This window comes from Noviherbaspirillum saxi, from assembly GCF_003591035.1.
In the GTDB taxonomy this organism is placed as follows: Bacteria; Pseudomonadota; Gammaproteobacteria; order Burkholderiales; family Burkholderiaceae_D; genus Noviherbaspirillum; species Noviherbaspirillum saxi.
Genome location: NZ_QYUO01000002.1, coordinates 402,633 through 517,975, shown reverse-complemented (window position 1 = coordinate 517,975; position 115,343 = coordinate 402,633). Strand labels below are relative to the sequence as shown.

96 protein-coding genes, 2 pseudogenes and 2 riboswitches (2 of these 100 cut by a window edge) are annotated in these 115,343 nt (G+C 58.4%); of the genes and pseudogenes, 55 read left to right on the top strand and 43 right to left on the bottom strand.

What is annotated here, in order from left to right; all coding sequences use genetic code 11:
• On the top strand, positions 1 to 6 hold the final stretch of the coding sequence (glf, locus tag D3871_RS18240) for a UDP-galactopyranose mutase (protein WP_119770516.1). The gene continues 1,146 nt to the left of window position 1, outside the view; only the last 6 of its 1,152 coding nucleotides appear in the window; its start codon lies off the left edge, out of view; its stop codon occupies positions 4 to 6.
• An 87-nt stretch (positions 7 to 93) separates the two neighbouring features.
• Here glf and D3871_RS18235 read toward each other — a convergent pair whose 3' ends face one another.
• Positions 94 to 372, bottom strand: coding sequence for a hypothetical protein (locus D3871_RS18235; protein ID WP_119770515.1), 279 nt, complete (start codon positions 370 to 372; stop codon positions 94 to 96).
• Positions 373 to 461: 89 nt separating this feature from the next.
• Between D3871_RS18235 and D3871_RS18230 the strand changes: the two genes are divergently transcribed.
• A complete protein-coding gene (locus D3871_RS18230; protein WP_119770514.1) occupies positions 462 to 824 on the top strand; it encodes a hypothetical protein in 363 nt (120 codons plus the stop codon).
• A gap of 56 nt (positions 825 to 880) precedes the next feature.
• Here the strand turns inward: D3871_RS18230 and D3871_RS30920 are convergent.
• Positions 881 to 1,081: pseudogene (locus D3871_RS30920) on the bottom strand (LysR family transcriptional regulator); the annotation flags it as partial.
• Positions 1,082 to 1,198: 117 nt separating this feature from the next.
• Here D3871_RS30920 and D3871_RS18220 point away from each other — a divergent pair.
• Positions 1,199 to 2,248, top strand: coding sequence for a tyrosine-type recombinase/integrase (locus tag D3871_RS18220; RefSeq protein ID WP_158597976.1), 1,050 nt, complete (start codon positions 1,199 to 1,201; stop codon positions 2,246 to 2,248).
• A gap of 79 nt (positions 2,249 to 2,327) precedes the next feature.
• Here the strand turns inward: D3871_RS18220 and D3871_RS30305 are convergent, their stop codons facing one another.
• Positions 2,328 to 2,477: a hypothetical protein gene (locus tag D3871_RS30305; RefSeq protein WP_158597975.1), complete on the bottom strand. Its 150-nt coding sequence runs from the start codon at positions 2,475 to 2,477 to the stop codon at positions 2,328 to 2,330.
• 338 nt (positions 2,478 to 2,815) lie between these two features.
• Between D3871_RS30305 and D3871_RS18215 the strand changes: the two genes are divergently transcribed.
• From D3871_RS18215 to D3871_RS18190, 5 genes are all read left to right on the top strand, one after another.
• Entirely contained in the window at positions 2,816 to 3,265 is a 450-nt protein-coding gene (locus tag D3871_RS18215) for a nuclear transport factor 2 family protein (RefSeq protein ID WP_119770512.1), read from the top strand.
• 419 nt (positions 3,266 to 3,684) lie between these two features.
• Positions 3,685 to 4,218 (top strand): response regulator, encoded by a 534-nt coding sequence (locus D3871_RS18210; RefSeq protein WP_119770511.1) that lies wholly within the window; start codon positions 3,685 to 3,687, stop codon positions 4,216 to 4,218.
• Positions 4,219 to 4,360: 142 nt separating this feature from the next.
• Positions 4,361 to 7,636: a DUF748 domain-containing protein gene (locus D3871_RS18205; RefSeq protein WP_147376845.1), complete on the top strand. Its 3,276-nt coding sequence runs from the start codon at positions 4,361 to 4,363 to the stop codon at positions 7,634 to 7,636.
• Between the two features lie 96 nt (positions 7,637 to 7,732).
• A complete protein-coding gene (locus D3871_RS18200) occupies positions 7,733 to 8,212 on the top strand; it encodes a hypothetical protein (protein ID WP_119770509.1) in 480 nt (159 codons plus the stop codon).
• A gap of 365 nt (positions 8,213 to 8,577) precedes the next feature.
• Complete coding sequence (locus tag D3871_RS18190) at positions 8,578 to 9,762, top strand: YihY/virulence factor BrkB family protein (RefSeq protein WP_233575708.1); 1,185 nt, start codon at positions 8,578 to 8,580, stop codon at positions 9,760 to 9,762.
• Here the strand turns inward: D3871_RS18190 and D3871_RS18185 are convergent.
• Positions 9,746 to 10,516: a lytic transglycosylase domain-containing protein gene (locus D3871_RS18185; RefSeq protein WP_119770507.1), complete on the bottom strand. Its 771-nt coding sequence runs from the start codon at positions 10,514 to 10,516 to the stop codon at positions 9,746 to 9,748. The two genes, D3871_RS18190 and D3871_RS18185, sit on opposite strands and share 17 nt — an antisense overlap.
• Positions 10,517 to 10,695: 179 nt before the next feature.
• A riboswitch (cyclic di-GMP riboswitch) is annotated at positions 10,696 to 10,781 on the bottom strand.
• 226 nt (positions 10,782 to 11,007) lie between these two features.
• On the opposite strand from D3871_RS18185, the gene D3871_RS18180 reads away from it, so the two are divergent.
• From D3871_RS18180 to D3871_RS18165, 4 genes are all read left to right on the top strand, one after another.
• The gene (locus D3871_RS18180) at positions 11,008 to 11,178 is read left to right on the top strand and encodes a cytosine permease (RefSeq protein WP_119770506.1); all 171 of its coding nucleotides are present in this window, start codon (positions 11,008 to 11,010) and stop codon (positions 11,176 to 11,178) included.
• A 70-nt stretch (positions 11,179 to 11,248) separates the two neighbouring features.
• Positions 11,249 to 11,506 carry a cytosine permease gene (locus D3871_RS18175; protein ID WP_119770505.1) on the top strand — a complete coding sequence of 86 codons (258 nt, stop codon included), beginning with the start codon at positions 11,249 to 11,251 and terminating at the stop codon, positions 11,504 to 11,506.
• A 37-nt stretch (positions 11,507 to 11,543) separates the two neighbouring features.
• Positions 11,544 to 12,194 (top strand): uracil phosphoribosyltransferase, encoded by a 651-nt coding sequence (gene upp / locus D3871_RS18170; RefSeq protein WP_119770504.1) that lies wholly within the window; start codon positions 11,544 to 11,546, stop codon positions 12,192 to 12,194.
• A gap of 146 nt (positions 12,195 to 12,340) precedes the next feature.
• Complete coding sequence (locus D3871_RS18165) at positions 12,341 to 14,005, top strand: MBL fold metallo-hydrolase (RefSeq protein ID WP_119770503.1); 1,665 nt, start codon at positions 12,341 to 12,343, stop codon at positions 14,003 to 14,005.
• A 5-nt stretch (positions 14,006 to 14,010) separates the two neighbouring features.
• Here D3871_RS18165 and D3871_RS18160 read toward each other — a convergent pair whose 3' ends face one another.
• Positions 14,011 to 14,289: a hypothetical protein gene (locus D3871_RS18160; RefSeq protein ID WP_119770502.1), complete on the bottom strand. Its 279-nt coding sequence runs from the start codon at positions 14,287 to 14,289 to the stop codon at positions 14,011 to 14,013.
• Positions 14,290 to 14,441: 152 nt separating this feature from the next.
• On the opposite strand from D3871_RS18160, the gene D3871_RS18155 reads away from it, so the two are divergent.
• Positions 14,442 to 14,723 (top strand): hypothetical protein, encoded by a 282-nt coding sequence (locus D3871_RS18155; RefSeq protein ID WP_119770501.1) that lies wholly within the window; start codon positions 14,442 to 14,444, stop codon positions 14,721 to 14,723.
• 138 nt (positions 14,724 to 14,861) lie between these two features.
• On the opposite strand, the gene D3871_RS18150 is transcribed toward D3871_RS18155, so the two are convergent.
• Positions 14,862 to 15,536, bottom strand: a complete 675-nt coding sequence (locus D3871_RS18150) for a tRNA-uridine aminocarboxypropyltransferase (protein WP_338016864.1) — start codon at positions 15,534 to 15,536, stop codon at positions 14,862 to 14,864.
• A gap of 381 nt (positions 15,537 to 15,917) precedes the next feature.
• Between D3871_RS18150 and D3871_RS18145 the strand changes: the two genes are divergently transcribed.
• On the top strand, positions 15,918 to 16,250 hold the full coding sequence (locus tag D3871_RS18145) for a hypothetical protein (RefSeq protein ID WP_233575707.1): 333 nt from the start codon (positions 15,918 to 15,920) through the stop codon (positions 16,248 to 16,250).
• A gap of 147 nt (positions 16,251 to 16,397) precedes the next feature.
• Here D3871_RS18145 and D3871_RS18140 read toward each other — a convergent pair whose 3' ends face one another.
• The 3 genes from D3871_RS18140 to D3871_RS18135 all read right to left on the bottom strand — a co-directional run bounded on the left by D3871_RS18140 (position 16,398) and on the right by D3871_RS18135 (position 18,055).
• The gene (locus D3871_RS18140; protein ID WP_119770499.1) at positions 16,398 to 16,730 is read right to left on the bottom strand and encodes a hypothetical protein; all 333 of its coding nucleotides are present in this window, start codon (positions 16,728 to 16,730) and stop codon (positions 16,398 to 16,400) included.
• Between the two features lie 60 nt (positions 16,731 to 16,790).
• Positions 16,791 to 16,943, bottom strand: coding sequence for a hypothetical protein (locus D3871_RS30300; protein WP_158597974.1), 153 nt, complete (start codon positions 16,941 to 16,943; stop codon positions 16,791 to 16,793).
• 215 nt (positions 16,944 to 17,158) lie between these two features.
• The gene (locus tag D3871_RS18135) at positions 17,159 to 18,055 is read right to left on the bottom strand and encodes a LysR family transcriptional regulator (protein WP_119770498.1); all 897 of its coding nucleotides are present in this window, start codon (positions 18,053 to 18,055) and stop codon (positions 17,159 to 17,161) included.
• Positions 18,056 to 18,590: 535 nt separating this feature from the next.
• Here D3871_RS18135 and D3871_RS18125 point away from each other — a divergent pair.
• The 9 genes from D3871_RS18125 to D3871_RS18085 all read left to right on the top strand — a co-directional run bounded on the left by D3871_RS18125 (position 18,591) and on the right by D3871_RS18085 (position 28,461).
• A complete protein-coding gene (locus D3871_RS18125; protein WP_233575706.1) occupies positions 18,591 to 20,249 on the top strand; it encodes a VRR-NUC domain-containing protein in 1,659 nt (552 codons plus the stop codon).
• A gap of 2 nt (positions 20,250 to 20,251) precedes the next feature.
• Positions 20,252 to 22,543, top strand: coding sequence for an ATP-dependent DNA helicase (locus D3871_RS18120; protein WP_119770496.1), 2,292 nt, complete (start codon positions 20,252 to 20,254; stop codon positions 22,541 to 22,543).
• 281 nt (positions 22,544 to 22,824) lie between these two features.
• Complete coding sequence (gene dapA, locus D3871_RS18115; protein WP_119770495.1) at positions 22,825 to 23,697, top strand: 4-hydroxy-tetrahydrodipicolinate synthase; 873 nt, start codon at positions 22,825 to 22,827, stop codon at positions 23,695 to 23,697.
• Positions 23,698 to 23,906: 209 nt separating this feature from the next.
• Positions 23,907 to 24,359, top strand: a complete 453-nt coding sequence (locus tag D3871_RS18110) for a TIGR02594 family protein (RefSeq protein ID WP_119770494.1) — start codon at positions 23,907 to 23,909, stop codon at positions 24,357 to 24,359.
• 268 nt (positions 24,360 to 24,627) lie between these two features.
• Positions 24,628 to 26,064 (top strand): FAD-binding oxidoreductase, encoded by a 1,437-nt coding sequence (locus D3871_RS18105; protein WP_119770493.1) that lies wholly within the window; start codon positions 24,628 to 24,630, stop codon positions 26,062 to 26,064.
• Positions 26,065 to 26,204: 140 nt separating this feature from the next.
• On the top strand, positions 26,205 to 26,825 hold the full coding sequence (locus D3871_RS18100) for a hypothetical protein (protein WP_119770492.1): 621 nt from the start codon (positions 26,205 to 26,207) through the stop codon (positions 26,823 to 26,825).
• 203 nt (positions 26,826 to 27,028) lie between these two features.
• Entirely contained in the window at positions 27,029 to 27,376 is a 348-nt protein-coding gene (locus D3871_RS18095) for a VOC family protein (RefSeq protein WP_119770491.1), read from the top strand.
• Between the two features lie 8 nt (positions 27,377 to 27,384).
• Complete coding sequence (locus tag D3871_RS18090; protein WP_119770490.1) at positions 27,385 to 27,765, top strand: VOC family protein; 381 nt, start codon at positions 27,385 to 27,387, stop codon at positions 27,763 to 27,765.
• Between the two features lie 75 nt (positions 27,766 to 27,840).
• Entirely contained in the window at positions 27,841 to 28,461 is a 621-nt protein-coding gene (locus tag D3871_RS18085; RefSeq protein ID WP_119770489.1) for a pyridoxamine 5'-phosphate oxidase family protein, read from the top strand.
• 53 nt (positions 28,462 to 28,514) lie between these two features.
• Here D3871_RS18085 and D3871_RS18080 read toward each other — a convergent pair whose 3' ends face one another.
• Genes D3871_RS18080 through D3871_RS18045 form a run of 8 tightly spaced genes read right to left on the bottom strand, consistent with a single transcriptional unit; the run spans position 28,515 to position 47,167 of the window.
• Positions 28,515 to 29,369 (bottom strand): N-formylglutamate amidohydrolase, encoded by an 855-nt coding sequence (locus D3871_RS18080; RefSeq protein WP_119770488.1) that lies wholly within the window; start codon positions 29,367 to 29,369, stop codon positions 28,515 to 28,517.
• A 31-nt stretch (positions 29,370 to 29,400) separates the two neighbouring features.
• Positions 29,401 to 32,202 (bottom strand): malto-oligosyltrehalose synthase, encoded by a 2,802-nt coding sequence (gene treY, locus D3871_RS18075; protein ID WP_119770487.1) that lies wholly within the window; start codon positions 32,200 to 32,202, stop codon positions 29,401 to 29,403.
• The gene (gene malQ, locus D3871_RS18070; RefSeq protein ID WP_119770486.1) at positions 32,202 to 34,313 is read right to left on the bottom strand and encodes a 4-alpha-glucanotransferase; all 2,112 of its coding nucleotides are present in this window, start codon (positions 34,311 to 34,313) and stop codon (positions 32,202 to 32,204) included. Before malQ ends, treY begins: the two co-directional genes overlap by 1 nt.
• Positions 34,310 to 36,100 (bottom strand): malto-oligosyltrehalose trehalohydrolase, encoded by a 1,791-nt coding sequence (gene treZ / locus D3871_RS18065; protein ID WP_119770485.1) that lies wholly within the window; start codon positions 36,098 to 36,100, stop codon positions 34,310 to 34,312. The genes malQ and treZ overlap by 4 nt, the downstream gene beginning before the upstream one ends.
• Complete coding sequence (glgX, locus tag D3871_RS18060; RefSeq protein WP_119770484.1) at positions 36,087 to 38,210, bottom strand: glycogen debranching protein GlgX; 2,124 nt, start codon at positions 38,208 to 38,210, stop codon at positions 36,087 to 36,089. The genes treZ and glgX (D3871_RS18060) overlap by 14 nt, the downstream gene beginning before the upstream one ends.
• 2 nt (positions 38,211 to 38,212) lie before the next feature.
• Entirely contained in the window at positions 38,213 to 40,465 is a 2,253-nt protein-coding gene (gene glgB, locus D3871_RS18055; protein WP_119770483.1) for a 1,4-alpha-glucan branching protein GlgB, read from the bottom strand.
• Positions 40,458 to 43,862, bottom strand: coding sequence for a maltose alpha-D-glucosyltransferase (gene treS / locus D3871_RS18050; RefSeq protein WP_119770482.1), 3,405 nt, complete (start codon positions 43,860 to 43,862; stop codon positions 40,458 to 40,460). The genes glgB and treS overlap by 8 nt, the downstream gene beginning before the upstream one ends.
• 2 nt (positions 43,863 to 43,864) lie before the next feature.
• Positions 43,865 to 47,167, bottom strand: a complete 3,303-nt coding sequence (locus tag D3871_RS18045; protein WP_119770481.1) for a maltotransferase domain-containing protein — start codon at positions 47,165 to 47,167, stop codon at positions 43,865 to 43,867.
• 365 nt (positions 47,168 to 47,532) lie between these two features.
• On the opposite strand from D3871_RS18045, the gene D3871_RS18040 reads away from it, so the two are divergent.
• Positions 47,533 to 49,083, top strand: coding sequence for an alpha-glucosidase (locus D3871_RS18040; RefSeq protein WP_119770480.1), 1,551 nt, complete (start codon positions 47,533 to 47,535; stop codon positions 49,081 to 49,083).
• A gap of 318 nt (positions 49,084 to 49,401) precedes the next feature.
• On the opposite strand, the gene D3871_RS31710 is transcribed toward D3871_RS18040, so the two are convergent.
• Positions 49,402 to 49,818, bottom strand: a complete 417-nt coding sequence (locus D3871_RS31710) for a GFA family protein (protein WP_420799669.1) — start codon at positions 49,816 to 49,818, stop codon at positions 49,402 to 49,404.
• 149 nt (positions 49,819 to 49,967) lie between these two features.
• A pseudogene (locus tag D3871_RS30915) lies at positions 49,968 to 50,135 on the bottom strand (tyrosine-type recombinase/integrase); the annotation flags it as partial.
• Positions 50,136 to 50,225: 90 nt separating this feature from the next.
• Between D3871_RS30915 and D3871_RS18025 the strand changes: the two are divergent.
• Both D3871_RS18025 and D3871_RS18020 read left to right on the top strand, forming a co-directional pair.
• The gene (locus D3871_RS18025; RefSeq protein ID WP_119770478.1) at positions 50,226 to 50,606 is read left to right on the top strand and encodes a VOC family protein; all 381 of its coding nucleotides are present in this window, start codon (positions 50,226 to 50,228) and stop codon (positions 50,604 to 50,606) included.
• A 143-nt stretch (positions 50,607 to 50,749) separates the two neighbouring features.
• Positions 50,750 to 52,171 (top strand): IS4 family transposase, encoded by a 1,422-nt coding sequence (locus tag D3871_RS18020; RefSeq protein WP_119770477.1) that lies wholly within the window; start codon positions 50,750 to 50,752, stop codon positions 52,169 to 52,171.
• Between the two features lie 80 nt (positions 52,172 to 52,251).
• Here D3871_RS18020 and D3871_RS18015 read toward each other — a convergent pair whose 3' ends face one another.
• The 3 genes from D3871_RS18015 to glgA form a co-directional block, all read right to left on the bottom strand.
• Positions 52,252 to 53,472 carry a nucleotidyltransferase family protein gene (locus D3871_RS18015; protein WP_119770476.1) on the bottom strand — a complete coding sequence of 407 codons (1,221 nt, stop codon included), beginning with the start codon at positions 53,470 to 53,472 and terminating at the stop codon, positions 52,252 to 52,254.
• 242 nt (positions 53,473 to 53,714) lie between these two features.
• Positions 53,715 to 55,823: a glycogen debranching protein GlgX gene (glgX, locus tag D3871_RS18010; RefSeq protein ID WP_119770475.1), complete on the bottom strand. Its 2,109-nt coding sequence runs from the start codon at positions 55,821 to 55,823 to the stop codon at positions 53,715 to 53,717.
• A 298-nt stretch (positions 55,824 to 56,121) separates the two neighbouring features.
• Positions 56,122 to 57,648, bottom strand: a complete 1,527-nt coding sequence (gene glgA / locus D3871_RS18005) for a glycogen synthase GlgA (RefSeq protein ID WP_119770474.1) — start codon at positions 57,646 to 57,648, stop codon at positions 56,122 to 56,124.
• 381 nt (positions 57,649 to 58,029) lie between these two features.
• On the opposite strand from glgA, the gene D3871_RS18000 reads away from it, so the two are divergent.
• A complete protein-coding gene (locus D3871_RS18000; RefSeq protein WP_119771424.1) occupies positions 58,030 to 58,320 on the top strand; it encodes a GNAT family N-acetyltransferase in 291 nt (96 codons plus the stop codon).
• Positions 58,321 to 58,359: 39 nt separating this feature from the next.
• Here the strand turns inward: D3871_RS18000 and D3871_RS17995 are convergent, their stop codons facing one another.
• The 4 genes from D3871_RS17995 to D3871_RS17980 form a co-directional block, all read right to left on the bottom strand.
• Positions 58,360 to 58,560, bottom strand: coding sequence for a hypothetical protein (locus D3871_RS17995; RefSeq protein ID WP_119770473.1), 201 nt, complete (start codon positions 58,558 to 58,560; stop codon positions 58,360 to 58,362).
• A gap of 85 nt (positions 58,561 to 58,645) precedes the next feature.
• A complete protein-coding gene (locus D3871_RS17990) occupies positions 58,646 to 59,938 on the bottom strand; it encodes a multidrug effflux MFS transporter (RefSeq protein ID WP_119770472.1) in 1,293 nt (430 codons plus the stop codon).
• A gap of 123 nt (positions 59,939 to 60,061) precedes the next feature.
• Positions 60,062 to 60,511, bottom strand: coding sequence for a thioesterase family protein (locus tag D3871_RS17985; RefSeq protein WP_119770471.1), 450 nt, complete (start codon positions 60,509 to 60,511; stop codon positions 60,062 to 60,064).
• A gap of 123 nt (positions 60,512 to 60,634) precedes the next feature.
• Positions 60,635 to 62,662 carry an AsmA family protein gene (locus tag D3871_RS17980; RefSeq protein ID WP_233575705.1) on the bottom strand — a complete coding sequence of 676 codons (2,028 nt, stop codon included), beginning with the start codon at positions 62,660 to 62,662 and terminating at the stop codon, positions 60,635 to 60,637.
• Positions 62,663 to 62,733: 71 nt separating this feature from the next.
• Here D3871_RS17980 and D3871_RS17975 point away from each other — a divergent pair, with 71 nt between their 5' ends.
• A complete protein-coding gene (locus D3871_RS17975; protein WP_119770469.1) occupies positions 62,734 to 62,961 on the top strand; it encodes a hypothetical protein in 228 nt (75 codons plus the stop codon).
• Positions 62,962 to 63,024: 63 nt separating this feature from the next.
• On the opposite strand, the gene D3871_RS17970 is transcribed toward D3871_RS17975, so the two are convergent.
• Positions 63,025 to 63,726: a GntR family transcriptional regulator gene (locus D3871_RS17970; RefSeq protein WP_119770468.1), complete on the bottom strand. Its 702-nt coding sequence runs from the start codon at positions 63,724 to 63,726 to the stop codon at positions 63,025 to 63,027.
• 282 nt (positions 63,727 to 64,008) lie between these two features.
• Here D3871_RS17970 and D3871_RS17965 point away from each other — a divergent pair, with 282 nt between their 5' ends.
• From D3871_RS17965 to D3871_RS17945, 5 genes are all read left to right on the top strand, one after another.
• Complete coding sequence (locus D3871_RS17965; protein WP_119770467.1) at positions 64,009 to 65,250, top strand: allantoate amidohydrolase; 1,242 nt, start codon at positions 64,009 to 64,011, stop codon at positions 65,248 to 65,250.
• A 65-nt stretch (positions 65,251 to 65,315) separates the two neighbouring features.
• Positions 65,316 to 66,944, top strand: a complete 1,629-nt coding sequence (locus D3871_RS17960; RefSeq protein ID WP_119770466.1) for an HAL/PAL/TAL family ammonia-lyase — start codon at positions 65,316 to 65,318, stop codon at positions 66,942 to 66,944.
• Between the two features lie 98 nt (positions 66,945 to 67,042).
• Positions 67,043 to 68,530: a sensor histidine kinase gene (locus tag D3871_RS17955; protein WP_147376844.1), complete on the top strand. Its 1,488-nt coding sequence runs from the start codon at positions 67,043 to 67,045 to the stop codon at positions 68,528 to 68,530.
• Positions 68,527 to 69,156: a response regulator transcription factor gene (locus D3871_RS17950; protein WP_119770464.1), complete on the top strand. Its 630-nt coding sequence runs from the start codon at positions 68,527 to 68,529 to the stop codon at positions 69,154 to 69,156. Before D3871_RS17955 ends, D3871_RS17950 begins: the two co-directional genes overlap by 4 nt.
• 127 nt (positions 69,157 to 69,283) lie before the next feature.
• The gene (locus D3871_RS17945; RefSeq protein WP_199724834.1) at positions 69,284 to 69,775 is read left to right on the top strand and encodes a GlcG/HbpS family heme-binding protein; all 492 of its coding nucleotides are present in this window, start codon (positions 69,284 to 69,286) and stop codon (positions 69,773 to 69,775) included.
• 48 nt (positions 69,776 to 69,823) lie between these two features.
• Here the strand turns inward: D3871_RS17945 and D3871_RS17940 are convergent, their stop codons facing one another.
• The 5 genes from D3871_RS17940 to D3871_RS17920 form a co-directional block, all read right to left on the bottom strand.
• Complete coding sequence (locus tag D3871_RS17940) at positions 69,824 to 70,912, bottom strand: porin (RefSeq protein WP_119770462.1); 1,089 nt, start codon at positions 70,910 to 70,912, stop codon at positions 69,824 to 69,826.
• A 278-nt stretch (positions 70,913 to 71,190) separates the two neighbouring features.
• A complete protein-coding gene (gene uraD / locus D3871_RS17935; RefSeq protein ID WP_119770461.1) occupies positions 71,191 to 71,709 on the bottom strand; it encodes a 2-oxo-4-hydroxy-4-carboxy-5-ureidoimidazoline decarboxylase in 519 nt (172 codons plus the stop codon).
• A complete protein-coding gene (gene puuE / locus D3871_RS17930; protein WP_119770460.1) occupies positions 71,706 to 72,650 on the bottom strand; it encodes an allantoinase PuuE in 945 nt (314 codons plus the stop codon). Before puuE ends, uraD begins: the two co-directional genes overlap by 4 nt.
• Positions 72,651 to 72,670: 20 nt before the next feature.
• On the bottom strand, positions 72,671 to 74,179 hold the full coding sequence (locus D3871_RS17925; RefSeq protein WP_119770459.1) for a nucleobase:cation symporter-2 family protein: 1,509 nt from the start codon (positions 74,177 to 74,179) through the stop codon (positions 72,671 to 72,673).
• 69 nt (positions 74,180 to 74,248) lie between these two features.
• Complete coding sequence (locus D3871_RS17920) at positions 74,249 to 74,971, bottom strand: GntR family transcriptional regulator (protein ID WP_119770458.1); 723 nt, start codon at positions 74,969 to 74,971, stop codon at positions 74,249 to 74,251.
• A gap of 239 nt (positions 74,972 to 75,210) precedes the next feature.
• Between D3871_RS17920 and uraH the strand changes: the two genes are divergently transcribed.
• From uraH to D3871_RS17890, 6 genes are all read left to right on the top strand, one after another.
• Positions 75,211 to 75,564 carry a hydroxyisourate hydrolase gene (uraH, locus tag D3871_RS17915; RefSeq protein ID WP_119770457.1) on the top strand — a complete coding sequence of 118 codons (354 nt, stop codon included), beginning with the start codon at positions 75,211 to 75,213 and terminating at the stop codon, positions 75,562 to 75,564.
• 45 nt (positions 75,565 to 75,609) lie between these two features.
• A complete protein-coding gene (locus D3871_RS17910; RefSeq protein ID WP_119770456.1) occupies positions 75,610 to 76,803 on the top strand; it encodes a urate hydroxylase PuuD in 1,194 nt (397 codons plus the stop codon).
• A 213-nt stretch (positions 76,804 to 77,016) separates the two neighbouring features.
• On the top strand, positions 77,017 to 78,120 hold the full coding sequence (locus tag D3871_RS17905; protein ID WP_147376843.1) for a helix-turn-helix transcriptional regulator: 1,104 nt from the start codon (positions 77,017 to 77,019) through the stop codon (positions 78,118 to 78,120).
• Positions 78,121 to 78,439: 319 nt separating this feature from the next.
• A complete protein-coding gene (locus D3871_RS17900; protein ID WP_119770454.1) occupies positions 78,440 to 79,252 on the top strand; it encodes a M48 family metallopeptidase in 813 nt (270 codons plus the stop codon).
• A 108-nt stretch (positions 79,253 to 79,360) separates the two neighbouring features.
• Positions 79,361 to 80,419 (top strand): AI-2E family transporter, encoded by a 1,059-nt coding sequence (locus tag D3871_RS17895; RefSeq protein WP_119770453.1) that lies wholly within the window; start codon positions 79,361 to 79,363, stop codon positions 80,417 to 80,419.
• Positions 80,420 to 80,573: 154 nt separating this feature from the next.
• Positions 80,574 to 81,026, top strand: a complete 453-nt coding sequence (locus D3871_RS17890; RefSeq protein ID WP_119771423.1) for an Hsp20 family protein — start codon at positions 80,574 to 80,576, stop codon at positions 81,024 to 81,026.
• A 65-nt stretch (positions 81,027 to 81,091) separates the two neighbouring features.
• Here D3871_RS17890 and D3871_RS17885 read toward each other — a convergent pair whose 3' ends face one another.
• The 5 genes from D3871_RS17885 to D3871_RS17865 form a co-directional block, all read right to left on the bottom strand.
• Complete coding sequence (locus D3871_RS17885; RefSeq protein WP_119770452.1) at positions 81,092 to 81,517, bottom strand: OsmC family protein; 426 nt, start codon at positions 81,515 to 81,517, stop codon at positions 81,092 to 81,094.
• A 70-nt stretch (positions 81,518 to 81,587) separates the two neighbouring features.
• Positions 81,588 to 81,851: a hypothetical protein gene (locus D3871_RS17880; RefSeq protein WP_338016848.1), complete on the bottom strand. Its 264-nt coding sequence runs from the start codon at positions 81,849 to 81,851 to the stop codon at positions 81,588 to 81,590.
• A gap of 75 nt (positions 81,852 to 81,926) precedes the next feature.
• On the bottom strand, positions 81,927 to 82,736 hold the full coding sequence (locus D3871_RS17875; protein WP_119770451.1) for an alpha/beta hydrolase family protein: 810 nt from the start codon (positions 82,734 to 82,736) through the stop codon (positions 81,927 to 81,929).
• Positions 82,723 to 83,895, bottom strand: coding sequence for a DUF3182 family protein (locus tag D3871_RS17870; protein WP_158597972.1), 1,173 nt, complete (start codon positions 83,893 to 83,895; stop codon positions 82,723 to 82,725). The genes D3871_RS17875 and D3871_RS17870 overlap by 14 nt, the downstream gene beginning before the upstream one ends.
• A 574-nt stretch (positions 83,896 to 84,469) precedes the next feature.
• Positions 84,470 to 84,901: a response regulator gene (locus tag D3871_RS17865; RefSeq protein ID WP_119770449.1), complete on the bottom strand. Its 432-nt coding sequence runs from the start codon at positions 84,899 to 84,901 to the stop codon at positions 84,470 to 84,472.
• Positions 84,902 to 85,251: 350 nt separating this feature from the next.
• Here D3871_RS17865 and pnuC point away from each other — a divergent pair, with 350 nt between their 5' ends.
• Both pnuC and D3871_RS17855 read left to right on the top strand, forming a co-directional pair.
• Positions 85,252 to 85,857, top strand: a complete 606-nt coding sequence (pnuC, locus tag D3871_RS17860) for a nicotinamide riboside transporter PnuC (protein WP_119770448.1) — start codon at positions 85,252 to 85,254, stop codon at positions 85,855 to 85,857.
• On the top strand, positions 85,854 to 86,390 hold the full coding sequence (locus D3871_RS17855) for an AAA family ATPase (RefSeq protein WP_119770447.1): 537 nt from the start codon (positions 85,854 to 85,856) through the stop codon (positions 86,388 to 86,390). The genes pnuC and D3871_RS17855 overlap by 4 nt, the downstream gene beginning before the upstream one ends.
• Here the strand turns inward: D3871_RS17855 and D3871_RS17850 are convergent.
• Both D3871_RS17850 and D3871_RS17845 read right to left on the bottom strand, forming a co-directional pair.
• Positions 86,387 to 88,540 carry a TonB-dependent siderophore receptor gene (locus tag D3871_RS17850; RefSeq protein WP_119771421.1) on the bottom strand — a complete coding sequence of 718 codons (2,154 nt, stop codon included), beginning with the start codon at positions 88,538 to 88,540 and terminating at the stop codon, positions 86,387 to 86,389. The genes D3871_RS17855 and D3871_RS17850 overlap by 4 nt on opposite strands.
• Positions 88,541 to 88,588: 48 nt before the next feature.
• Positions 88,589 to 88,688, bottom strand: a riboswitch (TPP riboswitch).
• An 82-nt stretch (positions 88,689 to 88,770) separates the two neighbouring features.
• Complete coding sequence (locus D3871_RS17845; protein WP_119770446.1) at positions 88,771 to 90,177, bottom strand: replication initiation protein; 1,407 nt, start codon at positions 90,175 to 90,177, stop codon at positions 88,771 to 88,773.
• Positions 90,178 to 90,714: 537 nt separating this feature from the next.
• Between D3871_RS17845 and D3871_RS17840 the strand changes: the two genes are divergently transcribed.
• From D3871_RS17840 to D3871_RS17810, 6 genes are all read left to right on the top strand, one after another.
• The gene (locus tag D3871_RS17840; protein WP_119770445.1) at positions 90,715 to 91,896 is read left to right on the top strand and encodes an AAA family ATPase; all 1,182 of its coding nucleotides are present in this window, start codon (positions 90,715 to 90,717) and stop codon (positions 91,894 to 91,896) included.
• Between the two features lie 10 nt (positions 91,897 to 91,906).
• Positions 91,907 to 92,878, top strand: coding sequence for a ParB/RepB/Spo0J family partition protein (locus D3871_RS17835; protein WP_119770444.1), 972 nt, complete (start codon positions 91,907 to 91,909; stop codon positions 92,876 to 92,878).
• 1,930 nt (positions 92,879 to 94,808) lie between these two features.
• Positions 94,809 to 96,593, top strand: coding sequence for a phage integrase family protein (locus tag D3871_RS17825; RefSeq protein WP_158597971.1), 1,785 nt, complete (start codon positions 94,809 to 94,811; stop codon positions 96,591 to 96,593).
• A 231-nt stretch (positions 96,594 to 96,824) separates the two neighbouring features.
• A complete protein-coding gene (locus D3871_RS17820; RefSeq protein WP_119770441.1) occupies positions 96,825 to 99,674 on the top strand; it encodes an insulinase family protein in 2,850 nt (949 codons plus the stop codon).
• 256 nt (positions 99,675 to 99,930) lie between these two features.
• Positions 99,931 to 101,940, top strand: a complete 2,010-nt coding sequence (locus D3871_RS17815; protein WP_119770440.1) for a helicase-related protein — start codon at positions 99,931 to 99,933, stop codon at positions 101,938 to 101,940.
• Positions 101,941 to 102,215: 275 nt separating this feature from the next.
• Positions 102,216 to 103,193 (top strand): transglutaminase-like domain-containing protein, encoded by a 978-nt coding sequence (locus D3871_RS17810; RefSeq protein ID WP_119770439.1) that lies wholly within the window; start codon positions 102,216 to 102,218, stop codon positions 103,191 to 103,193.
• Here D3871_RS17810 and D3871_RS17805 read toward each other — a convergent pair whose 3' ends face one another.
• Positions 103,194 to 104,255, bottom strand: coding sequence for a zinc-binding metallopeptidase family protein (locus tag D3871_RS17805; RefSeq protein ID WP_119770438.1), 1,062 nt, complete (start codon positions 104,253 to 104,255; stop codon positions 103,194 to 103,196).
• A gap of 421 nt (positions 104,256 to 104,676) precedes the next feature.
• Between D3871_RS17805 and D3871_RS17800 the strand changes: the two genes are divergently transcribed.
• From D3871_RS17800 to D3871_RS17770, 7 genes are all read left to right on the top strand, one after another.
• The gene (locus D3871_RS17800) at positions 104,677 to 106,458 is read left to right on the top strand and encodes an N-acetylglutaminylglutamine amidotransferase (protein ID WP_119770437.1); all 1,782 of its coding nucleotides are present in this window, start codon (positions 104,677 to 104,679) and stop codon (positions 106,456 to 106,458) included.
• A 66-nt stretch (positions 106,459 to 106,524) separates the two neighbouring features.
• Positions 106,525 to 108,273 carry an N-acetylglutaminylglutamine synthetase gene (gene ngg / locus D3871_RS17795; RefSeq protein WP_119770436.1) on the top strand — a complete coding sequence of 583 codons (1,749 nt, stop codon included), beginning with the start codon at positions 106,525 to 106,527 and terminating at the stop codon, positions 108,271 to 108,273.
• A gap of 6 nt (positions 108,274 to 108,279) precedes the next feature.
• Entirely contained in the window at positions 108,280 to 109,488 is a 1,209-nt protein-coding gene (locus D3871_RS17790; protein ID WP_119770435.1) for an osmoprotectant NAGGN system M42 family peptidase, read from the top strand.
• Between the two features lie 132 nt (positions 109,489 to 109,620).
• Complete coding sequence (locus D3871_RS17785) at positions 109,621 to 110,142, top strand: hypothetical protein (RefSeq protein WP_119770434.1); 522 nt, start codon at positions 109,621 to 109,623, stop codon at positions 110,140 to 110,142.
• Between the two features lie 285 nt (positions 110,143 to 110,427).
• A complete protein-coding gene (locus D3871_RS17780; RefSeq protein ID WP_119770433.1) occupies positions 110,428 to 111,585 on the top strand; it encodes a Do family serine endopeptidase in 1,158 nt (385 codons plus the stop codon).
• Positions 111,586 to 111,659: 74 nt separating this feature from the next.
• Positions 111,660 to 112,745, top strand: a complete 1,086-nt coding sequence (locus tag D3871_RS17775; RefSeq protein ID WP_119771405.1) for an IS630 family transposase — start codon at positions 111,660 to 111,662, stop codon at positions 112,743 to 112,745.
• Between the two features lie 184 nt (positions 112,746 to 112,929).
• Positions 112,930 to 113,547, top strand: a complete 618-nt coding sequence (locus tag D3871_RS17770; protein WP_119770432.1) for an IMPACT family protein — start codon at positions 112,930 to 112,932, stop codon at positions 113,545 to 113,547.
• 130 nt (positions 113,548 to 113,677) lie between these two features.
• Here D3871_RS17770 and D3871_RS30295 read toward each other — a convergent pair whose 3' ends face one another.
• Together D3871_RS30295 and D3871_RS17760 are read right to left on the bottom strand one after the other, a co-directional pair.
• Positions 113,678 to 113,995: a hypothetical protein gene (locus D3871_RS30295; RefSeq protein WP_158597970.1), complete on the bottom strand. Its 318-nt coding sequence runs from the start codon at positions 113,993 to 113,995 to the stop codon at positions 113,678 to 113,680.
• A gap of 181 nt (positions 113,996 to 114,176) precedes the next feature.
• A complete protein-coding gene (locus D3871_RS17760) occupies positions 114,177 to 114,443 on the bottom strand; it encodes a DMT family transporter (protein ID WP_233575704.1) in 267 nt (88 codons plus the stop codon).
• Between D3871_RS17760 and D3871_RS30530 the strand changes: the two genes are divergently transcribed.
• The gene (locus tag D3871_RS30530) at positions 114,421 to 114,729 is read left to right on the top strand and encodes a hypothetical protein (protein WP_199724898.1); all 309 of its coding nucleotides are present in this window, start codon (positions 114,421 to 114,423) and stop codon (positions 114,727 to 114,729) included. The two genes, D3871_RS17760 and D3871_RS30530, sit on opposite strands and share 23 nt — an antisense overlap.
• A gap of 17 nt (positions 114,730 to 114,746) precedes the next feature.
• On the opposite strand, the gene D3871_RS17750 is transcribed toward D3871_RS30530, so the two are convergent.
• Positions 114,747 to 115,343: the 3' portion of a GlxA family transcriptional regulator gene (locus tag D3871_RS17750; protein WP_119770429.1), read on the bottom strand. 435 nt of this gene lie beyond the right edge of the window; 597 of the gene's 1,032 nt are visible here — the last part of the coding sequence; its start codon lies off the right edge, out of view; its stop codon occupies positions 114,747 to 114,749.

The following is a 115,343-nucleotide window of genomic DNA, read 5'->3' as shown; positions in this document are numbered from 1 at the left end:
GGTTAATACCCTTTTGACCGGGCGCGCATGCAATGCGCCTGCACTGTACCCGAACGTCCATACACCGGCGACAGTGCGGATTGAAGGCGTCTGTTACTGCTCTTCGTTCGGCGCTGCTGCAATGTGCACTTCAGGCATTTCCGGTTTTTTAAATGCATATATGCGCCCGTGCGTTTGTGACTGCACCAGATCCGCGATGCCGTCCGCCAGGATGGCGGAGAGCGATGACGATTGTGCAACGTCGCTTTTCTGACGCATGCGTGCATTCAGTGAAATTACCGGGCACTTCTCCATGACGTTCTCCCTCGATACAGAAATTGCAGTATAGAACTCACCCATTGCTTGCACTGTGACATTTTGTATCGCGCTCATTGCGAGTCGCCTGTAAAAGAAACAATCGGTATCTCATGCGGTCTCATTGAAGTGACGACCGTCATGCTGAATGCAGAAGGAGCATATCGATGCAAGTAGCAAAACTGGAAGAGATCTCCGCGAAACTTGAACAATTGCGGGACGAACTGTATCGCACGTCGAGTGCGCAAGATCAGCCGCTTGACGAGCATGGCCGGTTGGTGCAATTGGCGAAAGAATGCGACTTCATGCTCCCGCCCCGGCTTACCGTTGCCAATTTGACCGGTACGGTCGAACGAAAATTGGCAAACATTGCTGTGCTGCTTGAGCGTGCACGCAAACATGAATCGCTTCCTGACGACGCTCAAGCGGCAGCGGAGCAGGAGTACACGTTGACCGACGAGGATTATGCGGCGCACACACACCAACAGTCAGCAGGAGATGAAAAGCATGATGCCGACCGCCGGCACTGATGCATGTCATGGCGTCAGTGTTCAAGGAACGCGAGCTATAGACCCGCCTGGGTAAATAAGGCCTCATCGACTAGGCCATGCGCCCTTCCGGAAAAACTCATCAGTACATGCTCGGCTTCGCAGTATGCGTCCAGCGTGAGCTCGGTTGCCGCCAACGGATGCTCTCTGCGCATGACACCGACGTAGGAACCACTGTATAGCCGCTGGTGGAAAATAGGAAAAACCGTCCCTTGGCCAGCGGATATTTGCGCCGTAATTCTTAATCGCCCCACACGTCCTATCACCGCTAACAGCACGCAGTTAGTTCGGATACCTTGTGCAAGCCGATATTCCGCGCCACAATGGCTATTCGGAATGTACGCGGGCCTCCAGCCATGACGCTCCCTCTTTTTCCACCCGACGACAATGCTCTGCTCGAAGAGCGCTTGCGCGCACTATTTCGCTCCTGGATAGACTATCGCTCCCTGTCAACGTCACGGCTTCGGACTGAACGGCCGCTGAAGGAAGAGTCGGCCATCGTGTACCAGGAAATGTGGCACGCGTTCGCCGCATATTGCGCCCAGCGCAAGCTCGACGTCACGACCATCGAAGCTGCCGACATACAGACCTTTCTGATGTTGCGTGAGAGTGGAAGGGCCAGCGCGAAGCCACGCGTGTGCATCAAGGGCTCTGACCTTTCCCCGCGCTATGCTTGGCGGCTGCTCACGTTGATCGACCGCATCACACGTTTTCATGCTGAGCGCGAAGGTGTCGCGCCCAATCGTGCTGCAACCGAACTGCTTCAGCGCAGCGAGTATCGGTATGCCAACGCCAGCCATCGCGACCCACTGCCCGAGTTCTGCACCGACGCACAGGCCAAGCGCCTGATCGCTTACCTGACCGAGATCAGGCACGCGGAATCTCCTCAGGGACCGATGTCCTGGAAGGAAGTGCGCGATCGCACCGCGGTGGGGTTGATGCTTGGGGCGGGACTTACGCCCGGCGACGTCAGGGCGATGACGCTTGAAGGCATTGCCATCGAGGGCGGACGCAGGGCAGGCTTGCCCTGGAAACTCGCCTTGCCCGGCAACGGCAATGCGCCTGCTCGGGAAACACCTGTCGCCGAATGGGCCGGCCGCCGGCTTGCAGTATGGCTATCTGTACGCGAAAACCATCACATCAAGGGAGAGTTGGTTTTCCCATCGACCTTGGGAGGCAAGACCTGGTCCCACACAGGGTGCTATGAATCCTGCAAAACAGTGCTGGAAGGCGCCGGGCTGGGAAATGATTCCGGTGGCGTCTTTAAATTACGTCACACGTTTGCCCTGCGCCAGCTTGCCAAAGGGAGAACCGAAGCCGAAGTGGCACGCTGGCTCGGCTTGCTCGATCTGTCCAGCATGGCACGCTATCGCCGTGTCATGCCGCGTCCGATAGACGTTGCATGACACCGCGCGTCACCACACCCCGCATGTCCATGCAGTCTTGTCCGAAGAACGAAAGACGGCGGTCTCAACAGTTGTGCAGTCAACGCTTGTTGACATCGCCTACGTCGGGTTGAATGCGCGCCTGTTCCTCCTCGAATTCCGCTTCTTCCTGCAGCGATAACGCATGGGCAAGAAAGATGGAATTGCCGTCACCCTGGATCACAAAGCCACAATGGGGACAAGTCAGCACCCCGCCCTGCATCGTATCAAGACGTTTGCTGAATCGGTTTATTTGAAACGGCCGCCCGCAGATCAGACTAGGACAGCGCTTGATAAAAGGCCGCATGACTCACAGTGAATAAAGTTATTCGCTGAAATACTACTATGTGATGCTCTATGGAAAAAATTGCTTTTAATAACGATTGATTTGGATCAAATCGGGGCCAGGTATTCATGTTTTTGTGCCGGTCTCTCATGTCCATGGGATAAAACAGACTTGCCAAAAAAGCTATACTGGGCAGACACGGGCAAGCGCCATCGCAGAACTGGTCGCTTAAAAATAAAATCGCCCGCCCCAGGGAGCTCAACATGGAATACCTAACGCTATGCCGGCGCTACCTCGCCGCCATTAACGCCCGCAGTTTGCCTGCAGTGCTATCCTTGTTTGCAACGCCGGACACCGTCGTCCGATCGCCGCTGTATGGACAGATGACTGTCGATGCGTACTACCGCATCCTGTTCGCCGATACACGCCGGTCCATCATACGCATTAGGCATGTATTCAAGGCTCTTACCGACACGCCGTCGATCGCCCTGCATTTCAATTACACCTGGATCATGAAAAACGGCCGGACGGTCGAATTCGATGGTGTCGACGTTTTTGAATTGACCGACGATCATTCGAAGTTCACCAGACTGACCATCATTTATGATTCTGCACAGGCAGGTCTTAAGCCGGGGTACACCGGACAGCAAAATCAGCTCGATGTTGAACATGACCAAAGCCGCGGTTTCAATTTTGAGCTGGATTTCCATTAGCAGGCTGTTTTCAGAATGGCCTAGTGCAGACGAACTACAGCGAGCAACGCCGCCCTCATATCGAACATGGCTGGCGTATGGCTATCTCTCGGTGTAAGTCCGGCTTCAGCGGATAATGTCCAACTCCGTGAGGTGCTGCCAGATACTGCGACACCCATTGCTGGTTAACTCCTGAAACAAAACACTGCTCTGTCGCTACGCTACGCATGTGTTACGCTTTATGCGACGCCGTCGGCAACGAATGCATACAGGAAAAACTTTTCGTCTTGCAGACTCTAAGCGCATCGGATACTGTCCTGTTCCTTCGAGCTGATTTTCTATAGTGTCTGACTGCGGAGCCATGTGCACTACAAGCTTGCGCAATCCCAATTCACGAGCGAATCAATCAGGTAAAACAGACGAGAAGCCATTTATTCGCCATGCTCAAAGCCAAATCCAACCTGTTCGTGCTGGCAAACCCGGCCGCCGACCATGACAAAAGCGGCGGACCCGGCTTGCATCTCAAGGACTCGGAATCTATGGGGAAACCCGACACAAATTCACCAACCCGGGACGCCGTTGGCGCCCGTTTGCTGCAAGCCGCATCACGTCGCGTCCTTGTGGTAGACGATAATGAGGATGCGGCGCAATCAACCGCAGAATTGCTGCGCCTGTTCGGGCATGAAGTCTTTATCGCTCATGAAGGTTCGAAAGCATTGGCCGAACGCGCGCGCCTGAAGCCTGATGTAGTATTGCTGGACATCAGCCTTCCCGACATTGACGGTTATGAAGTGGCGCGCCGTATGCGTGGCGACGCCGACCAGCAAGCCATGGTGCTCGTCGCCATGACCGGCTGGGGCAATGAAGAAGACAAACAAAAGGCCAACGACGCGGGATTCGATCAGCATTGGGTCAAACCGGTCAGCATCGACAAGCTCAAAGATATTGGCGCGCTTACGCATCGGCATCCATGAGTCTGCCTGTCCGGACTCCGGCTTCCCGGCTCGATGCTTGAGTGGTTTTCATGCAGTACGGTCCGGCTGGCCGGTTAAATCGGTTGTATTCGGCGATGCAGCGTCGCGCTGGTAAAATCCATTGCACATCCTTGTGCACATCATGCTGAAAATTCCTGTTCCCCGGTTCCGACCATTCTCCTGGCTGGCCACGCATCGCCGCGTGCGCCTGGGCCTTGCCGCTGCCATTATCGTTTTTTCGCTGTATAGCGTATTCGGTTTTCTTGTGCTTCCGTACATCATTCGATCCCAAATCGAGAACGCGGCAAGCGACAAACTGCAACGCACTGCTACGGTTGATGCCGTCAAGGTGAATCCGTTTGCGTGGACCATCGCCATGCAGGGCATGAAATTGATGGCGCAGGATGGCAAGAGCGTATTTGCAAGCATAGAAGACATCCATCTGAACCTGTCTTCCGAGTCCCTGGTGCACCTGGCGCCGGTCATCGAAACACTGCGGGTATCGACTCCCACCGTGCATCTGGCGCGCACCGACGCACACCGTTATAACTTCGACGACATTCTTGAAGCGCTTGCCAGGCAGCCGGCTTCGGAAGAACCTGCCCGGTTTGCGATCAACAACATCCGTATCGAACGCGGCCGCATCGAGTTTGAGGACCGGCCGGCAAAGGCCAAGCATGTCGTCGCCGACTTGCAGCTGGGCGTGCCATTTATTTCATCCTTGCCTTCGCATGTACAGATCCATGTGGAACCGTTGATCAGTGCCACGATCAACAATACCCCCGTGCGCATCGAGGGCAAGGCCCGACCCTTCGCCATTCCGCGCGATGCTGTTATCGACTTGCGCCTGGATGACCTGGACCTGACACGCTTCATCGAATATCTACCGGTCAAACCGAATATCAAGGTACCGAGCGCCAGGTTGCAAGTCAATCTATCCGCCAGTTTCGTGCAACCCGAAGGCAAACCGGCCGCGCTTGTACTAAACGGCAGCACTGTACTCAAGTCGCTACAGATCACGGAACCGGACGGCAAGCCGGTCCTGAAACTGCAGGAGTTGAAAGTGGACCTGCTCGATGCCAGCGTCCTCGGCAATCGGTTCGACATTGCACGCGTCGCGCTGCGGGGCGCGCAAGCGGAAGCGCGACGCGGTCCGGACGGCAAGGCAAGCTGGCAACGCCTGATGCCGGCTGCCGCAGCGTCACCGGCAACCTCGACACGCAAGGCAACGTCCCGGCAGGCGGGAACACAGGTATCGATTGATGAAGTCGATATCCAGGATGTCAGCCTGCGCTACAGCGACGCACAGCCTTCCCGTCCGATGCAGGCCGAAGTCGACAAATTCAACGTGAGTGTACGCAAAGTGAGCATCGACACCGAAAAGAAGCTGGTGTCGGTGGCTGAAGTCAGATCGGACAGTGCAAATGTTCTGATGCGGCTGGACAAAGCGACCAAGGCGGCCGCGACAACACAGACGGCTCAGGCGAATCCGGCGCGAACGCCCGAAGACAAGGCATTGACCATAACGACACCCCGGCCGGAGAAAAATTATGCGGTGACGATAGGCAGGGTCAGGATCGACAATTGGTCGACGCGCCTCGAAGACCGCAATCATGCCGAACCTGCGGTGACCTCCGTTTCACCGCTCGCGCTTTCGCTGCAAGGAATCTCGACCGCAACCGATGCGGCGCCGGCGCAAATCGACGTCAAGGCTGGAGTGAACAAGGGCGGACAGCTCAGCGCCAGCGGGAAGATCGGCTTCATGCCTTTTGTCAGTACGCTTGCGATCGATCTCAAAGCCGTGGATCTGCTGCCGGTTCAGCGCTATGTTACGGATCGGATCAACCTACGTCTGACGCGAGCGAATCTGACGACGAGCGGAAAATTGCAGCTTTCAACCAGGAAGGATGGCGCACTTGCCGGAGGCTATCAGGGCGATGCCACGATCGCCAATCTGGCGACCGTCGACAAGTTGAGCGGAAACGAATTCCTGCGCTGGAAATCGCTGGCCGTCGGCGGCATGGATGTGCAACTCGCTCCATTTTCGTTCAAGGCCAACCAGGTCGCCCTCAACGACTTCTTTGCGCGTGTCATTATCGATCCCAGCGGCCGGATCAATCTGCAGGACATTGTACGCGGCGACGCGGAGGCGCAGCCCAGCCTGACGGTGTCCCGTACCACCAAGCCAGCCGTGTCCGGCACGACGGCCGCCCAAACGGCAGACCAAAAGCCGAAGACAGCTCCGCCGCCGATTGCGATTGGCAAGCTGACGCTGCAGGGGGGCCGGGTACGCTTTACCGACAACTTCATCAGGCCCAATTACACCGCCACACTGTCAAGCCTGGGCGGCACCGTCACGGACCTGTCGTCGAACAATGCCGCGGGCGCCAGGGTTGATCTGCGTGGAGAAGTCAGCAACGCGCCGTTGTCCGTCACCGGCCGCATCAATCCTTTGCGCGGCGACCTGCTGCTGGATATCCAGGCCAATGTGCGCGGCATGGAGTTGGCGCCGCTGTCCGCCTATTCCGGCCGCCACATCGGCTATGGCATAGAGAAAGGCAAACTGTCTTTTGAAGTTGCCTACAAGGTGGAAGCGCGCCAGCTTACCGCGCATAACCGGCTGATCCTGGAACAGCTGACCTTTGGCGACAAGGTCGACAGCCCGTCGGCGACCAAGCTTCCGGTGCAGTTTGCGGTGGCCTTGCTGCGTGATCGCAACGGGGTGATCGACGTCAATCTCCCGATCGGCGGTTCGCTGGACGATCCGCAATTTTCGATCGGTGCAATTCTCGTCAAGGTAATCGGAAACGTGATCCTGAAGGCAGTCACCCAGCCGTTTGCACTGCTGGGCGCGGCATTCGGTGGCGGCGAGCAGCTTTCGGCTATGGATTTCGAGCCCGGCCGTGCCCTTATTTCGGGTAGTGCCGAAGAAAAGCTGAAGTCGCTTGCCAAAGCCTTGAACGAGCGTCCCGGCCTCAAGCTCGATATCGCAGGCCGCGTCGATCCGGACAGCGACACGCCTGCATTGAAAAAGGTTTCCGTCGAGCGCAAGGTACGTTCACTGAAAGCACGCGATCTGGCTACCCGCGGCGAGACCGCGAATCCGGGCTCGGTGGTAGTGCAGCCCGGCGAATACCGCGATTTATTGACACGGGCTTACCGCGACGAAAACTTTGCGAAACCGCGTAATGTGCTCGGCTTGCCGAAAAGCCTGTCCACCGAAGAGATGGAACAGTTGATGATTGCGAATGCCGAAATCGACAATGATGACTTGCTTGCACTTGGAAACCAGCGTGCGCAAGCGGCGAAGAACTGGCTGCAGAAAACCGGGCAGGTTCCGGCCGAACGCATTTTCATCGTTGCGCCCAAAATCGGCGGCGAACGCAAGGGCAGCCGAGCTGATTTTTCCCTCAGGTGAGCCGCCTGAAACATTTTGTAACTTTCCTTACCCGTTTTCTATGGCCATCTGTATGCGGTTGATATGTAATGAAGCCATCAATCCAGGAGAGGCACCATGAACAAATACTTTGGCGTTGCCGGCATGCTTGCAGGCTCCGTCCTGATGTTGTTGTCGACCGCGGCCATCGCGCGCGTCGACGTCGGCATCAACATCGATATACCGGGACCATATGTACAGCCGGTGCCGGTATATGTCGAACCGCGTCCTGTCTATGTACAGCCAAGGCCTGTTTACGTTCAGCCGGCGCCGGTCTATGTACAACCAAGGCCCGTTTACGTTCAGCCGGCGCCGGTCTATGTACAGCCAAGGCCGATCTATGTTCATCCGCAGCCAGTGTTTGTGCAGCCGCGACCGATCATTGTTGAGCAGGGCCACGGATGGCGCCACCGGCATGGTCATGGTCATGGTCATCACCATGGCCGACATCACGACCGGGATCGCGACGGCGTGCCGAATTATGCCGACCGGGATAGGGATGGAGACGGCGTACCCAATCGCTTCGATCATCGCCCCGACAATCGCTATCGTTACTAATCCGCATCAATCGGGTCCTCGTTCCTAATCACCTCCCGCATCGATATCCGGTGCGGGGGTGAGCCTTTCCTTACTCTCACCGCTAGTCTAGTTTTGGTCATTTCGCGGGCGGCTGACATGCCGTCCGAGACTCCTACTTTTTCTCCTGATATGGCCATGCCGCCCGCATCGGCCATATCCATCCTCCATCCTTTTTCCGTACGCAACTCCTGAAGCGAAACCTTACGCACGCAGGAATGATGCCGTGCCCCCGGTCAATTCGGGTCGGTACTGCGCCGGAACAAAGTTACATGCGGTCTACTCATATCGCTGTAGAAGCATGGTAAAACGTCAATATCTGGCAGCCACTGACAGAGGAAGCTTTCATGCGTACTCCGGATCATTTCGATAAAGAGCGGTTCATCAATGGCGTGCTGCAGATCGCGGTCGCCGCTCTGTCCATCTGGCAGGTCCGCCGACAGGTGCAGCGACGCCAAGTGACACAGCAATCTTACGCCGCAACGGCACTGGATAGCCGCCGGATGCGACCGCTGCCCGATCAAGGCGTGCGTCGCGAGCTTGCGCCGCAAGAACTCAAAGCCAAACAACAACAGGAACAAGGCGAACGGCTGCGACACGAGTCCAAGCCAAAAGCCTTGTTCCATATCGCAATCTCGGCCGCCAAGGAGTGGTCGGCCCATCGCGCCGCAAGCAAGGGCGCGGCGCTTGCACTATATACGCTGTTTTCGCTGGCACCCATGCTCCTGCTGGTAGTGACGATCGCCGGGTTCTTCTTTGGAGAAGACACGGTACGTGCGAACCTTGTCGAGCAGTTGTCCGGCTTGATGGGACAGCAAGGCGCCGATGCAGTGAAAACCATATTGGGCGGAGCGCGTCAGGAGTCTGGGGGACTGGTGGCCGGAATGGTATCGATCGTGCTGGTCCTCATCAGCGCGACCAGCGCGTTTTCGGAATTAAAGGATAGCCTTGACGAACTGTGGGAGGTGCCGCCATCCAAGGAATCCGGCATCTGGAGCTTTATCCGCGAACGCATACTTTCCTTCGGCCTGATTCTGGTGCTGGTGCTGATGCTGCTGACGACACTGGCAGTCAGCACGGCGCTGGCGGCGATGGAAGGTATCTGGGGCGGCGGCGACACCGGTGCGGTGCTGAAGGGAATCGCGATGGTCGTCACTCATATCGTATCGTTTGCCGTGGTAACCGCCTTGTTTGCGACGATTTTCAAATACCTGCCAGCCACCAAGATTGCATGGAAGGACGTCTTCGTCGGCGCGGTCATTACCGCGATTTTGTTCATCGTCGGCAAGTTTCTGATCGGGCTTTACGTTGCCAACGCCGACATCAGTTCTTCCTACGGCGCAGCAGGGTCGGTCGTCGTGCTGATCACCTGGATTTATTACTCGGCGCAGATCTTCTTTTACGGGTCGCTGTTCACCCACGAGTATGCAATGAAGATCGGCAGCCGCTCGCAAACTCCTGATGCGACTGCGGCCGCACCGGGAGCCCAGGCGGGAGTGCGGCCGCAACCTGGACTTACTCCTTCGCGGTGACGAAGTAAAAACGTTTCACGTCCTTGACATAGCGCTGGGTTTCGAGGAACGGCGGCACGCCCTTGTATTTGCGGACATTGCCCGGCCCTGAATTGTAGGCAGCCAATACCTGGTCGAAGGTCGCATGGTTCTGCATCAAATACTTGAGGTAAGCGGTGCCGGCGTTGATATTGATTTGCGGATCATACAGATTGTCGTGCTTGCCGACGCCGACGAATCTCGCGGTACCGGGTGTCACCTGCATCAATCCGCGCGCCTGTTTATGTGACATGGCCGATGGGTTGTAATTGGATTCCTTCTGGATCACCGCATGTATCAGGCTGGCCGGCACCCCGTGCCGGTCGGATGCGGACAATACCAGACGGTGATAGGGCTTCTCGTCGCATGAACGGCACACCGCATTGGCCATGATTTCCTGAATCGTCGCGCTATAGTCGGGAATTGCATCCAGCATCGGCGCGTGCCGCGCGCTTCGCTTTTGTCCCGGCCCGTAACGCCTCTGATCGATTCCGAACGTACCCCATTCCGCAAGAATATGCCGCGCGCCGATCGAATGCGGCGTCGGATATGCCGACGCTTCCGGCGCCGCAGGCGCCGATCCGTCAAATGGCAGCATGCCCGCGCATCCGGTAAGCAATCCGCTGAAAGCGACCGCCGCCAGCAAAGGATGGAGGTTTGAATGAAACGCGCGCGCCGGCGCGAAAATCGATTTGGCTCCTGTTCCACCCTGATAGCGTAATTGTTCAGCAGACATGCGTCCTCCCAGTCAAAGCTATGAATGCCGCGGCATGCGACATGGATCTCGACATTGGCTGCGGAAAGCAGGTCGTAAATGACAGGGACGCGAATGACGGGCGAAGGAACGTGATGCTGTTGAATGATCGCGCAGAGAAAAACTGTCCTGGCTGGACAGCATGTCGCTTGCCATTCATTGCATGCAGCCCTGCTGTCATGGGCGAGGCGCCTTTAGACCAGTAGCTTTGCGTCCCCGCTTTTCAGCGGGTTTGCCAATATCGGATGGAACTGTCGCACTCAGGATAGCTTTTTTTGCTTTCCAGGTGGAAATTAAAAATCGCTATTGGACATTGGCAACGGATGCTGTCGCCTTCTAGTCTTGAGGACTGCAGGCGACGCGCAGCGCTGATGCAGCAGGCCCTGAGGCGAAAGCGTGCGCGTCGACATTGCCATATCGGCATGACAAAAAACCATTAAGATGGCTGCCATTGTCCATTTGCAGGAGCAGGAATGTCATACCATAACAACGATAATCCACTCTGGAACGAGGATCTGGCGCGAAGCACCGATGCGCAACGTACCTGGACGGCGACACATTATGCCGCGCTGTGGGTATCGATGACGGTGTCAGTACCGGCTTACATGCTGGCCTCGGGTCTGATGAGTGAAGGGATGAACTAGTGGCAGGCGGTCCTTACCGTCTTTACAGCAAGGCCGGCGGCTTCGGCCCTATGCTGTCAGCGCCTTCGCAATTCGTGGAAGGCGCCTGAACCATGCAGCACTGTATTCTGAAACGGGCGAGTACGCCTACAGCAATGGCTGGAACCTGCGTGCGGTGATTGCGCTCGTACTTGGCGTATTGCCCAATCTTCCCGGCTTTCTCAAGGCTGCCGGATTTATCCCGGCCACACTGCCGGTATTCGAAGTACTCTATACCTATGCATGGTTCGTCGGTCTGGCCATTTCCGCCGTCCTGTATGCGCTACTGATGCCGCGCGCACGCGATTGAAGCCGACCGATATCTCTGCCCACCAAACGGAACCGACATGATCAAAGACCCGCGCTTTCCCAACCTGTACATCCTCAATCATCCACTGATCCAGCACAAGCTCACGCATATGCGCGATCGCGAGACATCGACACGCACATTCCGCGAACTTCTGCGCGAAATCACGCTGCTGATGGGCTATGAAATCACGCGCAACCTGCCGCTGACGACCATCCGCGTCGAGACACCCTTGCAGACAATCGATGCGCCCATCATCGCCGGCAAGAAGCTGGTGGTGGTGCCGGTACTGCGCGCCGGCATCGGCATGAGCGACGGCTTGCTGGAACTGATCCCGAGCGCACGCGTCGGCCACATCGGGGTCTACCGCGACCCGGATACGCACCGGCCGGTCGAATATCTGGTGCGCCTGCCGGATCTTGCGGAACGCACTTTCATCCTGTGCGACCCCATGCTTGCCACCGGCAATTCCGCCGTGCATGCGGTGGACGTGCTGAAGAAACGCCAGGTTACCGGTGAACAGATTGTTTTCATGGCGCTGGTGGCGGCGCCGGAAGGCATCGATGTATTCCAGAAAGCACATCCGGACGTGCAAGTCTATGTCGCTTCGCTGGATTCGCACCTGAACGATCACGCCTACATCGTTCCCGGCCTGGGCGATGCGGGAGACCGGCTGTTCGGCACCAAATAGGCCTCTCGTTTTCAAAACGGAAAGTAGTTTTTTGCAGGCGGCCACTTGCAATTCGTTCATCCTCATTTGCATGCGCATACCGTGCAGCAAGATCAGTCCAGCTCTACAATCGATCCTGTTGACAATTACCCTGCAAAGGCGAATCGATGGCCGAACTGCCGCTCATACCACGTCCTGCCGCAACGCTCATTCTGGCGCGCGATACCCGTAACGGACTGGAAGTATTTTTGATGCAACGCACGCATCAGGCCGCGTTTGTGCCCGGCGGGTATGTGTTTCCCGGTGGCGCGCTCGATGCCGCCGACGCCGCATCCTTTTTTGCACTGCGCGCGGGTGAATTCAACGATCCGCAGGCAAGCCGCATCCTTGGACTCGACGATGGCGGACTGGCCTTCTGGGTCGCTGCGATACGCGAGTGTTTCGAAGAAGCCGGCTTGCTGCTCGCGTATGATGCCGATGGCAATATCGCCGATACCAGCCGGTATGGAGCCCCGGCAGAACTGGATGTCTTACGCACCCGGGTGGCGTCCGGCGAATTTGCGTTCGCGGACATGTGCGAGCACCTGCAACTGCGGCCGGCATTCGACCAGTTGCGTTACTTTGCCCATTGGGTAACACCGGTCGGCGCGCCGCGCCGATTCGACACCCGCTTCTTTGTCGCCATCGCGCCGAATGGACAGACGGGCTCGCATGACAATGCCGAAACCATAGGCCATGCATGGATGCGCCCCGGCGATGCACTTGAACGCCAGCGCGCCGGCGAACTCGACATGATGTTTGCGACCATCCGCACGCTGGAAGAACTGGCGCGCTTCGACGACACCGCGTCATTGATGGCGCATGCCTCAACGCCTCGCACGATCGCTGTCCACCTGCCACGCGTATCGACCGGACCTGCGGGCCGGCGGGTGTTGCTGCCGGCCGATCATGCGTATGCCGAAGTGGGCAAGCTCGATCCGAACGGGCATGGACGTACGTTGAGTCATATCGTTCCCGGCACTGTCACTGTTCTTTCCGAACATCTGCGGCGCGTGACCGCTCCCAATCCGGGCTTCATGACCGGACCCGGCACCAACAGCTATCTGGTCGGCACGCGCGAAGGACTCGCAGTTGTCGATCCGGGACCGGCCGATGCTGCGCACATCGAACAACTGCTCGCGCATGCAGACGCGCCGATACGATGGATTCTCACCACCCATACCCATATCGATCATTCGCCTGGCGCCGCGTTACTCAAGGCCAGAACCGGCGCGCAGGTGCTCGGATTGCCCGCGCCCGCAGCGGGCAATCAGGAGCAGGGTTTCAAGCCCGACATCACGCTGGAACACAACCAACGCGTCGCCATCGGCGGATGCACATTGCGCGTCATTCATACGCCCGGCCATGCATCGAACCACTTGTGCTATTTGCTGGAAGAAGAACGCATTCTGCTGACCGGCGATCACATCATGCAGGGTTCAACTGTTGTGATCAATCCGCCGGACGGCGACATGCGTGCCTATCTGGCATCGCTGCAACAGTTGAAGCAACTGGATGTCGAATACTTCGCGCCCGGCCATGGATTTTTGATGGACAAGCCGCATGCGGTGATTGACCGCATCGTTGCGCACCGTCTGGCGCGTGAACAAAAGATAGTCGATGCGTTGCGACGAGGCAAAGCGGCAAGCATCGAAGAATTGCTGCCCTTCGCTTATGACGACGTGCCACAGCAGCGACATGCGATGGCGGCGCGTTCGCTGCTAGCACATCTGCACAAGCTGGAAGCCGAAGGACGCGCGATGCAATCCGAAAGCCGGTGGAGCCTGCTTTAGAGCCCTCAATAGGAGTCGTAGGCTGACTGGCGCCGCTCAAACAGCGGCCGGTTAGGCGACCGGTCGATCGCCCTGCGGCGCGGATAGGTACCGGCCAGGAAAAAATGCCAGGGATTGCGTCGTTCCTCACTCCGGTCCGCATAACGCCGGTCCCTATGTTCGCTACGCCCTAACGCCAGCCATGTGATTGCGGCAATGCCGCCTGCTATTCCCACCAACAGGCCCTTATTTTTCAATAGACGGGATGTGCGGCCCGTCGTCGGTACCCTTGTGTAGAGATCCATTGCAGCTCCTCCTTGGCATGTCATACTTCAATCGTTGCAGTGCTTATATCCTTATGACCCGGTATCTTTCTTTTTGTTCTTGCTTGCCGGGCGTACATAGCCAATGCCTTGAGCTTGATCCATTTTTAGCCCTTCAGAGAGAGAAGCATGCTATGGAAAAATTCCTGATTCAAAATGAATTCGGTCAAGCCCAGGAATTGCTGGGAGAGGCAATCGTTGTACCAGACTTCGAAGAATTGCAGTTCATCCTGCATGCGTGGCTATACGATAATCGCGGCGGCTGGGCCGTGACCGAACGTTCATCCGGCAAGCGGATCACCAGCGGTCCGCAGGGTACGGAGCATAGGGCGCGCGAGCAACTGGAACGGCAATTGCGCCTGCACGGCAAGGATGCATTGATGCATGTACTGGGCAAAGGACGCTTGTCCAGTTAGGCGCCGCGCAGGAATAAGTTGTGCAATTTGGCGGACGTCGCGGGATGCGCTGCAAGGCGAGAGGAGGAGTCATAGCGAGCTATGGCGACGACGAGCAACGCCGCAGCGCGCCCGCTACGGCCAGCAGAATTGTCCAAGTTATTCCTGCGCGGTGCCTGAGCAAGTTGATGAAGACGGACGATAGCGCAGTTGGTCGGACACAAAGCCGTCGAACGCTTGCAGCAATGGAAGATATTTCCTGCTATCGCTTTCAAGCTGCGCGAGCGCATGACAGCTTGCTTCCAGCGTCGATAACTGATCTGGCGCATGAGCTTTGCGGATGCGATATTGTGTAGGCGGCGCATCGATGAGCGACAGACGCGGTAAGGCCTGCAGCAAGGGATGCATATGCAGAAGCTTGCGGCTCTTGCGCCAAGTCCCATCGAGTACGACAAGTCGCACGTGCCGCGGATCAGCTGGCGCGACCACACTTTTTGCCACTGGCTGCCTCGTAGTGCTTTCCGGATACAGCAGCAAAGGCTGTCTTGCGCACGTTGTCTGTGTAGCGCTGTTTTTCTGGTGCGCGACCAATGGCTGATAAAGCAACGCGTGCAATTCCTGCTCCGAAAACGATTCACCGACGACCAACTTGCTTCCATGCAGGCTGAGATGCAATAGACGCGCGCTGCCCTTGGCCTCGCGGTTTTCCATCGGATGCTGCAGGATCAAGACTTCGACAACCGAACAGGTTGGAACAATCCATCGGCAGATACAAGCTGTCTGCGGACGGAGACAGCTTGAGCAAGATAGTCGGCGGAGGGTGTCCTGCTGCATCATGAGTGACAGAGTTCAATAAAAAATCGCATCAGAGCGGGATGCGCATTGTATGCGATAAGGATCGAAAGATGCGGATGCATTGCCGGCGTGAAAAGGATGCGCACCATCCTGACTTATACATTAAGTGCCTTGCGTCTTTTTTGTGCAAGCATTGCATTGAGGAATTTTATTCTACCCATGGTAGCGCAGAACCTATGCTCTATAAAAGGCATGTAATTTGCAGAAGAATTTCGCGAACCAAATTTTTCTTATCTTCACTAAAGCCTTTGTCCAGACAGATTTTTTAGGAGGTTCATCTTGAATAGTCGATGAAATGCCTCGATATTTCTTGATCCATTCCCTGTGCTTACATGAGTAAGCTTTGCATATTAATCACACATGGTTGTCAAACGTAACTTGACGACCTTTACTCTTTATTGGCTTATGAATTCAAATACGTTTTCCCGCATCTATGATCCGAACCGCTTGCTGGATACGGTGAAAGAGCGCCTTGGCATTGACAACGACAAGGCCTTGTCGCGCAAATTGCTCATCGCAAAACCGGTTATTTCAAACATACGTGCGGGACATGTTCCGCTTGGTGCATCAATGCTGTTAGGAATATCCGAGAGTACCGGCACGAGCGTGGACGAGTTGCGCCGCATCTTAGGAGATCGGCGCGCAACGCTCAGGCTGTCCTTTGTTCGCGCTACTCCAGGCGCTTATCGGTAGGCTTGCAAAGATACCCTCAGGGAAGCGACACGTTTTGATACAAAATCGATCATGAACTTCCAACCTGCTGCGCTTCTAACCACATCCTGCACACGCATGGACAGCATGGGAAATCAATACCATTTATTTCCCTCGCACTAAGTCACTTTAATCAGGATGGAGGAAGTTCATGAACAAGCTTTTGATCGCAATTCTTGTATCGGCATTGGGCACTGGTGTAGCTGTGGCGCAAACCTCATCGACCGGCGGCACTTCCGGTTCGGCCGGCAGCACCGGAACGAGCAGCGCCGCCAGCCCGTCCGGCGCATCGGATGCAAGCGGTACGTCAGGCTCATCCAGCGGAAAAAGCTCGAGCAAGAAAAAAGATAAGGACAAAGATAAAGATGCCGGAACCAGCGGCAGCAGTTCCGATAGCAGCGGATCTTCCCGCAGCGGTACATCGGGTTCTTCAGGCATGAGCAGCGGCGGTTCGTCCGGCACGTCAGGCTCTTCCGGTTCCTCGGGTAAGAGTAGCGGTGGTTCGTCCGGTACTTCGGGTTCCTACGGCACATCGGGCAGTTCGCCCAGCAGTAGCGCACCGTCGGGCATGTCCGGGTCTGACTCTTCACGCGGCTCCGGCTCTTCTGGCGCGGGAACTTCCGGCAGCGGCAGCAAGTAAGAAGTAGTTCGCACCATCTGTTGTGCCGGATCCATGCGTCCGGCACTACAACCTGTCAACGCGCTACCGCAACCCGCGCAGCAGCAAGGTCCCACGCAGCCTGCCCTACTGTCTTGAATATTTATGGAGCGCTTGCGTGTTAACACAGTCTCGCTATGATAGCCGGCATCTCTCGCTGGCGTTCTGTCCACTCCGCATTTGCCGGTGATTACCGACTGCAAGACGATTTAACGCATTGCTCGTGAACCGATCACAGTTGCCGAAACAATGAAATAGTTTTCAAGACATTCTGGATCGCCCCCGCGGTTGCAAACGGCGTACGGTGTGCCACGCTGGTATGCCGCAGCAAGGTCGGCGCGAGCGGAACGATCTTCACGCCGGACACCCTGCTGAGTTCGACCTTTGCGGTATGTTCTAGCGGCAGGATCGCGGTCCCATAGCCTGCGGCAACCAGACTCTTCATCGCTTCCGTAAAATTCAGTTCTATGCGCGCACGCGGGTTGATGCCGGCAGCAGCAAACCACTCCATCGTGATCCGGTACATCTGCGTGGTCGAGTCGTTGAAGATCAGCGGCTTGTCGGCCAGCCATTGCGGCGATATTTTTTTTGGCGCTGTCCAATCCGCAGGCAAATAAGCAACCATGGGATCACTTCGCCAGTGCGTAACAACCAGTTCGCGCGGCGCGGGCAGCGGCGTTGCGACCAGACCAATATCGAGCGTGCCTTGCGCAAGACGTGTCATGGTTTCGGAGGATCCCAGGATGTTGACTTCGACATCGATCTCCGGGAAAGCCCGCTCCATTTCCTTCAACACACGCGGAAGAAGATTCACCACGACGCCTGTTGAAGTACCGAGCCGTACCCTTCCGATGCGCCCTTCGACATGCCGCTTGATCGCGTCAAGCGTATCGTCGGCATCGCGCAACAGACGTCGCGCCCGCTCGACCAGCACAGCTCCGGTTGCCGTAGGCAACACTCTGCGGCCGCCGCGAATCACGATCGAAACGCCGAGCCTGGCTTCCAGTTCGCTGATATGAAGACTGACCGTCGGCTGCGCCAGATGCAGAGCATTGGCCGCAGCTGAAAAGGTGCCGAGGTCGACAATCGTTACGAGGGTACGCAACTGGTCCAGGTTAAGTTCGCGCATCAGAAAAACTGATAAAAGTGATCAGGAATTTCAACTTTACCAATATAGCATCTCTTGCCATGATGAGGCCAGGACAATTGCGAGGTGTGACGATGATGGTCAGATTGCTTAATTTAATGGCTTTGTTGAAGAGGCAGTTATCCGGCCCGTCGACGCGGCATGAGCAGGAATTGCGCGGCATGAGTTCGCAGGAGCTGAATGACCTCGGCATAGGCGCAAGCGAGATTCCTTATTTGCTGCAGACGGCCGATCAGACGCCTGACCATTGTGCGTCGAAACCGAGGGCAGCCGTCAAAGGCCGCACGAGCAGTGGCAAACATTCATGCCCGGGTCAGCATCACACTTTGGGCCTACCCTCTGGGACATAGCAATCCGGCAATCGATCCGTGCACCCGGTTGCGGCAATTTACTCGCAGCCATTGCCGCATCCGCCTTTGGGCCATATACTGAGTTTTCATACAGTATTGGATTTTCCGCTACGGAAAATGAACCATAGGGCTCCGGCGGCATATGCCAAAGCATTGCGTCCGGATCGATGATCAAGATGCCGCCAACCCTGGAAAACCCTTTCTACTATCTCAAGAACTTCGACACGGTTCTCGACTGGGTGTGCACGCGTTACCGCCATCTGATCAACGATGCCGAAGAACAGCTCATCGCATGCGTGAACGCGTTACCGCGCCCGTCCCGTGCGCTGCTGGTACGCATGATCATGCGCAAGGGACCTTTCTTCCGAATCAGCAAGCTGGCCTATGATGAAATCGGCTGCGCGCGGGAGGCCTTGCATGCACTGGTTCAGCATGGACTGGTCGACGCGCGGCCGCAGCTGTCGCTGGATCAGCTGGCCGGTTTGTTGACAAAGGCGGAACTCATTGCCGCGTTCGGTCCTGCACCGGGCGGGGCTGCAGCGAAAAAGGCGGAACTGCTCGATGCCTTGCGTACGCGCTTCGATGGCACCCGCAGCTTTGACGAATGGCATCCGACATCGGAGGACGGCGTTTGCGAAGTCTTGATCCAGCCCTTGTGCGAACGGGTCAAGCTTCTGTTCTTTGGCAACTGCCGGCAGGATTGGTCCGAATTCGTGTTATCGGATCTCGGCATTTTCAAATACGAGACGGTGGAGCTGTCGGCCGCCTCGCACGGATTGCGCACCCGCGAAGACGTCGACCGGTACTTGCAACTCTACAGGCTCGGCGAGCGTTTTGAAAACGGAGAAGCGACTGGCGAAATCCTGAAAGAACTTCCAACCATCATTTCCGATAACGACTGGCTCGAAGTCCGGCGCGCCAGACTCGTTTTCAAGCTGGCGCAGCAACTTGAGCGCACCGGATTGCTGCGCGACGCGCTGGCGCTGTATTCCGGCTGCGGCTATCCCGGCGCAAGGGTGCGCGCGATCCGCATGCTGGAACGTTGCGGCAACACTTCCGCGGCCCATGCATTGGCCATGGCTGCAGATCTGAACCCGGAGAGCGAAGCGGAACAGCAGCAGATCGAACGCATGCTGCCGCGTTTGCAGCGCAGGCTTGGCATGCCGCTGTCTGCCAGACGCTTTACTCCTGCGGTCACGCGCGTGGATCTCGATCTGCCGGAGCCGATCGAATGGTATTGCGTCGAACAGCTGGTGGCCGCGCATCTCGCCACGCAAGACGCGCCGCTGTTTTATGTGGAAAACACCTTGATCAATTCGCTGTTCGGCTTGCTGTGCTGGAGCGCCATCTTCGCGCCGGTGCCGGGTGCATTCTTTCACCCGTTTCAAAGCGGTCCGGCCGACCTGCGCAGCGCCGACTTCCACCGCCGGCGCGAGCAGGAATTCCACGACTGTCTGGCGCAGCTGGATTCATCGGAGTACATCGCGACGATCCGGCGCAATTTTGCGGACAAGACCCATACCGTGTCGCCCTTCGTGGCATGGCAGTATCTGAGCGAGGAATTGCTTGAGCTCGCGCTGCACTGCATTCCGGCAACTCACCTGAAAAAGCTTTTTATGCGGATGCTGGCCGATGTGCGCTCCAATTGCACCGGTTTCCCGGACCTGATCCAGTTCTGGCCGCACGAAAAGCGCTACCGGATGATCGAGGTAAAGGCGCCGAACGATCGCCTGCAAGACAATCAGATCCGCTGGCTGGATTACTGCGCAGCCCACGATATCCCCGTCGGTGTGTGCTATGTGCAGTGGTTGCAGGAAGCGGCCTGAGCATGGAATACCGGATTGCAGTGCGCGCACTGGCCGAGTTCACCGCAAAGTGCGGCGATCTCGATCTGCGATTCACGCCGGCGCCGACGGCACAGGAAGGTATCGCCGGCCACATCGCGGTAACTGCGCGCCGTGCCGCCGATTATCAAAAGGAAGTACTGCTCGCATCGCACTACCGGCACCTGCTGGTGCGCGGCCGCGCCGACGGCTACGATCCGGCATTGAACCGCATTGAGGAAATCAAGACTTACCGTGGCGACCTCGCCCGCATGCCGGCCAATCATCGTTCGCTGCACTGGGCCCAGGCGAAAATCTATGGCTGGTTATTGTGTGAAAAACTACAGCTGCCAGAAGTGACGGTGGCGCTGGTGTATTTTGAAATAGGAAGCAAACACGAAACGATACTGGAGGAACGCTATCCGGCTGAGACGCTGCAAGCGTTTTTCATTCAGCAATGCGAATGCTTTCTGTCATGGTCCGAACAGGAGATGGCGCATCGCCTCGCCCGTGATGAAGCGTTGAGCGCAATGCAATTTCCGCATGCCGAATTCCGGCAGGGACAACGGCAACTGGCAGAGGCGGTATACCGCGCCGCAAATACCGACCGCTGTCTTGCGGCGGAAGCGCCGACGGGAATCGGCAAGACGGTCGGCACGCTGTTCCCCTTGCTCAAGGCAACGCCGCGCAAGGAACTGGACAAGATCTTCTTCCTCGCGGCAAAAACGTCCGGACGCAGTCTTGCGCTGGGTGCCTTGGCACAGATTAAGAACAGCCAAGCCGCACTGCCCTTGCGCGTGCTGGAACTGGTGGCACGCGACAAAGCATGTGAACACCCGGACAAGGCTTGCCATGGCGAATCGTGTCCGCTGGCGCAGGGATTCTATGACCGGTTGCCGCAGGCGCGCGCAGCGGCGCTCGCTGCCGGGGCGTTGGAAAAAAACAGCTTGCGTACCGTCGCGCTGGAACACCAGGTCTGTCCGTATTATCTGAGTCAGGATCTTGTCCGCTGGAGCGACGTGGTGGTGGGCGATTACAACTACTACTTCGACAGCAGCGCTTTACTGTATGGGCTGACCACGGCAAACCAATGGCGCGTGAGCGTGCTGACCGACGAGGCGCACAACCTCATCGATCGCGCCCGCAAGATGTACACCGCCGAACTAGACCAAACGACGCTGCAGATCGTGCGCCGCGCAGTGCCAGATGTGCTCAGAAAGAGTCTGGACAAACTTTTCCGTCAGTGGAGCGCGCTGAACAAGGCCCAGGAAAGCACCTATCGGGTATACGCAGAGGCTCCCGCAAAATTCACCGGCGCCCTGCAGCAGGTGAGCAGCGAAGTATCGGCTTTTTTTGCAGAGAATCCGGCGTATGTCGACAGCGCGCTGCAAGATTTCTACTTCGAGGTGTTGCATTTCACCCGCTTGCTGGAAGTGTTCGATACCCACTCCCTGTTCGACGTCACCATTGAAGAAAAGAACGGCAGCCTGCGTTCGCGGGTATGCATACGCAACGTCGTTCCCGCAAGGTTTCTTGCGCCACGCTTTTCCGAAGCGCAGTCGGCGGTGCTGTTCTCGGCGACGCTCAGTCCCTGGCATTTTTATGCCGACATGCTCGGACTGCCCGACGATACCGCCTATGTCGATGTCGAGTCGCCGTTCCGCGCCGAGCAGTTGTCCGTTCATGTAGCCAGCCATATCTCGACGCGATACCGGCACCGCGACCAGTCACTCGGGCCCATCGTCGCCCTGATGAGCAGGCAGTATGAAGCGCAGCGCGGCAATTATCTGGCCTTCTTCAGCAGCTTCGATTACCTGGAGAAAGTGGTCGCCTTGTTCCGTGCGCACCATCCAGAAATTCCGGTGTGGGAACAATCGCGCCGCATGGATGAAAGCGCGCGCGACGATTTTCTGGCGCGCTTTGCACCGGGCGGCTGTGGCATCGGCTTTGCCGTGCTCGGCGGTCCGTTCGCTGAAGGCATCGATCTGCCCGGCGACCGCCTGATCGGCGCATTCATTGCGACGCTCGGTCTGCCGCAGTTCAATGCAATCAATGAAGAACATCGGGAACGGATGGAAGCCGCCTTCGGCGCCGGCTACGATTACGCCTACCTCTACCCGGGATTGCAAAAAGTCGTGCAGGCTGCCGGCCGCGTCATCCGTACTCAGTCGGATCGGGGATGCGTTTATCTGATCGATGACCGGTTCGGACGTCCGGAAGTGCGACGGCTATTGCCCGCCTGGTGGAAGCTGGGAAGTCCGGCCCGGCTGGACGCACAGGTCCGGAACGCAAGTTGACCCAAGCGCCAGGACTCTGCATAATCGATCCATCCGATTTGCATTAATTCCCTATGCCTGCCATTTCCGCCCCGACATTGCTTACCCCCGGCCTTGCTGCCGTGGCGTGCGCATGCATGGCTGCAAATGGCAAATCGAAGAAACAGTCGCTCATCTGACCGGGGCGTACTGTCCTGTCAGGTGAGCTGACAGGACAGTAAATGCCCAGCCTGAATTCCTTCCCTGCATAAACCTGCCTTCAGCTTCCGACAGTGACCCGACGGTCATTATCAGGAGTCATCATGAATGGATTTAGCGGTATCTGGGTCGCGCTGGCGACGCCGTTTCAACAAGGCGAAATCGACTTTGCCGCATTAGGCTCGCTCGCGGCAAGGCTGTACAAGGACGGGGCAGCCGGTTTGGTTGTATGCGGCTCGACCGGTGAAGCGTCCGCGCTAAGCAACAGTGAACAGCTTGCCGTCCTCGATGCCGTGCTCGTGGCGGTACCCCAATGCCCGGTAGTGATGGGCATTGGCGGAAGTAATCAGCAGGCGCTGGTCGAAAGACTGAGAGAAATCCAGGCCCGTCCGGTGGCTGGCGTGCTGGTGCCGCCGCCGTATTACATTAGGCCGTCACAGGAAGGCATCGTTGCATTTTTCATGGCGCTCGCACAGGCTGCCACGGTGCCGCTGATTCTCTACAACATCCCCTACCGCACCGGGGTTGCGATGTCGCTGGCCACGATACGCGCCATCGCTGAACACCCGCGTATTGCAGCGATCAAGGATTGCGGCGGCGACCCTGCACTCACGCTGCAACTGATTACCGACCGGCGCCTTGCCGTGCTGGCCGGTGAAGACGGTCAGATTTTCAGTACGCTTTGTCTGGGCGGCGCGGGCGCGATTGCGGCGGCAGCGCATATTCGGACCGATCTGTTTGTGCGCATGGCGCGGGCCATTGCGGAATCCAGGCTCGATGAGGCTCGACGTCTGATGTTTGCCTTGTCGCCACTGTTTGCAACCCTGTTTGCCGAACCGAATCCCGGCCCGCTCAAGGCGGCACTGGAGATGATGAATCTATGCAGCGGCGACGTGCGTGCGCCTATGCAGCCGGCGTCGGCAGCGCTAAAACGGGAAATCGCCCAGGTACTGGATCGCTTGAACGCGTTTTCCTAAAATAGTTTTTCGGCAGCTCGTCTAATTACCGGATAAATTCCGGTTCGGCCCTGTCATGTTTGCTGCTTCTGTTAATGCGGCACAGGTGCATGATATGCCGAGCCCAAACCAAGGGGTCGAGCCGGTTGCGGACGAGCGCCGGCGCAATGTTAATCGACAGCGCGTCATGTTAATCTGCGGTTTTGCGATTTATAACAAGTTGAACCTTCATGGAAGCACCGTGGTTGCCCGTAGCGTTTGCTGAAGTCGGAGTTGCTCAGTTCCCTGAGGGGAATAGCAATCCGCGAATCATGGAATACCACGAGTACACAAACATTCGTGGGTACGACGACAAGGCATCTTGGTGCTCGTCGTTCGTCAATTGGTGCCTTGTGCAAATGAACATAGCGGGTACAGGGTCAGCGCTTGCCCGTTCTTGGTTGGAATGGGGACACCCGCTGGAGCAGCCCGTTACGGGATGCATAGCTGTTCTGTACCGAGAAGACCCGAGCAGTTGGAAGGGTCACGTAGGTTTCTTCTTGCGCTGCGATGACCAGTATGTCTATCTACTAGGTGGCAATCAGCTGAGTCAGGTAAGAGAGCACTTTTACCCAAAGGAGCAAGTGCTGTCTTATCGCTGGCCGGTAACGCCGGGTTCTAATCAGGTAGCCGGAAGTATTTAACCTTCTGTTCGTCGGCTCGCACGTTTGCACTCGGACTTCCTTCGCACAATCCCTCGCGGTCTTGCACTTGCCGTCGCCCAGGGGTTATCCTTGCTTCTTATGAAACAAGTTCGGTACTCCCGCAGGAGACTTGCACCCCATCAGATCATGTCCATGTCGGGCGCACACCCCTCCATCGAGCGGACGTCTTTGAACTGGCTGCCACCCTAAAGCCACCGCTCATGTCGAATGTTAAACCAAAGGAAGCAGCCAATTGATATCCGCAGTCATGGATGATCGGAATCCCTTATCGCGTCGAAAGTTTTTGGCCCTTTCTTTGGCCGGCGCAGGTCTACTTTCCGTAGGCATGCCCATCCCAGTTAGTGCAGCCGACCTTTTGGTTCCAAATGTCACAGGGCTTTACATTGTCAAAGTCGCGAGAATCATCAGCCCTGTCAGTACGGCAGAGATATCGGAGTTAGTCAGTACTTGGCCCGGCAGAATTGCCGTCGGTGGCGGCCGATACAGCATGGGTGGTCAAATTGCGATCCGCGATGGGTTGCATCTTGATATGCGCAGTATGTCCCGGGTGGTGTGGTTCAGGCCGGAAGCGCGAGCTGTCCGGGTCCAGGCAGGCATGCGCTGGCGCGATCTTCAAGAAATCATTGATTCACATAACCTTGCAGTAAAGACGATGCAAAGTTATTCCAATTTCACTGTGGGTGGTTCGGTTTCGGTCAACGCTCATGGCCGTTATGTCGGGAATGGCCCGATCTGCTACTCGGTCAGATCACTCCAGATTGTCCTGGCAGATGGATCGATAATTGAGGCGAATAGAGATCAGAACAGCGAAATTTTCAGCGCAGCTTTTGGCGGATATGGGGGAGTCGGTGTAATCACTGAAGTCGAATTGGAGTTAGTCGAGAATCTCCGGATGGAGAGGGGCGTAGAGATAATTCCCCTTGACCAATATCCTGATTTCTTCAAAAAGAAGATTGAACAAGATAGCGCCACTATTCTGCACAATGCTGATCTTATGCCACCGTTGTTTGATGTCCCGGTCTCGGTGACTTGGAGGGCAACATCGAAGCCACTCACTGAGTTCAACAGGCTTATCCCAAGAGGTTTATCGTACGGAACTGAGCAAAGCATGATTTGGGCATTAACAGAGTTGCCAGGCGGAGCAAAACTTCAAAGAGATATCATTCGGCCACTCCTCCTAGACAAGCCCGTCGTAAAGTGGCGAAATCATGAGGCAAGCCTTGACGTTGCGGAACTGGAGCCGCGTACCAGAGCGGTATCGACCTACGTCCTTCAAGAATACTTCATCCCTATTCGTAACTTTGTGCCATTTGCAAGGGGTATGGCATCGATACTGCGGAAACACGATGTTGAAGCACTGAACATCTCGATCAGACATTCTCCGGCCGACAAGGTATCAATCCTCCCTTGGGCCAAAGAGGAAGTGTTCTCCTTTGTCTTGTACTATAAACAGCGCACCCATCGCCGAGCGCAAGAGGACGTGGGGCGATGGACGCGCGCATTGATTGATTTGGCCTTGGCAAACAGCGGTCGATATTATCTTCCGTACCAACCACATGCGACAGTAAAGCAATTCAATGAGGCCTATCCCGAGGCCGGCCAGTTTCGAAAGATAAAAAAATCGGTAGATGCCCAAAACAAGTTCACTAATGAGTTGTGGAATAAGTACCTATGGCAGACCTAACATGCCAGTCAGAACGGACGCCCAAGTGCTTCCGGCTGCTACGCGGTCACCTGGTCTGGGTCGCCAGTTACTTGGATGTTAAGCCTTACTAGGCGAGTCTCAAAATCCACTATCAAGCACAACATAAAAGGGCGGAACAAATGTTCGGAAAACTCAATGGACTAGTCACACTGATTATTCTTCTTTCAGGGTGCGCCAGTACACAGCCAATTGCTACTTCTGATAGATCGAATGTGAAGGCGGTTACGTTGAGCAAGGACGTTCCTGTACCTTCCAAGATGTCCTATCTTGGGCCAGGTGGAGCGACTGGACTAGCTTTTGGTGCCATTGAGGCGGCGATTGCGGCCCCAGGCATTGAGAAAAGCCGTGAATCGTTTCAGGAGCAAACCACTGAGACCGGAGTATCGATCAATAGAATTGTCTACGAAGAAGCGCTTGCCCAGATTCGTCAATCGGGGAAGTTTCCTCTAAAGGACGAGACGGAACCTGGAGGCGCCACCATATACGTTTCAGTACTGAACTACGGCTTCAGCATTCCACACGGCTTTAGTTCAAGACTTGTTCCGATCTTAGGCGTACGCTATGAAATGCGAGACCCGTCTGGCCGTATTCTGTGGAGTGCTACCGAGCGTGTGATGCCCCTAGGAAATCCGGTCGAACCTATTGATGTTGACGAAATCAAGAGGAATGCGGCAACGAGAGAGGCGGCGTGGCGAGCTGCAGCCAAGGCTTTAGCTGCCAAGCTAGTAGCAAACTACTAAGCAAGTTATCAAAATTTTTTTGACACGGAGCACGGCCCCTTCTCCCGCAGGCGGGAGAGGGGAGCCGAACCGAGCTCGATAAACCGGATCGGCGAAATGTCAAAAGACTTTTGACTACCCGCTTAGGACCATGTCGAAGTCACCACGGCTTAACACGTCGCCTAGCACGGGAAGCTTGGCGTTATACCTACATGGAAGTCCCTATGTCACTCACTCTCCTACTACGCTGCAACGACATCGAAGAAACCCGCGAGTTCTACGAGACCGTCCTCGGATTCAATGTCTCGGAAACGGCCGGCACATTGACCGCCGAGAGGTCCCGAGCAAAGCTCGTCTTTACCCAGCAAGATCTCTGGAGGAGTCTTCCTGTTTGTTCCGGCACCATTTACTTCACCGTCTCTGACGCGGACAGTTATTTCGCCTCTCTCCAAGACCGGGTGTCGGTGGCTTGGCCCGCCCAGGACAGGCCGCACGGCTCCAGGGAGTTCGGCATCAATGATTGCAACGGGTACTACCTTGCGTTCCAGCAGCACGTCTCATTCAAACCTTAAGAGGATTTATGATCGATCACACCGGTGTAGTCGTCAGCGATTTTGATAGGAGCAAGCAGTTTTATTCGGCCGCGCTTGCGCCGATGGGGTTCAGTCTGCTCGCCGAATTTCCCGCCTCGGTGACGGGACATACTGACGTTGCCGGATTTGGTGAGCCGCCGGAGCCGGAATTCTGGATCAGCCGAGGCACTCCGAACAATCCCCCTGTACATGTGGCGTTTCGTGTCTCAAGCAGAAGTCTTGTCGACGCCTTTTACAAGGCGGCGATTGAAGCGGGAGGAACCGACAATGGCCCACCGGGAATTCGCGCGCATTATCACCCGAACTATTACGGTGCCTTCGTTCTTGACCCTGATGGGCACAATATCGAAGCAGTCTGTCATGTGTAACGCCCAAAGGATTCTCTTAACAAGATGCCTTCTTCGTCGGCTCAATGCTAAATATTCTGAACGAACGGATGCCCTATGAAAGATAACTTCCAGATCTCTGATATTGAAACGCTGGAGCGATTGTATGGAAAGCCGGCGGAAGCATCGATAAAAAAGGAAATCGCTTATGTCCATCCTCACTATCAACGCTTTATCGAGGCTTCGCCGTTTGCGGTGATAGCGACAAGCGGACCAGAGGGATTGGATGTCTCTCCGAGGGGCGATCAGATCGGATTTGTTCAGGTCGAGAATGAAAAGACCTTGCTGCTTCCCGACCGCAGGGGAAACAACAGGATTGATAGCCTGCGAAACATCATTTCAGACCCGCGTGTTGCCGTTATTTTTTTCGTTCCGGGTATTGGTGAAACGCTCAGGGTGAATGGCAAGGCAGAAATTCTTATCGATCCGGCTCTGTTACACCGTTTCTCGGTAGATGGGAAAGTGCCTCGTTCAGTGCTCCGGATTCATGTTGAATCCGTGTTTTTTCAATGTTCACGCGCCGTTATGAGGTCCCGGCTTTGGGAAGCGGACCAGCATATCGACCGAAGCGCTTTGCCGAGCCTTGGCACGATTCTGAGTGACCTGACCATGGGTGAGCTCGATGGGAAACAGTACGATAAGGAATTGCCAGACCGCTTGAAAACAACGATGTACTGAATCGCGCCCCCAGCCCCACGGTCGCCGGCGGGGCTCCGCAAGTGGTTTTGTGCTCACGGAGCGCTCGGGTTGATGGCGTTGCTAGTGTAGTGCGGTGACAAGGGGTCTTCAAGGTACGTTCTATAGAAGACGGCGACTCCGTCGCTCAGGGCCGCGATGAATCGTGAATCCGTTCGCAAGTCGCGACCAACTTCGATCTGTATTGTATCCAGGCCATCCGGATTTCGGCTGCCGTACGTGAACACCGTATACCCACCGTTCCCACCGTTATATCGCCGATCCTCCAGTGGGTTGCCAATTGGCGTATTGGGTGGAAAGACTTTGTAGCCCTTGCTCTGGACTACGCCGAGAATGCTGTTCGGTCCGCTCAGCGCTTCTGGCCCATGCTTTCGGATCAAAGCGGCAACTGTTGCTCCGTTTTTCGTTCCGCGATGAACAACGCCTGGATCCTCCGATTGGCCATGAATGTCGACTAGCAAAGCGCCCTGAGGAAATCGTTGCTTCATCTGCGCGACGAAATGTCGAATTTGGTCGTGATACGCGTCGTATGTCGACTTTGCGTGCGGTGATTCAAACGCGTCGGCTTCCGCGCGATTCGCGTCGATGTACTTTCGGCTAAATCGCGCCGCGACAACGTACGGTTGCCCTCCAAGGCTATTCATCAAATGCCTCGCCAAGGCCTCCGCCAATTCGATGGTGTAAGCATCCATCGAGGTCGTCCCGCGACTGCGCAGGGGAACGTTGGGGATGCCCTCCAACCCACCATGCGGCGCCGTGAGCAGTATTGGCAGATTGCCGGCTCTTGCAAGGACCAGGCGCTCTGGCTCTGCTGCAACGGCTTTCCCGGCAGACGCTTGAATCAAGAGCAGGAACAGGAAGCGTACAAATCCAGCCGGTAGAGTCATCATGGCACCTCAACATTTAGCTGTGCGTCCTGAATCACGCCGCCAGCAGCACGGCCGCCGGCAGTATCGCCAGCACATCGGCAAGCTGGATGCGACCGTTCACCACCCTGACCGTCTTGCCAGTGTAGAGATCCATCCATGTCGCGTTCGCCATTTGCGGCAGTAGAGCGATCGTATCCTGCCATGCGACTGCAGGAACGGCAGGGCCGCTCGCGTCGCCCATCAGGGATGCAGGCAAGTGAGCAGCGATGACGATGGCCGTGCGGTCCTGCCAGCGCCGTAGAAAACCGATGGCATGCCGGCTGCGCGGTCCTTCAAGCGCAAGCGGAACATAATCGCCGCGCGCGAACAGATCCTGTTCACGCGCACGCAGATGCAGGCTGCGGCGCACGATCTGTTGCTTGAGGTGGCCGGACTGCCAGTCTTCGATATTCGCAATATCGTCATCCGCCGTCGACAGGGATTGCTGGCGCGCGGCGTAATCGACCGGACGGCGATTGTCCGGATCGACCAGGCTGAGATCCCAGTAATCGGTTCCCTGGTACAGATCGGGAATGCCGGGCGAAGTCATGCGCAGCACGGTCTGCACCAGGCTCTTTGCCGCGCCGGCCGGAGCCACTCGCTGTACCCAGGCGGCAAGCTGTGGGAGGAAGGTGTTGTTCGGACCGGGTCCCAGTACGGCATAGAGAAACTGTTTGCACGCCGCTTCATATTCTTCATTCGGCATGACCCAATCGCTGACCTGCTTGGCTTCACGTAAAGCCTTGGTCTGCCAGCGCTCGATACGTTCCGCGAATTGTTCGATGCCTTCCTTGTCGGCGATGTCGAGCCCGATGGGCCAGGCGCCGGCCAGCATCTGGTACAGCATGAGTTCATCGGCGGCATGCGGAGCCGAGGTATCCGACCCGACGTCGGATGCAACCTCGATGCGCAGCGGCGCATTGATGCGCATCCAGCCACGCACGGCTTGCGCCCATTCATTGGGCAATTCGCTCAGGACCGCGATACGGGTGCGTACGTCTTCGCCACGCTTGTGATCGTGCGTCGCGGTCGCCAGCATGGATTGCGGAAAGCGTGCCGCGCGCACTGCATTGGCCTCGTGGAATTCCTGTACATCGATTGCAAACTGCGCAGGGTCGGAGCCGACTTCGTTGCGAGACAGCAGCCGGCCATAGCGGTAGAACGCGGTATCTTCAACCGACTTGGCCGCCAGCGGCGGCGTCAGTTGCTGGAAGCGCGTGATCGCGCGCTGGTGCAGGTTGCGCACGCGCGGATTAGCGGAATCGCGCGGCGCATCGCCGCCCAGCCAGCGGGCAATCACATCCAGCAGCGGGTCTTCGGTACGATCTACACTCTGGCGCGCCTGTTCCAACGCGCGATCGATCACTTCCTGATCGAGATCGTCGCGGCCATTGCTGTCGGCATAGGTGCGGTATACGGGAAAATGCACCAGCAGCTCGACAAACACGCGGCGGATTGCACCGAGCGAAAAGTCACGCGTGCGCAGGTCGGTGCGCGCCACGGCATGGAGAGCACGTGCCGCCGCTTCAAATTCGCCGGCAAGGTTGTTGGCCAGCAGCTGTCGCCTCGCTTCGCGCACCTCTGCATGAAAATCCTTCTCATGTCCAGTCAGGTCGGCCCATAACGCGGACAGGGCCGCTTCGCCTGCGGGATCATGCAGCAGCGCCCCAACACGGTCCATGAAGTCATAGCCGCTGGTGCCGTCGATTTCCCAGTTCTGGCGCAGTTGTTCATCGTTGGCGAGTATCTTTTCCACGATGATATAGGCCGGCGCCGGCGGCAGTTCCGGCGGACGCTGCGCGGTCAAGGCTTGCAACCTTCGCCGCAGCTTGCGGCAATAGGCTCCGGGGTCCGCCAGTCCATCCACATGATCGATGCGCACGCCGTCGATCAAGCCTTCGGTGTAAAGGCGAAAAATCAATGCATGCGTCGCTTCGAACACATCGTCCTGTTCGACCCTGACGCCGGCCAGATCGGTCACTTCAAAAAAGCGTCTCCAGTTGATGCCGTCTGCGGCGCAGCGCCACCATGCCAATCGGTAGTGCTGGCGTTCGAGCAGCGCATGCAGCGCATTCAAGCCTTGCGGCGTGGCGGCCGAATACGCGGCGATCGCAGCTTCGATCGCCGCAGCTCCTTCCGGCGTGTGCCCCGCGCCGCGCAGCTGGCCCAGGCCCATGTCGGCATTTTGCTGCGTGATTGACCCGTTTTCATCACGGCCTTCTTCGAAGGATGCAATGACGGGGTTCAGCAACTCGGCCTGCGCGGCACGCAAAATCTCGGCATAGCTGGATGGAGAAACCGGAAAGCGATGCGTGTAATACACCGCGTAGAACTTGCCGCGCGTGTCGTCGTATTGCAAGGTGATTTCACCCGCCGCCAGCACATCGCCGTAAGGCTGCCCGAGAAAGGGTGCCATCACCTTGCCATGCAGGGTTTCGTCAGCCGGCTGCCAGTCGATATCGAACCAGCGCGCATAGGGACTGCCCTGCCCCCATTCCAGCACGTGCTGCCACCACGGGTTTTCCGGGCCCACGCCCATATGGTTGGGCACGATGTCCAGGATCAGTCCCATGCCGGCGGCGCGGATGCATGCGACGAAGCGGCGCAAGCCTTCCTCGCCACCCAGTTCAGCGTTGATGCGCGTGGGATCGACAATGTCATAGCCATGCGTGGAACCGCTGCGCGCGGTCAGGATGGGCGACGCATAGATATGGCTGATGCCGAGCGATGCGTAGTAGGGCACGACTTCGAGGGCCTGGTCGAAGTTGAAGTCTTTATGCAGTTGCAACCGTGCGGTGGCGCGCGGGATGGACATCAGCTTTTCTCCGTGGCGGAACGCGAGCGGTTCATGATCGCAAGACGGCCGGCGGCGGCCGGATCGTCCAGCAGCACATCGACCGTCTGCGGCAATCGACGGCGCCAGTTCGGGTGGGTCTCGATCGTGCCAGGCAGATTGGGTTGCTCGGACAGGCCGAGCGCATCCTCGACCGGCAGCATCGCCAACGGCGACGGCGTCGCGGACATGAAGCCAATCGCCGCATCGAGAGAGGCCGTACCGGCATGTGTGGGCGGCGCGTCGCCATGCGCAAATCCGGTCTCGCTCATGGCCCGCCACAAGGCTGAGCGTTCGCGCGCACGCATATGGCGCGCCTCGCCTTCGGTCTGCCCCGGTTCCAGCAGGTCCAGCTTGACGCGCCAGTCGATATCGCGCCCCTGCCACCAGCCGGCTATCGTCGGCAGGTCATGGGTCGTCGTTGTGGCAATCGCATGCCGGGGCCATTCGTCGGGGCGCAGAAAACGCTCGCCGTCGCGCTGGAACATCAGCACCCGGATGCCGAGCAAACCGGCCTGCGCGAGCTGCATGTCGAAGCCGGCCGGCACCGTGCCAAGGTCTTCGCCGATCACGATGGCGCGGTGAAGCCACGACTCCAGCGCGATCAGCCGCAGCAGGTCCTGCATTGGATACTGCAGGTAAGCGCCATGCTCGGACGATGCGTGCTGCGGCACCAGCCACAGGCGGCCCAGGCCAAGCACGTGGTCGATGCGCGCGCCGCCGGCATAGGCAAAGGTCGCACGCAGCATTTCGATGTAAGCGCCAAAGCCTTTTGCCTTCATCGCATGCGGCGAGAACGCGCCCAATCCCCAGCTCTGGCCGCGCGTGTTCAGCAGGTCGGGCGGCGCGCCGACCGACAGCCCGTTGATGATTTCGGTTTGCCGGCTCCATGCCTGGCTGCCGCCATTGTCGGCTCCCACCGCCAGGTCGGCGATCAGGCCGATCGGCATGCCGGCGGCGCGCGCGGCTTTTTGCGCGCCCTGCAGGCCGCGCGCGGCTTGCCATTGCAGAAACTCGTGGAATCCGATGTCATCTGCATGCTGACGCGCGAACTTTTCGACATCTGCCGCCCTGGGATTGCGCAAGCCTTCCGGCCAGTTCTGCCAGTAGGCATCTTCGCCCTGCGCCAGTCGCCATGCATGCAGGGCTTCGAAGCGCGCATGGTCGTGCAGCGCGCCGCCGCCTTCACGGCGGAATGAATCGAAGTCGGACTGATCGCCGCCGATCCGGAATTGCGCATAGAGCTTGCGCAGCAGCGCCAGCCGCAATGTCGCCGCCTCCGGCCAGGCGATCAACTCTTCCTGTTCCAGCCGCGCCATGCGGCTCACTGCATCGCCGCCCAATGCAGCCAGCGCCGCCTGCATGGCATCGGGGCCGAGCACGCTGGCCGGATCGATATGCAAGGCGTTCAGGAACAGGCGGCTCGACGGCCCGTAAGGACTGAAACGATGCACGTCGGCGCTGAACATCGCATGCACAGGGCTGATGGCAAGCGCAGCCGCGCCATGCCGCGCCGCCGACCGCGCTAGTTCCGACAGTCCGGTGAAGTCGCCTATTCCGCCATCGCCGCTGCGGCGCAGGGAATACAGTTGCACGCCAAGACCCCATAGCCTGGGATCATCGGTGGCAGCCGCACTTGCGGCAATCGCATCGGTCACGCCAAAACAGTGTGGCGGCGCAATCGCCAGCGTGATATCGACATCGCCGGCCAGCAGCCGGTGATAACCGAAGTGCTCGATCACCGGCAACTCGGTGCCGGCAGACATGTCTGCCGGAAAACGGCCATCGATGCGAGCACCGTCGTCGAGCTCGATGCGGAATTCGCGTCCGGCCAATGCAGTCAGCGGACCCAGCCGCAATGCGCGGCCGACGGTGCCGGTCAACAGCAACGGAATAGTGTGCGGGCTGTTCAGTTCGGCAAGCCGCGCGGTGCTGTCGCGGCATTGCGTTTCGCCGGTACAGGGAAACCCAAGCGCCTCAAGGATGGCGCGCAAGTCATCCGTGGCGACCTGCTTGGGCTGCCCGCTGGCATTGGTCCAGTCTCGCGCCAGCCCGGCGGCTTTTGCCAGTTCAAGTATGTGTGCGTCGCTCATGATGCAGGCTCCAGTATTGCAATGAAGGCATGCGCCGGCATGGTGTCGGCCGGCACCGCGTCTTCGACGCCGTCGGTGGTAAACAGGATGGTGCCGCCTTGTCCGTCTGTCAATTGGTCATAGGCGATGCGCGCGTCGGCGTCGCCGAGGTTGCAGGCAATCATCAACACGCGGCCATCCCCCATCGTCCAGCGCGCCTTGATGGCGGACGGTCCGATGATCTGCGCATCGAGCGCCTTGGCGCCTTGCAGTCGGGGAATGATCTGTTCGCGGCGTATGGTCAGCAATGCCTTGACCCAGTCGCGCCATGCACCCGCAGCTTCGCCCTCGGCGCGCGGAACCGAGTCGAGGAAAGTCTGTTCCGCATTCGGATCGGGAATCCGCTCGCGCAGCGAGGGGTCGGAAAACGCCTTGAAGCGCGCGAACTCTTCGCGGCGTCCGTTACGCACCGCACCAGCCAGTTCGGGCGTAAGATGACTGGTGAAATAAAGGAAAGGCTGGCTCGCGCCATATTCCTCGCCCATGAACAGCATCGGTACATGCGGCGACAGCAGTAACAGCGCACTGGCCGCGCGCAGCGCCAGCGGATGTGCGAGTGTGGTCAGGCGCTCGCCGAACGCGCGATTGCCGATCTGGTCATGGTTTTGCAGGAATAGCACGAACGCGGTCGGCGGCAGATGGGCGCTCGGTTCACCGCGCAGCGGCCCGCCGGGAAACAGCGACGCCTCGCCTTGATAGATGAAGCCTTCGGTCAGTCCGCGCGCCAGCTTTTCTTCAGCCTGATTGATGTAGCCAGCGTAATAGCCTTCGCGTTCGCCGGTCAGCAAACCATGCAGCGCATGGTGCATGTCGTCGTTCCACTGCGCATCGAAGCCGCCTTTCGGCGTACGCTCCAGCAGGCTGGACGTGTTGTCGTCGTTTTCCAGCACCAGATGCACATGGCGGCCCGGCGGGGTGGCCGCACGCACCCGTTCGGCCATTTCGGCCAGCCAATCCTTTTCGCTGATCGCATGCACCGCATCGAAGCGCAAGCCGTCGAAGCGGAATTCCTGCAGCCAGTAAATGGCGTTTTCGGTAAAGAAGTCGCGCACCTGGCGCTTGCGGAAATCGATCGCCTGGCCCCATGGCGTGTTGATGTCGTCGCGAAAGAACGACGATGCATAGGCGCCGAGATAATTCCCATCCGGTCCGAAATGGTTGTACACGACATCGAGAAACACCATCATCCCGAGCCCGTGCGCGGTATCAATCAGCGCCTTGAGCTGATCGGGCGTGCCGTAGGCGCTATCCGGTGCATACAACAGCACGCCGTCATAACCCCAGTTGCGCGGACCGGGAAAATCGGCAACCGGCATCAGCTCGATCGCGGTGATGCCGAGCTCGGCCAGGGCCGGCAATTGCCGCGCAACGCCATCGAAACCGCCGAGCGCTCCGGCATGCAATTCATACAGCACGGTCTCGTGCCAGGGACGGCCTTGCCACTCCGCGCATTTCCATTGATAGGCGTGCGGATCGCAGACGATGCTGGCATCGTGCACGTCGCCGGCCTGGGCACGCGATGCCGGATCGGGCACGGCAAGGTCCGTGCTGACGCGATAGCGATAGCGAGCGCCGGCTCCGCAACGTGTTTCGGCTTCAAACCAGCCATTGTCCTGCCTGCGCATGGCGACCGGCGGCATACCGTCGATTTCCACGCTGACCTCCTGCCTGCTCGGTGCCCACAGGCGAAAGCGCGTGCAGTCAGGTGCAAGCACTTGCGCGCCGAAGGAATAATTAAATAGTGACATGGTCGGCTACCAGTAAGGCCGCGCTATGCGCGGCGACGTTGATCAGATTGTTGCGAAGCTTTCCGCCGTGCCGGCCGGTACCTTCAGCTGAAGCCGCGTCGATCAACAGCTTCCATGGCATCGCAGGCGGCGGAAGGGAAAATTCGCGATCTTCCTTGAACGCGTTCAGCAACAGCAACGAAACAGATACGGTGCCGGTCTGCAGGTCGGCGGCGACCCGACGCAATGCAAGCAGCCGGCCGCCGGAAAAATGCCAGCGTTCGGGCGTCATTTCGCTGCCGGTTTCATCGAACCAGCTAATGTCGGGAATGCCATGCAGGATCTTCGATGCCGCAGTCAGGAAGCGTGTGTTCTGCAAGGTGGGCGCGGCACGGCGCGCGGCGATGCAGCGGCGGGTGAATTCCAGCAAGGCCTTGCCTTCGGATGTTTCGGCCAATTCCCAGTCGAACCACGACAATTCGTTATCCTGGCAATAGGGATTGTTATTACCCAGTTGCGTACGGCCGAATTCATCGCCGCCCAGCAGCATCGGCGTGCCATTGGAAAACAGCAGCGTCATCAGCATTGCCCGCTTGAGCTTGTTGCGGGTGGCGGTCACCGCAGGGGAGTTGGTCGGCCCTTCCGCGCCCCAGTTGGCGCTGCGATTTTCATTGCTGCCGTCCCGGTTGTCTTCGCCGTTGGCGTGGTTGTGCTTGCGGCCGTAGCTGACCAGGTCTTGCAGCGTAAAGCCATCGTGCGCGGTGACGAAGTTGACCGATGACCAGGACCGGCGGCGATGATGGTTGAACAGGTCGGCCGAACCGAGCAGCCGACCCGCGACCGCGCCGCGCAGGCCGGGATCGCCACGCCAGAAGCCGCGCACATCGTCACGGAAACGGTCATTCCATTCCGCCACGCCGGCCGGATGATTGCCGACCTGGTAACCACCAGGACCGATGTCCCACGGCTCGGAGATCAGCTTGATGCGCGCCAGCGCCGGGTCCTGCATCAAGGCGTCGAAGAAGCCGGCGCCCGGATCGTAGCCATGGTGTTCGCGTCCCAGCGTCACTCCCAGGTCGAAGCGAAAACCGTCGACATGGAATTCCTGCACCCAGTAGCGCAGCGAATCCATCACCAGCTGAATCACGCGCGGATGCGACAGGTTGAGCGTGTTGCCGCAGCCGGTATCGTTGACATGATGACGCGGGTTGCCAGCTTGCAGGCGGTAATAGCTTGCATTGTCCAGTCCGCGAAATGACAGCGTCGGCCCGAGCTCGCTTTCTTCGCAGGTATGGTTGTAGACCACGTCGAGTATGACTTCGATGCCGGCCGCATGCAGCCGGCGGATCGCATGGCGCATTTCATCGAGCGTGCCATCGGCAAGATAACGCGGCTCCGGCGCGAAGAACGACAGCGTGTTGTAGCCCCAGTAATTGCTCAGGCCGGCCGTCACCAGCCGGCGGTCCTGCAGGATCGCATGCACCGGCAGCAATTCCAGCGCGGTGATGCCCAGCTTGACCAGGTGGTCGATGACAAAAGGATTGCCGAGCGCCGCAAAGCTGCCGCGTTCGTTGGCGGGAATGCGGTCGGCCCGCACGGTCAGGCCGCGCACATGCACTTCGTAGATCACGGTTTTTTCCCAGGGCACCGCCGGCGGCTTGTCGTCATGCCAGTTGAACAGTGCATCGGTCACTACGCCCTTGGGCATGGCAGGCGCGCTGTCGCGATGATCGAACGACAGGTCGGCGCGCGGCGAATGAAAGCGATAGCCATACAGCACATCGCTCCAGCGCACTTGTCCATGCAGCTGGCGCGCATACGGGTCCAGCAGCAGCTTGTTGGGGTTGAAGCGATGGCCTTGCTCCGGCCGGCAAGGACCGTAGGCGCGGTAGCCATATAGCGCGCCCGGCATCACGCCAGGCAAATAGCCGTGCCAGATTTCATTGCTGCATTCCGGAAGCGCGCAGCGCGCCACTTCATGCCGGCCGGATGCATCGAAAAAACACAATTCCATCTTGACCGCATGCGCGGAAAACACGGCGAAGTTGGTGCCTCCGCCGTCGAACGTGGCACCCAGCGGATAGGGTACGCCCGGCCACGCGACTGGCAAGGGAAGCGGAATATGCGCCATGCTTACTGTGCTGGTTTCAGCACAAGCGTGGACAGGGGCGGCAGCCGCAGCGCGATGGACTGCTCCATGCCATGCGCCGCTTGTCTTTGCACTTCATGCACCTCGGCGATCTCGGTGCCGGGTCCGCCATAGACGGCGGCATCGGTGTTGAGGATTACTCGCCAGGCGCCGGCCTGACCCGGCACGCCGATGCGATAGCCATCGCGCGGCACCGGCGTCATGTTGAGCACCACCAGTAAGGGCGCATCGCCGTCGTCGCCTTTGCGCAGGAAGGCAAACACGCTGTTGGCATTGTCGTCGCCGATCACCCAGGCAAAGCCGTCGGACTGGCAATCCTTTTTATGCAATGCAGGCTCGCCGGCATACACCCGGTTCAGATCGCGCACCAGCCGCTGCACGCCGCGATGGGCCGGATTGTCGAGCAGGTTCCATTCCGGCGAGGCATCGTGGTTCCATTCCTTTTCCTGCGCAAACTCGCATCCCATGAACAGCAGCTTCTTGCCCGGATGGGTCCACATGAAGCCGAAATACGCGCGCAGGTTCGCCAGCCGCTGCGCATGATCCACGCCCGGCATCTTGTTGAGCAGCGAGCCTTTTCCATGCACCACCTCGTCATGCGAGATCGGCAGCATGAATTTTTCCGAGAATGCATAGATCAGCCCGAAGGTCATGTCGTGGTGATGATGCTGCCGGTACACCGGATCGTAAGCCATGTAGCGCAGCGTGTCGTGCATCCAGCCCATGTTCCACTTGTGGGTGAAACCGAGGCCGCCGTCTTCGACCGGCGCCGAGACGCCGGGCCAGGCTGTCGATTCCTCGGCGATCATCAGCGCACCCGGGCAGCGTTGCCGGACGATCTCGTTGAGCTTGCGCAGGAAGGCCACTGCTTCGAGGTTCTCGCGTCCGCCATGCACATTGGGTACCCATTCACCGGCCTTGCGGCTGTAATCGCGGTACAGCATCGACGCCACCGCATCGACCCGCAAGCCGTCGACATGGTAGTGCTCCAGCCACTCCAGCGCGCTGGCGATCAGGAAGCCGCAGACCTCGTTGCGGCCGAGGTTGTAGATCAGCGTGTTCCAGTCCTGATGAAAGCCTTCACGCGGGTCCTGGTGCTCGTACAGCGCGGTGCCGTCGAAACGCATGAGGCCATGTTCGTCGGAAGGAAAATGCGCGGGCACCCAATCAAGAATGACGCCGATGCCGGCCGCATGACAGCGGTCGACAAAGGACGCGAAGCCCGCGGGCGAGCCGAAGCGCGCGCTCGGCGCGAACAGCCCGAGCGGCTGATAGCCCCAAGAGCCGCCGAAAGGATGCTCCATGATCGGCAGGAATTCCACATGGGTAAAGCCCATGCCGGCCACATAGGGAATCAGCCGGTCACCGAGCTCATGCCAGTTCAGGCTGCGGCCGTCTTCCTCCAGTATGCGCAGCCAGGAGCCTGCATGCACTTCATACACCGACAGCGGCGCGCGCAGGTCGTGCCGGCGCGCGCGCTCGGCCATCCAGCCATCGTCGCTCCAGCGGAACGGCGCGTCGGCAGCCACAACCGAGACGGTCGACGGCGGCTGCTCGGTCGCGCGCGCGACCGGATCGGCCTTGAGCGGCAAGACATTGCCATCGGCCGCGACGATTTCATACTGATAGCGGGTGCCGCTGCGCAAGCGAGGGATAAACAACTCCCATACGCCGGTCTCGTAACGGCAACGCATGGGATGACGGCGGCCATCCCACAGGTTGAAGTCGCCCACCACCGATACGCGGCGCGCATTGGGCGCCCATACCGCAAAGCGGGTACCGGCCGCGCCATCGATATCCATGGGATTGGCGCCCAGGCAGCGGCCAAGTTCGCGATGGCTGCCCTCGGCCAGCAAGTGCATATCCAGTTCGCCCAGCAACAGGCCGAAACTGTACGGGTCCTCGGTGTACTGCACATGTTCGCCGCCGGACGAAGTCGGCCAGGTAATGCGCAGCAGATAATCGCGTTTGCCTGCGGGCAGCGGCACGGCGCTGACAAACAATCCGCTCTGATGCACGTTGTACAACGACTCGATCAACTCGCCGCGCGCATCGTTGCCAGCCACCCGCGCGACGATGTCGACCGCGCGCGCGCCGGGCTGGAAGGTGCGGACCACGGTCCGCTCGCCTTCGCGATGCGGCCCGAATAGGGCAAACGGATTCGGCAACTGGCCCCCGAGTACCGCGTCCAGGGTTTTCTGGTCGACGTCGGCCAACTCTTCGATGCGATCAGCCATTCGACTGTTCTCCTTCTGATTCTGAGTCACTAAGTAGTTCATCGGCGATCTTTGCCAGGCCATTGACCGGGACCGGTATCCAGGTCGGGCGGTTCGCCGCTTCGTAGCAGATTTCGTAGCCGGCTTTTTCCAGCACGAACAGCTGCAGCAAGCCGCGCTCGGTGTCGTCGCCCGCCTTCAGCGCGCCGGCAGCGGTATCGCGATACGCCTGCAGGAATGCGGCCTGACAGGTCGGGGCAAAGTTGCGGATGATGTGCTGCTTGCGCAGTTCGGCCGCTTCGCCGAGATCGGTCGGTCCGGCGCTGCTGGCAAATGCCGCTGCGTAATCGAAAGAGCGCGACAGGCTCGCGACATCGCGCAAGGGACTGGTCTTGCCGCGCCGCTGCTCCAGCGACCTGGCCGGTTCGCCCTCGAAATCGACGATGTACACATCGCCTTGCGCAACCAAGACCTGACCGAGATGGAAATCGCCATGAATGCGTATGCGCAGGCTGCCGACGCCGGCCGCCGCCAGCACATCGACGCGTTCCAGGATTTTCTCGCGCCGTGCGATCAACCGTTCGACCCGTTTTGCCTCCGCGTCGTTGCTCCATTCGGTCTTGGCGCGCATGACGTCGAAAGCGGCTTCCAGCTGGCGCCGCGCACCTACCGCCCATTCTTCCGCATCGTCGATGCTGGCCGCCTCGGGCGCGAAGTCGGAATTGTCGGTCGGCGTGGCGAGCGCGTTGTGCATTTCGGCCAGCCGGCGGCCGAGCATGGTCGCCAGCTCGATCAGGTCGTCGCCGGGATCGGACATCTCGGACATTTCATCAGTCGCTTCGGTGCCGGTTATCGGTTCGGGTACCGCGCTTTGCTGTATCCAGCGCGCAAGCGTATCGAATATCCATTGCCAGGCGTCGCCCTGGTTGTGCACGTAACGCTGCAACATGATCAGGGTATGGTGGATGCCGTCCGCGGCGATGCGGGTTACCTCGCCGATCATGGGCGGCGCGTTCGCATAGCCAAGCGCGGTCAGATACCGCCCCATCTCTGCTTCCGGATGCATGCCCGGCAAGACGCGGCGGATCACTTTCAGCACGATCTTGTCTTCCAGGATCAGCGAGCTGTTCGATTGCTCGGCCGACAAGCGACGTACCATGGGTTCATCGCCGATCGTTATCTTGTCGAGTTCGTCGGTCGGAATGAAGTGGATATCGCCTTCTTGCGAAACAATCGATGCACGCGCGCGCATCAGTTCGATCACCACGTAAGAGAACGAGTCGAGCACGAAGGCATCGGTCAGCAAGCCGACATTGCGGCCGCGCCGCACACGGGCGAGTGCCAGTTGCTGGGGCAGCGCCGTGACGATGTCTTCCTCGCGGATATAGCCGAGCGGCAGCAGATAGCGTTCGCTACCCTGCGCGGTCTTTGCTTCGACCTCGGCCAGCATGGTAGGCATCACATGCGGACGTGCCTGCGAGCCCGGCAAAGCGGTCGCCAGCACGATCTGCACGGAGCGCAGTTTTTCCTGCTTGGCCGCATACCAGCGGCGCTTGGGCAGGTAGGCGGGCAACGCTTCGATTTCGAGGATGCCGCGGCGCGGCGCTTCCAGGATTTCCATGATGCCCTGGCGCAGCACCAGCGTCTGCAACTCGGGCAGCGGCTCGGGCGCCGGTGTATGCCATGCGGGCATGCGGGTTTCGGACGCCACCAGGAACCAGTAGAAACCGTAGGGCGGCAGCGTCAGCAGATAAGGCAGCTTGCCGATCGGCGGAAAGGCCGAGCCGCCTATCATTTCCAGCGGCACGCGGGTGGCGTAATTCGACAGATCCAGTTCCACGGCCTGGGCGGAACGCGACACATTGGCCACGCACAGTATCGTTTCTATCGCGTCGGTTTCGCCTTCCGGCTTGAACTCGCGCAGGTAAGCCAGAATGCGGCGATTGGTCGGATACAGCAGGGTCAGCGAACCGCGTCCGAATGCGCAGTGCTGCTTGCGCACCGCCAGCATGCGGCGCATCCATTGCAGCTGCGAATAGGGATCGCCCATCTGGGCTTCGACATTCACCGCTTCGTAACCGTAGAGCGGATCCATGATGGGCGGCAGCACCAGCCTGGCCGGGTCGGCGCGCGAAAAGCCGCCATTGCGGTCCGGGGTCCATTGCATCGGGGTGCGCACGCCGTCGCGGTCGCCGAGATGGATATTGTCGCCCATGCCGATTTCATCGCCGTAATAGAGGACCGGCGTGCCCGGCATCGAGAGCAGAAAACTGTTGAGCAGTTCGGCGCGCCGCCGGTCGCGCTCGAGCAGCGGCGCCAGCCTGCGCCGGATGCCAAGATTGATGCGCGCCCGCTTTTCCGACGCATAGTGATTCCACAGATAATCGCGCTCGCGGTCGGTGACCATTTCCAGCGTCAGTTCGTCGTGATTGCGCAGGAAAATCGCCCACTGACAATTCGGCGGAATCTCAGGCGTCTGGCGCAGGATATCGCCGATCGGAAAACGGTCTTCCTGCGCCAGCGCCATGTACATGCGCGGCATCAGCGGGAAGTGAAACGCCATATGGCATTCGTCGTTGTTGCCGAAGTACTGTTGCACGTCTTCCGGCCACATATTGGCTTCGGCCAGCAGCATGCGATCGGGATAGGCGCGGTCCAGTTCGGCGCGGATGCGCTTGAGAATGTCATGGGTTTCCTGCAGGTTTTCGTTGCTGGTGCCTTCGCGCTCGATCAGGTAAGGCACCGCATCCAGCCGCAAGCCATCGACGCCCAGATCCAGCCAGAACGACATCACGCTCAGCACCGCCTTGAGCACCTGGGGGTTGTCGAAATTAAGGTCGGGCTGATGCGAATAGAAACGGTGCCAGAAGAAGGCATTGGCAACCGGGTCCCAGGTCCAGTTCGATTTTTCGGTATCGCAAAAAATGATGCGCGTGCCGCTGTAAGCCTGGTCATTGTCGGACCACACATAAAAATCACGCGCGGCCGACCCGGGCTTGGCCTTGCGCGCGCGCTGGAACCAGGGATGCTGGTCCGAAGTATGGTTGATCACCAGCTCGGTGATCACGCGCAGGCCGCGCCGGTGCGCTTCGGCGATGAAGCGCTTGGCGTCGGCCATGGTGCCGTAATCCGGATGCACGCCACGGTATTCGGCGATGTCGTAGCCGTCGTCGCGACGCGGCGAAGGATAGAAGGGCAGCAGCCAGATGGTGTTGACGCCGAGATCGGCGATGTAATCAAGCTTGGCGATCAGTCCGGCGAAGTCCCCTATGCCGTCATTGTTCGCATCGAAGAATGACTTGACGTGCACCTGGTAGATGACGGCATCCTTGTACCAGAGGGGGTCGTCGCTGAAACGCCTGCCTTGCGGCGCGGCTGTTGCGCCGGTAGTCTGCCGGGTTGTCTTGCGGCGATCCATGCTTATGCTCCCTTGTGTCTAACGCGCCAGATGGCATACGGACAAACGAACGGATCCAGCCGCAAATGCTGCCGCGTGCCGTGCCAGGAGAGGTGTGCGCGATTGACAAGGTCGTCGACTTCAAGCGTGCCGTCGTCGGGTACGCCGAACTCCCATAATGGCAACTCCAGCGTCGCTTCGTGCGCTGCGAATGGATCCAGGTTGATGGCTACCATTATCACGTTGTCGCCGAAGCGCTGACAGCTGTCCGCAGGGGGGGTGGACTTGATGAAAAACAAGATATTGTCATTCGACGCCATCAGGAAGCGTATACCGAGGTGGGTCTGCAGCGCCGGGTTCTCGGAACGGATGTGATTGAATTGCGTGATTTCCTGAATGATGTTGCCGGGCCGCTGCCAATCCCAGGCGCGTATCTCGTATTTTTCCGAATCGAAGTACTCTTCCTTGCCCGGCACCGGCGTCGCCTCGCACAGTTCGAAGCCGCTATACATGCCCCACAAACCGGACAGCGTGGTGGCCAGCGCCATGCGGATCAAAAAGCCGGGACGGCCGGATTTTTGCAGGAATACCGGATTGATATCCGGCGTATTGACAAAGAAATGCGGACGGAAATATTCGCGCACCGCCGTCGTCGACAGCTCGGTCAGGTAATCGGTGAATTCCTGCTTGGTATGCCGCCAGGTGAAGTAAGTGTAGGACTGCGAATAACCGATCTTGGCGAGCCGGTACATCATCTTGGGACGGGTAAAGGCTTCGGATAAAAAGATCGTATCCGGATAGCGGCTGCGGATATCGGCGATCATCCATTCCCAGAACGGCAGCGGCTTGGTATGCGGATTGTCGACGCGGAACACGCGCACACCTTCCTTGACCCAGAACAGCACCACATCGCGCAACGCGATCCACAGGCCAGGCACCGCGCCGTCAGCATAGAAGTCGACATTGACGATGTCCTGGTATTTCTTTGGCGGATTTTCCGCATAGCGGATCGTGCCGTCGGGCCGCCACGCGAACCATTCGGGATATTCCTTCAGCCAGGGGTGGTCCGGCGAACACTGGATCGCAAAGTCGAGCGCCAGTTCCAGCCCATGCCTTGCCGCTTCGTCGCGCAAATGGCGGAAGTCGTCCAGCGTGCCCAGTTGCGGATGGATTGCATCATGCCCGCCCTCGGGGGAGCCGATGGCGTAGGGGCTGCCGGGATCATCAGGGCCGGGCGTCAGGCTGTTGTTGCGGCCTTTCCTGTGCTTGCTGCCGATCGGATGGATGGGCGTGAAATACAAGGTGTCGAAACCCATTGCCTGGATCGCCGGCAGGCGCTTTTCGACATCCGCGAACGTGCCATGCCGCGCCGCGTCGCCGCTTTGCGAACGCGGGAACAGCTCATACCAGCTGGAAAAGCGTGCGGCCCGGCGTTCGACGTCGATACGCATTTCGGGATCACTGCGCACCAGAAACGGCCGCGCATCGGCCAGCCGCATCGCTTCGGCCATCGGTTCGGACAGCAGCGCGGCGATGCGTTCCGCATCCTTGGCGGCGGCTTTAGCCTGGTCGCGCGTCTGCGTAGTGTTCAGCGATGTCGACAATGCCTGCAGCGTCGGCAGCGCCGCTTCGATGCCGGCCCGCTTCGCATGCGCAAGCGCCGCTTCGACCAGCAGCCGGCCTTCTTCCAGTTCAAGCGACACATTCAAGCCGGCGGTGGTTTTCTTTTCGAGTTCGTCGCGATAGGTAGCGAAGACGTCGCGCCAGGCTTCGATCACGAACAGGTAGCGACCGAGGCGCGTCAATGGCAGGGTGGCGGCCCAGCGATCGTTTTCGGTCAGATGCATGCGGATCTCTTGCCATGCGGTTTCGTCGGCGGTGCGCCACAGCACGGCAACGACGAGCTTGTCATGTCCATCGACGAACACGTCCGCTTCGATGTTGACCGATTCGCCTATCGTGCGCTTGACCGGAAACTGTCCGCCGTCGACCGCTGGCGCAACCGCTTCGATGGCGACGCGCGGCGCGCGCGCCGCGGCCGTAATCGTTTGCTCGCCGCGCGGCGGCGGAATCAGGATGGGCGCAATGCGGTGCGCCGCGAACAACTGAAAATCGCCCGCATTCAGCGACAAGGGCTGCATCGCGTCCGCATCGCGCTCCTGCTCCGGCCAGATACGCTGGTAACGGATGAAGCCATTGGCACGTTCCTGCAGCTGGCTTTCATTGACGCTGCGCGCATGCACAAGGTCGGCATTGGCCGCCATCATCAGCGCACGATCCGGCGCGCCGGAAGCGGAACGTCCCTCGCGCAACAGGACCGCGACGTCCGCATCCACACTGCTGAGCATGCGTATCGGCTGCGCATGACAGACCGGACCATTCGCGGCAATGAAAGCATTGGCTTCGGCGATATCGGCGCTCAGGTCGAATGGGGCATCGTCCTTCGCATCCTTCAGGTTGATACGAAGTCCGGCGGACAACGCGGCCACCCCCGATGCGCCATACTCGAATCCCATTGGAATCAGGATGCCGTTGCCGATGGCGGCAGCCAGCCGCAATGCGCGCAGATAGATCTGGCGCCTGACCGCCACGTCCTCATTGCCGGCAATGCGACCGATCACCGGTTCGTTCGGGCTGTCGGGAAAAGCGATCGGCGGGCCGATCCGGGCCAGGCGATCCTGCTCTTCGGCCAGCCAGCGCGAGCGGTAGTCCCACCACGCACCTGAAGAAAAGCTGGCGTCGAATCCGCATCCGGCCAGCGCGTCGATCTGCGCCGGTGTGCAACCTGGCGTCCATGCGAGAAAGCACACCTGCTCGCGCGCGTTGCCATTCGCGGAAAATTGCCCGATCAGATTCTTCCAGAACGAAATCGGGGGCGCGGCAAGGTTGAGGCAACGAAAGCCGGCCACGCCATTATTGGCCATTGCTCGCAGGTGTCGCTGCCAATATGCAGCGACGTCACGCATGACTGCCTCGTCGCCGTATCGCAGGCGCGGCATCGCACGCAGCGGCTGCACCCGCCGCGGGTCCGGCAAGTCGTCGTCATGGCCGCCCATATCGAACCAGTCGGGATGGTTGGCCACAAGTACCTCGTCGGCGCCGATATCGGCTGCGTCGAAGTCCACTAGCAACTGCAGCTGTCTGCGCACACAGGCTTGTATCAGTCCGGCAAGTGCATCGCCCGCAGAGGGCGGCGAAACGAGCACATGGTCGAAGCCCATCGCGACGCATCGCTCCAGAACATTTTCCATCTCGGACAGAGGCCCGGCAAGCTTCAGGTCGAGGTAATAGATTCTAGGCAGAAAGGTCGGCGTCGTGATTGGCATCGTTGGGGCGTCTTATGAACAAGGTTCCTGTTATGAAAACAGCGGGTCGGGCATATGGAGCCGGTCCCGCCGCAAATCTTTTCAAATAGAGCATCCAAATCGACAATTTGTTCGCAAGAAGACATTCAGAATTCGCAAGTCGCTTGAAAGCCTTGCAACAAGTAGCTGCTTAAGCCGCCTATCGCGATCAGGACACGGTTGCGTGCAGGCACAAAAATCCCGATTCTTGCCTCTCCGACATTGCGCTATTCCTTGAAGCAACAGATAGTGTTGCTCATGGTTAGCACGATCTGCGCAGCGCAAGATCGATCGGGCATCCGGCATCGCTGCAACCGGCCGGGCCGCCCTTGTTAAGTGAGACAGTCATGATTATTTATCAGGTATATCCGCGCAGTTTCTGCGATTCAAACAACGACGGCATCGGTGATTTGGCCGGCATAGAACAAAAGCTTCCGTATATCAAAAGCCTTGGCGTCGATGCCATCTGGATTAGTCCGTTCTTCAAGTCGCCGATGAAGGATTTCGGCTATGACGTGTCCGACTATCGCGCAGTCGATCCCATCTTCGGCACGATGGATGATTTCAAGAGCCTGATGAAGCGCGCCAAGGCATTGGGTCTGGGCGTGATCGTCGACATGGTGATCTCGCATACCTCGGACGAACATACCTGGTTCAAGCAAAGCCGCGCGAAACAAAACGGCAAGGATGACTGGTATCTGTGGTCCGATCCGAAACCGGACGGCAGTCCTCCCAATAACTGGGTCTCGGTATTCGGCGGCACCGCGTGGCGCTGGGATGCGGAACGCAGGCAATATTATTTTCATTCCTTCTTTTCCAGCCAGCCCGACCTGAACATGCATCATCCGGATGTGCAAAAGGCTGTGCTGGCGGAAATGGATTTCTGGCTCGACATGGGTGTTGCGGGATTCCGCTTCGATGCCTGCAATCACATCTTCCAGGACCAGCTGCTGCGCAATAATCCACCGCGCGAAGACACCAGCGCTGCGCTGCATCCCTATGGCTATCAATTGCATGTGTACGATCAGGCACGGCCGGAAATGCTGCCCTTCCTGGAAAAGATCCGTGCACTGCTCGACGCGTATGGCGCCTTCAGCCTGGCCGAAGTCGGCGGGCATGATGCGCTCAAACTGATGGGGCAGTACACCAATCCGGGGCGCCTGCATTCAGCCTACAGTTTTTCGATGATGGGCCCGGACAGCAGCGATACGCATGTGCGCAACGTGATCACGACGCTGGAAGACAGCATCCGCGCACCGAGCTCGGCTTGCTATGCATTGAGCAACCATGACAAACCGCGCGTGGCGACACGCTGGCAAAACGGGCGCGACCGCGACCAGACCTCGAAGGAAATGCTGGCGCTGCTGTTTGCGATGCGCGGCGACGTCTGCCTCTATCAGGGCGAAGAGCTGGGCTTGCCGCAGGCGGATGTACCGTTCGAGCGTCTGCAGGATCCGTTCGGCATTACCTTCTGGCCCAAGTTCAAGGGCCGCGACGGTTGCCGCACGCCGATGCCGTGGACCGAAGCGATTCATGGCGGCTTCACCGAAGCCGAACCCTGGCTGCCGGTGGATCCGGTACATATCGGGATGAATGTCGCGAAGCAGGAGGCGCAGACGGATTCGGTGCTGCGTTTCACGCGTGAAGTGCTGGCGCTGCGCAAGGCGCATCCGGAACTGGACAAGGGCAGCATCACGCTGCTCGATGCGCCGGAAGGCGTGCTTGCATTCGCGCGCAGGCATGAGGGGCGCGAAATGATTTGCCTGTTCAATATGGATGTGGTTGCGAAGAAGGTGCCGTCGGTGGAATTTGCCGACATGGTGTTCGGGCAGAATGTAGACATCGATAACCGCGCGGTGATGCTGGGAGTGAGCGGGTTTTGCTTTTTGCGCGGGTGAGATTGATCTGACACGCTGCTTCGGCCCCGGTCGGCAGCGATGTGCGCAACGCCAACACGGCGATCCGATCCTTCCTCGAGGGCGCTTTGCCTGGAGAAGATCGATGTGCTGGCTGATTGAGGGTATTGCGTATTTGACTGGTGGTCGCGATCACCGGCGGCTAAGCGCGCCTGAGCAGCCACTGCCGAAATCCTATTGAACTTCAGAAGCCGACCCACAACAGCCCTACAGTTTCCTTGGAAGCGGACCTTCGGCGTTATGCATGAGCGGCGAAGCGTTGGACAAAACGGCTTTTAGATCGGCCGCTGGATGGAGGAGTCAGGCGCCTCGCGTCGGAGCCTGCGGAAAGCTCTTGCTCGACTCATGAATGTTCACCCAGGGCAGCTTGCCCTCGCAATAGATACTGAGCTCTGGAACAAAATTTTCATGATCTACGACAGTCCCAAGATAGAGCATAGCGAGCCCCTTGTATGTATGCGGGTTCGAGTTGAATATTGGGGTGCCACAAGTAGCGCAAAAGTACCGCTTGGTACGGTCCGTCACTGCATAACTAGCAAGAACCTCGTGCCCAGAGGTGACGGCGAAGTGCTCTTCCTTTACCACGACATATGAGGAGAGTGGCGCGCCAGTCATGCTTCGACACATCCCGCAATGACAGGCAACTACTTGCAGTGCCCTGCTAGACACCTTGTACTGGACTTGGCCGCACTTACAACTTCCGAAGGGTTCGATCATGTTTGCCCGTACGTTTAAAAGCATATAAAGAGGAGGACTGTCGCTCGCAATGTTACCTATTGTATATCGAATGAATTTGGAGCATCAACGTTCGCAAATGGCCGGTCAGCGTCTATGCGCCACCAGATTCCACCGGCCGCTTTGCGTCGTACTTCAGTCCGTTCTGCGATCTCTAACGCGTCATCGATTTCGACCTCGATATAACGTACCGTACTTTCCAACGTGGTGCGGCCGAGCAAAGGTTGTACTACCCTAAGGTTCTTCGTTCTTCGATAGATCAGTGTTGCCTTCGTTCGACGCATCGTATGCGTCCTGTAGGATGCATACGAAAGATGGAGAGAATCTGAATTCCGACTTAGGTTTTGACGGTGAGGGACGCGGATTTTCAACTCTTCAGGAGACACGAAATGACCAGCAAGAACACGATCTGTCTGTGGTACGAAGGCGGCGCTGTTGACGCCGCAAACTTCTATGCCGAAACATTCCCCGACAGCGCTGTCGGCGCCGTCCACCGCGCACCAGGCGACTATCCCGACGGCAAGCAGGGCGATGTCCTCACGGTCGAGTTCACCGTCGTCGGCAATGGCGGCCAAGAAAGCGCATGCGGCTGGTGCAAGGACCGGTGGGGATTGTCATGGCAGATCACCCCGCGCGCCCTCATCGCGGCGATATCCGACCCCGATCGCGCGGCGGCCAAGCGCGCATTCGACGCGATGATGACCATGAAAAAGATCGACATCGCCGCGATAGAGGCGGCCCGGCTGGGCCGAAACCTATCCTCAAGTTAGTGGAGCGTGGTCAGATCTCAGTATTCATAGTGCAGCGCCACCATGGGTACCCGCTTTCGCGCTAACCTGTGCCCATATCTTTGCAACTTTTCCAAGGGCTATTCTGTAGTTGGTGGTGAATCGACCAAGAGCAGGAGGCAACCATGGAGGAAACACTGGTGCTGGGCGATGAGTATTGCATCGGGGAATTCGGCGACAAGCGTCTTTGCAAAACCGGCAAGCTGCTTTACGGTCGAATGCTGGAACGGGGCACGGTCTGCATTCGCCATTTGGCCGACGACCGTGCCACGCAGAAGCGATTCGACCGCTTGCTGGAGCATCCCGACGTGACACCTCAGGAAATCATCCGCCATGGCAGCAGCAGGACTGCTGCTGCCGCAGCCGGCCGGCATGTGCTGGCCATTCAGGACACCAGCGAACTCGATTACACAGGCCACGGGCGGCGTACCGAAGGCTTGGGTAAGATCAGCAACAGTAAGGGCGCGGGGCTGTTCATCCATCCGGTGCTGGCAATCGATGCCGACCGTCGGGACTGTCTGGGCATCGCGCACCAACAGGCATGGGTACGCACCAAGACAGCGGCACGCAATTATGATCTTCTGCCCATCGAAGAGAAGGAATCGTACCGCTGGCTGCAGGCGGCACAAGCTGCCAAGCAATGTCTGGAGCAGGCCGCCGAGGTGACCGTGATTGCCGACCGTGAGAGCGACCTCTATGAGCAATGGGACCGCATCCCGGATGGCCACACCCACCTGCTCACCCGGTCGCACTTTGACCGCAAGCTGGCCGAGGGTGGGAGCTTGTGCAGATGGCTCGCTGCCCAGTCGGCAGTGGCCTGTTTCGCATTAGAGGTGCCCGCGCGCGCAGCCGGCCGTCCATACAAAAGCACCGATGGCGCGCGTTCTGCTGCACGCACGGCCCATTGTGCCCACATGGAAGTGCGCTTTGGGCAGGTACGCATTACCCGGCCCCAGCACTGTCGGGCCCGGCAGCCAAGCATCGAGCTGTCGGTAGTGGACGTGCTGGAATTGACGCATACGGTGGTGCCAGGCGAGCAGCCGGTGCACTGGCGGTTGCTGAGTACGCATGCGGTCGCCGACGTACAAGACGCACTGCGGTTGGTGGACTGGTACCGGCAGCGCTGGCAGATCGAACAGCTGTTTCGCACGTTGAAGCGGCAGGGGCTTGGCCTGGAGGCCAGCCAGCTGGAAGATGCCGGCGCCCTGCTCAAGCTGGCCAGCATGGCCGTGCTGGTAGCCGCTCGCACACTGCAGTTGGTCAACGCACGGGACGGCCAGTCACAGCAACGCGCCAGCGATGCGTTTGACGGCGACGAGATCACGGTGCTGGAGCAGTTGCAAGGCAAGCTTGAGGGTAAGACTGACAAGCAGAAGAACCCGTATCCACGTCATGTTATGGCTTGGGCGGCCTGGACAATTGCACGCCTGGGTGGCTGGATGGGATATGCCAGCGAAGCCAAACCCGGCCCTGTCACTATGTTGCACGGATTACAGCGCTTCGACAGCGTCGTGCAGGGCTGGAAACTTGCAAAGATGTGGGCATAGGTTAGCGCTTGCGCGGGCACGACGGGAAGAAGGTGGTGGCATGATATGGCTGCGAGACCCGCGCGCATTCAGGCGTTCATCTACTGCGCATACGACAACTTCGCCTGCTCGTCCTCGGCCATCACGCCGAGTTGCGGCGTAACCTCATCGATCTCTTCGCCATTCTCTTCGCTGCCGTCCTTGCTGCGCCGCGCATGCCGGCGATCGCGCGCATTGTTGAGTCCGATATCTTCCGCTTCCGACAGCCGCGACATATTGCCTTCACGGTCGACCGCGTAGTCGTTGCAGACGATCAGTTCATCGAGCGTGGCACCTGCCAGTACGCGCGTGTATTCGAACAGGATGCTGCGCGTGACTTCGGCGCCGGCGCAGATATGGCTGCCGTGTCCTATCCATGTCGGGCCGATGATTTTGCTGCCGGCTTCGATATGGCAACCGGCGCCGATATAGACCGGTCCTTCTATCGTCGTGCCTTCCCATTCGATACGCGTATTGAGGCCGACCGAGACACCATCGCGCAGCTGTTCTCCAGGTACCAGCAGCTGTGGATGGTCGCCGGCCAGCAGGGTTTGCAGCACGCCCCAGTAATCGGTGACGCTACCGATATCGAGCCACTCGAAATCCTGGTTCTGTGCATAAAAGGCCATGCCTTTTTCCGCCATCAGCGGGAACAATTGCGAGCCGATATCGAACACTTCACCCGCCGGAATCAAGTCGATCGCTTCCGGTTCAAAAATATAGATACCGGTGCTGGCCAGATTCGACAATGCATCTTCGCGCCTGGGCTTTTCCTGGAATTTTTGAATGCGCCCATCGGCATCGCTGACCACCACGCCGTAATCGGAAACCTTGTCCCACGGTACTTCGCATGTGATCACGCTGGCCAGCGCACCCTTGCGCTTGTGTTCTTCGATGGCGGCCTTGATATCGAGATCAATAATGGCATCGCCGCATAACACGATCGTGGTCTGATCGAAAAACCTACCAAATTCTTGAATCTTTTTCATTCCGCCGGCGGAACCTAGCGCCTCTGGAATGACTTCGCCGCTTTCATTCATATAGCCTTCGAACGAGTAGCCGATGCGTACACCGAATTGACTGCCTTCGCCGAAATAGCTTTCGATTTTTTCGTGCAGGTAACTGACATTGACCATGATGTCTTGTACCCCGCATTTGGCAAGGTGCTCGACGATATAAGCCATGACCGGCTTTCCGAGAAGAGGAATCATCGGCTTGGGCAAATCGTAAGTCAGGGGACGCACGCGGGTGCCTTTACCGGCAGCAAGAATCATTGCTTTCATATTTTTTAGCCTTGAATAAATGTTCGATTACACAGGTAATGTGCATGATGCTAAGGAGAACACGTGTTTCCTTAAAAGAGCTTGAACAATCTCAAACGCGAGTCGGTGCGGCAACACATACGTGATCAATAAATGCGCTAGCTTAAAAGCGCCTGCGGCGTTGTCCGCATCGAGCACCATTAATTAAAATTAACGCAAGAACAATGCCCGGGATTCCTCATCGTGCCTGCTTGCATGATTCGTCAGCGCAAGGCTTTAGGAATGCGGTTGGCAAATACCATGACGCTATGTCCCTGCACTTCAACGCTGCCATCACGCATTTCCTGCGCCAGTGTTTCATCGACCGCGCTATCAAGCAGCAAATACCAGGTAGACAAAAGGTCGGGAAAGATGAAGCTCAATGGATCATGGCCTGCGTTGATGCACATCAGCACGATATCGATCGCATCGCCGCCGTTGGTGTTCGCGCGCTGCACTGTCAATGCGCGCGCTTCGGGGTTTTGCCATGCATCGGATGACAGTTCTTTTCCGCGTTCGTCATACCAGGCGACATCGCGTATGCCCGGTTCCAGTTCATCGCCATGCAGAAAGCGCTGCGCCTGCATGGCCTCGAAGTTATGGCGCAAGGTGATCAATCGGCCAACATAGGCCGTCAGCGATTTCGCTTCCGGCGTCTGCGCGGCATGCCAGTCTACCCACGAAATCTCATTGTCCTGGCAATACGCATTATTGTTGCCGCGCTGCGTGCGTCCGAACTCGTCGCCGGCCAGCAGCATGGGCGTGCCTTGCGCGAACATGACGGTGGCCAGCATGGCCCGGCGCACGCGATTGCGCAACTCGAGAATGCCCCGACCATCGGTGGGCCCTTCCACGCCCCAGTTCGCGCTGTAGTTTTCGGAGTGTCCGTCATTGCCGTTTTCGCCGTTGGCTTCGTTATGCTTTTCGGTATAGCTGACCACATCCTGCAGCGTGAAGCCGTCATGCGAAGCGACGTAGTTGATCGACGCCCAAGGCTTGCGGTGACGCCGGTTGAACAGGTCGGCCGAGCCGCTCAGACGCGCGGCGAAATCGGCACGCTGTCCGGAATCGCCGCGCCAGAAACGCCGCACGCCGTCGCGGAACTTGTCATTCCATTCCGCAAAGCCGGGCGGATGATTGCCGAGCTGATAGCCGCCGGGACCGATGTCCCATGGTTCGGAAATCAGTTTGAGCCGCGACAGTACAGGATCTTGCAGGATCGCGTCGAAGAAGCCGGAACCGGGATCGAAGCCCGCGCCTTCTCGCCCGAGCGTGGCGCCGAGGTCGAAGCGGAAACCGTCGATATGGTAGGACTCGGCCCAGTAGCGTAGCGAGTCCATCACCATTTGCAGCACGCGCGGGTGTGAAACGTTGAGCGTATTGCCGCAACCGGTCTCGTTGATGTAATAGCGTTCATTGCCCGGGACCAGGCGGAAGTAACTGGCGTTATCCAGACCACGGAAGCAGATGGTCGGCCCCTTTTCATTGCCGCTGCTGGTGTGGTTGTAGACGACATCGAGAATGACTTCTATACCCGCCGCGTGCAGTCGCCGCACCGCCATCCGCATGTCATGCAGGCCACCCTTGGACAGATAAGTCGGTTCCGGCGCGAAAAAGGATAGTGGGCTGTAGCCCCAGTAATTGCGCAGTCCGCGTCCGAGCAGGAAGTGATCCTGCATGAAGGCGTTAACTGGCATCAATTCAACCGTCGTCACACCCAGCTTGAGCAAATGATCGATGAAGCGCGGATTCGCCAGGGCCGCGAACGTACCGCGCAGGTCGGCGCGCAAGTCGTCGCGCATGATCGAGATGCCGCGTACATGCGCTTCGTAGATTACGGTTTTTGACCATGGCACGCAGGGCCGGCGATCGTCGCCCCAGTTGAAGGCTTCTTCGACGACGACAGCCTTGGGCAAGGCCGGCGCGCTGTCGCGCCGGTCAAAACTGAGATCGACACGCGGCGATCCGAGGCGATAGCCGAACAGCGCATCTGCCCAGCGCAAGGGACCGGATAACAGCTTTGCATAGGGATCGATCAGCAGCTTGTTCGGATTGAAGCGATGTCCGCGGTGCGGATCGTAAGGTCCGTGTGCGCGCAAGCCATACAGCAATCCCGGTCCAGCTTCGGGAAGATAACCATGCCAGATTTCGTTGGTACAGTCCGGCAACGGCAAGCGCGCGACTTCCTTGCGTCCGGCCGCGTCGAAGATGCAGAGATCTATTTTTCCCGCATTGGCGGAAAACACCGCAAAGTTGACGCCCTGCCCGTCATAAGTCGCGCCCATCGGAAATGGATGGCCGGGCATAAGGCGATCAGGAATTTCAAAAAACATGCATCGGCTCTCTTTGCGAAACACGACGGTGGAGCATGGCTGTAGCATCAATGCCAGCCAAACAGTCCGTCCCGAGGCGGTGTGCAGAGTGCGACCGTTATGGACGACTATATCCATATTGAGTATTTCGATCGAACTAAGTTGCGGGCACGCGGCCGCTGCGGTACGCCCGATTGATTTCTATCGAATGACAGGCGAGCGAATGCATGCTGCTGCATCGCTGCGTTCGAGTTATCGTGGTGACGTGCCGATTTCCCTACCCTTTTCCCTGGATGGGAAAAAGTCGCTACCGCATCGATCAGGCTGTCTTGTAGTGCTGGGCATCGGCCGGCTGCGCATCCTGTGCATCGGAAAACAGTGCTCTCGCGTGCGCCGGTGCGATCTCGCGATAGAGCGCCATGTATTGCTCGGCCGGCGGATCCCACGAGAAGTTTGCAGACATGGCATTGCGCTGCATGGCATGCCATTCATTGGGTATCGCATACAGCTCGAATGCACGGCTGACCGCAGTGCTCATGTCGTCGGCGGTTTCTCCGTCGAACAGAATACCGTTGGCGTTGTCGGGCACCGGACCGCTCAATCCGCCGTCAGCGATGGAATCGATCATGCCGCCGACGCGCGATGCGATCGGGATCGTGCCGTAGCGCATCGAATACAGCGGCGTCAAACCGAAAGGCTCGAAACGCGTGCCATGCAGCAGCATGTCGGCGCCTGCATGCAGTGCATGCGCGTGTTTTTCTTCGTAACCGATATATACGCCGACGCGGCCGGCGAAACGCTCGGCAAGGGCCATGAAACCCTGTTCATACTCGCGGTCGCCACGACCGACCAAGACCAACTGCGCGCGCGGATAGCGCGTCAAGATTTCCGGCAGCGAGCGCAATGCGACATCGGCCATCTTTTGATGCGTGATGCGGCTGCCAATCGCCAGCACAGGCGCGAAGGGTTCGACCGGCAGATTGAACAGCATTTGCAACTCGCGCTTGCAGCTGGTTTTGCCGCGCATGTCGGCCAGGCTGAACTGGCGTGCGATCAGCGTATCGTTGGCGGGATCCCAGGTATCGGTATCGACTCCGTTGCGGATCGCGACCAGATCTTGCCTGCGCACATTCAGCAAGCCGTCCATGCCATGCCCGAAGCGCGGCGTCAGTATTTCGTTCGCATAGGATTGGCTGACCGTGGAAATGCGGTCCGCATGACGAATGCCGGCCTTCAGAAAGCTCATCCGGCCCCAGAATTCCATTTCATCGGGCGTCAGCATCCAGTCCGGAATACCCAGCGCCGACGCAAGGTCCATCGGATAATTGCCTTGAAACGCGAGGTTATGAATGGTCAGCAGCGAACCGACATTGTCGATCTGCCGCAGCTTCAGCAGTGCGGCAATCAATCCGGCATGCCAGTCGTTCGCGTGCACCACATGCGGTATCGGCAACGCCGTTTCTCCCGCGCAGATACTGACCGCCGCATGCGAGAGCGACGCAAAGCATTGCGCATTGTCGGCAAACTCCTGTCCCTGGCAATCGACATAGGGATTGGCGGTACGCGCATCTATGCATGCCGTTTCCAGCAGCACCACCGGCACATCGCTGCCCGGCATGACGCCTTTGAGCAGACGCCCCGATCCGCCAGGCAGGTCAGGCAATTCACCGATGGACTCCAACTCTTCCGCGCGTTCTTTCGCTGCCGGATAGCCGGGCATCAGTACCGTGGCATCGATACCGCGCCGGCGCAGCGCACCTGCCAGCGAGGTGATCACATCGGCAAGCCCGCCGGTTTTAACAAGTGGAACAGCTTCTGAAGTAACGAGCAGAACACGAGCATTCAAGCTGATGGCTCCCTGATGGATGGATGAGGATGCATTTCCGGATAACGAGACGAGCAGGCGTGCGCTTGTTCTGCGAGTCGTTGACACGTGCGCAGACGACACGCTTTGCAGCGTGCCGCTGATGGAAGATGCCGAGTGCGATAACAATAAGGCGCGGCAGGCCGCTGTCTATTGCGTAAAATCAACTTGGCGAACTTGCCGAGCCAAGCATCATTGATGCATCGGCTTCGTTCGATCCAGATTGCGTCCCTGCGTCAGAACATCGGCAACTACCTAAGCGAATTGCCGGCATACAATGCCGAACGCAAGGCGGCATCGCGGGTCAGAGAACGAATACTGCGGCAAAACGAACTCATCCACTGCACTCACCTCGGGAAGGCCATGAATCAGCCCATACTGCACGACAATGCCGACGCACGGCGCTATGAACTGATCGCCGACGGGAATGTCGTCGGATTTGCGCAATACATGGTGGACGGCGATACGGTGACGATCGTCCATACCGAAATCCTGCCGCAACATGAAGGCAAGGGCTATGGATCGGCGCTGGCCCGGCAAACGCTGGAGCAGGTGAGAGCGACGAACAGGAATGTGATGCCGGCATGCGAATTCATCGCATCCTATATCGACCGGCATGCGGAATATGAAGATCTGGTAGCGGACCGGCGCTGACAGGCATGCATTGCTGCGTATGCCGGCATCTACGAATCCTTACTGCATTCGTCCCGGTTCACCTTCCAGGATCAGCTGGTACATGCCATCCTCGTCCGGGCCGAAATACGCCCTGGCCAGATAAAAAGTCTGGCTGTTGACAGGAAACGGCTCCGCCACAGGCGGCATATGCGGCAGTTCATAGATACCGAATTCGGTACGTTCTCCATTGGCGTTTTCGTGAATGACTTGTACTTTCATTGCGTTGTCCCGGTGATGGATAACCTACAGATAGAGTCGCCATCGGCCCGACAGTTTCAAACACTATCACCTGGATTTTTTCGAACTATTCGACCGGCACTGTCTCCCAGGCATTGAGCTCGCGCTGAATTTGCGCCTGACGGTAGGAACGGCCGCCCAGCCACAAGCATAGGGCGATCACGACCGCAACCAGTTGCCCGGCAGCGAGCCACAACACTGAATGCGAAAGAAAGGGCGCGATCACGCCGGCAACCAGCGCGGCCAGCATGGTCTGCGTGAATGACTGGCAAGAAGCGATCAGTCCGCGTATGTCCGGAAACAGATCCAGTACCAGCAACGTAACGCCGGGCGCAACGACCGACATGCCGAAGGCATAAAAGAACAGCGGCGCGACCGACCATGGCAGTGCAGGAGGAAAGAATGCGTGGTACGCGACATTGAACAGCCCGGAGCCGATCAGAAAACAGAAGCCAAGTATCACCTGCCTGGGAACCGTGATGCTGCCGGCCAACCGGTTCACCGTAAACGCGCCGAGGAAGATGCCTGCCACGGTAGGAACGAACTGCCAGCCGAACTGGTCAGGGCCGAGCCCGAGATGCTCGGTGATGAACGCCGGCGCGGCCGCCACATACAAGAACAGCCCCGCAAAATTGAAGGCGACGGTACCGGCCTTCAGATGAAACAATGGCGAGCCGAATACGCGCCGGTAGCTGCTCCACAGCGCCTGCGGGCTGAAAATCTGACGCTTGTCGACCGGCAGCGTTTCCGGCAGGCGCTTATAGCAAAACCAGATCAGCAGCACGGTATAGAGAAACAGGAACAGAAAGATCGCGCGCCAGTCACGGATCTTGACAATCCAGCCGCCCAGGATAGGCGCAATCGCAGGCGCTACCGAAAAGATCATCGTCACCAGCGATAGCAGGCGTGCCGCCGGCGCGCCGGAATACAGGTCGCGGATGATGGCGCGCCCGATCACCACGCCCGCGCCGGCCGATACGCCTTGCAGGATGCGGAAGGCCCACAGGTATTCGATGCTGTGCACGGCCGCGCAGCCGAGCGATGCGACGCAAAACACGGCCAGCGATCCAAGGATGATGTTGCGGCGGCCGAAGGCATCGGACAGCGCGCCATGCCAGAGAATCATGACCGCGAATGAAAACATGTACGCGGTCAGGGTTTGCTGCACTTCAATCGCGGTCGTCTGCAGGCTCGCCTGTATGCTCGGAAATGCTGGCAGGTAGGTATCGACCGAAAATGGCCCGAGCATCGCGAGCGCGGCCAGCAGCAAGGCCAATCCGCGTTCGTTTGCGGGTCTGGAACCGGATGTTTCGACAGTGGCTGGAGCAGCGACGGCAGGCTGGGATTCTGTTTTTCTCATCGCGGATGGTGTAGTTCGGCGTACTGCTGCTGCGGCGCGCGTTATTCTGGTCCGACTTTGCCGGCCGCTATTGGTTCAGCCAGGAGTCAGTCGCATCAATGCATCAAGCCTGCCCGCGCCGGTTTATTCCCGGTCCACCCAATTCACGCGAGCAAACTTGTTGTGAAACACTTCAGGCATCGCCACGACACGGGTGTCCTGATAATTGAAGAACACGAATCCCGACTTGGCCATCGCGATCAGCGCATTATCGCGCGGCCGGGTGATGCGGAATATGATGTCGCCGCCGTATTTGTTGAAGTCCATGACACCGACTTCAAACAGCAGCTGATCGCGCGCATGCGCTTCCGTGCGGTAAGTCGTCGCGAGATCGGTGACGATGATGCCGACACGGTCTTCCTGTGTTTCTTCAATGCCGAAGTCGTACAGAAAACGGGCGCGCGCTTCGGAAATCATGGAAATCATCGAGTCATTGCCCAGATGATTGGCGCCGTTGATATCGGTGACGCGGACGGTGAGGTGGGTGGAATAGTAAAACTGGTGTTCGGGGAACTCTAGCGTGAGGCGGGCCATGACAACATTTCTATGAACGGGAAACGGCCGCAAGGCGCGACCACAGGGCGTGTCGGCGAAGACACGCCCGCAATTTTACCCGTTCGACGAATTGCCGGCCCGCCATATCGGAACCGACCGCGCTTATCGATTCGTTGCGCCTTGCGCTTCACCCATCTTCTGTTGCGTGCTGGCGGCGGACTTGTCCGGGGCCGGCGCGACCGGTTTCTTGCCGGCGTCGGCCAGCAATTCCTTGCACGGTGGATCCTGGCCCGGACCGGGGTTGATCAGTGCCAGCAATGCCGCCACCGGGGCGGCGATGGTCCCGAGCGCAATAGCCGCTCCTGCCTTCAGCGCAACGACGCCCTTGTCGATGCCGAGATCCGGCTTCTTGAACGTGCCCTCGACATGCAATGGAGAACGCAGGGAAATGATGCGTATGCCCTTGCTCTCGGGCCATATCTTCAGATTCATCTCTTCGCTCGCGAAGTTGATGTGGCCGTCGACGAGTATCGTCGCATCCTGGGTATCGACGACGAAGGTGCGCGTTTGCATCAAGCCATCCTTGACGCCGAAATCGGCAGCCATGCAATTGAGTTGCACCTGGCGGTCGCCGAACAGCTTGGCAACTACCGCGCTGCCGATATTGAGTCCCATCGCTTCCAGGATGAATTTGCTGATGCTGCCTTGTGTAATCAGCGATTTGATTTCGCCGTTGGAGGATCCGAGCAATGCGGCGACCGAATTGCCTGCCGCAGTCAATTGCGCATTGCCATTGATTTCACCGAAACTGGCTTGCATCGATTCGACGTCGGGAAACATTTGCTTGAGCTTGAGACCGCGCGCGGTAACCTTCATGCGGGCGTTGGCCGGATCCTTGCGACCATCGATACTGATGTCGGTCGTAATCCTGCCTCCGGCGACGCCAAAATTGAGCGGTGCCAGCGTCAGTACGCCATTCTTCATGTCGATCTTGGTATGCAGGTTGTCGAGCGGTACGCTCTTGGCCCTGACGATCTTGCGACCGGTGAATTTGACATCCACATCCATCTTGTCCCAGCGCTCGGTCTTGAACGGCGATACCGGCAATACCTTGTCGGGAGGCTGCTTGACGTCGGAGGCATTCTTTCGCGGACCGCTCTCGTCGCCGGTCCCGATCAGGGCACCCAGATCGCCAAGGTCAAGATGGTTGGACATCACGTCGCCGACAAGCAACGGGCGCGGTTTCTGCTGCCGGTATTCCAGTGTGCCGCCGATATCGCTGGAACCGACTTTGCCCTTGAACTTTTCATAACGTAAATGTATTGCCCCTGGCGTCAGGTTACCGACAACCCGGCCTTCGGTGGAAAACTTTGGTGTGGTGGGCAACAGGACACCGCTCAGCGGAAACAGGTCGGCCATGCTGGCGCCGAGTATTTTGAGATCCAGGTCCAAGGCGCTCAGGTGCGCCGGTTCGGTCAGCGTACCATTGGCGATGATCGTGGTTTCTCCCACCTTGAGCAGCGCCTCCACCGGAAATTTGACATTCTTTTCCTGCAGCGACAGCAAGCTGCCTGTCTTGCCGCTGCCGCTGAGTTTTTCATTGTTGAATTTGCCTGCAGCCTTGAAACTCATGCTGCTATCTTCTTCGGTGTCGATGCTCACGGTAAGATCGGCTTTCTTGCCGGGGTCTACATAACGCACATTGCCTTCCCGCACCATCAGGTCCTGCACCCTGAACTGCCATTTCGATTCGGTTTCTTCCTTCTTTGGAAAAGTCCAGTTATTGCGGTCGCCCTTGTCATGCTCCAGTACAAGTTTTGCCTGCGAAATCGAAAGCGAATGGAGCACGATAGTCTTGCGCAGTAACGCCAGCAGATTGACGCCGAAATCGACCTGTCCGATACGGGCCATTTCAGGACCAGTAGCCGCCCAGTCGGGATTGCCCAGCACCACGTCCTTGGCTTGGAAATGCGGCCATGGTACGAAGCGCTTCCATCCCTGCTGCTGATGCAGCGGTCTGGTCCAGCTCAGCGAGAGATCGCCGTTGATGGCAAACGAGCGTTCCGTCGCTGCGCTGACACGCTCGTTGATCCAGGGCTTGGCCCGGTTCAGGTCAGCGGTGGAAAGGATGACCAGCGCCAGGATCAATAGGCCGATAAGGCCGGCGATCGTTCCCAGCACAAGTTTCATTGCGCGTTTCATATCGATATGATCAATGCGACAACGGCTAGTTCGACTGAAACGTTTTGAGATGACAAATTATGCGTACATCAAGCTTGGCCGACAGTAAGCTGATCTTTACCGCAAAGGCGGTATGCAATGGTATCGATGGGGATAGCATCCCTTGCGCGGCGATGGTAATGGAGTTCGGATTCCCCCCAAACATTATTGTGTCCAAAAAAGACACTTTCTTTAAGCTGGCTGGTTATCCGAACCGGCGCGGCGCGCCCTATCTGGACATCGGTGTGATCGGGCCGAACGCCCGTTAGTCGTACTGATTGATTGCAAACCTGAATTGGCGGGATCGCTCTGAAGAACGGTCCCGCTGCCGTTTACGCCAGCAATACCGACACCAGATCGCGCCGGGATTCTTCGACGCTCTTGTCGAAGCGCAGCGCCGACTCGACATGGTCGAGATGATCGAGGATGAGTTTGACCGCGCGTTCGGTCTTGCCGGCTTTCGCCGCTTCAAGGAATTCGCGGTGCTCGTCGGAGGAGCAGACCGCGTCCATGTCGGACTGATACAGCATGGTGATCAGCGAACTGCGCGCCACCAGTTCCTGCAGAATTTCGACCAGCACCTGATTGCCGACAATCTGCGCCATCAGCACATGGAAGTCGCCCAGTAGCTGGGAACGCACCTTGGAGTCTTGTCCGGAAATGGCGGCACGCTCGGCCTTGAGGTGTTTGTCCAGCATCTTGTAGTCGGCCGGGCGCGCTTTGGCGACAAACTCGCGGGCCAGCGCCGCTTCCAGAATGCGGCGCGTAGCGAAAATTTCACGCGCCTCGGTTTCGGTCGGCTGGCTGACGAAGGCGCCGCGATCGGGAATGATATCGATCAGCTTGTCCTTGGACAGCGTCAACAGCGCCGCGCGGATCTTGGTCCGGCTGACCGAATACAGGCGCGACAGCGCTTCTTCCCGCAACTTTGTCCCCGGCGGCAACTGGCGCGCGGCGATCGCTGCGGCGATGTCTTCCGCGATTTCATTGGCGCTTTTCGCTGCAGCGGGTTCTTCTTTAAGTGGCTTTGGCATAACTAGGCATAACGGGTGTCGGGGAATGCGCGCAACGCGCAGCTTAACATGACGGCAACAGTCGAAGTCACTCGATGACCGATTGGCACAACTGCCACCAGCATCAGGCTCGAATGCCATGTCAAAGTGTGATTAATAGGTACTATAGCAGCAGGATTGCTGCAGCACGGCATCTGCGCCAAATCTTTTTGTATACAATCTTTGAATACGATATTATACTTCCCATGTACCGGAATACCCTGTTCCAGGGACGGATAAAGGAAACCGCATGAAGGAGACTCCATGAACCAGGCAGGCAGCAAGGGCGCAACGATCATGCGCTGGGCCGATGAGCTGGCGGGTCACAGCGAAGCACAAGACATGCTGACCCGCACCTATCTAACCGCCGCGCACGCCGGGGCCGCCGAGCAGCTGGGCCAGTGGATGCGCGAGGCCGGGATGAGCGTGCGCCGCGACGCCGCCGGCAATGTGATCGGCCGCTATGAAGGACAAACCGCCGACGCACCGGCCCTGCTCACGGGTTCGCATTTCGATACCGTGCGCGATGCCGGCAAATACGACGGCAATCTCGGCATCCTTCTTCCGATTGCCTGCATTGCGGAATGGAACCGGCAGGGCAAGCGCTTTCCGTTCGCGATCGAAGTGATCGGTTTCGCCGAGGAAGAGGGGGTGCGCTTCAAAGCTACGCTGCTGGGCAGCCGCGCGATCGCCGGCACTTTCGATACCTCGGTGCTGGACAAGATCGATGACCAGGGAAAAAGCATGCGCCAGGTCATGCATGCAGCCGGCTTCAATCCGGAGCAGCTGGCGCGCGCCGCCTATCCGCGCGAGAACGTCCTGGCCTTTGTCGAAGTTCATATCGAACAGGGTCCGGTGCTGCTCGACGCCAACCTGCCGCTCGGCGTGGTGACCGCGATCTCCGGTGCAACGCGCTTCCAGGTCCAGGCGACCGGACTCGCCGGACACGCCGGCACGGTACCGATGACGCTGCGCCGCGATGCGGCAATGACCGCGGCGGAAATCGGCCTGTATATCGAAAAACGCTGTTCCGGTATCGCCGGCCTCGTCGGTACGGTGGGGCAACTCAACGTCCCCAACGGCGCAGCCAATGTGGTGCCGGGCAAGGCAGTGTTCACGATTGATATCCGCGCCGAAACCGACGAAGTGCGTGAAGCAGCCGTTGCGGATGTGCTTAACGCGATGCAGGAAATCGCCGCGCGCCGCAGCGTCAGCCTCGATATCAACAAAACCCATGAGGCGCGTAGCGTGCCGTGCGCCGGCTGGCTGCAGCGGCAACTGGGCGCCGCGATCGGCAATACCGACATGGCGGTGTGTCATCTGCCCTCCGGCGCCGGACATGACGCAATGGCGCTGGCTGCGATCACCGATGTCGCAATGCTGTTCGTCCGTTGCGGCAACGGCGGCATCAGCCACCATCCGGATGAAATCATGACGGTCGACGATGCGGACATCGCGGCGCAAGCGTTCGGCGATTTTGTCGAACACTTTACGCACCAGCACTGACAGAAAAGGCAATGCTTCACGTAATTCATTTATCCATCTAGCAAGCGAACAAGACGGTACACAACATGACTACAACTACTCTTATCGACGGCTTCAATCTGACCGCAGAACAGGTTGTCGCAGTGGCGCGCAACACGCAGGTGCAGGTCGGACTCGCGCAGTCCTCGCGCGATGCATTGAAGCAGAGCCGCGACTTCATCGAATCGACCTGGATGCATGACGAAGCGCCGATGATGTACAGCTTCAACACCGGCGTGGGCCTGCTGAAGGATACCCGCATCAAGGTCGAGCACATCGGCCTGTTCCAGACCCAGATGATCAAGGCGCATGCAGCCGGCATGGGCGAGCCCTTTTCCGAGGAAGTCAGCCGCGCGACCATGCTGCTGCGCGCCAATGCGTTTGCCAGCAATTATTCGGCGCCGCGCGTAGAAGTGGTCGATCGCCTGCTGGCCTTCATCAACGCTGGCATCCATCCGATCATGCCGCAGAAGGGTTCGGTCGGCGCATCGGGCGACTTGGCCCCGCTCGCTTATCTGGCGGCAGCGATAGCAGGCTTTGAAGAAGCCGAAGTGATGTACCAGGGCAAGCGCATGAGCGCACCGCAAGCAATCACCGAATCCGGCGTCGGACCGGTCGAGTTCGAGCTGAAGGCCAAGGATGCGTCGGCGCTGATCAACGGCTGTACCGTGTCGCTGGCGGTCGCCGTACTCGCCGCGCACGACGCGCGCAACCTGCTGTCGGACGCCTGCCTGTCGCTCGGCCTGACATTGGAAGCGATGCGCGCCGAAATGGCGGGCTTCGACGAGCGTATTCATCTCGCGCGTCCGCACGCAGGCCAGATCAAGACCGCGGCGATCATCCGCAATCTGCTCAAGGGCTCGACCCGCACCACGCATGAAGCGCGCGCGATCCAGTTCCCGGACGAATTGCGCCGTACCGACATCGCCTATACGCCGCGCATCCAGGATGTGTATTCGCTGCGCTGTGCGCCGCAAGTCTATGGCCCGGTATTCGATGCGCTCGACTATATCGACACCATCGTCACGCGCGAAATCAATTCAGCCACCGACAATCCGCTGATCTTTTCAAAAGACGGCGGCGGCTTCGAAATCATTTCCGGCGGAAACTTCCACGGCCAGTACCTGGCACAGGCGATGGACCTGCTCGCGATGGCAGTGACCGACCTCGGCAGCATCGTCGAGCGCCGCATTGCGCGCCTGATCGACCCGACCCTGTCGTGGGGCTTGCCGCGCAACCTGATGACCGGCATCCGCGGCGTCAACACCGGTTATCCGGTGGTGCAATGCTCGATGAGTTCACTGGTGATGGAAAACCGCACGCTCTGCATGCCGGGCAGCGTCGACAGCATCCCGTCCAAGGGCAATAGCGAAGACCATATCTCCAACTCGACCTGGTGCGCGCGCAAGGCTGCGACCGTGATCGAAAACACCCAGTACATCGTCGGCGTCGAAATGCTGCTGGCCGCGCAGGGATTGACCATGACCGAATCGCTGCTGCCCGGCTTCGTACTCGGCCAGGGTACGCAGGCCGCCTACGATGAAGTGCGGCGCCAGATTCCGGCCTGCCTCGATGGAGATCGCTGGTTCCACAATGACGTCGAGGTCGCGCGCTCGTTTGTTACCACCGGCTCGGTGCGCGCGGCGGTGGAGAAAAAGTTCGGCAAATTTGTCTGATTTTGTCTGACTAGCGTACCTGCCCTTGAGAGGCGCACCGGCAAATCACGGTGCGCCTCTTTTTTTGCAATGTGGACAAGCTCTGCGAGGCAACGTCGGTGACGAAAAACACTGTGCCATTCTTATCCGCACTTCGATCCGAACCTGCACCATGGATTGCCGCATGGGGTGTGCTCGCGCTGGCCGGCACACTGCTGCTCTGTCGCATCGAACTCAATGCAATACGGCTGGGCTTTGAAACCGACAGCCGCATTGCACATCGTCTGCTGACGCAGCGCACGGTTCAGCATGACGCAATACTGGCTACGCTGGAAGCAAGCAACGGCACCGATGCGCATGGCTGCGCCGCGTCGGCATACAAGCAAGTCGCCATCATCTACCCGCAAGTCCTGTCAGCCACCTGCAGACCTACCAGCGAACACCACCTCGACCGGCTTGCCGAATCGGAAGATCTGTCGCGCCTGCATCACCGCGCCACCGTCGACAGCCGCGATTTCGCGCAGGGCCGCTATTGGCTGGTGCTTGCCGGCGCCACGCGAACCTGGGCGCTGCACATCGATATCCGCAAAATGATCCCGCGCGGCGAATGGCCCGCTGCGCCTTTGCATATCGACCTGCATTCCGACGCGCAGACACTGGCGCTGCAGCAAACCGGCAATACCGAAGGACTCTGGAATCTGAAGTTTGAAAAACATTTGTCGTCCGACACGCAGCCCTTCGATCTGCGCATACGGCGCAGCTTGCAGTGGGGCGACCTGCCCTGGTTAAAGGCCGGAATCTGGCTGCTCATGCTGAGCGTTGCATTCATCATCGCTGCCAACGTGCGGCGGCAGGTGGTCGGACGCAGCCGCGCCGAAGGCTTGCTGCGGCTGCGCCGCGCGGAGCGGCTCAATACCATGGGCGAACTGGCAGCAGGCGTCGCACATGAACTCAACCAGCCGCTGACGGCAATCCTCGCGAATTGCCAGGCAGCACGCCGCCTGCTGGATCAGCCGCAAACCGATGCCGCCGTTTTACGCGAAGCACTCAGTCGTGCGGTGGAACAGGCGCGCCGTGCCAGCACCGTGGTCAACCGCTTTCGCACTGCGCTTGAGCATCCCAATGCGCCCGGCGAGGTGCGTCCGGTGGTGCTCGCCACGGCCGTCGATCGCGTGCTGCATTTGCTGGAGCCGGAAATCCGGCAGCGTCAGGTCACGGTAAAAAGAAGCGAAACACCACAACCGCTGCTCGTGCTCGCAGACCCGGTTGCACTCGACCAAATATTGCACAACCTGCTGCTCAATGCCCTGCAGGCGATGGAAGCGGTCGCCTCTACCTCGCGTGTTCTGCATATCGACATTGCCCGCGACGGAGCGCATGCGGTGCTCAAGGTGGCAGACTCCGGTCCCGGCATTCAGCCACATCAGCTGCCGCAGCTGTTCGATCCCTTTTTCACGACCAAGCCGGCCGGTCTGGGCCTTGGTCTTACTTTATGCGAACGCCTGATCGAGAGCATGGGCGGGCGCATCGCCGGATCCAACCGCGCGACAGGCGGTGCCGAATTTATGGTCGTTCTGGTCCACGCTGCTACGGAGGCTGCGAAATGAATACTGTCCTTCCCCTGGTCCACCTGGTCGATGACGACGACGCGGTCAGGCAAGGCCTGGCCTTGCTGCTGTCGACGGTAGGCATGCAGGTACGCACCTATGCCGACCCGGAGCAATTTCTGCGTGCATTCGACCCAGCGCAGGCGGGCATCATCCTGCTCGATGTACGCATGCCGGGCGGCAGCGGCATGGGATTGCTCGACCGGCTGGGCGCGATGAACATTTCGCAACCGGTGATCATTCTGACCGGGCACGGCACGGTCGATCTTTGCCGCCGCGCATTCAAGGCGGGCGCGACAGAGTTTTTAGAAAAACCGGTCGATGACGAAGTATTGATCGATACGCTGCAACGCGCATTGACAGAACATCTGCTGAACAAGGGCCGCAAGGAAGCCGAACGGACGGCGCGCGAACGCTATCTGCGGCTTTCCGCACGCGAACGCGAAGTGCTGGAATTGCTGGTAGCCGGCATGACCAACCGCGAGATCGGTCATGCGCTCGACCTGTCGCCGCGTACGGTGGAAGTGCATCGCGCCCATCTGGTGGAAAAGCTGGAAACGGAGACCCTGGCGCAGTTGATCCGGCAATACGCGCCGCTGGTTGATGCACCGCATGAATTGCAGTGATGCATAACATACGTAGATCTCCTTAGTGCATCGCGGAGCTTTCCGGATTGGCGCTCATGCGCGCGTTCGATAAGCTGGCGGAACGGTTCGCATGAACCGCTTGCCAACCCGATCAATGGAGAAATCGATGAATTTTGCCAGCAAGACGCTTTGCGTTGTCCTGCTTTCCGCCGCCGCAGCTACAGCTTCGGCGCAAGTCCGTACCGAGCGCAACATCAGCCTGAATCTTGCCAATCAACTCGCTGCGGCGGGCGTCGCCGCCTGTGCGGAAAAAGGCTATGCAGTCGCGGTCACCGTGGTCGATCGCAGCGGGCAGGTCAAAGCCATGCACCGCGCGGACAATGCCGGCCCGCATACACTTGGATCGAGCCAGCAAAAAGCCTTTACCTCGGCATCGGCGAAGGGCTCGACATTGGCGATGATGGAAACCGCGCAAAAGAATCCGGGCGCGGCGAACCTGGTCTACTTGCCGGGCTTTTTGCTGCTGGGCGGGGGATTGCCGGTCAAGTCGGGCGATGACGTGATCGGCGGGATCGGCATCGGCGGCGCGCCCGGCGGCCATCTCGACGATCAGTGCGCACAGGCGGCGCTGGAAAAAGTGAAGGATCAGTTGAAGTAATGGTATTAGCCAGGCGGCCGGCGCGACAAGCGCCGGCCGCATCGCTTTTTAGAACCGGTGCCGTACGCCGATACCGAAGCTGGCCGCCCGGCTCGCGCCGGTGATCTTGTCCGACATCAGCACCGTATACAGATCGGTACGTTTCGACATCAGATAGTCGTAGCCCACTGACAACGTGTCGCGCTTGATATCGCTGCCGATCAGGCTGCCGTCGCGTTTGGTGTTGGCATAGCCAAGCAATACCGAACCCTGCCCGAGCGGCGCGCTCATGCCGAGGCTGAAGGTCTTGCCTTTCATACTTAGGGCCGTGGCCGTATCGTTATCATTGACCTGGTAGGTGGCGAACAGCTTGGCGACGTTGAAGTTGTAGCTCGCGCCGGCAAAATAGGCTTTTTGCCGCGTGATCGCACGGTAATTGACCGGCGCCGCAGTCGGATCGATCAGCGCGCCGCCGGCATTCGGGTTGCTGACTTCGGCGTCGTGATAATAGGCGCTCAAGCCGAGCGGTCCCTTGGAGTACAACAGGTTCAGCGCGATGTTGTTGGTGCCGGTACGGCCGGCCACTTCGCCGAACTGGTAATGCAGGTTGGCGCGCAAGCCATTCAGGTCCGGCGTCGAGTAAATGATTTCATTGCTCCAGCCGCTGTCGGAAGCGTTTGCCGCGATCCAGCTGCGTGCGCCGAAGGCGCCGGAGGGTACATACGTGTGGACCACCAGGGGCGAGAACGTGAACGAATCGCCGAACGGATTGAACAGCACCGCAGGCAGGAAACTGGGCGCCAGTCCACGGCCAAACTGGATCTTGCCGAAGGAGCCCGACAAGCCGACATTGGCATCGCGTGAAAACAGGTTGTCGCCGCCGAAGCGTCCCGAGGTACCGGTATCGGCCTGGTAAAAGCCGTTCAGCGCGAAATCCGCTTTCAAGCCGCCGCCCAGGTCTTCGCTTCCCTTGAAGCCGAAGTAGGACGTGGTCATGCCGCCGCTGTTGACGACCGCGCGGCGTGCAGTATCGCCGCTGTTTTTCAGCGATCCGGCAAACACGTCCACCGCGCCCTGCACGGTAATGCTGGTTTGCGCGAAAGCGCCCTGCGCGGCCAGGATGGCGATGGCGGCAGCAAGTACTGGGTATTTCTTCATGATGTCTCCTCCCTAGTTAAGTGATGTATGGCGGCGCATGTTGTCCTGCGCTTTTGTTGATTGATGGACTTACTACTGCATCTCAAGTTTTCGTGTAGGGTCCCCTCCCCCTTGCAGGGGCGCCCGGCGTAGGGGGAGGGCTAGGGTAGGGGTAGAGTGGTCGAGCCAATGCAGTTAATGAAACGAGCACCCTACCCCCATCCCAACCTTCCCCCTTGCAGGGGGAAGGGGCCGTTCAGCGAAAGCTTTTAACGCAGTAGGACTAACTATCGGCCTGCCTATTGCACCGCGTCGGCGAGTCGAAAACCGCCGATACGGATGATCTGTTCTATGCATTCGCTGGCTTCGGCGCTGCGCTCGTTATCGAGACGGCGCGCAAAGTTCTGCAAAATGCTTTCGCGGTTATGGCCTTTGACGGCGATAACAAAAGGAAAGCCGAACTTGTCGTTGTAGCGCTGGTTAAGATCCTGCAGCTGCGCAAATTCTTCGGCGCTGCACTGATCCAGACCGGCGCCCTTTTGCTCGCGCGTCGATTCTTCGGTCAGTTCGCCGCGCACCGCGGCCTTGCCGGCAAGTTCCGGGTGGGCGCGGATCAGTTGCAGCCGCTCGGCTTCACTGGCACTGCGCACAGCTTCCGCCATTGCATCATGCAATTGCTGCACGCTGGCAAAAGGCCGGTTGCCCGCCGCGCGTTCGGCGACCCAAGGCGAGTGTTCAAAGATTGCGCCAAGCGCCGCAGTAAAGTCAGCGGCCGTCATGGCATTGAGGCTATCGAGAGAAAAAGTCTTGGTAGTCATGTCGGTTGATACGGGTGAGTGTTGATCCAGTGATTGGCGATATCGATGCGGCGGCAAATCCATACCTTGTCGTGCGACTGCACATAATCGAGGAAGCGCTGCAGGGCGCGGAAGCGTCCGGGACGGCCGAGCAGGCGGCAGTGCATGCCGATCGACAGCATCTTCGGCCGGTCCTGCCCTTGCGGATCGCCTTCCGCATACAGCACATCGAAGCTGTCCTTCAGGTACTGGAAGAACTGTTCGCCGGTATTGAAACCCTGCGGGGTCGCAAAACGCATATCGTTGCTATCCAGCGTGTACGGCACCACCAGATGCGGTTTGCGCTGGCCGCCCGCAATCTCCACCTCTGTCCAGAACGGCAGATCGTCGCCGTAGTAATCCGAGTCATAGGTGAAGCCGCCCTGCTCGACCACGAGCTTGCGGGTATTGGGTGAATCGCGACCGGTGTACCAGCCCAGCGGCGCGCTGCCGGTCAACTCGCGCTGGATATCGATCGCGATGCGCATATGCTCGCGCTCGGTGGCTTCATCCAGGTTCTGGTAGTGGATCCAGCGCCAGCCGTGGCTGGCAATTTCATGATCGAGTTCGACGAATGCCTGCGTCAATTCGCGATGGCGCTGCAAGGCCATCGCGACGCCGAACACAGTCAGCGGCAGCTTGCGCTGCTCGAACTCGCGCAGGATGCGCCAGACCCCGGCGCGCGAACCGTATTCATAGATCGATTCCATCGACAGGTGGCGCGCTTCGAATGCGGCCGCGCCGATGATCTCGGACAGGAATTGCTCGGACGCCTTGTCACCATGCAGCAAGCAGTTCTCGCCGCCCTCTTCGTAATTCAAGACAAACTGCACGGCGATGCGCGCCTGGCCCGGCCAGCGTGCATGGGGAAGCTGCCGGCCGTAGCCGACGAGGTCGCGTGGATATGCGTTTTCTTTCTGCATGGTGATAGGAGAAAAGTGAGTTATTCGCTACCGTGGGTGTTGGCCTTGGCTGCAGCCTCGGCCTGGTCCTGGGAAGCGATGCCATTGAAAAACAGGTTGAGCACGACCGCGACGATGGCGGCCAGCAGGATCCCGCTATGCAGCAGCGGCGACAATGCCTTCGGCATATGCTGTGCAAATTTGTCGGCCACCAGCGGCAGCATGCCGAAACCGATCGAGATCGCAACGATGAACAGGTTGTTGCGGTTGCTCTTGTAGTCGACGCTCGACAGAATGCGAATCCCGGTTGCGGCGACCATGCCGAACATCACGAGACCGGCGCCGCCGAGCACGAATGCCGGCACCGCTTCGGCTGCCTGGGCAATCTTGGGAATAACGCCCATGATGATCAGGATGATGCCGGCGGCAACGCAGACCCAGCGGCTCTTGACGCCGGTGACGCCGACCAGCCCGACGTTCTGCGAGAACGAGGTGTAGGGGAAGGTATTGAAGATGCCGCCGATGACCGTGCCCAGGCCGTCGACGCGCAGGCCGCGGCTGATGTCGTCCTTGCGGATTTCCTTGCCGGTCAGATCGCCGAGCGCGAGGAACATGCCGGTCGATTCGATCATCACCACCAGCATGACCAGCGTCATGGTCAGGATCGCGACCACATCGAAGGTCGGCATGCCGAACTGGAATGGCGTAACGAGCGCAAAGCTCTTTGCCGCCGCGACTTTCTCAAAATCGACCTTGCCCAGGAAATAGGCAAGCGTGGTACCCGCAACGATCCCGGTCAGCACCGAAATATTGGCGAGAAAGCCTTTTCCGTATTTCGCGACCAGCAGGATCACCACCAGCACGAACATGGCGATGCCAAGATTGTCGAGCGCCGCATACTGGGGATTGGGAATCATCGGTGCCGGTCCCGCGGGCAACGCGGTCCCTGCTTCCTTGGCTGCGGCAACCAGCTGGAGGAACGCCGGGTCGGGAATGGTCGCCATATTCGGCGTACCGCCCATCGCCCAGTTGACGCCGACTCGCATCAGCGAAATGCCGATTACCGCGATGATGGTCCCGGTCACGACCGGAGGGAACAACGCCAGCACGCGGCTGACAAAGGGCGCGATCAGCATGGAAATGACCCCGGCCCCGATCACCGCGCCAAATATCCCGGTAATGCCGAGTGTCGGATCGGCGGCCATTGCCAGCATGGGACTGACCGACGCAAAGGTCACGCCCATCATGACCGGCAGGCGGATTCCGAACAGCTTGCCTATGCCCAGCGATTGAATCAAGGTCACCAGGCCGCAGCAAAACAAGTCGGCGCTGATCAATGCGGCCACCTGCTCGGGCTGCAGCTTGAGCGCGCGGCCAATGATCAGCGGCACCGCGATGGCGCCGGCATACATCACCAGCACGTGTTGCAGGCCTAGCGTGGCAAGCTTGCCCGCCGGTAGCCGTTCATCGACCGCGTTGCCGTCGGCCGGAATGGAAGAGGTTGTCGAAGCCGCCGGGCCGGATGCCGCGGCAGTGTGGGATATGCTCATGTCTTCTCCAAAACTGGGATGGTGTGAATGGTGATGTTGTTATTATTGGTTTTATCGGCACCTGCCTTGTTATGCGTCCGGCTTGCCTAGGGCCGCACGCAGATCGAATCGCCTGTCGGGACGCTTGAGCATCCGGCAGGCGCATTGCTCCAGATGGCGCGCCATTTCATGTTGCGCGCCTTGCTGATCCTTTTTTTCCAGCGCATCGACGACGGCAAGATGCTCGTCGAATGAGCAGGGTTGCTGGCCGGTGGTCTCGGTCGTCGAAATCAGTAGCGTGGTCCGGGAGACCAGGCGCCGCAGCATATCGACCAGCAGCAGGTTGCCGCCGAGCTTGGCCAGCTCGATATGGAAATCGGCGGACAGCCGTATCCATAACGGGCGGTTGCCTTGCATGTAGGCATCGCGTTCATCGTCGATCATCCGGCGCAGGCGGGCGAAATCCGCTGCCGTTGCGCTCTGCGCGACCTTTTGCATGACCAGTTGCTCCAGCGTCTGGCGCAACTCGAACATATCCTGCGCTTCCTGCTCGGTGGGGCTGGCGATATAAGCGCCGCGGTTCGGTTCCAGATCGACCAGGCCATCGGCCGCCAGCTTGATCAACACCTTGCGCACGTTATGGCGTGCCAGGTCGTAGATTTCACTCAATGCCTGCTCGGTCAGCTTGGTGCCGGCGGGCAACCTGTGCTCCATGATCGCGTCATAGATCTCGAAGTACATTCGTTCTTCGGGCGCAAGGCGCGATTCTTGCGGCTGAGCTAGGGTATTTATAAGTTTGGGACGTGCAGCCATGGGTCTCTCGTGTGGCGGTAAATTGCTACGATTGATGGCAGTTTTGCTACGGTTGCCACCGGTTGCATATTGAATGTTGACGAGGATGCCAACGGCCCATAGAATTGTCAACAATTTGTTAGCGTTTTTGTTCAATCTCTCGAGCAGCTGCAGTCACCCGTCGCGGCGGCACCTCATGCTCAGCACTGGCGTCAATTCCTGTTTCGCCAGGTTTTATCCAATATATTCATGGAGTTATGATGAGTCGTCTGACTACACACGTGCTCGACACTGCGCATGGCAGGCCGGGGCAAGGTATTACGATCGATCTATTTGAAATTGTCGACAATCGTAGAAATAAATTGTTATCCAAAATTACCAATGCCGATGGCCGCTGCGACGGTCCGCTGCTGGAAGGCAATGCCTTCCGCGCCGGCGTTTATGAACTGGACTTTCATATCGGCGCCTATTTTTCCGGCCTCGGGTTGCAATTGCCCAAACCGTCTTTTCTTGATGTGGTCACGCTGCGCTTCGGCGTTGCTGACGCCACGCAGCACTATCACGTGCCGCTGGTCGCCAGCCCCTGGAGCTATTCGACTTACCGCGGCAGTTAATATCGATCCTGCGCGGAATTTGACAATCAAGAAGGAGACATACTGATGGAAGGTTATTTGCTCGACTGGGCCAACCTGTTGCTGCGCTGGCTGCATGTGATCGTGGCGATTGCGTGGATAGGCTCGTCGTTTTATTTCGTCTGGCTGGACAACAGCCTGAAGGCACCCAAGGACGCGGAATTGAAGGAAAAAGGCGTCGGCGGCGAATTGTGGGCCGTGCATGGCGGTGGCTTCTACAACCCGCAAAAATATCTGGGTGCGCCGCGCAATCTGCCGGAAGACCTGCACTGGTTTTACTGGGAATCGTATAGCACCTGGCTGTCCGGATTCGGACTGTTTTCGGTGCTTTACCTGTTCAATCCCAAGGTCTTCCTGATCGACCCGAACGTCGCCAACCTGACGCCGACCGTGGCCGTCATCCTGGCGCTGGCATTCCTGGGCGTGGGCTGGCTGGTGTACGACGTGCTTTGCCGGGCGCTGCAAAAGAAGGAAGGGCTGCTGGCGGTACTGGTGGTGGCTTATGTGATCATTGCATCGTGGGCGGCATGCAACTTGTTTTCCGGACGCGCCGCTTTCCTGATCATCGGTGCGATGATCGCCACGATCATGAGCGCCAACGTGTTTTTCTGGATCATTCCGGGACAGCGCAAGGTGGTCGCGGCGATGAAGGCCGGCCAGCCGGTCGATCCCATCCATGGTCAGCGTGCCAAGCAACGCAGCGTGCACAACACTTACTTCACGCTGCCGGTGTTGTTTACGATGTTGTCCAACCACTACAACATGACGTACAGCCATCCGCATAATTGGCTGGTGCTGGTGTTGATCATGGTGGCCGGCGTGCTGATCCGCCAGTTCTTCATCCTGCGTCACAAGAGTGTCGTCAATCTGGTTTACCCGCTGGTGGCCGTGGCGATGCTGGCCGGTGTCGTGGCATGGATTGCGCCTAGCAAACCGGCAACGAGCGGGCCTGCAGCCGCTGCCGAAACGCCGGTCGATATGGCGCAAATCAAGCCTGTGATCGACAAGCATTGCATCCAGTGTCACGCGGCCAAGCCCACGTTGATGCCGACCGCGGCCAAGGGCGTGCTGTTCGACCAGCCTGAACAGATCAAGTCGCAAGCACAACTGATCTATCAGCAAGTCGTGATGCAAAAGTCCATGCCGCTCGGGAACATAACCAACATGACCGACGAAGAACGGGCGCTGATCGGGCGCTGGTATCAAGGCGGCGCACAGTAAGTGTAAGCGCTGTGAAAAGTCGGTGACGTGAGGCGGAAATTTTCCGCCTCGATGCAGACAGGGATCTTTCGATCGGCGTTTTGCCGGTACGAGGATCCCTGTTTCTTTTTGTCGGTGCAACGGAGCGTATTCGAGCCTGCAAGCAGGGACGGCAAGTGCGTGGCACAATTCTCTTCAGACAAGCCAACGCATCAGGGGAAAGGGGAAGATACCGTGATCGCACAAGATCAATTGCTGACCCTGTCGGGACAATTCTATGAAGGCATACTCGCTCCCCAAGGTTGGCATCAAGCGATGACGCGCCTGGCCGGCATGACGGGTGCGGAAATGGTGTCGCTTCTGCTATGGGAGCGCAGCCACGACCAGATCATCGTCGGCGAAGCGGTTGGCATGCATCCATCGTTGCGGCTGGAATACGAAACCTACTACCAGTCCATCGATCCGGGCAAGGCATTCGTCGGGCGCACGCGACCCGGCGAGTGGTATCTCGATGAACGCGATTTCGCTTCACGCCTGAAAGACCATTCACCGTTCTACCAGGAGTTCCTGCGGCGTTATCGCATGTCCGGCGTAATGGCCACGCCCATCCTGCGTGACGGGACCGGTACCGATGGCTTGCTGTCGCTGGTCGGACATGGCCGGCGCAGCGATATGGAGGGCATCGCACTACAGCTGACACCGCTGCTGCCGCATCTTCAGCAGGCCGCACGACTGCGATGGAAGCTGATCGAATTGTCGAGCCGGCTTGACCTCGCATCACGCGTGCTCGACCGGGTACGTGCGCCGTTGCTGGTGATGAATGCGGCCGGCAGCGTGAAGCTGGCGAATCGGCTGGGGGAACAATGGCTGTCGGCCTCGGGACGCTTGCCGGGTCACGGCAGCGAAGACAACGATGCGAGAAGCCGCCTGCGCGGCGCGCTGCAAGCCGCGTGCGGCACCGTGAAGCCCAAGCGGGCGGCGGGCGTGCGACTGCAAACGGCGGACGGCGATTTCTGCATCGTCACGACGGTGCCGTTGCCAGCCGACGCCGAAAGCATGTTGCACAGTATCGAGCCGCTGGCGCTGGTGCTGGTGCACGATCCGGCCTGCGCTGCGGTACCGGCGAACGAACTGCTGCGCGAAATATTCCGTCTCAGCCCGGCGGAAATACGCCTGGTGCACATCCTGCTGCGCGGCTCGACCTTGAAGGAAGCTAGCGAGCAGTTGAGCATTTCATTTGAAACCGGACGCAAGCATCTTAAATCGGTCTTCGTGAAAGTCGGCGTGCACCGACAGTCGGATCTGCAAAGGGTGCTCGGCTCGCTCGATCTGGTCTGATGTGAACGGCTACGCCGGATCGCTTTTATCCGCGCGGATCGCCGGCGGGATGCGCCATCCATTTCATGCACAGCCCATGCGATCACCCTGCTTCGGGCATATATCTCAATGCCGTCCGGTCATCGGTGCCCGATCTCGCCCACTCGCTACAGCCGAGAAACCATCCGGTGCCCTGAGTATCCAGCGCCCCGGCATTGCCGCATTCAATCTGCATCAGCGCCACTCCTGAACAATTTACGATTTGACAATTTTCTGCCTTGCTCGGTCTATACTTCCAGTTGCAGTATATTTTTACCAACCTTCGCTGACGCTTACCTCAATGAAAATCAAACTGCAGATCAAGCTGCTGGTCACGGGTGCCGTGTTGCTGCTGGGCGCCTGTGCGTCGACTACGAAACCGGGCGTGGTCGGCGTCACACGCCAGCAGTTATTGCTGGTGCCGGCCGCCACGGTGGAAAGAATGGCCCTGGTCAGTTATGCGCAACAGGCGGAAAAGGCCAAGGCGCAAGGCAAGCTGATCACGTCGGGCGAGGAATACGACAGGTTGCTGCGCATTGCCAATCGCTTGAAGGCGCAGGTCGGCGTGTTCCGGGAAGATACGCGGGACTGGAAATGGCAGTTGATCCTGATCGATGCGCCGGTGCTGAATGCGACTTGCGCGCCCGGCGGCAAGATCACGTTCTACACCGGCATCGTGCGTCAGCTTAAGCTCAGCGACGATGAAATCGCCGCGATCATGGGACATGAATTCGCCCATGCGCTCAGAGAGCACGGCCGCGAGCGCGTCTCGCAGGCGGTCGCGCAAAACGCGATCACCACCGCTGCGCTGGCAGGGGCGCAGAACCGGCAGACGCAAGTCGCGCTTGCCAATCAGTTTGCGCAATACCTGTTTGTCTTGCCGAATTCGCGCCAGAACGAAAGCGAAGCAGATGGCATCGGACTGGAACTCGCTGCGCGCGCCGGTTACGATCCGCGCGCCGCCATCAGCCTGTGGCAAAAGATGGGCCGTGCTTCCGAAGGCAAGAACACCCCCGAGTTTCTGTCGACGCATCCCGCCAACACCACGCGCATCAATGAGATTTCCGCGTTGCTCCCTACCGTGCTGCCGCTGTATGACGCGGCGAAGCAGTAAGCAATGCCTGGCGCCTCCCTTGCGCGATCCCGCGACGCCTGTTTGCCTATCCGGTAGCATGGCGGATGTTGCCATTCCAGATATCAACCTTGTACACCCGGGACTTCAATGAATAATCCGCAGTTGCAACACAAGACCTTCCTGCTCTTGCTGATCGTCGTATCGATTGCATTTGGATGGATACTGCTGCCGTTTTACGGCGCCGTGTTCTGGGCAGCGGTGCTGGCCATTCTGTTTGCGCCGTTCTACAAACAGTTATTGTCCTCCATGCGCGGACGCCGCAATTTGGCGGCGCTGACCACGCTGGTACTGTGTCTGCTGATCGTCATATTTCCCTTGTCGGTCATCACTGCGTCGCTACTGCGCGAAGGAGCAGCGATATACCAGCAGATACGGTCCGGGGAACTGGATTTCGGCGCCTACTTCCAGCAAATCATGGATGCTCTGCCGCCATGGATCGTGAGCTGGCTGGAACGCCTTGGCTTGACCGATATCTTTTCCCTGCAGGACAGGCTGTCCGAAGCCGTTGCGCAAGGCAGCCAGACGATTGCGACCCAGGCATTCAGCATTGGCCAGAACACCTTCGACTTCATCGTCAGCTTCGGCATCATGCTGTATCTGTTGTTCTTCCTGCTGCGTGACGGCGTGGCGCTATCCGCACGCATCAAGCAGGCAATACCCTTGAGCTCCGAACACAAGCGCAATCTGGTCGGAAAATTCACCACCGTGATCCGGGCCACCGTCAAGGGCAACATCGCCGTGGCGGCGACACAGGGTGCGCTGGGCGGCGTGATGTTCTGGTTTCTCGGCATTCAGGGTGCGGTGCTGTGGGGCGTACTGATGGCCTTTCTGTCCTTGCTGCCGGCAGTCGGCGCCGCCTTGATCTGGGCGCCGGTGGCGATATTTTTCCTGCTGACCGGCGCAATCTGGCAAGGCGTCACGCTGATCGCCTTTGGCGTGGTGGTGATCGGGCTGGTCGATAATATCCTGCGCCCTCTTCTGGTCGGCAAGGATACGCAGATGCCCGACTATGTGGTGCTGATATCGACCCTGGGGGGCATGGCGCTGTTCGGGCTGAACGGCTTTGTGATCGGTCCGGCCATCGCCGCGCTGTTCATTGCGGCATGGGACCTGTTTTCGGCGGCCGCGGAAGAACATGTTCAGTAGGAAATTCTTGCGTCGGAGGCAACATCACATGACACGCAAAATCCTGTGATATCTACCCCTTGAAACGCATATCGGCGATCCCTATATCCGAATCAGCGGATGCTCAATGGAGGTCCGCGATTTCCATATCGCTTATTTTTCGAGGATATTTATCATGCGTACTTACGACTTTACTCCCCTGTATCGCTCGGCCATCGGCTTTGACCGTCTTGCTCAATTATTTGACGAAGCACAGCGCGCCGATGCACAGCCCAGCTACCCACCGTACAACATCGAACTTGTCGGTGAAGACAAATACCGTATCACCATGGCCGTTGCAGGTTTCGACCGGTCCGAACTGGACATCGAAAGCGAGCGCGATCAATTGAAAATTATCGGCCGCAAACAGAAGGACGATACCAAGCGCACCTTTCTGCACCGCGGTATCGCAGCACGCGATTTCGAACACCGCTTCCAACTGGCAGACCATGTGAAAGTCGTTGGTGCCAAGCTCGACAATGGCTTGCTGAATATCGAACTGGTGCGCGTGATTCCCGAAGCGCTGAAGCCGCGCAAGATCGAGATCGATGGCGAATCCGTGCAGCTGTTGCAGCGCGAAGCCGCCTGATTAACGATCCGTCGCGGTAAAACCGTAGTCCCATGAAAACCGGGAGCGATATGCTCCCGGCTTTTTTACGATTCCAGCTTTGCGTTGAGTGTGATGGTGGCATTGAGCAGCTTGGACACCGGACATCCTGCCTTCGCTTTGTTTGCCGCTTCATCGAACGCCTTTTGATCACCACCGGGAATCTTGGCGACCAGATCGAGGTGTACCGCCGAAATCGAAAAACCGCCATCGACCTTTTCGAGCGTTACCGCTGCAGTGGTGGTCAAGTTTTCGGCGACGATCCCCGCTTCGCCGAGCTGGCCCGACAAGGCCATCGTGAAACAGCCGGCATGTGCGGCGGCGATCAGCTCTTCCGGATTGGTGCCCGGGCCATCTTCAAAACGCGCCGCAAAGCCGTAGCGAGTATTCGATAGAACACCGCTTTGGGTGGATATGCTGCCCTGGCCGTCTTTCAGACCTCCGGTCCATGATGCGGACGCAGTACGCTTCATTGTTTTCTCCTTTCAAGGGTTGGCGGAAACTATGCGAGTCAGCGCATCAATCTGAACTAACCGCAATTCTTTAACGTTTCTTTCTCTTGCGCGGCGCCTTCGGCGGCACCAACATTGTTATCCAGGCATCGGTCATTTGTCGGGTCGACTGTTGAATGGCACTGTTGACCTCACGGCGCACCTGGGCAGTTGCCTGTCCCCGCGTTGCGCCCAATACCGCATTGGCGCCGCTGAGCCAAATACTCAGGTAAGGGTTTTTCTTGGTCCAGGGATTTTTCATGGCATTCTCTCGAGCTGATGTCGTTGCCGAAGCAAGCCAATTGGACAGGATCATCCGGGGAAATTGCATAGTCATGCAGCGTAATGACAGCTTGCTTGCGCGGTATCAAACCAGCTTGCCGGACAAGAATCAAGCGGGAGTAGGCGGGGCCTCGGGCAGCGTGCTCTTCGGCATGGTTGTCGCTAGGGTCGGCTTCCCTTTTTCCCGCGACCCGAAAATCATTTCCGTCATCCAACTGACCAGCAGCGCCGTGTACGCGCGCTGGGACGCTTCTTCCGACAGGCCGTGATCGGCGTCCTTGATTACGCGATAGGTCAGCGAACGCGGTTCGGCGCAGGCGTCCAGATAACTGGTGACCACAGCATGCGGAATGATCGCATCGCGCTCCGATTCGACCACCAGCACATCGCCATGAAAATTCGCGCAGGCGCGCAATGCACGGTTCTCCCCGGCCGGGATCAGGGTCTGCCGATACGTGCCCAAATCCTGGCCCTTGTGCAACTGGCGCTTGGGCATTTCCCAATTGCTATCCATGTAGAGCGCAGGCACGCGCAAGGCGAGCCACTGCACCGGCCGCATCGACGAAAGAATCGCTGCCAGGTAACCGCCGTAACTGCTGCCGACCACGGCCACGGCGGCGCGATCGACACCGCGCTGCGAGACCAGCGTATCGTAAGCAGCGAGTACGTCGTGCAGATTGTTTTCCCGCGACACCGTATCATGCTGCGGCAACGTTCCCGCATGCCCGCGCAGATCGAAGGTCAGGCAAACGCAGCCAAGCGCAGCGATTTCTCTCGCCCGTGCCAGGTATTGTTCCTGGCTGCCGCCCCAGCCGTGCACGAACAGGACGGCCGGCATTTTCGCGCCGGGAGTAACGATAGTGCCGTCAATGGTGTCGCCATCGACGGCGATTTGAATATTGTCATCATGGATGGGCATAGGCTTCCAGGGTTACATACTTGGTGATCGGTCCGACGTTGTCGTCGCTCCCCTGAAAATAGATAACTGCATCATGCGGCAGTTCAATTTGCGGACCGTAGAGCTCGACCGTGGAAGCGCGCGCGACCGACAATCCGGGATCGGCGTGAAAGGCTTCCAGGGCGGCAATTTCCGCGCCGCTTGCGCCGCCGACACGCCAGGATTGTTCCAGCACACCGGAGCGCCACTGGCCGCTTGCGTCGACTCCCTGGGCAATATCGTAATTGCAGCGCGACGCAAACATTGGCGGAAAACAAGACAGTGCGGCGGCATGGTAAGTGCGCGCCTGAGAAATCGCGGTATGCAACTCGCTATCAAGCTGTAGTTGCAGCAAGGCATCGAAGCCGCCGCGCGCGACCGTCAAGGTCGAACCGCCGTACACTTCTTCGCCCCGATTATTGGATGTCAGGCGCTGCACACCGTAGTAGGTCGCTACCATGCCGGCAACCTTGACCTGGCCGACACTTAGGGTACTAACTTCCGACAGATTGCATTCCAGAACAACGCCACCGCGCAGCAGATCTTCGCTTTCCAGCGAGTACAGCAAGTCATCGAGTTCATGTGCGGTACTCACAACCCATTGCCCCAGACCACCCACCCCACTCGCCTTCTTGACCCTTACCGCGCCCTGCTGCGACAGGCGGGTACCGGCATCACGTGCATCGTGCAGATTGAAAACGGAGTAACCGGGCAATACGACTTCCTGCACTTTTCTTGCCATGCTTGGCGCCCAGCCATCCGGCGCGGCCGAGTAAGGACCGGGCAGAGCATGCGTAATGGTCTTGGTGGCGACAAAGGCATGCGGGACGACACCCCCGAATAAATCTTCATCATTGCGTATGCGCAGTTCGGCTGCATAATCGAGACCGACCAGTGTGTCGCTGGGAACAAAATACAAACCATTTTCGTATTGGTAATTCGCCTCGAATTCTCCGGCGAACTCGCATCCCTTGAGAACTGCGAGCCGACGCGCAATTTCCGTGTGAGCAGCAAGTTCATGCGCGGCACATGTTCCCACAAGCTTTTCAGGAAGAATGACTACTGTCGCTGCATTGGCACAGTGTGCGTTTTCCGTATGCACCACATTCGTTCCTTCAACTGCTGCAAGCATCTTTTCCATACTGCCGCCTTTGTTCAAGGGATGATCAATAAGGAATGTGCACGAAATAATTTCCCGATTTGGTTCACGTCTGACGGGCGCGCTGCAGCGTTGCTCGGCGTCGCCATAGCTCGCTATGACTCCTTCTCGCGCCTTGCATCGCATCCCGTCGGACGCGTCCAAATCGATAACTTATTCCGTACACATTCCTAAGCGCTGCAGCCGCTTGCGATTCTGGCGATGCGGCATGCGGGCTCTGTCCAGTTTGAAGCAAGAAGCTTGCCGCCACGAAGGCCATTGCCTTTGACTTGCTAGTTCACCCTGGGCAGCGGAGATGGCGTCGTTACATGGCAGTTCCATGCAAGATACGAAGGAAATGATTCTTGTGCAATGTGACGCGAAGATGACGGCGGCGTGGTGGCGCTTACGTCGGTTTCATCCTCGGCCACCAGAATGGTCTCGACTGAGCCGAAAATCGGACCGGCTTCCGGTTTAGCGGTAAGGAAGGGCTTGAACGGACTCGAGCACACGTTGCGGCATGCCGGCGCCCGCCAACGGATCGCTTGGGTCCGAACCTCAGTTCATAGGCTTCAGGTCACCGGCCAGCGATGACAGCGCGGCCTCGACCGGCACGACCCACGCCGCTCTTCACTTCGTCGAGCACCGCCTGGATCTGTGCAAATTTGACCGGCTTGGCGAATATGCGGTCGAACCCTGCCGCGAGCGCCTGTTCATGGGTCTCGGGCGCATCGTAGCCCGTTACCGCAATCAGCCAAGTCCGGTCGAATTCCGCAAGCGACCGGATTTCTCGCGCGACGTCAAAACCGTTTTTCTCACCCGGCATGGTAAGGTCGCAAAAAATAAGATTGGGCGGATTTTCAAATGCGGCGCGCAACCCGGTATTGGCGTTCCATTCGATCTGAACGGTACAACCGAGCACTTCCAGCAGATCACCGAACAGTCTGGCAAGGTCGCAGTTATCTTCGACAATCAGGGCATGCAAGGGGGAAGTATCTGTAATAGCCATATGGATGAGCAGTATGCCGCTTGCCCGAATGAGAGTAGTGCACGTTGATCCATGTTAAATCATTCAATTGAATCGGGTTTGCTATAGATTAAGAGCGTCTATCAAAATGGGAGCAAGCCGCCCAATGCAGGACGCGGCGTTTTGATTCGATAGAGATGTTCTAGGTTTGGCCGCGCAATTGCAGGCATGGCTTGTTATTTCGGCATGCCAAATGATTCCATGCTTGATCGCTTGCGATAGTTTGGACTCCGTCCCGCATCAATGTCCGAAGGCTTTCGTTTAATATACGAAGCCCTGCGCATGGATATCCCGTCGCGCCGACATGACACCTTGCTGCTGCATTCGCCCCTATGAACGACCCGATCGTATTTTCCATTTTCTCAACCACGCCGCTTGAACTGGTGTCGTTCATGCTTGCAGTCGCGACCGTGGTGCTGGGCATTCGCCAGATTCATTGGGCCTGGCTGTTTGCCATTGCATCTTCGGCAAGCTATGCGGTCGTTTTCTTTCAAGCCCGCCTGTATGGCGACATGGGCCTGCAGTGGGTATTCATTGCCACATCGATGTGGGGTTGGTATCAGTGGCTCGGTGTTCGCGGCGCCGCCGGCGGCTTGCGCGTATCCCGCCTGTCGGCAGCAGGTCGCTACTGGGCGGCGGGCGGCTGGATTGCCGGATTTATTTTGATCGCCCTCTTCCTCAAGTCCTACACCGATACCGACGTTCCCTATATCGACGGGTTCCTGACGGCGGGCAGCCTGGTCGGACAACTGTTGCTGGCGCGGAAAAAGCTGGAAAACTGGCATGTCTGGATAGCGGTGGATGCGCTGTATGTCGGTCTGTATGTCTACAAAAACCTGATCCTGACGGCGGTGCTGTATGCCTTGTTCATCTTGCTGGCAACGATAGGCTTGCGTACCTGGAGAACGATAGTCGCAGGCAGCGGAGCCAATGCATGAATGCGATGCAAAAACCGTGGCGCATTGCCATTCTTGGTGCCGAATCCACCGGCAAGTCCACGCTGGCCGAGGCGCTGGCAACGCATTTCCGCACGCTCTGGGTACCCGAATACCTGCGCGAGTTTGTTGAGCTGCATGGGCGCACTCCATACGAAGAAGAACAACTTGTGATCGCCCGTGTGCAGACTGAGCGCGAAGACGCGGCGGCACTGTCGGCTTCGCGCTTTCTGTTTTGCGATACCACGCCTTTGATGACCAGCCTGTACAGCCGGTTTTATTGGGGCCGTGTCGAGCCGCGGCTGGAACGGATGGCAGCGGACCGGCATTATGATCTTACGTTGGTGACTGCGCCGGATGCGCCATGGGTGGCAGATGGCTTGCAACGTGAATCGGAAGCAGTGCGGCAGCAAATCCATACGCAGCTGCTCGCGAAGCTGGCTGCGCTGAATCTGCCGTACTCATTGGTGAGCGGCACTGAGCCGATGCGGCTGCAGCAAGTCGAGAGCCTGCTGCAGCGTCTGACGCCTGCTTAAAAGTCGAACTGGGCAGACAGCTTGAAGGTGCGGGGAGCGCCCGGAAACAGGTATCCACCCAGGGCTTGGGTGACATCGCGCCAGTAGAACTTGTCGGTCACGTTATCAATGCCGAAGCGCAACGTCGTCGCCGTGCCGCCCACGCGCGTCGCATAGCGCGCTCCGAGGTTGAACAAATGATAGCCGGGGACCGTCACGCTGTTATCGGGATTGAATGCCTTGCTGCCCGCGTAATGCCAGCTGCCATTGAGCATCAACCCCGGCACGGCCGCCAGTGCATAGTCCGCATACACAACCGACTTGAGATTGGGAACATTGGTGACACGCTTGCCATCGAGCGTGGCGGTGCCGGTATTTTGCTGGCGGGTATGCAAGGCGGCGATGCTGGCACCGAGCATCAGATTGCGCGTGGCCTGTCCCTGCAGCGACCACTCGATGCCCTGATGTTCTGCATTGCCGTTACGCACATAGGTAAATCCCGCATCGGTGTACTCCAGCGGTTTGCGGATACGGAACAGTGCGGCAGACATTTGCCAGCCATTGCCGAGAGAAGTCTTGGTACCGAGTTCAAGCTGATACGACTTGCTCGGATCCAGCGCCACATTGGCATTAGTCGTCAATAGTGGTGCAATGCCGCCATGTTCCAAGCCTTGCGCATACGATCCGTACATGGTCCAGCTCGCCTGCGGATTGAACACCAGTGCAAGATTGGGCAAGGTATAACCGCGCTCATGCGCACTGTTGAGGGTGCCAGTCGCATCATACTGATCGCGTTCGATACGCGTGTGACGCACGCCGGCATGCAGCTTGAACTGCGGCGAGAGCGCGATCACATCACGCACGAACAACGAATGCTCGCGCCCGCTGCGACGCAAGCGTATCGGGCCGGTGGTGATGGTCGATGCGGGCACGACGACCGGTGAAAAAATATTGCTGGTGCCATTCGCTGCGGAGCCGAGGCAGTCGAGGGTGCCGTACACGCAGTCGCCGAAGTCGTCGCGGCGACGCAGTGTCGAGACGCCTGCTGCCAGTTCGTGCTGCAGCGCGCCGGTCGCGAATCTTCCTTGCACAATGGCTTGCGACGCGAGCAAGGACTTGCGTTCGTTTTCGCTCTGGTAGTCGTACACATCATAGTCGCCATTGGCGCAGAAGCCCGGAAATAGTCCGCTCGCTGCACAGCCAAACGGGAATGCGGCAAAGTCGTCGCGCCGAAAACCGTGACGGTTGACGGCCACCACCGTGGTCCAGTCGGGCGTGATCTGGTATTCGAATCGCAGCCCGAGATTGGTGCTGTCGGTTTCAACCGGCCGGCTCCATGGCTGGTTGTTCAGCATGGTGCGCGCCGAGATTCCCGTCGGCAGGTCGGTACCATTGATCAGTTGAAAACCGGGGGCGCTTAGCTGCGACTTGTGCTGGTAATCGAAATCGAGTTGCAGCAATGCCTGCGGCGTCAGTCGCCAGTCGAATGCGCCGCTCACGAACTGACGTTCACCGTCGGCGCCGCGCACATAGGAACGCAGCTTTTCGGCGGCTGCATTGATGCGGTAGCCGAAGCGCTTGTCGTCGGAACGACCGCCCAGGTCGAGCGCGCCGTACAGCGTGCCGCGCTCGCGCGCTTCCAGCGTCACCGACCACAGCGTCTCGTTGGTGGGGCGCTTGGTGACATAGTTAAGTATGCCGCCCGGCGTCGCGATCCCGGCCTGCAAGCCGGCCAAGCCTTTCAATATTTCAATGCGCTCCTTGTTCTCGAGCGGGATGGCGGCATCGGCAGCGATTTCCAGGCTGTCTTTGCGATAGCTCGCCGCATTATCGAGAGTAAAGCCGCGGATGGAAAACTGCTCCGCATAGCCGATCGCGTTATAGGCGTCGTTGACGCTGGCATCGAACCGGGTCAGATCGGTGGTCTGGCGTATGGCCTGATCCTGCATTTGCTGGCGCGTGATCACGGTGATCGAAGCGGGCGTCTGCTGCAAGGGTATCTGGCCGAAACTGCCGAATGTCGGGGCTTCGGCGTCGTCGGCGGCAATGCGCGGCGCCGAAACGGAAACGGCAGGCAAAACGGTATCGGACTGCGCCTGTGCGGCGACGGGCAAAACCAATGCCTGTGCAGCGGAAAATGCAAGAAGAAAACGGGTTTTCGGTAGCGGCATGATGGGCTCGGTCACGTAAATGCAGTGCCAGCGACGGAGCAAACAAAGAAGTGCGGCTTTGCGCTTCCCTACGCTGGCGTTATCCAGATCAGGTACGGAGGGTGTCTCTCACCCAAAGACATCGTCTTCAGGACCCCTAGCATGGAACGAATGCTATCACGAAGCTTTCATGTTCATATGCCGCAGGCTGCGGTCAATGACGCCGGTGTGATCAGCGCAGTAGGTTCATTTCAGCCCTTGATCACGCCGAGATCGACCCGACCCTTGCTGGTATAGCGCTGGTCGGCCAGGCTTTGCTGCTCATTCTTCATGCGAATGGCGAGGTCGGTCAATTCGTGGTCGGTCGGTTTTTCCCATCCGTCTTCCCACACCGAATTGCCGAGAAACTTGAGGAAGACCGGCCGCACGATCTGGCTCGAAATCCCTTTCGACTGGAATGCCTTGCGAATCGCGCCACTCGCCGGCAGCGCCTCCTGTTCAAAGCGGGCAATCCATTCGATCTGATCGGCTTCCGGCATTTCCTGGAACATTTCATTCAACAGCGTGCGCTTCATTGCCATGAACTGTTCTATCAGTTTCAAGCGTTCGGCCTTGGTGTCGTAGACCTTGCGTGCGGGCGCTGCGACCGGCTTTTCCGTGCCGAACTGACCGGATTGCAAAATGGCGGTCAGATATTTTTCCGGCGTGCGCACCGGCTCCATGTTCGTACGACGGTGCCGTTCATTCATCACCGTGATCGCATCGTCGACCGCTTTCGCGCCATAGCGCAGCAACAGTTTTTCAGCCCTATCCTGGGGAATGCCGGCACGGATGATGTTGCCGATCGTCTTCAGGTCGACTGGTTCGATCGGCCTTTCCGTCGGTGCGAGCAGCGCTTGCTTGCGTTTGACCTTGAATTGCAAATCCTGCACCGAGCGGCCGCTCTTGTGCTCGATCAGTTCGATGTCGAGATCGGTGACTTCATTGACCTTTTTGACCGCCTTCTTGACGACATCGCGATTAAAGATCTTGTACTCCTGATAAGCGCTTGCCGGGCTGTCAGGCGCGCCGGTCAGCACCGGTCGCCACCATGCCCATGCCTGCCGTGCCGTAAGGCCGCCGGGATTGTCGGCATAACGACAACATATTTCATAGAGGACGAGCGATGCCATCGTGTTCAGCGCGGCCAGCACCTGCAAGGACATTTTTGCAAAGCGCTGGGGATCGAGCAGCTCTTGCTTGATGTTCGGGGCGTAGCTCCATTCGAGCGTCAATTCATTCCCGCGCTGAATCAGGTCCGCATGGGCAATCAGGGCCGAGATACTCCAGCGGGCGCCTTCGCCTGTGGTTGGGGATTGCCATTCGACACCGGTGGTCGCCATCTGGCGAAAATACTGTTTGATGACTTCCGTATTGTTGGAATTGAAGTCGATACCGATAGCAATCTCTGACAGGCGCGCGCGATACCGCTCTTTTTCCACCCCTTGACGCTGGGCGAATTGAAGCATCACGTTGTAGATCTTGCGCGCAGTCACGGTGATGCGTTCGGATTTGGGAACGATCGCCAATGTATTGACCGGTTTGCGCAACAAATAATCATGCTCGGTACTTTTCGTACCGGGTCGGGTTTTCTTTGGCGCTGTGGCGGGCTCCGTCATTGTGCTTCGGGTTCAATTTGTTTACCGAAGTCTATAGTGAGCCGATGTGAAAAGCAAACTCACCTTGGAAATCAACGCCTGTTTTTAAGGTGAGAATAAGTGCACGCCAGCTTAGTGTCGATCCTCCCAAAAGATCTCACCTATTGATGATGGGTTTTTTTCGCTTTGTTTGCCGACGTTTGCGCCATCGCAACCCCATATCCACTCACCACATACCCCAAAGCTTCTCACCAATATCCCCAAATTATTTCACCTTAGCTCCCAAATGTTTTCACCATAGGCCCCAAATGTTCTCACCGAAAATGATCTAAGCCATTGATATTTAAGTATATTCTTCCTCCTATAGTTCTTAAAGAGGTGTTAGGTTTTTTTATTTCTTTTAGCCAAGATTGTGCTATCCGCTTACAATTCAGGAGTTCTTGCGGAAATATTTTACGGTTTTCATGAAAAAAATAGATTTTCGAAGAATTTCTAGTTACCGAGGAATAGGTCTATATCGTAAAATAAAGTCTTATTTTCAAAACCTACGGGAAACTTATGATTGCGCCGAATGTTAACAGTGCTCAGAAAATTCATATCAGCGACATTGTCGAACAGGCGGAACGGGCGGCGCAGATGGTTAACCAGATCCGTTCGCGCATGCTGGCACCGAATGCGAACAAGAACCCGCCCGTATTTTCATTGACCCAGCTGGCGAGTTTGTGCGGAATTGACAAGGGACAAGTAGCGTATCGTATCAGCAAGGGTGATCTGCCGGCCGGCCAGCTTAACGACAAGGGATCCCGACGCGAGTTTTCCCTTCGCGAAGCAAGAATCTGGGTACAACAGTACCGGGCAACCCATTTGCGCCCCGACGGTGCTCGCGCTATTACGCTTGCAGTTGGTAATTTCAAGGGTGGTGTCAGTAAGACCACCACGGCGATGGTGATGGCGCAGGGATTGAGTCTGCGCGGTCATAAGGTTCTGGTCGTGGACGCCGATCCTCAGGGTTCTTTGACCACGTTGTTCGGCATCATGCCGGATACGGAAGTGTCCGAAGAGCAAACGATCGCTCCCTTGGTTTATGGCGACACGACCTCGATTCGTCCTTCCATTCAGTCGACCTATTGGGACGGCATCGATCTGGTCGCTGCGTCAGCCAGTTTATTTTCTGCAGAGTTTGTATTGCCGTCGCGGCAAATGAAGGATCCTGAATTCCAGTTTTGGGATGTATTGAACCTCGGTCTGGAAGACGTGCGTGACGATTATGACGTCATCATTATCGACACGCCACCATCGCTCTCCTATGTGACGATCAACGCCTTCATGGCCGCGGATGGCTTGATGGTTCCCTTGCCGCCGAACGCATTGGATTTTGCAAGTTCGGCACAATTCTGGAGTTTGTTCAGCGACCTGGCGTCGAATCTGGTCGAGAGCGCTGGCATCAGCAAAACCTTCGATTTCATCCATGTCTTGCTTGCTCGCGTGGATTCAGCCGATGTCGCCAGCGATGTCGTGCGTTCCTGGATTTCGGCAACTTACGCAGAAAAGGTTTTACCGGTGGAAATTCCTAAAACCGCGGTCACATCGTCTAGTTCTGCGGAATTCGGCACCGTGTATGACATCAGCCGTTACGACGGCAGCATGAAAACCTATAGCCGGGCACGTGACGCCTATGACAGGGTCAATGACTTGGTTGAGGTTTCAATTCGCAACTCTTGGATATCCCAGCTAGCGTAAGGAGAGTGTGATGTCGATTAAGGATAGATTAGCGAAAAAGACCGAAGGTTTGCTTGTCCCGGGCAAAGCGGATTCCGGCAGTGCGACTGCGCCGCTGCGTACCGGTCCTGGCCAGATGCTGATGGTGAATTCGTTGATGAAGGAAAGCAACGAAAAGATGGCAGTCCTTGAGGCCAGGTTGAAGGAGTTCGAAGGAATATTGCCGGTACGCCTTATCGATGCGGATAAAATTCTTCCTTCTAAATGGGCAAATCGGGATGTCCGTAGCTACGATTTGGCCGCTTTTGCGTCGCTCAAAAGCGAAATAGCCGACGCAGGAGGGAACGTCCAACCGATCAAGGTACGTCCGCTGAAGGATGGGTCGGAACGATATGAAGTCGTGTTTGGACATCGCCGCCATCGCGCCTGCGAAGAACTTGGCTTACCGGTTTTGGCATTGGTAGAGGAAATCAGCGATCAAGAGCTGTTCAAGGAGATGGATCGTGAAAACCGGACACGTGCCGATTTGTCCCCCTGGGAACAAGGTGTGATGTACCGGCGGGCATTGAACGAGCAATTGTTTTCATCGCAGGATCAGCTTGCGAAAGAGGTCGGTGTCGATCCAGGGAATTTGAGTAAGGCGCTACGCTTGGCAAACTTGCCTGAAGCGGTTGTCCAAGCCTTTCCTTCCCCGCTTGATTTGCAGTATCGCTGGGCCAAGACCTTGAATGATGCGTTGCAAAAGGATCCTGAAGGGGTGCTTGCGCGTGCGAAAGAGCTGGCAGAAAATCGCGAGATGGCGCAGACGGCAAAAGAAGTGATGGAAATCCTTAGCGCTGAATCGGCAGTGACCAATACAGATGAAATTCTTGTGAATGGAAAAGTCGTGGCAAAAGTTTCTATGCATGGCGGTCGAGTCACCGTGCAGTTTTCCAAAGGCGCGCTTAGCGCCTCTCAGGTAAAAAAAATCGATGATGTAGTTCGCGCTCTTTTTAGTGACTGAGTGTTCCTGCCATGTTTCATCAAAAGGGGTTGTACGGTACAACCCCTTTTTTTATGTTCAGAATTTGTTGCTTTCTGCCGAATGGCAAAGTGACTTGATTGAATAGTGAGTCTCGTTAACGGAGATCGATTGGTTTCGCCACCCATCTCCGCCCATAACGTGACATGTGCCTTTTGCGCTTTCCACGTGCAATCGATGTAAATAACAATGCGTCGGCTCTTCCTGCGCCTTGCCAGTCGAAAAATCCATCAATTTCTATTTGTCACGTACGGGTCGGAATGGGTATAAGCGTTCGCCTTTCAAGGCTGATAGTTTTTAGGGCGACGACCAGTTGAGGGCTCTTCGTTTGCGAGGAAGCCTTATCTTTCCTTGGCTTTAAAAAATATTCGGGCAGCGCTGAAACCATTTCTTCCTGCCTTTGGCCCGCCACGGAACATGATTCACCGGGATAAAATCGTCCATTCATCATCATAGTTGCGGACGAATAGATCTTTTGTACGGTACAAGCGAAACTATATTGCCAGCACAATTAAAAGCCGACTTGTACCGTACAAGCAAGATCAAGAACTTCCGGATTAATACTTCCCAAAACTTCTCACTTATTGATCGCCTGCGGAATAAATTCCTATAGGCTCATGCATGACTCATACATCGCCGCCAACTTGCTATTGTTCTGAGTAAGAAGTTCGTTGAAAAATAAAACTGATGCAATGGGCGTCAGCCGAGGCGCAAAACGAAGCAAGGCCCGGGTGCCTTGGGAGTATTTGAACGCGGCCGGCAAGGCGAAGGATGACAGCCATTTCATGGGTTTTATTCGGTGAACTTCTATCTCAGGACAGTAGGTAGCTCCAAGCGCCAATGGCAATTGAGTGGTCTCAGACTTCGGAAATACAAACGGCTGCACTTGTAGATGAACAATGCATGCAACATCTGAGAGATAAACAGCCTTCCCAAAACTTCTCACCTTAGCTACTACTGCGAACGCTCAGACACGGGTCATCGCTCAAAGCTGCTGCAACAAGCGACAACCTGTAACCAAGACAACGCCTCTCCTGGATCGAAAGCGCGTAATGCAGTCATTGGCGCTATATTCGTCTCGTAGCAAGCGGTTCCTGAAGAGCAACTCAAAATAAAGGGACAAAAATAAACGCACGCTAACACCGAGGCCATGTTTTATGCCGATGGAGAGTCCCAAAAATTCTCACCTGTGTCTTTCGGAACCAGGATAAAAACTCACGTTGTGTAATGCCGCTGATTCCCAAAAGTTCTCACCTACGGAAAGGTGCAAGTCCTGTCAAAGAAAATTTTCTCTCTCTATCTGCCTCTCAGGCGATCCCTCAAGCAACTTTTGACGACGCCCCCTAACCCTTGCAGGGGTAGGATCCCTGCGGCGAATCGCTATCACGAGTACAGGACATGACTTGTGGGTAATGATCAGCCTACGCCGGGCGCCCCTAGCCCTCCCCCTTAGAGGAAGAGGGAACCGTTCGTTATCGCTTTTGACGACATGACATGAATGAATATTTGAGATAGATATTTATTCGGCATCCGCTCTACTGAACTTTCAACGATCTTTAAAAGCGTGGGTTTTACATCCAGCCTGACCCGGCAAAACGCTGGAGCAGATTTCACTGCCCGAAACTACTCTCGCCTTTCAAAACAGCATCCTGTAAGTCCTTGATAGCAAAGACAAACCAAGGTGGCAAATTATTTGCCCTGTCCAGTTGCAACATTTTTTGCGATAAATGATAATGCACCGAACCCAGCATCCCATGTTGGATACACCGTCCGCTATCAATCCCCCAAAACCATGCCCGTCTCGCCATCGCGTGCCAGAACCGTCTCGAATAACGCTGCACCCCGACTGTCCCCTGCTGCACAGGCCCAGTTGCCGACGGCGCGCCGGTTGCACATCGGACATTTCGCTTTCATGCGAGCTGTAGTCCAGGGTCTGGATACTCGCGATAGTTGGAATCGCTACCTGCGCGTAGAGGGCGAACATGACGATATCCGTAACGTAAAACGCACAATTCAGTGGATACGCGATGAGTTTGCCGCGGCGGCCAGGAGAAGCGAGCGACATGGCATCGCACGCTTGATTCGTATCGACGCAAACAATATCGATGACGCCGCCGAAAAGATTCCATCGCTGGAGGAATTCGCCTTTGAACAGGGACTGGAGGATTTCTCCGAAGCCGAACAGCTGGAATACTTCAAAACACGCTACGGTTCATCACGCCCGCAGCAGTCGCGGCGCAGAAGGCTGATCGAACGGCAGTTGGAAGCGCTGCGCTGGCTGGAGGCGCTCGCGGTACAGCCACCGCAACCTGACGATCATGTCGGCACCTGGCTGAACCCGGATCTCGCCATTCATCTGGAAAAGGCCGGTCTGACGACGCTGCGCATGCTTGCCCAGCGTGTCAATGGAGTCGGTTACCGCTGGGCAGCATCAATTCGTGCGGTTGGACTAGGCAAGTCCGAGCGCATTGTTTCCTGGCTGCGCGCGCACGAAGCGACGCTCGGGATCGCGATCGGCGATCATGTCTTGAAACGGCGTTCACGCTTGGCCAATGCAGAACTCGCCACCGTGATCCGGCCAGCGACTGCCATCGTCCCACTCGAGAAGCTGATCATACCCCCCGACCTCGATGGCAGAAACGGCGCTAACCGCATGCCACAATCGATTTGCAGGATCGTGGCCACACGCGACCTGGAAGCTCTGTATGCATGGTTGCACGCTAAGCAAAAAACGCAAGCTACTGATGCGCAAGCCCATCCTACGCAAGCGGCCGCGCTACCGCCACGACAGCCGATAGCGCTGAACCATACCCAACGGGCGTATCTGAAAGAAGCCGAACGCTTCATGCTTTGGGCCCTCATCGAACGTAAAAAGGCTTTGTCTTCGATGGATCGCGAAGACTGCCATGCCTATCTTGATTTCCTGGCCAATCCAACCCCGGCCGAATTATGGTGCGGTGCGCGCGGAAGGGAAAAATGGAGCCCGCTCTGGAGGCCTTTCGAGGGACCGCTTTCCGACAGCGCGCGCCGGCATGCGGCAACCGTCTTGAAAAGCCTGTACACCTTTTTGACCGAACAGTTCTATCTGAAAACCAATCCCTGGACCGGACTGCAATTGCCCCGTTCCGCCACCGCAAACGCAGGCAGGAATAGCGAGCGCCGATTAAGCGCCGAGCAATGGCGCATCCTGCGCGAATGCCTGCGTAGCTTGCCCGATTCGTCTGCCAATCAGCGCCTTCAGATTGCCTTGCGCCTGATCGAAGTCACGTCTCTGCGTCTTTCAGAGATAGTCGCATTACGCGTCGACGACTTGAGTCTTGTCTCGACCGAGGGGACATGGAGACTCCGTGCCACGGTATCCGGCCAGCCAAAAAGCATGCCTATTCCGCAAGACGTGATCACCGATCTTTCTGCCTATCTGCTTGCGCGGGGTTTGCATGCTGATCCCCTGCATCCGGCGAATCAGGGCGCTTGCCTGCTTGGCAAGGCGATCGATATAGAACAGCGCGCCCCATGGTCATCTACACATCGCAAGACGGTCAATCCCAGGGACGGCATTGCCCCTGGAACCTTATATGACCAAATAAAGGCTTTTTTCATTGACTGCGCTCATGCAGCGGAAGACAAGGCGGTAGCAAAAACGCTGGCCGCAGCCAGCACCGGGTGGCTGCGCCATGCCGCCGTACAAATTGCGTAATCGCAGAAATCGGTGATCCATACAAGTCAGGCCTGTTTCATATCTGCGGTTAGTTCGGTTATTGGAAAACGTTGATGGTTCCGGCATATGCCAAGACAGTCAAGCATCGCTACAGACAGCCATTGAATTTTCTATTCATGCCGCGCATATATGTGTTCAGCACGAGCACTGCCCCTGATATGCGGATAGCATACGTCTGTCCTCCCGTTCGAACATCCTTGAAGCAACACTATGACATTTGAAAAGCTGCGCACCAGACACATTCCAGCCATGCAAGCTGAAGTGCAGGAATATGAAGATCCTGCTACCGGTGCCCGCCACATCCATCTCGCGACCGACGATGCCGAAATGGTGTTCCTGGTCGGTTTTCCTACCGTCCCGGACGTCAGCGACGGCCGGGCGCACATTCTTGAACATCTGGCCTTGTGCGGCAGCGATCGCTATCCGGTCCGCGATCCCTTTTTCGCGATGTCGCGTCGCTCGATTGCGCATTTCATGAATGCGATGACGTACGCGGACAAGACTGTCTATCCGTTCGCGAGTACCGACAAGACCGACTTCTTCAATCTGCTCGATGTGTATCTGGATGCGGCTTTCTTTCCGCGCCTGGATTATCTCGACTTTCTGCAGGAAGGCTGGCGCCTTGCACTGGAAGACGGCAAGCTGTCCTATCAGGGTATCGTCTTCAATGAAATGAAGGGCGCGTTCGCCGATCCTGTCCGGGCACTCGACAGCGAAATCGCGTCGCGTCTGTTGCGCGGGACTACCTATGCGGTCGAATCCGGCGGCGATCCGCTTGATATTCCGTCGCTGACCCATGCAGCGCTCAAGGCGTTCCACGCCTCGCATTATCATCCATCGCAAGCGGTGTTCATGACGGCCGGCAGCGTCGACCCGCGCGAAGTTCAGACACTGATCGAAGAACGCGTATTGTCCCGTCTTTCCGGCCGCAGCCCGCGTCTGCTACCGGAACTGGCGTCATCCTGGACCGCTCCCGAAATCGCGCAGCTCGAAGTTCCGGTGCGCGAGCATGGCGTGCAGATTGCCTGGCTGATGGGAGAAGCGGTCGATCCGGTCGCTTACTATCGCGCCGAACTGCTGGAAGCCGGGCTGCTCAGCAATGCGGCAGCGCCATTGATGCGCGCCATGGAATCGGCCGGTTATGGTCGCCCTTCCGCATTGAACGGCACTGACGCCGGCGGACGCCAGATGGTTTTCCATCTCGGCATGGAAGGGCTTACCAAGGCACAGGTCGGCAAGGCGCGCGATCGCATTTGGCAAGCGCTTGAACAGACTTCAAAGGATGGCGTTGCGCCCGCGGTATTGCAGGCGACATTGCGCGATATCCGTTTCCATCAGCGTGAAATCAGCGGCGGCTCCACGCCGCATTTGCTCAAACGTCTGCTGCGCGCGATGCCGCACGAGATGTATGGCGGCGATATCATGAATGCCTTCGATAGCGAACAGGTGCTGGAACATCTGCAGCAAGACATTGCGGATCCGGCATTTTTCAAAGGACTGGTGCAGGATCTGCTCGACAACGCCACGCGCCTCGATGCGACAGTGGCGCCTGATCCGGACTATTTTCAAAAGCGTAAACAGGTGGAAGAAGACCGCCTGGCAGCGCTGCAGGCCGCCATGCCGGATAGCGAAAAGGAACGGATCGTCCGTGAAGCCGCCGCCTTGCTGGATCGTCAGCGCCAAGCTGTCAACAACGACTTGCTGCCGCGTGTGCGCCCACAGGATGTAAGCGTCTTGCCGCGCCCGGCCTTCGCGCTTCCCGACGAAACCACTGGAACAACGGTCGCTCGCATTGCCTCCAATGGCATTGCGTATGCGCGCGTACTGTACGACGTCAGTGCGATGCCAGAAGATATGTGGGCCTGGCTGCAGCTGTATGTCGAAGTCGCACCCGAGCTGGGTGTCGCAGACAAGAGTTACGAAGAGGCGGATGCGTGGCGCCATGAGCGGGTACCTTTCTTCGACATCAATCTGCAGGTATCGCAAACCCAGGGCGAGCGCCCCTTGAGCATCCATGTCGATTACTATGCAAAGGGCTTGCGCGAAGAACAGGTCGCGATTGCCGACGTGTTGTCCGCATCCGTCGCCGCACCGCGCTTCGACGAGCTTGACCGGCTTGCCTTTCTCATCGATAGCAAGGTGCAGGACATGCGTGACGGACTCGCCGATGAAGGCGACGATTACGCCCGCTATGCAGTTGGTGCGCCGCTGTCGCCATTGCGCCGCTTCGAAGATCGCGTCAAAGGTGTTTCGTCGCTCGCTTTTTTCCGCACACTGCATGAAAAGCTGCAATCGGAACAGGGCTTGAAAGAAATCGCTGCAACCCTCGCCGACTTGCACGGCAAAATCATCGCCTCGCCTGCCTTGCAATTCACCGCCGGAGAGGAAGCCGATGCACATGCGCTAGCGCAGTTGTTGCAGGTTCCTGCAGAGGCGTCGGCACCCGCTACTCAGCCGGCGGCGTTTGCCAATGCTCCGCTTGCCAACACTGCATTGCATGCCGAGGCGCAGGTCAATCACTGTTTCGCGGTCTGGCCCGGCCCGACGCTCGCGCATCCCGACGCCGCTGCATTGTCGGTGCTGGGCGAACTGCTGACCAATGTCGTGCTGCACCAGGCCTTGCGCGAAGAAGGCGGAGCCTACGGCGGCAATGCGTTCTATTCGCCGGCTACTGCGAGCTTTGCGATGACTTCCTATCGCGATCCGCGGCTTGCCGCGACCTTCGAGGATTTTGAAAAAGCGGTGGCGTGGATCGTGGACGCCGAACCGAAACAGGAGAATATCGAAGAAGCGATCATTTGCGTGATCCAGCACCTGGACCGGCCGCACTCACCCTACGGCAATGTCATGTGGTCGTGGGAGCAAAAGCAGCAGGGCATCACCGACGATATGCGCCGTCAGTATCGGCAAGGCATACTGGCATGCACCTCGGAACGCCTCAAGGATGTCGCGAAAGCCTGGCTGGCAGACAAGCCATACAGCCGTGCCGCGTTTGTTGGAAACACCGAGCAGCCATTGACAGGTCTCGAGGTAACCGCGCTTGCGGCGCTCGCAGGTTGAAGGTTGATCGCCAGGGCGAGCGAGCCAGGCTTGTTCTCAAGATATTGATTTCGCGAATGACCGCTATCACAAACAGAAAGCAGACAAACATCATGCGCGGCACTATCCTAACGCTTGTCTCCTCCAACTCTTCTTGAATTGGATTTAACCCGCATACCGCAAGGTGTGCGGGTTTTTTTATGCCTCTCGTTTCCTCGACATACCGATTGAACCCCCGGTCAGCCGGCGAATCCTATCAAGAACAATTCCTCTCGCCATGCCAAACGAAATCGATTCAGAAGATCCTCTAGCCAAGGGGTCCGACCCGCTTCCAGACGCAGGCTCCGTGTCGGACGCCGCGAGCATTCATCCGCTGGCGGCCGAGCAATATCTGCAAGAGGCAGGCGTCGAGCTAGCCAAGCTCGAAGGACGGGTAATGGTCCGCTACGCCGGCACCGTGGACGTCGATGGCTTGCGTGTCCCATACGATCTTGTGCCTGCCGACGGCATACTCGCAAAGGCCAGCAAATGGCGCAACATGGGACCGGACAAGCGACTCTTGCTGGTAAACGAACGCGTGCATTCCGCCGCGATCCAAAAGCTGCATGCGCAGGTGGGGCAGTTCGTGCTTCGGCTCAATAGCGAGGCCCGGCACTACGGGATCGACGCGATGCAGTTTCTGCATGCGCTATCGGCCAAGGACAGCGCCGTGCCGTTCGACCAGGTATTTGCCCGCATCGGTCACAGGCTGGAGCATGCGCTCGAACGGCAGCAGGAAGCGCGACATGCTGAGCGCACGCGAGAAAGCATCAATCTGGCCGAATATCCCGAATCGTTTGAGCTGGCGCGCCGTCTGCCGCGCCGGCTCATTGCCGTGCTCGGTCCGACCAATTCGGGCAAGACGCATGAAGCCATGGAAGCGCTGGCCAATGCCAAGACCGGCGTTTATCTGGCGCCGCTGCGTCTGCTGGCATTGGAAAACTATGAGCGCCTGGCCGCCGTCGAGCGCGACGGCGAGCCTCTCAAGGTCAGCCTGGTCACCGGCGAAGAGCGCCGGCTGGTGGAGGGCGCGACCCATGTGTCCAGCACTGTTGAAATGCTGGACACCAATACCCGGGTCGACGTCGCCGTCATCGATGAAATCCAGATGCTGGGCGACCGCGATCGCGGCGCCGCATGGACTGCCGCGGTCTGCGGTGCGCCGGCTACCGTCGTTTATCTGGTCGGCGCTCCGGAAGCGCGAAAGGCCGTCGAAGCGCTCGCACGCCGTCTCGATTGCCCGCTCGAAATCCGCCTGCTCAAGCGCAAGGCCCCGCTGACCATGGAAGCCAGTGCGGTGCGCAAGTTGCGCAACCTGCGGCGCGGCGATGCCGTGATCGCATTCTCGCGGCGCGACGTGTTGATGTGGCGCGACATGATCACCGAAATCGGCTTATCGGTATCGACGGTCTACGGCAATCTGTCGCCCGAAGTGCGGCGCGCACAGGCTGCCCGCTTTCGGGATGGTTCGGCCGATATCGTGGTGGCGACCGATGCGATCGCGATGGGGCTTAACCTGCCGATCCAGCGCGTGGTATTGACCACCGCCATCAAATACAACGGCATCGAAGAAGAAGAACTGAGCGCTGCATTGACCAAGCAGATTGCCGGCAGGGCAGGGCGCTTCGGCGTGCATGAAGAAGGCTTTGTCGCCGGCTACGACGAACACACACATTTTGTGGTCCGTTCGCTGCTTCAGGAAAAGGTGCCGCCGGTGCCGCCGCTGGGATTTTCCGTCGCCCCGACGCTGGAACATCTGAACCGGATCGCGGCGGTGACCGGCGAACAGTCGCTGTCCAAGCTTTTGCAGCGCTTTGAACACAATATCGACGTCCCGGACGGTTTCTTCACGCCGCGCATTACCGAAGACCAGTCCGAGCGCGCGTTATGGCTGGATACCCTGCCATTGTCGCTGGCCGATAAATTCACCTTGTCGCTGGTGCCGATATCGTCGCGCATTGCGCATCTGCACGAAGCCTGGCAGCGATGGGCGCGCGCACTGGCGCGTGGTCAGGCGAGTTCGCTGCCGGCACTGGAACAAAGCGATCATCGGCGCAACCTGCAGGAAGTCGAAGACGACTGCAAGCTGTTCTCGGCGTATGCATGGCTCAGCTTCCGCTGTCCGGAATATTTTCCGCAAGGCGAGGAAGCACAGCAGCGTGCGCGCGCTGCCTCGGAACTGATCGACCGCATGCTGCAATCGCAGAATGCCGGCTTGCGCCGGCGTTCAGGAAAGCGGGTCGCTTGAATCTTTGCCGGAAGGGCAGGGCCGGTTCAATTGCTCGGCGCCATTTCGCTCCGGTCCATTGTATGAAGTTCGGCACACCTGAGACATAAGACTCGAGAAAGGCCCTGCGCCGCACTTCCGTTTCCGCCGCAACCGAAACGCGCTTGCCACCCATCTCGCCTATCCGGTAGTCATGACGCCGGTCGCCCATCCATTGACGCAGTAGCCGCACATTGATTCCCGGCCGGATGCCGGCATGCGTCGCGATTTAGCTATTAAACCAATAGCAAACAAACATGTCATATAAAAACAAGCTGTCCCTGCCTTGCCTGGCCGGTCACACGAACGACATCATGGCTACATCCGACCTTCCGACATCACCGCCCGGCATGATGCTGATCAGGGCCGGCTGTGCACTTGCTTACCAGGCGACCCAACCGCTTGCCTTGCTGTTGCTGGTGAAGCCGCACGTTGCGCCTTCACAGATCCTGGTGCGCGACATGCTGGAAACATCGTCGTCGCAGGCATTGGAAGAATTTACGGATGCCCATGGCAACACGCTTGTCCGGACTACGCTGCTTCCCGGCACAACCCGGTTCCGGCATGACGCACTGATCCTCGTTCCGGAATCACCGCATGAACTGCCTGCCGGTGTGGAGCGGGTGCCGATAGCCCGCTTGCCGCCCGACGCATTGCGCTATACCTTCGCCAGCCGCTATTGCGAGTCGGACAAGCTTGCACAGTTTGCCAATCAACATTTCGGCCATATCGACGATGCCGCCGAACAGGTCAGGGCGGTATGCGACTGGACGCACACGCATATCGCTTATCGCTACGGTTCCGGCACCCCCTTCCTGTCCGCATGCGATGTGATCGCGCGCGGTTATGGCGTATGTCGCGACTACGCGCATGTCATGATTGCACTGTGCCGCGCACTGGATATTCCGGCGCGCTATGTGGCGGGGCATATGCCCTATCTCGGCGTCTCGGAAGCGGATATCGGCATCGATTTCCATGCCTATTGCGAGGTGTTTCTCGGCGACCGCTGGCATGTGTTCGATCCGCGCCATCGGCGCGTGCACCGCGGCCGCGTGAAAATTGCCCATGGCATGGATGCGGTCGATGCCGCATTCGGCACGATGTACGGCGCGGCACAGCTGGTCGACTTTCAGGTATGGGCTTATGAAATCACCGACCCGAATGAAGCGATCGGCGGACCGGTATCCATCATGCGTGGCGCCGACGGCAGCGCTGTGCGAACGCTTGCCGCCTGATTACGCCATCGCCTTGTCGCGCACCACTTCGTGCACGAAACGCAGCTTATCGATCACCGGTGTCGACAGCATGAATGGATAAGGATCGGGCATCCCGACGCTGCGATTGAGGCTGTTGAGCACATAAGTCAACGCAAACCAGTCCTTGACGATGTCATCGAACGTATTGCTGCGCAGTGGGCGTTCTTCGATGCGCAGTTCGGGCTCATCTGGCTTCTTCGGCTTGAGCATCATGCCGCAGGCATAGGCGGTGTCGAGCGTATCGACAATGTGCAGATAGTGCGCCCAGGTTTCCGCCCAGTCTTCCCATGGATGCGAACTGGCATAGCTGCTGATGAAGCGCCGCTCCCAGTCCGTCGGCGCGCCGTTTTCATAGTGTTTCTGCAGCGACTCGCCGTAATCCTGGCGCTCATCCCCGAACAATGCGCGAAACGGTTCTATCCATTTGCTGCCGACGATCAGCCGGTCGAAATAGTAATGGCCGCTTTCATGGCGAAAATGACCGAGCAGCGTGCGGTAGGGCTCGCCCATCTGTTCGCGTGTGCGTTCGCGATGGGACGGATCGGCTTCAGCGATATTCAGCGTGATCAGGCCGCTCGCATGGCCGGTCATCACCCGCTTGTCCGGCGTGTCTTCAAGAAATTCAAAAGCGAGTCCGGCATCCGAATCGTTCAGCTTGGGTACCGGTTGCAGATTCAATTCCCATAATGAATACAGCAGCCGGCGCTTGGCCGTCTCCAGCCGTTGCCAGTACAGGTGGTTGTTGTCCGACGACAGCGCAGGGATGATGTGGGTCAGCTGGCAAGATGCGCACAGCTCGCTGGGCGCGTCCGCGTGCAGCATCCAGTTGCAGACGTTCTGGTTGGCATAGTTGTAGCACTGCTTGTACAACGAGCCTGCATTGGCCGGATTCAGACTGCGCCACAGTCCCTCGCCAGCGGGTTCGAAAGTGCTGATGGTGCGCTGTTCCGGCTGGTAGCCCAGCATCCCGCCACAGTTTTCGCAGCGCACATTTTCGAAAAAAACCTGCTGCCCGCATTTGTCGCAATGAAACGTTTTCATCCAGGTTCGCTCTTTTCTATCTGCCGCAACTGCTCGCGTTACTGCTGCAAGTCGATTTCGTTTTAGCAAAATCGTTCCCGCTTTTCATTTCCATCAATATCGATTCGCCGGCCAGCTTGCAGTAGGAACGCAGCGTCGTGACGAACAAGCTGTCGTTGCCAATTTGTCAGGAACCAACAGCTTTTTTTTGCCTCTACCTATCAAACTTTTTAAAGCAGGGCTGGCATAACGAAGCGTTCCGTGTTGCAAGGCCGTTGAAAAAGTCGGGAAGCGCACGCCTGGCAATGCAAGTGTGCATCACGCCAGAGTGCTTCCTCGCACTTGCCATTTCCTTCCGCGAATACTGCGGCAACACAACGAAGGCAGCTTCGTCAAGCCCGCACAGCCTTTCCCATCAATTCATTTCAGGAGCCCATTCTCTATGTGCGGTATCGCCGGAGAAATTCGTTTCGACAACAGATTTGCCGATGTCCGCGCGGTCGCCGACATGACGGAAGCCCAATCGCGCCGCGGACCGGATGGCGAAGGCCTGTTCAGCCTTGGATCGCGCTGTTTCGGCCATCGCCGGCTCAGCATCATGGACCTCAGCCAGCGCGCGCACCAGCCGTTTATCGACAACATGCTGGGCATGGGCATCGTGTTCAATGGCGCGATCTATAACCATCATGAACTGCGCGAGGAACTCAAGTCGGCCGGCTACCAGTTCATCTCGACCGGCGACACGGAAGTCATCATCAAGGCCTGGCATGCCTGGGGGCCGAAAGCGCTGGACCGCTTTTACGGCATGTTTGCCTTTGCGTTGTGGGAGCGCGAAAGCGGCATCACTTATCTGGCGCGCGATCGCCTTGGCATCAAGCCGCTGTATTACACCACCAACGCGGATCGCATGCGCTTCGCGTCCGCGCTGCCTGCGCTGCTCAAGAGCGGCGGCGTCGATACCGCGCTCGACATGCAAGCCTTGCATTACTACATGACTTTCCATGCCGTGGTGCCCGCGCCGCACACGATCGTGCGCGGCGTCCGCAAATTACCGCCCGGAACGCTGATGACGGTACACCCGGATGGCGATTGCAATATCAGGGAATGGTGGCGGCTCGAATTCCATCGCAATGAAGACGACGAACGGCGCAGCTTCGACGACTGGAAATCCGACGTGCTGGATGCATTGCGGCTGTCGGTCAAGCGCAGGCTGGTGGCCGACGTGCCGGTGGGCGTACTGCTATCCGGCGGACTCGATTCCAGCCTGATCACCGGCTTGCTGGCCGAAGCCGGCACCACCAATCTGCGCACCTATTCGATCGGCTTCGAAGCGGTCGATAGCGAAGTCGGCGACGAATTCCATTATTCCGACCTGATCGCGAGCCACTACGGCACCGTCCATGAAAAGCTGCACATCCCCGCCGACGACTTGTTGCGCGCCTTGCCGGATGCAATCAACGCCATGGCCGAACCGATGGTCAGCCATGACTGCGTCGCGTTCTACCTGCTGTCACAGGCCGTATCGCGCCACAGCCGCGTGGTGCAAAGCGGGCAGGGCGCCGATGAAGTATTCGGCGGCTATCACTGGTACCCGCCACTGACCGACGTCAATGACTCTGCTGCCGGCGTCGATGCCTATCGACGCGTTTTCTTCGATCGCAGCCACGATGAACTGCTGGCGCTATTAAATCCGGACATCCGGCTGGAAGATGTCAGCGGCCAGTTCGTCGCCGCGCATTTCGACCGTCCCGGCGCCGACAGCGTGATCGACCGCGCGATGCGCCTCGATACGACCGTGATGCTGGTCGACGATCCGGTCAAGCGCGTCGATAACATGACCATGGCATTCGGGCTGGAAGCACGCGTGCCCTTCCTCGACCATGAACTGGTCGAACTGGCGGCCCGCATCCCCGCACAGCACAAGATCGCCAATGGCGGCAAGTACGTCTTGAAGGAAGCGGCGCGTTCGGTCATTCCAGCCGAAGTCATCGACCGGCCCAAAGGCTACTTTCCCGTGCCCGCACTGAAATACCTGCGCGGCGATTTTCTGCAATTTGTCCGCGACACGCTCGACTCGCAGGCGGCACGCAACCGCGGCTTGTTCCGGCGCGACGTGGTCGACAGCATGCTGCAGTCACCCGACAGCCACATTACGCCGCTGCGCGGTTCCAAGGTATGGCAGATCGCGTTGCTGGAGGCATGGCTGCAATCGCAGGGACTGTGAATACGGCGGTCGCGCTATTGCGCACCGCCAGACCAACCCAATTTTATCTTTCACGGAAAGTCTCAGATGAGTGCACTCCATTACGATCCATCGCTGCCCGGCAGCCGCAATCCGAATCCCTCGCTGTTCCAGGGCGGGGAGGAGGACCTCGAAAAAAATTCGGTGCATGGCATGCCGCCCAACGCCACACTGGAATGCGGCTGGGGCCGCCTCTTGTATGGCCCGGCATTCGAATCGCCGCAGGCGCTGGCCCAGGCCTTGCAGCAGGAACAGGCGGGCAAGCGCGACATCGCACTGCATGTCGAATCGCCCCAGCTGGTGCTGGCCGAAGCGCCGTCGGCGCTGTTCCTCGACCCATCGGTGATATTCCGGCGCCAGCTCGACGACACGCCAATCGAAGCACGGCCGTCGGGTGTCGTGATCCGTCCGCTGACCACGCGCGCCGACATCGCCGCGATCAACCGGCTCTATAGCATGCGCGGCATGGTGCCGGTCGATCCGCGCCTGGTCTGGAAGCAAAGGCATTCGGATGCGGTGGTATTTCTGGTTGCCGAAGATGAACGCACTGGCGACATCATTGGTTCTGCGATGGGCGTCGACCACTATGAAGCCTTTGGCGACGACACGCACGGCAGCAGCCTCTGGTGCCTCGCGGTGGATCCGCAAACCGGACTGGCCGGCGCCGGCGGCGCGCTGGTCAATTTTCTGATCGCTTTTTATGCGGCGCGCGGGCGCAAGTTTCTCGAGCTATCGGTCATGCACGACAATGAACCCGCGATCGCCTTGTATCAAAAGCTCGGCTTTGAACAGGTGCCGGGTTTTGTCGTCAAGAACAAGAACGCGATCAATGAAAGGCTGTTTGTCGAAACCACCGATTTCGCCGGGCTCAATCCCTATGCACGCCTGATTGTCGATGAAGCGCGCCGGCGCGGCATCAGCGTCGAAGTGATCGACGCGCCCGCCGGCATCTTTAAGCTGCGCTATGCCGGGCATGAAATGCTGTGCCGCGAATCGCTGACCGAGTTGACCGGGGGCGTGGCGATGACCTGGTGCCAGGACAAGGTACTGACGTCGCGCCGGCTCGCATCGATCGGTTTGCGCGTACCGCGCCAGCAGGTCGTCGGCGATCCGGAAGCCAATGCCGCCTTCCTGCATGAATGCGGTTCTGTCGTGGTCAAGCCGGCGTTGGGCGAACAAGGCAGGGGCATCAGTGTCGATGTGCGCACCGAAGACCATCTGGTCGAGGCGATCACGCGTGCCGCGCAGGAAGGCGGCCATGTGATCATGGAAGAATTCTGTGCCGGCCAGGATTTGCGCGTGGTGGTGATCGGCTACCGGGTGGTCGCCGCAGCGATCAGGCGCCCGGCCGAAATTGTCGGCGATGGTGCGTCTACCATCCGTCAGCTGATCGACCGCCAAAGCGCGCGCCGTGCGGCCGCCACCGGCGGCGAGAGCAAGATTCCCGTCGACGCCGAAACCGAGCGCTGCCTTGCCGGACAGGGGCTTGGCTACGATTCGGTGCTGGAGTCGGGGCGTGCGGTCAAGGTAAGAAAAACAGCGAACCTGCATACCGGCGGCACCATTCATGACGTTACGTCAGAACTGCATCCGACCTTGCGCGATATCGCCGAAACCGCTGCGCGCGCACTACGCATACCAGTGGTCGGCCTGGATTTCCTGGTGCCGGAACCGAGCTCCGAGGAATACGTGATCATCGAAGCCAACGAGCGTCCCGGACTCGCGAACCACGACCCGCAGCCGACTGCGCAGCGCTTCGTCGATCTGCTGTTTCCGTTCACCACCGCTCATGCGTGAGGCACCATGCAGAAACTTCCGATTGATGCCGATTTCCTGAAAACGACACTGCTGGAATTGCTGCATATACCAAGCCCGACCGGTTTGACGGATGAAATCGTCCATTACACCGGGGCCAAACTGGATGCGATCGGCGTTCCCTACGAACTGACCCGGCGCGGCACGATCCGTGCGGTGTTGCGCAGGAACATGCCTGAACGGCGGCTCTCCAGCCCGGCCTGTGCCATCGTTGCCCATCTGGATACGCTGGGTGCGATGGTGCGCGAAATCAAGCCGAATGGCCGGATGGCCCTGATGCCGGTCGGAACCTGGTCAAGCCGCTGGGCCGAAGGCGGCAGGATCACGCTGTTTTCGGAAAGCGGGCGGCATCGCGGCTCGGTGCTGCCGCTGTTCGCATCCGGCCACGTCTATAACGAACAGATCGATACCCAGCCGGTAAGCTGGGACCAGCTCGAACTGCGCCTCGATGAATTTATCGAGAACGACGCCGACGTGCGTGCGCTGCGCATCGACATCGGCGACTTTGTCGCCTTCGATGCCAATCCCGAACTGCTGGACAACGGCTATATCGTGTCGCGTCATCTGGATGACAAGGCTGGCGTCGCGGCGGTGCTTGCCGGCGTCAAGGCGGTGGTTGATGCCAAGGTGCAGGTGCCGATGGATTGTCATGTGGTGTTTACGCTGAGCGAGGAAGTCGGTTCCGGTGCGCGCGCCGTGATACAAAGCGATGTCAGCGAAGTGATCGGCGTGGATATCGGCCCGGTCGCCGCCGGACAGGGCGCGAAGGAAAAAGGCGTGACCATACCGTTGATGGATTCGGCCGGTCCGCATGACTATCACCTGACGCGCCGCTTGCTCAAGCTGTGCGAAGAGCACGGCATACACAGCAACCGCGACGTGTTTCGCTTCTATCATTCCGACGCCAGTGCCGCGGTCAACGCCGGCCATGACGTGCGCACCGCGCTGCTGTGTTTCGGCGGCGATGCGTCGCATGGCTACGAACGCACGCATGTCTCGGTGCTGTGCGATCTGGCGCAACTGATGACGCTCTACATCCAGAGCGGTCCAACCTTGGCGGAAGACCGCCACCACCGGCTCGACTCGGTCGATTCCTTCTCGCATCAGCTCGACGCCGGACAGCTTGCTCCAGTGGAAAACCCGCAACCGGATGTGACTGAACTGGTGCGCCTGAACGAACCGCGCGAGCCGGAATAAATGCCATCCTGCATGTACCATCCTTCGATCTGCATCAAATCCCTGGTAGAGAGTATCGCGAACTAAGCGGCGCGATAGTGACCTTACCCCTCGGCATGCGCAAATCGGCATGCCGTTCATTTAGGAGAAATCATGAGTCGAGAAAACGATGTCAGCGCATTGCTGCAACAATACGCAGCCGAAACCGGCGTACGTTCCGTGCAAAAGGTGGAGCAAGACTTCGTCGAGGTTGCACAACAGGTGACGGCGGAAACCATCACGCATGGATTGTCTGAGGCAATTCTGTCCGATCAGACCCCGCCGTTTGGCGAAATGGTCGGCCAGTCATTCGAACGCGGCGATACGCAGCAGCGCACCGGCGTGTTGCGCGAATTACTGGATGGCGCAGGGCCGGCGGCCGCACAGCCATTGGTCGACAATGGCGTATTGTCATCCACGCCGTCGAACGACGAGCCGGCCATATTCGTCGATCCCGCGATGGTTGCCCAATTGCAGCCTTCGCTGGTGGAACAGATGGCCGATGAAGCCATGCAGGAAGATCCATCGGTGATCGAGCGCATGAGCAGCCTGTATGCCGAAGATCCTGAACTCGGCAAGACGCTGGGCGGCGTGACGCTCAGCGTGGCGCTAGGAAAAATGGCCGAGAAGCGTTGAACCTGTCGCGGCGCGCTTGCGCGGCGAAATCGTAGTTACACCAGGCGGCCGACCGTTCGACGCGGTCAGTCCGCCATCCACCGGCAGATTGACGCCATTGCAACACATCGAACCACCCGAAGCGCGAGGCGGTGGTTTGACCGATACCGGAGCCGGCCTCCGTCACGATCACGACTTCTCGATAAGCCTGTTCACGCACATTCCTCCGATTGATTTGCTAAGCTTGGCCTTGTATGGATGCGGAATGACCGCCTGGAGTTCATGCCGTGCATTGGAGGAAATAAAATGAAAAACCCGCCCACGCTTCATCTCAAACTTTTGTCCGCGGCGCTGGCCGTTGCATTGGCGGCATGCTCGAAGTCGCCGGAACCGCCGCCCGCTGCGACAGCACCGGCTCCGGCCACTTCCTTACCTGCTGCTCCGGTAACCGGTTCCGGCGTGGAACTGCCAAGTTTTGTGAACCTGGTCAAGCAGCAGGGGCCGGGGGTCGTCAACATCAGCGCGGTGCGGCGGGCTCAGATCCAGGGCAATATGGCGGCGGTACCCGAGGGACATCCGCTGTATGAATTCTTCCGCCGCTTTGGCGGCCAGCCTGATATGGGCGAAACGCCGGCCGGCAGCCTGGGTTCGGGTTTCATCGTCAGCCAGGACGGCTACATCCTGACCAATGCCCACGTGATTTCCGACACCGACGAAGTGACGGTCAAGCTAATCAGCAAGCGCGAATACAAGGCCAAGGTCATCGGTGCCGATCCCTATACCGACGTGGCGCTGCTCAAGATCGACGCGACCGGCCTGCCGGTAGTCAAGATCGGCGATCCGTCCAAACTGGAAGCGGGCGAATGGGTGGCCGCGATCGGCGCACCGTTCGGATTCGATAATAGCGTGACGGTCGGCGTGGTCAGCGCCAAGGGCAGGGTACTGCCCAATGGCAGCTATGTGCCTTTCATTCAGACCGACGTCGCGGTCAACCCCGGCAATTCGGGTGGCCCGCTGTTCAGCACGCGCGGCGAAGTGGTCGGCATCAATTCGCAGATTTATAGCCAGACCGGCGGTTACATGGGTATTTCGTTTGCGATCCCTATCGATATCGCGATGGGCATCGCCAATCAGTTGCGCGAGTTCGGGCGCGTATCACGCGGGCGTATCGGCGTGCAGTTGCAAGAACTCACCTACGACATCGCGACTTCACTGGGATTGAAGGAAGCCAAAGGTGCGCTGGTCGCTGCGGTACAGAACGGCGGTCCTGCGGACCGGGCCGGCATACAGCCCGGCGATGTGATCGTCATGCTCAATGACCAGCCGGTGCAAACCACCGCCGATCTTGCACGTCTGATCGGCGGCACCAAACCGGGCGCGACGATCAATGCCGAGGTGTGGCGCAAAGGATCCACCAAGACAGCGAAGATTACGGTGGAAGAGTTGCGACGCGAAATGCGCTAGTGTAGTGCTTTCGAAATCATTGAACTATGTTCCCTGCGCGTTGCCATAACATCATTCTTTGAGCGGAGCGAATGATGAACGAGGCCACGACGATCAAGTTGAGCGGTGAACAGCGCAGTGAACTGGAGCGCCGCGTGAGGTCGCAGACGATCGATGCGCGGGCTGCCCGGCGCGCACGAATCGTTTTGCTGGCGGCTGACGGCGTGGGCAATCATGAAATCGCCCGGCGCATGGAAATCAGTCGGGGCCAAGTCATCGCGTGGCGTCGCCGGTTCGCGCAAGGCGGCGTCGCCGCCATTGACGGCGACCTGCCGCGCAGCGGGCGCAAACGGCGGATTGACGCCGCCGAGATCGTGCGCCTGACCACGCAGACGGCGCCGAAAGGCGCGACGCACTGGAGCACGCGCACCCTCGCGGCGGAGATGGGCATATCCGACACGACGGTCCACAAGGCATGGAAAGCCCATGGCCTCAAGCCGCATCTGGTCGCCACGTTCAAGGTTTCCCGCGACCCGAGATTCGCGGAGAAGCTGGAAGACATCGTCGGGTTGTACCTCAGTCCGCCGGAGCATGCGCTGGTGTTGTGCTGCGACGAAAAAAGCCAGGTGCAGGCGCTCGATCGCACGCAGCCGGGACTGCCGTTGAAAAAAGGCAAAGCCGCGACGATGACCCACGATTACAAGCGGCATGGCACGACCACGTTGTTTGCGGCAATGTGCACGCTCGACGGCGCCGTCATCTCGCGCTGCGCGCAACGGCATCGCCATGGCGAGTGGCTGGACTTCCTGCGTCAAATCGATCGGGAAACGCCGAAGGAAAAGGAACTGCATCTGATCTGCGACAACTATGCCACCCACAAGCATCCCACCGTGCGGGCGTGGCTGGAGAAGCATCCGCGCTTCCATCTGCACTTCACTCCCACCTCCGCCTCCTGGCTCAACATGGTCGAACGCTTCTTCCGCAGCCTGTCGACCGATCGTCTGGAGCGCGGCGTGTTCAGGAGCGTGCCCGAACTGATTGCCGCCATTGACGAGTACATCGCTGTGCATAATGAAAATCCCAAACCCTTCGTCTGGACTGCCAAGTCCAATGACATCCTGCAAAAAGTCATTCGCGCCAACCGCCGCCTTGGTTCAAAGAAAAACGAAGCACTACACTAGCGGGTCATCGGTGGGTCACTTGGCAACAGGATGCGCATAAAAGCGTGTCTTTTCGCGCCATGCGTCGTTGCAAATGCGCGCGATAGACTAGCTATCGCTGTGCTTTGCGCCTAGCCTGACACAAAAATCCATCGCTTTTATTTGCGTATCCCATTGCCAAATGACCCACTAGGCGCCAATCAGCATGACTACCTATTCCCTGTCCACGGCCGTGCATGCCGAACTCGATATTCGCAAGAGCCGGTTCATTGCCGTCGTGCTGCCGGTCGCCGACCGCGCTGCGGCAATGCGCGTGGTGGAACAGCTGCGCGCGGAACACCGTGCGGCCACCCATGTCTGCTGGGCCTTGATGGCCGGAGGGCAGTCGGGCATGTCGGACGACGGCGAACCGTCCGGTACCGCCGGCAGACCGATGCTGGAAGTCTTGCGCCATCATGAGCTCGATGGCGTGCTGGCTGCGGTGGTGCGTTACTACGGCGGGATCAAGCTCGGTGCCGGCGGCCTGGTGCGCGCCTATACCGACGCGGTCGCCGCCGCATTGAAGCAGGCTGTGCGAATCGAGCGCATCGTGCTGACGCGCTTATGCGTGGAAGTCGATTATCCCGATGAGGCGCGCGTACGACGCTGGATAACGCAGCAAGGGCAACAAGCTTGTTCGCTTATCGGCGTGGAGCACGGTCCGGCCGTGCGCCTGATGATCGATCTGCCTGCGGCCGAGCTCGATGCTGCGCGGATCGCGGTCGCCGAGCTTACACAGGGACGCGCACGACTTTCTGGCGACGAAAGCGCTCTAGGGAGGTAAGCCGCAGGGAGAAACAATTCCTTGATATTGGCTTGGCACTCTTTCAGTTGGCCGAGGAAGGTTTCACATCTTCGTTCGAGCAGTTGGTGGCATGCATTATTTCAATTCGCACTTATGAGGAACTGGAGTATCAACGTTGCGGCGGCCATTGCCATGTGTGGTGCCGTGCGGAAGGCAAGCCGGTATTGCTTTCGTTGCTCTTACCATGCATCCATCGCAATACTTTCGCAGCGGCAAACACCAACAAGCCCGCGACCGACATGACGACGATGACAATCCCGGCAAACATTAAAAACAGACTGATTGCAGCAATGCCAAGCGCGCCGGCTCCTGCAATTTTCCAGCGCCACCAGCGGCCAAGCATGGCTTGCATCATTTCCCGGAGCGACTTGGGTTCAGTCTGCGCGGACGGGTTGTCGACGATTTCCCATTCGGTATATTCAGGCATTTCTGCTCCAACACATCGGTATTGAAAGGCCTTATCCTAGCCCTGTTCGACTTATTTCAGAAGCGAAGAAACCGGCCCTCATGCTTCTAAAAAGACGAAGTCAACCAAGTTTCGGGCGACTTGATGAAATTACTTTTTGTTTGCAAACCTTGTATGTTCGAGCGTTTACAATCAAATTGATTCAAGTTGTCCGTCCTGCAATATTGAGCAGCACGACGCCGACCAGAATGGCAAACAAGCCAACCAGCTTGACCAGAGTGACTGTTTCGCCAAACCAGAGTACGCCGATCAGTGCAACGGCTGCCAGACCGACCCCGCTCCAGATTGCATAAACGATACCGACTTCCAGGGTCCTCAGGATATGCGACAGCAGGTACAGCGATATCGCATAACCGCAGACGGTCAGCAGAGAGGGCCAGAAGCGGGTGAATCCGTTTGACAATTTCATTGAGCTTGTTGCAATAACTTCTGCAACGATGGCCATTGCGAGCATGATCCAGGCTGTATTCACTGTTCGTCCAGTTTTGCATGATAAGGAGTCGAAAGTGTACGCGCTGGTGTTGATATCTGCAGCGCAAGCGCCGGCCGTGACTTTAGAGCAGTTTCACCCTGACTGTACCGTCGATCCCGGACGCTTTGCCCACGGCACGGCGTTGCGTCTCCTTGCCATGGCTCGCCATGTCGCGTCGCCGCGCCTTGTTCCGCAGGCAAACCGCCTCGGCCTCGCCTGGTAAGTCAGGGTGAAACTGCTCTAGCGCCGCATTTCCAGCGCGCTTCGCATCGTGCCGAAACGCTTGCGGTATTGCGCGGGTGTCAGACACACATGCCGGCGAAAAAGCCTGCTGAAAAATCCCGGGTCTTCATAGCCGACCTGGTTGGCGATCGCCTCCACCGGCAGCGCGCCCGATTCCAGCATTTGCTTGGCTTCTTCTAGACGCAGGGTATGCACATATTCAAGCGGCGACATGCCGGTCGCATGCTGGAACCGGCGTTTGAACGAACGCTCGGCGATTCCGCTCAATTGCACCATCGCTGCCACAGGGGCGGGTTCCGCATAATGATCGGCAATCCAGGTCTGACAGCGCGCGATCAGCGCATCTTCGGCTTGTCGCGTGCGCGCCAATCGGGCAAAAGGCTGCTGCCCGATATCGTGCCAGTCGACGAGGTTGAGTCTTGCAGTCTGCATCGCTATTTCGATGCTGGTCAGGCGCGCCACCAGATACAGCGCCAGGTCCAGCCAGGAGGTGCCGCCGCCCGCCATGATCAGACGTTGCCCCTCGCCCGAGGCAACCAGCGCGCGCTGCGTGCGCACCTTGACCAGCGGATAGCGTCGCGTCATCACATCGCA

Bases quoted from the DNA above. Each gene is read 5' to 3' on its own strand.
- D3871_RS17950 (WP_119770464.1), top strand. From the start codon at position 68,527: ATGAATACTGTCCTTCCCCTGGTCCACCTGGTCGATGACGACGACGCG.
- D3871_RS18145 (WP_233575707.1), top strand. From the start codon at position 15,918: ATGGTTGTCAAACGTAACTTGACGACCTTTACTCTTTATTGGCTTATG.
- D3871_RS17880 (WP_338016848.1), bottom strand. From the start codon at position 81,851: ATGATCCTGTCCAATTGGCTTGCTTCGGCAACGACATCAGCTCGAGAG.
- D3871_RS17820 (WP_119770441.1), top strand. From the start codon at position 96,825: ATGACATTTGAAAAGCTGCGCACCAGACACATTCCAGCCATGCAAGCT.
- treY (WP_119770487.1), bottom strand. From the start codon at position 32,202: ATGTCCATCCCGCGCGCCACCGCACGGTTGCAACTGCATAAAGACTTC.
- D3871_RS18215 (WP_119770512.1), top strand. From the start codon at position 2,816: ATGGAATACCTAACGCTATGCCGGCGCTACCTCGCCGCCATTAACGCC.
- D3871_RS18180 (WP_119770506.1), top strand. From the start codon at position 11,008: ATGTCATACCATAACAACGATAATCCACTCTGGAACGAGGATCTGGCG.
- D3871_RS18200 (WP_119770509.1), top strand. From the start codon at position 7,733: ATGAACAAATACTTTGGCGTTGCCGGCATGCTTGCAGGCTCCGTCCTG.
- treZ (WP_119770485.1), bottom strand. From the start codon at position 36,100: ATGTCACTATTTAATTATTCCTTCGGCGCGCAAGTGCTTGCACCTGAC.
- D3871_RS17775 (WP_119771405.1), top strand. From the start codon at position 111,660: ATGAACGAGGCCACGACGATCAAGTTGAGCGGTGAACAGCGCAGTGAA.
- D3871_RS18100 (WP_119770492.1), top strand. From the start codon at position 26,205: ATGTTCGGAAAACTCAATGGACTAGTCACACTGATTATTCTTCTTTCA.
- D3871_RS17785 (WP_119770434.1), top strand. From the start codon at position 109,621: ATGAGTCGAGAAAACGATGTCAGCGCATTGCTGCAACAATACGCAGCC.
- D3871_RS17840 (WP_119770445.1), top strand. From the start codon at position 90,715: ATGATTGCGCCGAATGTTAACAGTGCTCAGAAAATTCATATCAGCGAC.
- D3871_RS17870 (WP_158597972.1), bottom strand. From the start codon at position 83,895: ATGGAAAAGATGCTTGCAGCAGTTGAAGGAACGAATGTGGTGCATACG.
- D3871_RS17900 (WP_119770454.1), top strand. From the start codon at position 78,440: ATGAAAATCAAACTGCAGATCAAGCTGCTGGTCACGGGTGCCGTGTTG.
- malQ (WP_119770486.1), bottom strand. From the start codon at position 34,313: ATGAGCGACGCACACATACTTGAACTGGCAAAAGCCGCCGGGCTGGCG.
- D3871_RS18185 (WP_119770507.1), bottom strand. From the start codon at position 10,516: ATGTCTGCTGAACAATTACGCTATCAGGGTGGAACAGGAGCCAAATCG.
- D3871_RS31710 (WP_420799669.1), bottom strand. From the start codon at position 49,818: ATGATCGAACCCTTCGGAAGTTGTAAGTGCGGCCAAGTCCAGTACAAG.
- D3871_RS17770 (WP_119770432.1), top strand. From the start codon at position 112,930: ATGACTACCTATTCCCTGTCCACGGCCGTGCATGCCGAACTCGATATT.
- D3871_RS18000 (WP_119771424.1), top strand. From the start codon at position 58,030: ATGAATCAGCCCATACTGCACGACAATGCCGACGCACGGCGCTATGAA.
- D3871_RS18155 (WP_119770501.1), top strand. From the start codon at position 14,442: ATGGAAAAATTCCTGATTCAAAATGAATTCGGTCAAGCCCAGGAATTG.
- D3871_RS17835 (WP_119770444.1), top strand. From the start codon at position 91,907: ATGTCGATTAAGGATAGATTAGCGAAAAAGACCGAAGGTTTGCTTGTC.
- D3871_RS17815 (WP_119770440.1), top strand. From the start codon at position 99,931: ATGCCAAACGAAATCGATTCAGAAGATCCTCTAGCCAAGGGGTCCGAC.
- D3871_RS18085 (WP_119770489.1), top strand. From the start codon at position 27,841: ATGAAAGATAACTTCCAGATCTCTGATATTGAAACGCTGGAGCGATTG.
- D3871_RS17960 (WP_119770466.1), top strand. From the start codon at position 65,316: ATGACTACAACTACTCTTATCGACGGCTTCAATCTGACCGCAGAACAG.
- D3871_RS18205 (WP_147376845.1), top strand. From the start codon at position 4,361: ATGCTGAAAATTCCTGTTCCCCGGTTCCGACCATTCTCCTGGCTGGCC.
- D3871_RS18020 (WP_119770477.1), top strand. From the start codon at position 50,750: ATGGAGGAAACACTGGTGCTGGGCGATGAGTATTGCATCGGGGAATTC.
- D3871_RS18230 (WP_119770514.1), top strand. From the start codon at position 462: ATGCAAGTAGCAAAACTGGAAGAGATCTCCGCGAAACTTGAACAATTG.
- D3871_RS18015 (WP_119770476.1), bottom strand. From the start codon at position 53,472: ATGAAAGCAATGATTCTTGCTGCCGGTAAAGGCACCCGCGTGCGTCCC.
- glgX (WP_119770475.1), bottom strand. From the start codon at position 55,823: ATGTTTTTTGAAATTCCTGATCGCCTTATGCCCGGCCATCCATTTCCG.
- D3871_RS30300 (WP_158597974.1), bottom strand. From the start codon at position 16,943: ATGGATCCGGCACAACAGATGGTGCGAACTACTTCTTACTTGCTGCCG.
- D3871_RS17875 (WP_119770451.1), bottom strand. From the start codon at position 82,736: ATGCCCATCCATGATGACAATATTCAAATCGCCGTCGATGGCGACACC.
- D3871_RS17790 (WP_119770435.1), top strand. From the start codon at position 108,280: ATGCAGAAACTTCCGATTGATGCCGATTTCCTGAAAACGACACTGCTG.
- D3871_RS17985 (WP_119770471.1), bottom strand. From the start codon at position 60,511: ATGGCCCGCCTCACGCTAGAGTTCCCCGAACACCAGTTTTACTATTCC.
- D3871_RS18040 (WP_119770480.1), top strand. From the start codon at position 47,533: ATGATTATTTATCAGGTATATCCGCGCAGTTTCTGCGATTCAAACAAC.
- D3871_RS18190 (WP_233575708.1), top strand. From the start codon at position 8,578: ATGCGTACTCCGGATCATTTCGATAAAGAGCGGTTCATCAATGGCGTG.
- D3871_RS17845 (WP_119770446.1), bottom strand. From the start codon at position 90,177: ATGACGGAGCCCGCCACAGCGCCAAAGAAAACCCGACCCGGTACGAAA.
- D3871_RS30295 (WP_158597970.1), bottom strand. From the start codon at position 113,995: ATGCCTGAATATACCGAATGGGAAATCGTCGACAACCCGTCCGCGCAG.
- D3871_RS18220 (WP_158597976.1), top strand. From the start codon at position 1,199: ATGACGCTCCCTCTTTTTCCACCCGACGACAATGCTCTGCTCGAAGAG.
- D3871_RS18160 (WP_119770502.1), bottom strand. From the start codon at position 14,289: ATGGATCTCTACACAAGGGTACCGACGACGGGCCGCACATCCCGTCTA.
- D3871_RS17890 (WP_119771423.1), top strand. From the start codon at position 80,574: ATGCGTACTTACGACTTTACTCCCCTGTATCGCTCGGCCATCGGCTTT.
- uraH (WP_119770457.1), top strand. From the start codon at position 75,211: ATGAGTCGTCTGACTACACACGTGCTCGACACTGCGCATGGCAGGCCG.
- D3871_RS18150 (WP_338016864.1), bottom strand. From the start codon at position 15,536: ATGCAGCAGGACACCCTCCGCCGACTATCTTGCTCAAGCTGTCTCCGT.
- glgB (WP_119770483.1), bottom strand. From the start codon at position 40,465: ATGGCTGATCGCATCGAAGAGTTGGCCGACGTCGACCAGAAAACCCTG.
- D3871_RS17825 (WP_158597971.1), top strand. From the start codon at position 94,809: ATGCGAGCTGTAGTCCAGGGTCTGGATACTCGCGATAGTTGGAATCGC.
- puuE (WP_119770460.1), bottom strand. From the start codon at position 72,650: ATGCAGAAAGAAAACGCATATCCACGCGACCTCGTCGGCTACGGCCGG.
- pnuC (WP_119770448.1), top strand. From the start codon at position 85,252: ATGAACGACCCGATCGTATTTTCCATTTTCTCAACCACGCCGCTTGAA.
- D3871_RS18105 (WP_119770493.1), top strand. From the start codon at position 24,628: ATGGATGATCGGAATCCCTTATCGCGTCGAAAGTTTTTGGCCCTTTCT.
- D3871_RS18125 (WP_233575706.1), top strand. From the start codon at position 18,591: ATGATCAAGATGCCGCCAACCCTGGAAAACCCTTTCTACTATCTCAAG.
- D3871_RS18235 (WP_119770515.1), bottom strand. From the start codon at position 372: ATGAGCGCGATACAAAATGTCACAGTGCAAGCAATGGGTGAGTTCTAT.
- D3871_RS17995 (WP_119770473.1), bottom strand. From the start codon at position 58,560: ATGAAAGTACAAGTCATTCACGAAAACGCCAATGGAGAACGTACCGAA.
- D3871_RS18090 (WP_119770490.1), top strand. From the start codon at position 27,385: ATGATCGATCACACCGGTGTAGTCGTCAGCGATTTTGATAGGAGCAAG.
- D3871_RS17940 (WP_119770462.1), bottom strand. From the start codon at position 70,912: ATGAAGAAATACCCAGTACTTGCTGCCGCCATCGCCATCCTGGCCGCG.
- D3871_RS17970 (WP_119770468.1), bottom strand. From the start codon at position 63,726: ATGCCAAAGCCACTTAAAGAAGAACCCGCTGCAGCGAAAAGCGCCAAT.
- D3871_RS17885 (WP_119770452.1), bottom strand. From the start codon at position 81,517: ATGAAGCGTACTGCGTCCGCATCATGGACCGGAGGTCTGAAAGACGGC.
- D3871_RS17910 (WP_119770456.1), top strand. From the start codon at position 75,610: ATGGAAGGTTATTTGCTCGACTGGGCCAACCTGTTGCTGCGCTGGCTG.
- D3871_RS17965 (WP_119770467.1), top strand. From the start codon at position 64,009: ATGAACCAGGCAGGCAGCAAGGGCGCAACGATCATGCGCTGGGCCGAT.
- D3871_RS17850 (WP_119771421.1), bottom strand. From the start codon at position 88,540: ATGCCGCTACCGAAAACCCGTTTTCTTCTTGCATTTTCCGCTGCACAG.
- uraD (WP_119770461.1), bottom strand. From the start codon at position 71,709: ATGACTACCAAGACTTTTTCTCTCGATAGCCTCAATGCCATGACGGCC.
- D3871_RS17855 (WP_119770447.1), top strand. From the start codon at position 85,854: ATGAATGCGATGCAAAAACCGTGGCGCATTGCCATTCTTGGTGCCGAA.
- D3871_RS18045 (WP_119770481.1), bottom strand. From the start codon at position 47,167: ATGCCAATCACGACGCCGACCTTTCTGCCTAGAATCTATTACCTCGAC.
- D3871_RS18095 (WP_119770491.1), top strand. From the start codon at position 27,029: ATGTCACTCACTCTCCTACTACGCTGCAACGACATCGAAGAAACCCGC.
- glgX (WP_119770484.1), bottom strand. From the start codon at position 38,210: ATGGCGCATATTCCGCTTCCCTTGCCAGTCGCGTGGCCGGGCGTACCC.
- D3871_RS17800 (WP_119770437.1), top strand. From the start codon at position 104,677: ATGTGCGGTATCGCCGGAGAAATTCGTTTCGACAACAGATTTGCCGAT.
- D3871_RS18120 (WP_119770496.1), top strand. From the start codon at position 20,252: ATGGAATACCGGATTGCAGTGCGCGCACTGGCCGAGTTCACCGCAAAG.
- D3871_RS18025 (WP_119770478.1), top strand. From the start codon at position 50,226: ATGACCAGCAAGAACACGATCTGTCTGTGGTACGAAGGCGGCGCTGTT.
- D3871_RS17920 (WP_119770458.1), bottom strand. From the start codon at position 74,971: ATGGCTGCACGTCCCAAACTTATAAATACCCTAGCTCAGCCGCAAGAA.
- D3871_RS17805 (WP_119770438.1), bottom strand. From the start codon at position 104,255: ATGAAAACGTTTCATTGCGACAAATGCGGGCAGCAGGTTTTTTTCGAA.
- D3871_RS17780 (WP_119770433.1), top strand. From the start codon at position 110,428: ATGAAAAACCCGCCCACGCTTCATCTCAAACTTTTGTCCGCGGCGCTG.
- D3871_RS18110 (WP_119770494.1), top strand. From the start codon at position 23,907: ATGGAAGCACCGTGGTTGCCCGTAGCGTTTGCTGAAGTCGGAGTTGCT.
- D3871_RS17990 (WP_119770472.1), bottom strand. From the start codon at position 59,938: ATGAGAAAAACAGAATCCCAGCCTGCCGTCGCTGCTCCAGCCACTGTC.
- D3871_RS17760 (WP_233575704.1), bottom strand. From the start codon at position 114,443: ATGAAATTGTCAAACGGATTCACCCGCTTCTGGCCCTCTCTGCTGACC.
- treS (WP_119770482.1), bottom strand. From the start codon at position 43,862: ATGGATCGCCGCAAGACAACCCGGCAGACTACCGGCGCAACAGCCGCG.
- dapA (WP_119770495.1), top strand. From the start codon at position 22,825: ATGAATGGATTTAGCGGTATCTGGGTCGCGCTGGCGACGCCGTTTCAA.
- D3871_RS17810 (WP_119770439.1), top strand. From the start codon at position 102,216: ATGTCATATAAAAACAAGCTGTCCCTGCCTTGCCTGGCCGGTCACACG.
- D3871_RS18080 (WP_119770488.1), bottom strand. From the start codon at position 29,369: ATGATGACTCTACCGGCTGGATTTGTACGCTTCCTGTTCCTGCTCTTG.
- upp (WP_119770504.1), top strand. From the start codon at position 11,544: ATGATCAAAGACCCGCGCTTTCCCAACCTGTACATCCTCAATCATCCA.
- D3871_RS17895 (WP_119770453.1), top strand. From the start codon at position 79,361: ATGAATAATCCGCAGTTGCAACACAAGACCTTCCTGCTCTTGCTGATC.
- D3871_RS17925 (WP_119770459.1), bottom strand. From the start codon at position 74,179: ATGAGCATATCCCACACTGCCGCGGCATCCGGCCCGGCGGCTTCGACA.
- D3871_RS17980 (WP_233575705.1), bottom strand. From the start codon at position 62,662: ATGAAACTTGTGCTGGGAACGATCGCCGGCCTTATCGGCCTATTGATC.
- D3871_RS18165 (WP_119770503.1), top strand. From the start codon at position 12,341: ATGGCCGAACTGCCGCTCATACCACGTCCTGCCGCAACGCTCATTCTG.
- D3871_RS17975 (WP_119770469.1), top strand. From the start codon at position 62,734: ATGCGTACATCAAGCTTGGCCGACAGTAAGCTGATCTTTACCGCAAAG.
- ngg (WP_119770436.1), top strand. From the start codon at position 106,525: ATGAGTGCACTCCATTACGATCCATCGCTGCCCGGCAGCCGCAATCCG.
- D3871_RS18210 (WP_119770511.1), top strand. From the start codon at position 3,685: ATGCTCAAAGCCAAATCCAACCTGTTCGTGCTGGCAAACCCGGCCGCC.
- D3871_RS17865 (WP_119770449.1), bottom strand. From the start codon at position 84,901: ATGGCTATTACAGATACTTCCCCCTTGCATGCCCTGATTGTCGAAGAT.
- D3871_RS18135 (WP_119770498.1), bottom strand. From the start codon at position 18,055: ATGCGCGAACTTAACCTGGACCAGTTGCGTACCCTCGTAACGATTGTC.
- D3871_RS17945 (WP_199724834.1), top strand. From the start codon at position 69,284: ATGAATTTTGCCAGCAAGACGCTTTGCGTTGTCCTGCTTTCCGCCGCC.